Source organism: Phyllobacterium phragmitis (assembly GCF_002980495.1).
In the GTDB taxonomy this organism is placed as follows: Bacteria; Pseudomonadota; Alphaproteobacteria; order Rhizobiales; family Rhizobiaceae; genus Paramesorhizobium; species Paramesorhizobium phragmitis.
This window is the reverse complement of record NZ_PVBR01000017.1, coordinates 1-108,141: the sequence shown is the minus strand read 5'-3', so window position 1 is coordinate 108,141 and position 108,141 is coordinate 1. Positions and strand designations below refer to the sequence as shown.

General features: G+C 59.5%; 86 protein-coding genes and 7 pseudogenes. 42 read left to right on the top strand and 51 right to left on the bottom strand.

All coding sequences use genetic code 11. The annotated features are described in order from the left end of the window. Both C5748_RS20185 and C5748_RS20180 read right to left on the bottom strand, forming a co-directional pair. Positions 1–1,666, bottom strand: a 1,666-nt coding sequence (locus C5748_RS20185) for a DUF11 domain-containing protein (protein ID WP_158259905.1), incomplete at its 3' end; no start/stop codon positions are given. A 647-nt stretch (positions 1,667–2,313) separates the two neighbouring features. Beyond that, entirely contained in the window at positions 2,314–2,724 is a 411-nt protein-coding gene (locus C5748_RS20180; protein ID WP_105743736.1) for a helix-turn-helix domain-containing protein, read from the bottom strand. A 407-nt stretch (positions 2,725–3,131) separates the two neighbouring features. Between C5748_RS20180 and C5748_RS20175 the strand changes: the two genes are divergently transcribed. Then, positions 3,132–3,446, top strand: a complete 315-nt coding sequence (locus tag C5748_RS20175) for a hypothetical protein (RefSeq protein WP_105743735.1) — start codon at positions 3,132–3,134, stop codon at positions 3,444–3,446. Between the two features lie 163 nt (positions 3,447–3,609). On the opposite strand, the gene C5748_RS20170 is transcribed toward C5748_RS20175, so the two are convergent. From C5748_RS20170 to C5748_RS20150, 5 genes are all read right to left on the bottom strand, one after another. Continuing rightward, a complete protein-coding gene (locus tag C5748_RS20170) occupies positions 3,610–4,494 on the bottom strand; it encodes a glycine betaine ABC transporter substrate-binding protein (protein ID WP_105743734.1) in 885 nt (294 codons plus the stop codon). Between the two features lie 52 nt (positions 4,495–4,546). Beyond that, on the bottom strand, positions 4,547–5,287 hold the full coding sequence (locus tag C5748_RS20165) for an ABC transporter permease (protein WP_105743733.1): 741 nt from the start codon (positions 5,285–5,287) through the stop codon (positions 4,547–4,549). Beyond that, complete coding sequence (locus C5748_RS20160) at positions 5,280–6,392, bottom strand: ABC transporter ATP-binding protein (RefSeq protein ID WP_105743732.1); 1,113 nt, start codon at positions 6,390–6,392, stop codon at positions 5,280–5,282. Before C5748_RS20160 ends, C5748_RS20165 begins: the two co-directional genes overlap by 8 nt. 25 nt (positions 6,393–6,417) lie before the next feature. Further along, entirely contained in the window at positions 6,418–7,068 is a 651-nt protein-coding gene (locus C5748_RS20155) for an ABC transporter permease (protein ID WP_105743731.1), read from the bottom strand. 424 nt (positions 7,069–7,492) lie between these two features. Then, positions 7,493–8,185 carry a FadR/GntR family transcriptional regulator gene (locus C5748_RS20150; protein ID WP_105743730.1) on the bottom strand — a complete coding sequence of 231 codons (693 nt, stop codon included), beginning with the start codon at positions 8,183–8,185 and terminating at the stop codon, positions 7,493–7,495. Positions 8,186–8,578: 393 nt separating this feature from the next. On the opposite strand from C5748_RS20150, the gene C5748_RS20145 reads away from it, so the two are divergent. Both C5748_RS20145 and C5748_RS20140 read left to right on the top strand, forming a co-directional pair. Beyond that, positions 8,579–9,412 (top strand): sulfite exporter TauE/SafE family protein, encoded by an 834-nt coding sequence (locus C5748_RS20145; RefSeq protein ID WP_105743729.1) that lies wholly within the window; start codon positions 8,579–8,581, stop codon positions 9,410–9,412. A 175-nt stretch (positions 9,413–9,587) separates the two neighbouring features. Then, positions 9,588–9,818, top strand: a pseudogene (locus C5748_RS20140) (ABC transporter ATP-binding protein); the annotation flags it as partial. A 291-nt stretch (positions 9,819–10,109) separates the two neighbouring features. On the opposite strand, the gene C5748_RS20135 reads toward C5748_RS20140, so the two are convergent. Next, positions 10,110–10,532, bottom strand: a complete 423-nt coding sequence (locus C5748_RS20135; protein ID WP_105743728.1) for a MerR family transcriptional regulator — start codon at positions 10,530–10,532, stop codon at positions 10,110–10,112. 99 nt (positions 10,533–10,631) lie between these two features. Here C5748_RS20135 and C5748_RS20130 point away from each other — a divergent pair. Continuing rightward, a pseudogene (locus C5748_RS20130) lies at positions 10,632–12,827 on the top strand (heavy metal translocating P-type ATPase); the annotation flags it as partial. A gap of 191 nt (positions 12,828–13,018) precedes the next feature. Here the strand turns inward: C5748_RS20130 and C5748_RS20125 are convergent. The 3 genes from C5748_RS20125 to C5748_RS20115 all read right to left on the bottom strand — a co-directional run bounded on the left by C5748_RS20125 (position 13,019) and on the right by C5748_RS20115 (position 14,269). Further along, complete coding sequence (locus C5748_RS20125) at positions 13,019–13,654, bottom strand: hypothetical protein (protein ID WP_105743726.1); 636 nt, start codon at positions 13,652–13,654, stop codon at positions 13,019–13,021. Beyond that, positions 13,638–13,991 carry a PadR family transcriptional regulator gene (locus C5748_RS20120; protein WP_105743743.1) on the bottom strand — a complete coding sequence of 118 codons (354 nt, stop codon included), beginning with the start codon at positions 13,989–13,991 and terminating at the stop codon, positions 13,638–13,640. The genes C5748_RS20125 and C5748_RS20120 overlap by 17 nt, the downstream gene beginning before the upstream one ends. Before the next feature lie 68 nt (positions 13,992–14,059). Next, positions 14,060–14,269 carry a hypothetical protein gene (locus C5748_RS20115; RefSeq protein ID WP_105743725.1) on the bottom strand — a complete coding sequence of 70 codons (210 nt, stop codon included), beginning with the start codon at positions 14,267–14,269 and terminating at the stop codon, positions 14,060–14,062. Between the two features lie 249 nt (positions 14,270–14,518). On the opposite strand from C5748_RS20115, the gene C5748_RS20110 reads away from it, so the two are divergent. Next, a complete protein-coding gene (locus C5748_RS20110) occupies positions 14,519–14,998 on the top strand; it encodes a VirK family protein (RefSeq protein ID WP_105743724.1) in 480 nt (159 codons plus the stop codon). 299 nt (positions 14,999–15,297) lie between these two features. Here the strand turns inward: C5748_RS20110 and C5748_RS20105 are convergent, their stop codons facing one another. From C5748_RS20105 to C5748_RS20090, 4 genes are all read right to left on the bottom strand, one after another. Next, positions 15,298–17,262, bottom strand: coding sequence for a MacB family efflux pump subunit (locus tag C5748_RS20105; protein WP_105743723.1), 1,965 nt, complete (start codon positions 17,260–17,262; stop codon positions 15,298–15,300). After that, positions 17,259–18,470 (bottom strand): efflux RND transporter periplasmic adaptor subunit, encoded by a 1,212-nt coding sequence (locus tag C5748_RS20100; RefSeq protein ID WP_105743722.1) that lies wholly within the window; start codon positions 18,468–18,470, stop codon positions 17,259–17,261. Before C5748_RS20100 ends, C5748_RS20105 begins: the two co-directional genes overlap by 4 nt. Continuing rightward, positions 18,467–19,960 carry an efflux transporter outer membrane subunit gene (locus C5748_RS20095; protein ID WP_146119575.1) on the bottom strand — a complete coding sequence of 498 codons (1,494 nt, stop codon included), beginning with the start codon at positions 19,958–19,960 and terminating at the stop codon, positions 18,467–18,469. Before C5748_RS20095 ends, C5748_RS20100 begins: the two co-directional genes overlap by 4 nt. A gap of 948 nt (positions 19,961–20,908) precedes the next feature. Next, on the bottom strand, positions 20,909–21,748 hold the full coding sequence (locus C5748_RS20090) for a class I SAM-dependent methyltransferase (protein ID WP_146119574.1): 840 nt from the start codon (positions 21,746–21,748) through the stop codon (positions 20,909–20,911). Positions 21,749–22,204: 456 nt separating this feature from the next. On the opposite strand from C5748_RS20090, the pseudogene C5748_RS20085 reads away from it, so the two are divergent. Next, positions 22,205–22,333: pseudogene (locus C5748_RS20085) on the top strand (IS5/IS1182 family transposase); the annotation flags it as partial. A gap of 110 nt (positions 22,334–22,443) precedes the next feature. After that, positions 22,444–22,908, top strand: coding sequence for a hypothetical protein (locus C5748_RS20080; RefSeq protein ID WP_105743720.1), 465 nt, complete (start codon positions 22,444–22,446; stop codon positions 22,906–22,908). A gap of 101 nt (positions 22,909–23,009) precedes the next feature. Here C5748_RS20080 and C5748_RS20075 read toward each other — a convergent pair whose 3' ends face one another. The 13 genes from C5748_RS20075 to C5748_RS20015 are packed head-to-tail and all read right to left on the bottom strand — an operon-like array spanning position 23,010 to position 32,335. Then, complete coding sequence (locus tag C5748_RS20075; protein WP_105743719.1) at positions 23,010–24,395, bottom strand: hypothetical protein; 1,386 nt, start codon at positions 24,393–24,395, stop codon at positions 23,010–23,012. After that, a complete protein-coding gene (gene sctT / locus C5748_RS20070) occupies positions 24,392–25,219 on the bottom strand; it encodes a type III secretion system export apparatus subunit SctT (RefSeq protein WP_105743718.1) in 828 nt (275 codons plus the stop codon). Before sctT ends, C5748_RS20075 begins: the two co-directional genes overlap by 4 nt. Before the next feature lie 10 nt (positions 25,220–25,229). Next, positions 25,230–25,499: an EscS/YscS/HrcS family type III secretion system export apparatus protein gene (locus tag C5748_RS20065; RefSeq protein ID WP_105743717.1), complete on the bottom strand. Its 270-nt coding sequence runs from the start codon at positions 25,497–25,499 to the stop codon at positions 25,230–25,232. 3 nt (positions 25,500–25,502) lie between these two features. Then, a complete protein-coding gene (gene sctR, locus C5748_RS20060) occupies positions 25,503–26,159 on the bottom strand; it encodes a type III secretion system export apparatus subunit SctR (RefSeq protein ID WP_105743716.1) in 657 nt (218 codons plus the stop codon). Further along, positions 26,156–27,193 carry a FliM/FliN family flagellar motor switch protein gene (locus tag C5748_RS20055; protein ID WP_105743715.1) on the bottom strand — a complete coding sequence of 346 codons (1,038 nt, stop codon included), beginning with the start codon at positions 27,191–27,193 and terminating at the stop codon, positions 26,156–26,158. The genes sctR and C5748_RS20055 overlap by 4 nt, the downstream gene beginning before the upstream one ends. Beyond that, complete coding sequence (locus tag C5748_RS20050; RefSeq protein WP_105743714.1) at positions 27,187–27,672, bottom strand: hypothetical protein; 486 nt, start codon at positions 27,670–27,672, stop codon at positions 27,187–27,189. Before C5748_RS20050 ends, C5748_RS20055 begins: the two co-directional genes overlap by 7 nt. After that, positions 27,669–29,006, bottom strand: a complete 1,338-nt coding sequence (gene sctN, locus C5748_RS20045; protein ID WP_105743713.1) for a type III secretion system ATPase SctN — start codon at positions 29,004–29,006, stop codon at positions 27,669–27,671. The genes C5748_RS20050 and sctN overlap by 4 nt, the downstream gene beginning before the upstream one ends. Next, positions 29,003–29,593 carry a FliH/SctL family protein gene (locus tag C5748_RS20040; protein WP_105743712.1) on the bottom strand — a complete coding sequence of 197 codons (591 nt, stop codon included), beginning with the start codon at positions 29,591–29,593 and terminating at the stop codon, positions 29,003–29,005. The genes sctN and C5748_RS20040 overlap by 4 nt, the downstream gene beginning before the upstream one ends. After that, the gene (locus C5748_RS20035) at positions 29,590–30,177 is read right to left on the bottom strand and encodes a hypothetical protein (protein ID WP_105743711.1); all 588 of its coding nucleotides are present in this window, start codon (positions 30,175–30,177) and stop codon (positions 29,590–29,592) included. Before C5748_RS20035 ends, C5748_RS20040 begins: the two co-directional genes overlap by 4 nt. Continuing rightward, the gene (gene sctJ / locus C5748_RS20030; RefSeq protein WP_105743710.1) at positions 30,174–30,974 is read right to left on the bottom strand and encodes a type III secretion system inner membrane ring lipoprotein SctJ; all 801 of its coding nucleotides are present in this window, start codon (positions 30,972–30,974) and stop codon (positions 30,174–30,176) included. The genes C5748_RS20035 and sctJ overlap by 4 nt, the downstream gene beginning before the upstream one ends. An 11-nt stretch (positions 30,975–30,985) precedes the next feature. Then, the gene (locus tag C5748_RS20025) at positions 30,986–31,438 is read right to left on the bottom strand and encodes a hypothetical protein (RefSeq protein WP_105743709.1); all 453 of its coding nucleotides are present in this window, start codon (positions 31,436–31,438) and stop codon (positions 30,986–30,988) included. Positions 31,439–31,476: 38 nt separating this feature from the next. Continuing rightward, the gene (locus C5748_RS20020) at positions 31,477–31,692 is read right to left on the bottom strand and encodes a hypothetical protein (RefSeq protein ID WP_105743708.1); all 216 of its coding nucleotides are present in this window, start codon (positions 31,690–31,692) and stop codon (positions 31,477–31,479) included. 40 nt (positions 31,693–31,732) lie between these two features. Beyond that, on the bottom strand, positions 31,733–32,335 hold the full coding sequence (locus tag C5748_RS20015; RefSeq protein WP_105743707.1) for a secretin N-terminal domain-containing protein: 603 nt from the start codon (positions 32,333–32,335) through the stop codon (positions 31,733–31,735). Positions 32,336–32,900: 565 nt separating this feature from the next. On the opposite strand from C5748_RS20015, the gene C5748_RS28625 reads away from it, so the two are divergent. The 7 genes from C5748_RS28625 (at position 32,901) to C5748_RS19985 (ending at position 38,877) form a co-directional block, all read left to right on the top strand. Further along, the gene (locus C5748_RS28625; protein WP_199194851.1) at positions 32,901–33,062 is read left to right on the top strand and encodes a hypothetical protein; all 162 of its coding nucleotides are present in this window, start codon (positions 32,901–32,903) and stop codon (positions 33,060–33,062) included. 118 nt (positions 33,063–33,180) lie between these two features. Beyond that, complete coding sequence (locus tag C5748_RS20010; RefSeq protein ID WP_105743706.1) at positions 33,181–34,113, top strand: SctD/MshK family protein; 933 nt, start codon at positions 33,181–33,183, stop codon at positions 34,111–34,113. 28 nt (positions 34,114–34,141) lie between these two features. Beyond that, entirely contained in the window at positions 34,142–34,528 is a 387-nt protein-coding gene (locus tag C5748_RS20005) for a hypothetical protein (RefSeq protein WP_105743705.1), read from the top strand. Beyond that, positions 34,525–34,854: a type III secretion apparatus assembly chaperone SctY gene (gene sctY, locus C5748_RS20000; protein WP_105743704.1), complete on the top strand. Its 330-nt coding sequence runs from the start codon at positions 34,525–34,527 to the stop codon at positions 34,852–34,854. The genes C5748_RS20005 and sctY overlap by 4 nt, the downstream gene beginning before the upstream one ends. Next, entirely contained in the window at positions 34,851–37,022 is a 2,172-nt protein-coding gene (gene sctV, locus C5748_RS19995) for a type III secretion system export apparatus subunit SctV (protein ID WP_105743703.1), read from the top strand. The genes sctY and sctV overlap by 4 nt, the downstream gene beginning before the upstream one ends. A gap of 99 nt (positions 37,023–37,121) precedes the next feature. Then, positions 37,122–38,462, top strand: a complete 1,341-nt coding sequence (locus tag C5748_RS19990) for a type II and III secretion system protein family protein (RefSeq protein WP_105743702.1) — start codon at positions 37,122–37,124, stop codon at positions 38,460–38,462. Next, complete coding sequence (locus tag C5748_RS19985; RefSeq protein ID WP_245581882.1) at positions 38,452–38,877, top strand: hypothetical protein; 426 nt, start codon at positions 38,452–38,454, stop codon at positions 38,875–38,877. Before C5748_RS19990 ends, C5748_RS19985 begins: the two co-directional genes overlap by 11 nt. A 20-nt stretch (positions 38,878–38,897) precedes the next feature. Here C5748_RS19985 and C5748_RS19980 read toward each other — a convergent pair whose 3' ends face one another. Then, a complete protein-coding gene (locus C5748_RS19980) occupies positions 38,898–39,692 on the bottom strand; it encodes a tetratricopeptide repeat protein (RefSeq protein WP_105743701.1) in 795 nt (264 codons plus the stop codon). A gap of 128 nt (positions 39,693–39,820) precedes the next feature. Here C5748_RS19980 and C5748_RS19975 point away from each other — a divergent pair, with 128 nt between their 5' ends. The 3 genes from C5748_RS19975 to C5748_RS19965 all read left to right on the top strand — a co-directional run bounded on the left by C5748_RS19975 (position 39,821) and on the right by C5748_RS19965 (position 44,787). Continuing rightward, complete coding sequence (locus C5748_RS19975; protein WP_105743700.1) at positions 39,821–40,870, top strand: EscU/YscU/HrcU family type III secretion system export apparatus switch protein; 1,050 nt, start codon at positions 39,821–39,823, stop codon at positions 40,868–40,870. Positions 40,871–40,899: 29 nt separating this feature from the next. Next, positions 40,900–41,523, top strand: coding sequence for a L,D-transpeptidase (locus C5748_RS19970; RefSeq protein WP_105743741.1), 624 nt, complete (start codon positions 40,900–40,902; stop codon positions 41,521–41,523). Between the two features lie 114 nt (positions 41,524–41,637). Then, positions 41,638–44,787 (top strand): LysM peptidoglycan-binding domain-containing protein, encoded by a 3,150-nt coding sequence (locus tag C5748_RS19965; RefSeq protein WP_105743699.1) that lies wholly within the window; start codon positions 41,638–41,640, stop codon positions 44,785–44,787. A 496-nt stretch (positions 44,788–45,283) separates the two neighbouring features. Here C5748_RS19965 and C5748_RS19960 read toward each other — a convergent pair whose 3' ends face one another. From C5748_RS19960 to C5748_RS19945, 5 genes and pseudogenes are all read right to left on the bottom strand, one after another. After that, positions 45,284–49,045 carry a type III effector HrpK domain-containing protein gene (locus tag C5748_RS19960; RefSeq protein WP_105743698.1) on the bottom strand — a complete coding sequence of 1,254 codons (3,762 nt, stop codon included), beginning with the start codon at positions 49,043–49,045 and terminating at the stop codon, positions 45,284–45,286. 143 nt (positions 49,046–49,188) lie between these two features. Next, entirely contained in the window at positions 49,189–49,350 is a 162-nt protein-coding gene (locus C5748_RS28985) for a hypothetical protein (RefSeq protein ID WP_245581881.1), read from the bottom strand. Between the two features lie 206 nt (positions 49,351–49,556). Further along, positions 49,557–49,892, bottom strand: a pseudogene (locus C5748_RS29335) (class I SAM-dependent methyltransferase); the annotation flags it as partial. A 176-nt stretch (positions 49,893–50,068) separates the two neighbouring features. After that, entirely contained in the window at positions 50,069–51,835 is a 1,767-nt protein-coding gene (locus tag C5748_RS19950) for a TRAP transporter permease (protein ID WP_105743696.1), read from the bottom strand. A gap of 110 nt (positions 51,836–51,945) precedes the next feature. After that, entirely contained in the window at positions 51,946–52,908 is a 963-nt protein-coding gene (locus tag C5748_RS19945) for a TAXI family TRAP transporter solute-binding subunit (protein ID WP_105743695.1), read from the bottom strand. Positions 52,909–53,493: 585 nt separating this feature from the next. On the opposite strand from C5748_RS19945, the gene C5748_RS19935 reads away from it, so the two are divergent. After that, positions 53,494–55,272, top strand: coding sequence for an SLC13 family permease (locus tag C5748_RS19935; RefSeq protein WP_105743693.1), 1,779 nt, complete (start codon positions 53,494–53,496; stop codon positions 55,270–55,272). Positions 55,273–55,470: 198 nt separating this feature from the next. Here C5748_RS19935 and C5748_RS19930 read toward each other — a convergent pair whose 3' ends face one another. Further along, positions 55,471–56,562, bottom strand: a complete 1,092-nt coding sequence (locus C5748_RS19930) for a DMT family transporter (protein ID WP_245581880.1) — start codon at positions 56,560–56,562, stop codon at positions 55,471–55,473. A gap of 153 nt (positions 56,563–56,715) precedes the next feature. Here C5748_RS19930 and C5748_RS19925 point away from each other — a divergent pair, with 153 nt between their 5' ends. From C5748_RS19925 to C5748_RS19915, 3 genes are all read left to right on the top strand, one after another. Then, positions 56,716–57,552, top strand: a complete 837-nt coding sequence (locus tag C5748_RS19925) for an alpha/beta fold hydrolase (protein WP_105743691.1) — start codon at positions 56,716–56,718, stop codon at positions 57,550–57,552. Positions 57,553–57,701: 149 nt separating this feature from the next. Then, positions 57,702–58,016: an ArsR/SmtB family transcription factor gene (locus C5748_RS19920; protein ID WP_105743690.1), complete on the top strand. Its 315-nt coding sequence runs from the start codon at positions 57,702–57,704 to the stop codon at positions 58,014–58,016. Between the two features lies 1 nt (position 58,017). Further along, positions 58,018–58,482 (top strand): SRPBCC family protein, encoded by a 465-nt coding sequence (locus tag C5748_RS19915; RefSeq protein WP_105743689.1) that lies wholly within the window; start codon positions 58,018–58,020, stop codon positions 58,480–58,482. Positions 58,483–58,749: 267 nt separating this feature from the next. On the opposite strand, the gene C5748_RS19910 is transcribed toward C5748_RS19915, so the two are convergent. The 6 genes from C5748_RS19910 to C5748_RS19885 form a co-directional block, all read right to left on the bottom strand. Beyond that, positions 58,750–59,334, bottom strand: a complete 585-nt coding sequence (locus C5748_RS19910; RefSeq protein ID WP_105743688.1) for a J domain-containing protein — start codon at positions 59,332–59,334, stop codon at positions 58,750–58,752. Positions 59,335–59,521: 187 nt separating this feature from the next. Then, on the bottom strand, positions 59,522–60,271 hold the full coding sequence (locus C5748_RS19905; RefSeq protein WP_105743687.1) for an ABC transporter ATP-binding protein: 750 nt from the start codon (positions 60,269–60,271) through the stop codon (positions 59,522–59,524). Beyond that, positions 60,268–61,029, bottom strand: coding sequence for an ABC transporter ATP-binding protein (locus C5748_RS19900; protein WP_105743686.1), 762 nt, complete (start codon positions 61,027–61,029; stop codon positions 60,268–60,270). The genes C5748_RS19905 and C5748_RS19900 overlap by 4 nt, the downstream gene beginning before the upstream one ends. Next, a complete protein-coding gene (locus C5748_RS19895) occupies positions 61,022–62,176 on the bottom strand; it encodes a branched-chain amino acid ABC transporter permease (RefSeq protein WP_199194850.1) in 1,155 nt (384 codons plus the stop codon). Before C5748_RS19895 ends, C5748_RS19900 begins: the two co-directional genes overlap by 8 nt. Position 62,177: 1 nt before the next feature. Continuing rightward, on the bottom strand, positions 62,178–63,203 hold the full coding sequence (locus C5748_RS19890) for a branched-chain amino acid ABC transporter permease (protein WP_105743685.1): 1,026 nt from the start codon (positions 63,201–63,203) through the stop codon (positions 62,178–62,180). Between the two features lie 83 nt (positions 63,204–63,286). Then, on the bottom strand, positions 63,287–64,627 hold the full coding sequence (locus tag C5748_RS19885) for a substrate-binding protein (RefSeq protein ID WP_105743684.1): 1,341 nt from the start codon (positions 64,625–64,627) through the stop codon (positions 63,287–63,289). 181 nt (positions 64,628–64,808) lie between these two features. Here C5748_RS19885 and C5748_RS19880 point away from each other — a divergent pair, with 181 nt between their 5' ends. The 6 genes from C5748_RS19880 to C5748_RS19855 all read left to right on the top strand — a co-directional run bounded on the left by C5748_RS19880 (position 64,809) and on the right by C5748_RS19855 (position 71,214). Next, the gene (locus C5748_RS19880; RefSeq protein WP_105743683.1) at positions 64,809–66,251 is read left to right on the top strand and encodes a helix-turn-helix domain-containing protein; all 1,443 of its coding nucleotides are present in this window, start codon (positions 64,809–64,811) and stop codon (positions 66,249–66,251) included. A 44-nt stretch (positions 66,252–66,295) separates the two neighbouring features. After that, on the top strand, positions 66,296–66,709 hold the full coding sequence (locus tag C5748_RS19875; RefSeq protein WP_245581879.1) for a response regulator transcription factor: 414 nt from the start codon (positions 66,296–66,298) through the stop codon (positions 66,707–66,709). 1 nt (position 66,710) lies between these two features. Further along, positions 66,711–66,971 (top strand): hypothetical protein, encoded by a 261-nt coding sequence (locus tag C5748_RS19870; RefSeq protein ID WP_105743682.1) that lies wholly within the window; start codon positions 66,711–66,713, stop codon positions 66,969–66,971. Beyond that, a complete protein-coding gene (locus C5748_RS19865; protein WP_105743681.1) occupies positions 66,971–69,715 on the top strand; it encodes a sensor histidine kinase in 2,745 nt (914 codons plus the stop codon). Before C5748_RS19870 ends, C5748_RS19865 begins: the two co-directional genes overlap by 1 nt. A gap of 195 nt (positions 69,716–69,910) precedes the next feature. Further along, positions 69,911–70,630, top strand: coding sequence for an antitoxin Xre/MbcA/ParS-like domain-containing protein (locus tag C5748_RS19860; protein WP_105743680.1), 720 nt, complete (start codon positions 69,911–69,913; stop codon positions 70,628–70,630). Then, positions 70,627–71,214, top strand: a complete 588-nt coding sequence (locus C5748_RS19855) for an RES family NAD+ phosphorylase (protein ID WP_105743679.1) — start codon at positions 70,627–70,629, stop codon at positions 71,212–71,214. The genes C5748_RS19860 and C5748_RS19855 overlap by 4 nt, the downstream gene beginning before the upstream one ends. A 41-nt stretch (positions 71,215–71,255) precedes the next feature. Here C5748_RS19855 and C5748_RS28980 read toward each other — a convergent pair. After that, positions 71,256–71,444 (bottom strand): annotated as a pseudogene (locus tag C5748_RS28980) (IS630 family transposase); the annotation flags it as partial. A gap of 325 nt (positions 71,445–71,769) precedes the next feature. Here C5748_RS28980 and C5748_RS19850 point away from each other — a divergent pair. The 4 genes from C5748_RS19850 to C5748_RS19835 all read left to right on the top strand — a co-directional run bounded on the left by C5748_RS19850 (position 71,770) and on the right by C5748_RS19835 (position 77,100). Beyond that, the gene (locus C5748_RS19850) at positions 71,770–72,060 is read left to right on the top strand and encodes a twin-arginine translocation signal domain-containing protein (RefSeq protein ID WP_105743738.1); all 291 of its coding nucleotides are present in this window, start codon (positions 71,770–71,772) and stop codon (positions 72,058–72,060) included. A 131-nt stretch (positions 72,061–72,191) separates the two neighbouring features. Then, positions 72,192–74,192: a LodA/GoxA family CTQ-dependent oxidase gene (locus tag C5748_RS19845; protein ID WP_105743678.1), complete on the top strand. Its 2,001-nt coding sequence runs from the start codon at positions 72,192–72,194 to the stop codon at positions 74,190–74,192. Positions 74,193–74,204: 12 nt separating this feature from the next. After that, a complete protein-coding gene (locus C5748_RS19840; protein WP_105743677.1) occupies positions 74,205–75,407 on the top strand; it encodes an NAD(P)/FAD-dependent oxidoreductase in 1,203 nt (400 codons plus the stop codon). A gap of 397 nt (positions 75,408–75,804) precedes the next feature. Then, positions 75,805–77,100, top strand: coding sequence for a D-alanyl-D-alanine carboxypeptidase family protein (locus C5748_RS19835; protein ID WP_105743676.1), 1,296 nt, complete (start codon positions 75,805–75,807; stop codon positions 77,098–77,100). A gap of 182 nt (positions 77,101–77,282) precedes the next feature. Here the strand turns inward: C5748_RS19835 and C5748_RS19830 are convergent, their stop codons facing one another. From C5748_RS19830 to C5748_RS19800, 7 genes are all read right to left on the bottom strand, one after another. Beyond that, a complete protein-coding gene (locus C5748_RS19830; RefSeq protein ID WP_105743675.1) occupies positions 77,283–77,708 on the bottom strand; it encodes a hypothetical protein in 426 nt (141 codons plus the stop codon). 1,078 nt (positions 77,709–78,786) lie between these two features. Further along, positions 78,787–80,535: a M14 family metallopeptidase gene (locus tag C5748_RS19825; protein ID WP_105743674.1), complete on the bottom strand. Its 1,749-nt coding sequence runs from the start codon at positions 80,533–80,535 to the stop codon at positions 78,787–78,789. A 30-nt stretch (positions 80,536–80,565) separates the two neighbouring features. After that, positions 80,566–81,423, bottom strand: a complete 858-nt coding sequence (locus C5748_RS19820; RefSeq protein ID WP_105743673.1) for an ABC transporter permease — start codon at positions 81,421–81,423, stop codon at positions 80,566–80,568. Positions 81,424–81,427: 4 nt separating this feature from the next. Further along, positions 81,428–82,351, bottom strand: coding sequence for an ABC transporter permease (locus C5748_RS19815; protein WP_105743672.1), 924 nt, complete (start codon positions 82,349–82,351; stop codon positions 81,428–81,430). A gap of 57 nt (positions 82,352–82,408) precedes the next feature. After that, positions 82,409–83,944: an ABC transporter substrate-binding protein gene (locus C5748_RS19810; RefSeq protein ID WP_105743671.1), complete on the bottom strand. Its 1,536-nt coding sequence runs from the start codon at positions 83,942–83,944 to the stop codon at positions 82,409–82,411. A 43-nt stretch (positions 83,945–83,987) separates the two neighbouring features. Beyond that, positions 83,988–85,820 carry an ABC transporter ATP-binding protein gene (locus C5748_RS19805; RefSeq protein ID WP_105743670.1) on the bottom strand — a complete coding sequence of 611 codons (1,833 nt, stop codon included), beginning with the start codon at positions 85,818–85,820 and terminating at the stop codon, positions 83,988–83,990. Between the two features lie 18 nt (positions 85,821–85,838). After that, on the bottom strand, positions 85,839–86,426 hold the full coding sequence (locus C5748_RS19800; RefSeq protein WP_245581878.1) for a winged helix DNA-binding protein: 588 nt from the start codon (positions 86,424–86,426) through the stop codon (positions 85,839–85,841). A 122-nt stretch (positions 86,427–86,548) separates the two neighbouring features. On the opposite strand from C5748_RS19800, the gene C5748_RS19795 reads away from it, so the two are divergent. The 8 genes from C5748_RS19795 (at position 86,549) to C5748_RS19760 (ending at position 99,705) form a co-directional block, all read left to right on the top strand. Continuing rightward, the gene (locus tag C5748_RS19795; RefSeq protein WP_105743669.1) at positions 86,549–90,205 is read left to right on the top strand and encodes a hydantoinase B/oxoprolinase family protein; all 3,657 of its coding nucleotides are present in this window, start codon (positions 86,549–86,551) and stop codon (positions 90,203–90,205) included. A gap of 385 nt (positions 90,206–90,590) precedes the next feature. Continuing rightward, positions 90,591–91,535, top strand: coding sequence for a glycosyltransferase family 2 protein (locus C5748_RS19790; RefSeq protein ID WP_105743668.1), 945 nt, complete (start codon positions 90,591–90,593; stop codon positions 91,533–91,535). A 347-nt stretch (positions 91,536–91,882) separates the two neighbouring features. Next, a complete protein-coding gene (gene rfbA / locus C5748_RS19785) occupies positions 91,883–92,764 on the top strand; it encodes a glucose-1-phosphate thymidylyltransferase RfbA (RefSeq protein ID WP_105743667.1) in 882 nt (293 codons plus the stop codon). After that, entirely contained in the window at positions 92,764–93,315 is a 552-nt protein-coding gene (gene rfbC, locus C5748_RS19780; RefSeq protein WP_425350281.1) for a dTDP-4-dehydrorhamnose 3,5-epimerase, read from the top strand. Before rfbA ends, rfbC begins: the two co-directional genes overlap by 1 nt. Before the next feature lie 17 nt (positions 93,316–93,332). After that, positions 93,333–94,406, top strand: a complete 1,074-nt coding sequence (gene rfbB, locus C5748_RS19775) for a dTDP-glucose 4,6-dehydratase (protein WP_105743665.1) — start codon at positions 93,333–93,335, stop codon at positions 94,404–94,406. Further along, a complete protein-coding gene (rfbD, locus tag C5748_RS19770) occupies positions 94,403–95,287 on the top strand; it encodes a dTDP-4-dehydrorhamnose reductase (RefSeq protein WP_105743664.1) in 885 nt (294 codons plus the stop codon). Before rfbB ends, rfbD begins: the two co-directional genes overlap by 4 nt. A gap of 157 nt (positions 95,288–95,444) precedes the next feature. Then, entirely contained in the window at positions 95,445–97,979 is a 2,535-nt protein-coding gene (locus C5748_RS19765) for a glycosyltransferase (protein WP_105743663.1), read from the top strand. A gap of 199 nt (positions 97,980–98,178) precedes the next feature. Next, a complete protein-coding gene (locus tag C5748_RS19760; protein WP_105743662.1) occupies positions 98,179–99,705 on the top strand; it encodes a sulfotransferase family protein in 1,527 nt (508 codons plus the stop codon). 199 nt (positions 99,706–99,904) lie between these two features. Here the strand turns inward: C5748_RS19760 and C5748_RS19755 are convergent, their stop codons facing one another. After that, positions 99,905–101,017: an acyltransferase family protein gene (locus tag C5748_RS19755; protein ID WP_158259903.1), complete on the bottom strand. Its 1,113-nt coding sequence runs from the start codon at positions 101,015–101,017 to the stop codon at positions 99,905–99,907. Between the two features lie 582 nt (positions 101,018–101,599). On the opposite strand from C5748_RS19755, the gene C5748_RS19750 reads away from it, so the two are divergent. Then, a complete protein-coding gene (locus C5748_RS19750) occupies positions 101,600–105,850 on the top strand; it encodes a glycoside hydrolase family 99-like domain-containing protein (RefSeq protein WP_158259902.1) in 4,251 nt (1,416 codons plus the stop codon). A gap of 518 nt (positions 105,851–106,368) precedes the next feature. Then, positions 106,369–106,703, top strand: a pseudogene (locus tag C5748_RS19740) (transposase); the annotation flags it as partial. A 30-nt stretch (positions 106,704–106,733) separates the two neighbouring features. On the opposite strand, the gene C5748_RS19735 reads toward C5748_RS19740, so the two are convergent. Next, positions 106,734–107,921 carry an IS256 family transposase gene (locus C5748_RS19735; RefSeq protein ID WP_199194852.1) on the bottom strand — a complete coding sequence of 396 codons (1,188 nt, stop codon included), beginning with the start codon at positions 107,919–107,921 and terminating at the stop codon, positions 106,734–106,736. A gap of 84 nt (positions 107,922–108,005) precedes the next feature. Here C5748_RS19735 and C5748_RS19730 point away from each other — a divergent pair. Next, positions 108,006–108,141: pseudogene (locus tag C5748_RS19730) on the top strand (IS3 family transposase); the annotation flags it as partial.

The window sequence follows — 108,141 nt, the reverse complement described above, 5'->3', positions numbered from 1 at the left end:
CCGCGTTGTAGGCGGGCGAGGAGACGGGCGTGCCCTCCGCCGTCGTCGTCAGCGTGGTCGAGGGCACGGCCGTGCCGTCAGCCTGCACCACGTTGGTCATGTCGAACTCGAAGCTGCCGGTGTCGCCCTCGCTGACCTTCTGGACGGTCAGGCAGGCCGGGCGGACGTAAAGATTGTGGGCGATGTAGTCTGCGGCAGGCACACCATTGGTGGTGATCCTGAGGGACGTGATCGTACCGGTCCCATTGAAGCCGAAAATACCGTTCACCTGAGTGCCTGTCGCGGGGACGCGACGTATGACACCTGATCCATTATGGGTGAATTGGCCTGCAACGACCGCCATCTGGCCCACCGTGGCGGTGCTTCCAGCACCCAGGGTGATTGTGAAGGTCGCCCCCACCGACACATCGGCAACGCCGAAAAGGCCGAATTGAATCTGTTCGGCCGGGATCGCCTCGGAGAAACTCCATTGGAGAACGTAATCCCCACCCTGCTTGATCCAGGGATTGGAGGCATCCCACCCCGTGGCGGGCGACCTCCCCACGCTTCCCGTTGCAGGGAGAGGCGCCATCGTGAAGGTCATGGCAGGCGTAACAGCGCGCGGCGAGCAGGCGCCCGAGACGGGCGGCGGCTCCATCGTGTCGGTATCGCTTGCCGTGTTGTTGGTCGTGTTGGAATCGGTCGCGTCGTCAGGCGCGGTGACCGTTGCCGTATTGGTGAGGCTGCCCGAATAGCTGCTCGGAATCCCGATGCCGAGCGTATAGGTGACCGAGGCTCCCGATGGCAGATCGGCGGTGGTATCGATCGCGCCCGTGCCACTCGGTGCACCGCACACAGCGCCGCCCGTGGCGCCACCGCAGGTCCAGTTCGCCTGCGTGATGCCCGTCGGCAGCGGATCGGTGATCTGAGCGCCGGTCACATCGTCCGGCCCGTTGTTGGTGACGACGATGGTGTAGCTGGTATCGAGGCCGGGCGTATAGGTCGTGACGCCATCATCCTTGGTGATGGAGAGGTCGGCCTCGCAGCCCGAGTAGCTGTATGTGGCCTGGAACTGGTCGGCGGTCCAGCCTTTGGACCCCGCATGATACGTCTCCAGCCAGAGGGCGGCGGTAACATTTCCGGCGGCAATGTCAGCTGCGGGGACGGTGGTCGTTGCGGTGAGGCGACGGAAGGTGCCGACTGGATGATCAAAAGTGGTCTGTGTTGCCAGCATGGTGTTGCTGCTGTTGAACAGGGCAAGCCGACCGGAATAGGCGGCACCGGCTGTCGGACCATTGTTTACCACCCGCACGGAAGCAGTGATGGTTGCCGTGCCGTTGGTACAAGCTGCCGGAGGCGCTTGCAGCCGGGCGGCAACGCCCCGGTAGACCTGCACGCCATCGCCACCCGAGCCGTTCGCCTCAGCAGGGAAGTTCCGCGTGCCGCCGGTCCACAAGGCTCCGCCACCACCGGCAAGGGCTGGTTGGGCGGGAAGATCATAAAGCGGAATAGGTGTATCGGTGGCCGTCAACGATCCCGACACCTGCGCTTCAGCGCCGCCGCTCCACAACCCTGCCGCTGCGCTTAGCGCAATCGCAAATGCGGCTGGAAGCCCGGAGCGGATTTTGACCGCTCGGGAAAGATAGCCGACGAATTGGTGCGCTGGCAGCAAGGCTGTATGAAGCATAAACGGTCCCCTCGGATGCGAAACCATCCGATGACCGCACGCCTCCCGCATATACGCCGTCAAAGTAGCGCAACCGCAAATTGCCGTCGCTTCAATGTCGACCGAGGCATATCGAGCACCGGACAATGTCAACAAGAGAGAGAAAAGGACAGACTCGCGCAGGGATGTATTTCAACATCCTATGGTTTTCATAAGCACTTGCTGAAAATCATTTCAGGATCGTGAAATGTCTTAATGAAAGGTTAAAGCAGTTCTTGTTTTAGAGCGGTTCCTGTTTTGATGGAAACGTCTAGCCTTATCTTTCTGCATCGCCGGAACTGTGGAGATGGCGAGGATTCCTGTGACAAGCACAGGCCCGGGCACAGGAATGACGGAGGTGGTGATGGTTTCGCCCGTATAACAACCGTTCCGCAGCGGAAACGTCTGCAATTGATTGCCCACAACCAAACCACCGTCATTCCTGTGCTTGTCACAGGAATCCATGCCTCAACAATGCCGCTGTTGCGACGGTTGGAATAGGGTGGCAACCTCACCGTCAAGATTGAGGAACGCCTGAACGCAGCGTTTCCGTCTGAAAGTGAACTGCTCCAAAATTGGAGATCCGTGATCTTCACGCAACCCGTTTCGCCTGTCGCCTGGCGAGCCCGCTATTTGCGGCTGCGGATCGTGAAGGGCGTCGCGCCTTTGATCTTTTTCATCGCAGAGGTCAGATGGCTCTGGCTGGAAAACCCGCAGAGATAGGCGACCTGGGCGATCGAGACATCGCGCTCCCTGAGCAGCCTTTCGGCGTGCGCCAGGCGCAGATTGAGGAGGTATCCGTATGGCGCCTGTCCGAACGTCTCGGTGAAGGCGCTGATGAAATGGCTCGGAGAAAGGCCGCAGACCTCCGCCAGATCGGCCACCGAAAGCTTTCGCGCAAGATTTTCGTTCATGAACGCCCGCACTCTTCTTGCATTGTAGCGCGAGAGTTCGGTCCTGGCTTTTATCGGCGGCTTGCCGTCTGTGTCCGCCCGATCCTTGCCGCAGCGAGCCGTGGTCGAATTATGAGTGATGAGCATCAATCGCCGCCTTTCGATCAATGCTTTGGAGCGAATAGATCGGGAGATCCCGGTTCGATGCCTTTTCTCGCCGGCCACGGACGGAAACGCATGATGCACGATCTGCCGATGTCACTTTTCAAATTGCCCCAATTTCCACACAAGGGACTGAAAAGCTGTGTTGCAGCTATCTTGAGTCCCACCCTCGTGGCAAACAATGAGGGAGCAATCACTTACTGTAAAGTGGCAAAAAGTTGGGGCGTCCTTGTCCGTTTCATGACGGAAAAACGGCAACTACGAAGAACTCCGCGATCTGCAACATCGCAATAACAACGGAAGTTACGCAATCGCATAGGGATGGGCTATACTATACGAAAATTTCGTGATCTTGTCATTCAACTTGGGGGAAGTGAACGGGAGAGGCATACATGAATTATGATAACCGCTCGGTTAGCGATGTTCAGGTCTTCGGAATACGGCGTCATGAAGGTTTCGACGGCGTGACGGTAAGCGGTTCGATTCGGCTTCAGCTTTCCACGCATGATGGGAATGAGTTCGGACCCTGCGCCACGATCGAGCTTGCCACGGATGTGGCCGACCATTCGACCCTCCCGGAGATCGAACGCCAACTTTTGACGGCCGCAATCGGCGTTTTGACGCGCTTTGCCTCCCTGCGCCCCGATCAGGCTTACAGCGAACTTCAAAAGAGCCAGCTCAGGCAATATCTGCCGAAGGTGCCGTAGATCGAAAATATCTCCCGGCGATGCTCAGGCGTCGTCGGAACCGGATGACGCTCGGCTGCAGCCCATGCGCGAGGCGGCGCTCCAGTGCAAAGGAGCGGACGCCGTGGGATCGGGCATGCGGTTTCCCGTTCGGCATTGCGAACGGGAAACCGTGCGGCCAAATTCAGATAAGGCCGTTATCGGTGAGGAATTGCGTCGCCACCGCCCCAATGGACTTCCTGTCCACATCGACCTCGGCGTTGAGCGTTTGCATCACGCTATTGGAAAGCTTGGCCGAGAGGGCATTGAGCGGCTTCTCGAGGCCGGGATTGGCTTCGAGCACGGAGGTGCGCACCACCGGCACAGTGGCGTAGTTGGGGAAAAATCCCTTGTCGTCGGTCAGGATGCGGAAATCGAACGCCTTGATGCGCCCGTCGGTGGCGAAGACGAGAGCGACATCGACCTGGCCGTCACGCAGCGCCGGGTAGGTCAGCCCGGAATCCATCGGCCTGAGATCGGCGCGCGTCGTCTTGAACCCATATGCCTTCTCAAGGCCGGGCAGTCCGTCCGGACGGCCGGGAAACTCGGCGTTGACGGCCATGACCAGGTTGCCATCGTCGTTATAGGATGCCGCGAGGTCCGACAATGACTTGATCGCATCCGTCTTCTCGTTGCTCGCCTGAACCGCGAGGGCATAGGTATTGTTGGCTGCGGACGGGTTCAGCCAGGTGATCCCCTTTTTTGCATCGAGTTCCTTGACCGTGTTGTAGGTATCCTCGGCGCTCATCGGCTTGTCGATGTGGTTGTAGGTGATCAAGGAGGTGCCGGTATATTCCCAATAGACATCGACCTGCCCGTTGACCTGCGCATCGCGGAGAACCTGGGAACCAAGCCCGTCGCGCTTGTCCACCTCGAAGCCTTCGTGCTTGAGCAACTGCGTGGTGATCTCGGCAAGCAGCAGCTGCTCGGTGAAATCCTTGCCGCCGACGACGATTGGCGCCGCCTGGACGGAACCCGCTGCAAATACGGCGATAGCGGCCAATGCCAGAGTCCGTATTGGATGTTTCATAAGATTTCTCCTGTTGATCGTCGCAAAAAGGTGATGGCATTCGCCTCATGGCTCAGCGCATCGGATTGACACCGCGCGGAATGGTCCAGAACTGGAACTGGGTGACGATGAAGTCGACCACAATAGCCAGCAGCGCGGTCGGAATGGCGCCGGCCAGCATGGTGCCGAATTGGTTGAGGGCGATGCCGCTGAAGATCAGCTCGCCCAGGCCGCCGCCGCCGATAAGAAAGGCAAGCGGGACCGTGCCGACATTGATGGCCAGAGCCGTACGGATGCCAGCATAGATAACGAATAGCGCGTTGGGTAGCTCAACCTGCCAGAGTATTTGCCGCGGGCTCAACCCCATGCCGCGCGCCGATTCCCGCAGATATGGCGGAACGGCGCGGATACCGGCCATGGTGTTGCCGACGATCGGCAACAGCGAGGCGATGAAAAGCGCGAATATCGCGGGCGTGTTGCCGATGCCGAGGAGGCTCATCGACAGGGCGAGGACGGCCAGTGTGGGAATGGTGGCCCCGATATTGAGGACCTGCATCGCCACGTCGCCGTAGCGGCGAAAGCGGGAGCGGGTCAGGGCGACACCTGCCGGTACGCCGATCAGGATCGCCAAACCGCCCGAAATGGCAACGAGCTGGATATGCTGCCGGCCGAGGAAGGTGATGTCGTCCCAGTGGTCGAGCAGGACCGGCAGCAAGCCGCTGCCCCAGGCCCAGGCCCCCAGCGAGAAGATGAGGATGTAGAGCCCGCCACGCCACCATTGGCGTATGTCCGCGACAGCCGCCTGTTCATCCATCGCGATAGGCCTCGCTCAACAGGCGGGTGATGCTGCGTAGCGTCACATAGCCCTTGAATGTGCCCTCATCGTCGATACAGGCGAGCCACGACACGTCATGGCGGAACATCGTCGACACCGCGGTCCGCAAGTCTTCCCCAGGCTTGACCGTGGTGGGCAAGGTCTCGTGATTTTCACCGACCTTGCCTTTCCCTCCGCGCGCCACGCTCAGTTGGACGTATCCACGCGCCCGACCGCGCGGGCCGACGATCACAATGGCCTGGTGGCCATGCTCCGCCATGATTGCGGCGGCGGTTTCCAGCGTGTCTTCCGCCGTGACGCGAGGCGGATCATGCTGCATCGCGTCGTTGACGGTGAGCAGTTGCAGGCGCTTCAATGTACGGTCGCCGCCGACGAAGTCGGAAACGAAACTTTCTGCGGGATGGGCGAGGATATTGTCCGGCGTGTCGTACTGGACGAGCCTGCCGTCGCGGAAAATGGCGATGCGGTCCGCCATCTTGACCGCCTCGTCGATATCGTGGCTGACGAACATGATGGTCTTCTTGATCCGTGCCTGCATCTTGAGGAACTCGTCCTGGATGATCTCACGGTTGATCGGGTCGATCGCTCCGAAAGGTTCGTCCATGAGCAGCACGGGAGGATCGGCGGCAATCGCCCGCAGCACACCGATGCGCTGCTGCTGACCGCCGGAAAGTTCCTTGGGATAACGCTTGAGGAACGTGCCGGGGTCGAGAGCCACCATATCGAGCAATTCCGCCGCGCGCGCCCGCGATTTGCTGCGCTCCCAGCCCAGCACATCAGGCACGAGACAGATATTGTCTTCAATGGTCTTGTTGGGAAACAGGCCGATCTGCTGGATAACGTAACCGATCGTCCGGCGAAGCTGCACCGGGTCGTAGTCGGCGGTGTTCCTGTCACCGATGAAAATCTCGCCCGAGCTCGGCTCGATGAGCCGGTTGACCATCTTCATCGTCGTGGTCTTGCCGCAGCCGGACGGGCCGAGCAGCACGCAGATTTCGCCTTCCGGCACCTCCAGCGTCACATGATCGACGGCGGGCGTGGTGCTGTTGGGAAAGGTCTTCGAAACGTGTTCAAGTCGGATCATTCAAGCCCTCTTCATTTCCTGAGGCTCATTTCCTGAGGCCCGGGGAGGTAAGCAGGCGCTGCAGCCCGAGCAGACCAAAATCGGCAATAATCGCCAACACGCTGACGGCCAGGGCGCCGGTGACGAGCTGACGCGGATCTGTCTGACTGATACCGCGCAAGATGAAGGCGCCAAGGCCGCCGGCGCCAATGTAGGCGGCAATGGCCGTGACCCCGATATTCATCACCACCGCCATGCGAACACCCACCATGATGACCGGTATCGCGATCGGCAGTTCGACCTCGCGCAAGCGCTGCATCCGCGTAAGACCCATGCCACGCGCCGCTTCGCGCAAGGCCGGGTCGAGATTGGAGATCGCCGTATAGGTGTTGCGGATAATGGGAAGCTGCGAATAGAGCAGCACCGCAATCACAGCCGGCACATAGCCTATACCCTGACCGACAAGCGACAAGATCGGGATCATGATCCCGAACAGCGCAATTGAGGGAATCGTGACCAGGATCGAGGCGGCGTAGAGCGTCACCGCCGCAGCGCGCCTATTCTGACTGATGGCCACACCAATGGGCACGCCAGTGATCAGCGCCAGCCCGACGGCGACACCGACGATGGCAAGATGTTCACCGGTACGACTGATGATCAGCGCCCAGTTTGAGATGATATACTGAAGAATTTCCATTATCTTGCGGCAAGTCATAGGCGATTTTGGAAGCAACATGCAACCCTATCGCTGGCCTACCGCTGGATCTGATCCTCGCGCTGGCTGGTTGGTACCCGGACTCACATGGGGAATGTCGGGTCAAGACCGCACTGTCAGGCGGTCTTCATCACAGCACCGTTTAGCCTGACGGGGTTTACTCGCGTTCGCTTATCCGCTCTTCGAGTGGAGGTGTCCGGGGCCGAGAGCAATCTTTGCGACTCCTCGCGGCATGGTGACCCGATGCGAGGCGGCACCCAACTGAGCCTCGAAGGCAAGACCAGCATCAGCGCAAGCGCGATGCCGGTAACGCGCTGGCCGAGACCACGATCGGCGAAGATGGGACAGCATGCCGAGGAGCCTGGACTGTTGCCGAAATTGCCCGTTCACTTGACAGGTCCGGCGATTATGTCTCCACCGACTGGCTTATGCGTGCGCCGGCAGTCAAGATATGCGCGCGCATGGCTTCCTCAGCCTTATCAGGGATGCGTTTTTCTATCGCCCAGACAATCGCGGAGTGCTGGCGCATCATTTCGTCGCTGACGCCTTGGGTGAAGACGCTCGTCCTCGAGGCGATCCAGCCCTGCTCCTTTCGGACCGAATTGATCAAACGGAAGACGCCCCACAGCATGGAATTGCGGACACTTTCGGCAATCTTTGCGTGAAACGCGCTATCCCAGCGTTCATATTCCTTTGCTGAACTTACACTTCCCGCACGCTGTACGAAGAGTTTCATCTGATCGATCTCAAGCGGGGTCGCCCGTATCGCCGAAAGCCGAGCCAATATCGGCTCAATCTCAAGCCTGGCTTCAATTATGTCTTGGGGGCTTGTTCTATTCGCCAGCGCTTTCAAGCCGGTGGACTTCGATCCGACTTCCCGAATGAAAGTTCCCTGGCCCTGCCTGCGGAAAATCAGACCTTCTCCTTCCAAGACGTTGAGGGCTTCCCGCACTGCCCGACGGCTTATGCCGAGCACTTCCCCAAGATCTCTCTCAGGCATCAATCGCTCTCCCGTGATGTATCTTTCATCCGCATTTCCGATTGCTTCCCGCAGAATCTTCATTGCCTGCAGGTGGGCATCCCCGATGGCGTTTGGCATATGACTTAATCCTCACCGCTTCCGTCTTGTTGCCGCATGTTGTGAACCAATGCGAACCATTTCGCAAGGCATACAGCCCGCCTGAAATTTCAGCAGATTGGCCAGAACACCGATAAACAGGGGAAAATTTCTCAGGCTTTCGTTGACTTGATGAAAAAATGCGGATTTCCTTTGCAGGAGCTAAATGTTCAGAAACATATTTTCTGCAAAGAAATACGAACCTTTCATAATTGGTTCGTGCTAAATATCAAAAAGGGGATCTCAGATGAATAGACACATGCAGAGTTATACCGCCGCCAGATAACGGTCATCGGCCATCTACCGCGATGACTGCATCCTTTCTTCGACGCGGCGGCCACGCCGGGCGCCATTCTTTCCGACCCGAGGTTGATCATGCCCGCATCCATCACGCTTCTGACGACATTTGCGCTCGTTCTCGGCCTCGTAGGCTGCGTGTCGGGTTTTCTGGCCGGCCTGCTCGGCGTCGGCGGCGGGATTGTCGTCGTGCCGGTCCTCTATCATGTCCTGGGTGTCTTCGACGTGGATCCTGCCTTGCGGGCGCACATTGCGGTGGGCACGTCGCTTGCCACCATCATCCCGACATCCATCCAGTCCATCCGTGCCCACAAGGCGAAGGGTGCGGTGGATGCCGATCTCCTGAAACTCTGGTCGCCGTTCGTCGCGATCGGCGTCGTGATCGGTGTTGTCATTGCGGCCTACGCATCGGGACCAATTCTGACGGCTGTCTTCGCCGTCGTGGCCGCGGTCGTGGCGCTCTACATGCTGTTCACCCGCGAAGGCTGGCACCCATTCAAGGGATTGCCCCGACGAGCCGGACAGGCCGGAATGGCGACCGCCATCGGCACCATTTCCACACTCATGGGGATCGGAGGCGGGACCCTGACGGTGCCGGCGCTCAGCATTTTCAGCTACCCCGTCCGCCGCGCCGTGGGCACCGCATCCGTGGTGGGTCTCATCATCGCGCTGCCGGGAACGATTGGCTATATCATCAACGGCTGGGGCAAGGCCGGTCTTCCGGTTTTCTCTTTGGGTTACGTCAATCTCGGTGGACTGGTGGCGATCGTTTTCACCAGCATGTGGTTCGCCCCGCTCGGCGCCCGCACGGCCCATTCCGTCGAACCGCGCACGCTTCGCATGCTTTTCGGCATCTTCCTCACCATCACCTCCGCCAAGATGATGTTCGACACCTACCGGTTCATGTTCTGAACTCCCGACCGACACCCACAGCCGGAGCCATTGCCCCCTTAAGACTTCGCAGGCTCCTCAGCTGAGCCGTCTCCGGCCGAGAGCAACGAATATGCCGGAGCTCGTTCCACGTTCTCATGAAACCTCGGCTCTCGATCTGCGGACGTGGCTGTATCCAATCACCCATTTGCATCCCCTCGCCTGTGATCCTGAGCTGTTGATTGCGGATGAGCCTACCACCGCCATCATCCTGATTGCTCACGACCTGAGCGTGATCGCCGAAGCTTGCGATGATGTGATCGTCATGTATGCTGGTCAGGTGGTCGAACAATGTTCGGTCAATGAACTTTTCACCTCTCCAGAACACCCTTACACCGTCGGGTTGCTCGGCTCCTTGCCGCGGCTTAACGAAAAGCGGGAGCGGCTCCCGGCCTCGCCATTGTCCTCATCGTGCTTGGCTTCAATCTGCTGGGTGACGGCTTGAACGACGCGCTCAATCAGGAAGACCATTGAGCACGGCAGCAGTTCTTCAGGTGAATGGCGGCCGATCGCATCGACCAATGAGGGGCGATTTGAGCAAGCAAAGGCGATATGCGATGCTCGCGCGACCGAGGTTTGTATCCGCCGGCAGAAGACGGATAATCGGCGCCGCTGCCTCTGATGGGCGGAACTGATCAGCCAGGCGGCACGACCTCGATGTTCAGCCGGTCGAGCGGGCTTAGTGCGCCGGACTCAGGCATTCCTGGTGGTGACCGAGCACTTCGATCACCCGGCATTGATCGACGCGGCCATGGGCCGTGCAATCCAGCATTCGAATCAACTCCGTCTTGAGAGATAAAAGCTTGGCGATGCGGTTTTCCACATCGGCGAGCCGCGCGCTGGCGATTGCGTCGGCGGCCTCGCAGGATTGGTCGGGATTATCCTGCAGGTCGAGAAGCGTACGGATGGCGTCGATCTCGAAGCCCAAATCCCGGGCGTGGCGGATGAACAGAAGCCGTTCGATGTCGCTTCTCTCATAAAGCCGGCGGTTGCCTTCGGTACGCGGCGGAGCGGGCAGAAGGCCGATCTGCTCATAATAGCGGATGGTGGCAATCTTGACGCCGCTCGCCTTCGAGGCTTCGCCAATCGGGACATCGGACATGATTTTTCCTCTTGCTCCTCTAGTCACTAGAGGATGTAGGGCTTGTTGCAGGCAATGTGAAGAGGACCAGTCATGAACCAGATTCGCATCGAGAAGGCGCATGATCATGATCACCCGCACCATGATTCGTGCTGTGGCGGCCATCATCACAACCATTCGCATGATGAAACCCACTCGAGGGAAATTGCCGCGACGGGTTTGAGCTTCCGTTTCCGCGTCGAGGGCATGGATTGCGCGTCGTGTGCGGCCAAGGTCGACACGGCGGTGCGCCGTCTGCCCGGTGTGCGCGACGTTTCGGTTTCCGTCACCAGCGGCGCAATGACGGTCAACCATGACGGCACGGCGAAAGCCCAAGAGATTGCCGCCAAGGTCTCGGGGCTCGGCTACGAAACGTCTCTCGCGGAAGCCGCCTCCGCGAAAAGAGCGCAAGCGGCAACGCCCGAGTCATGGTGGCGTGTGGGCAAGGCGCGGATGCTGTTTGCCTCCGGCGGCGGTCTCGTTCTCGCTTATGGTATCGGCCATCTCTATCCGGCAATCGAATTGTGGGCCTTCCTGGCGGCGTTGCTGATCGGTCTTATCCCGATTGCGCGGCGCGCCATCATGGCGGCGATCAATGGATCGCCGTTCTCCATCGAGATGCTGATGACGATTGCAGCCATCGGCGCCGTCATCATCGGCGCGACCGAGGAAGCGGCGGCGGTGGTGTTTCTTTTTCTCGCCGGTGAAATGTTGGAGGGGGTGGCGGCTGGACGGGCGCGGGCAAGCATCCGCTCGCTGACCGCACTGGTGCCGAAGACCGCCTTTATCGAGCGCGATGGATCGACCACCGAAATTCCGGCGGACGATTTGCAGCCTGGCGATATCATCGCGGTCCGGCCCGGCGACCGTGTGCCTGCCGATGGTGAAATCCTGTCGGGCCAAAGCGCGATCGATCAGGCGCCCGTCACGGGCGAGAGCACGCCGGTGGCCAAAGAAACCGGCGACAAGGTTTTTGCCGGCACGATCAATGGCGATGGATTGCTGCGGGTAAAGGTAACAGCTGCGGCCAACGACAACACCATTGCGCGTGTGGTGCGGCTGGTGGAGGAGGCGCAGGAAGCCAAGGCGCCGACCGAGCGCTTCATCAACCGCTTCTCCACTTATTACACGCCGGGCGTGGTCGGCGTGGCGGCGCTGGTAGCGCTGGTGCCGCCATTGACCATGGGAGGAAGCTGGGACGAATGGATCTACAAGGGCCTGGCGATCCTGCTGATCGGCTGTCCCTGCGCGCTGGTCATCTCCACTCCGGCGGCCATCGCGGCGGCGCTCTCATCGGGCGCGCGGCGTGGCCTGCTGATGAAGGGCGGCGCGGTGCTGGAAACCATGGGCAAGATCACAGCCGCCTGCTTCGACAAGACGGGCACGCTCAGCGAAGGCAAGCCGCAGGTGACGGATGTGCTGGCGGGCGCACTGCCGGAAGACGAGGTTTTGCGTCTTGCGGCCTCCCTCGACGTCGGCTCCAGTCATCCGCTGGCATCGGCCATTTTGGCTGAGGCGGATGCCCGCGAGCTGGAGCGCCGTCCAATCACCGATGCCAGGGCGCATGGCGGGAAGGGTGTCTCGGGCCGGTCGGGCGAGACCGAGCTTTTTCTGGGTTCTCGCAAGGCGGCGGCTGAAAAGGCAGCCATTCCCGACGATCTCTTGGCACGCATCGCGGCCTGCAATGACGAGGGCAAGACCGTGTCGGTGCTTATTGCCGACGGTAAAATCGCGGGCGCCATCGCCATGCGGGACGAACCGCGCGCCGATGCGATGGCCGGGCTAAAGCGACTGAAAGCGGCTGATATTCGCACGGTGATGCTCACCGGCGACGTCAGGCGCACGGCGGAAGCCATTGGGCGCGAGCTTGATATAGAGGTGCGGGCCGAACTTCTGCCGGAGGACAAGCAGCGCATCGTCAACAAATTGCGCCGCGAAGGCCTGATCGTTGCCAAGATCGGCGACGGCATCAACGACGCGCCCGCACTCGCCGCCGCCGATGTCGGCATCGCCATGGGTGGCGGCGCCGATGTGGCGCTGGAGACAGCGGATGCCGCCAGCCTGCACGGGCGGGTGGGTGATGTGGCCGAGATGGTGGACCTCTCCAAGCGCACCATGCGCAATATTCACCAGAACATCACGATCGCCATCGGCCTGAAAGGCGTCTTCTTCGCCACGACGATCATCGGCATCACCGGCCTCTGGCCGGCGATCCTCGCCGATACCGGCGCGACCGTGCTGGTGACGATGAATGCGTTGCGGCTGTTGCGGAGATAACTCGCTATTCACTTCCCGATCTTCCACAGCGCCCCTGAGTATGTTTCCTCGCAAGAGCATCGCGCCAGCCTCCTTCATTGATAGGCGGACCAGTATACGTGTCATGGCCCTTGCCGGTCGATCCTCGCCGCCTGTGGGGCAGCGTTTCCCTGGGCTGGGGGTTGGCGGCATCCGTAGTGGACGCCGCCGGCCTATCGGGAATCATCCAATGCAGGCATCAGCCACCGTCGCCAAACGAGATAAGGCGACAGGGTCAACAGCAAATTGAGAGCGAAACGCATATCCGGGGGCATGCCGATGCCCACGGTGAGGTTGTGGGCACCCAGATGCACCATGCTCCCCAGCAACGCCACAATGATGAGAGCAACGGTCGGCCAGACCGGTTGCAGACGCTGCCGCACGGCGATGGCGGCAATGCTCCAGCCGCACAAGATCGGCAGGATCAGATTGGACAGCGCCGTGATGGCCTCGGTAAGGCCGCCCGATCCAGCTCCGTAATGCCGGATGGCGACGAGCAACAAGATGCATCCGGCAACGCCGGCGGCAAGGATCAGAGAAGGCGCAAGCACCAGCGTCGCCCAAGGGGCTCGAGCGTGCCAGGATCGCAGGTCGCGGCGGCGGATCATCGCCTGAGCCAAATCTTCCAAATTTCCCAGCCTGGCGTGCGATCGGGCTTCCGCTTCTGACTTGGGAAGCCCGGATTGCACAAATGTGGCTGTGAGATCCTCAAAATGCTCGCTCAGCTCCGTCAGATATCGGTGGACATAGCGTGGTGCGATACCGGCGCGGAGCAGCCGCTCGCGAAGCGGATCAAACGGTCGGGACATACTTTCCTCCTGCAACGACATCCTGAATGGCCATGGTGAGCCTGGTCCAGCTTCCAGTGAGATCGGACAGCCGCCGCATGCCCGCAGCGGTGATCGAATAATAAATCCGGCTGCGGCCGTTCACGGTCTGGCGGCGCGAATTGAGCGCACCCTCACGCTCCAGGCCGTGGAGCACGGGATAGATCACCCCCTCGCCGAGCGTGATCGTCTCACCGGTCCGGCGGCGAACGGCCTGAACAACCTCGTATCCATACATCTCCCGCTCCGCGAGGAGTTTCAGGACCAGGAGTTCCGGCACGCCATTCATGAAGTTCGGGTTCGTTCGAGGATTCGGCATGGACATTCACCTCTCAATACATGTCAGTTCAAGGTATATATACCAATCAGTTCGAGGTATGCAAGCCATCAATCGCCTTCAACGATCATCGATGCTCCGGATATTCCCGATGAAGCCTCATTGCGTGGGGAAACGTCGGATGTTGTAGAGTGGGCCTGCACCACAGTTCGGCGGCACTTGAACTCGCCGCCAACACCTCTCGCCGGCACATAGAAGCGCACGAGAAAATCATCGCCATCAAGCTCGAATATGCGCTCGACAAAGGGGGCTTCGTCCATCCTGTTTTCCTCAATATCCGACACAAGTCGGACACATTCGGGAAGCGTCAACCCTTTATGGATTCAGGGCCTAATCCGGACAGAACAGGCAATTATGCTGATAAATTCAGCGATTCTTGGGCCAAGAGTGGATGCAACGCGCATATCCGGCTCCAAATACCCCCCCACTATGGGAGTTCGATTTAGGGTGGCAATGACCGCCCCGGAGGTAGATACTGTCACCCTCGACAACTTTCGCGAGACAAGGACATGCTGCACATTCTCTCCACGCTTATTTCGGCAACGGCTCTTTTCTCTTTCATCGCAAGCGCCCAGGCGGCAACAGGCACCCAGTTCGACGATTTACGCGATCGCCTTCTGGCAGGAACCCCGACGGTTTCCATTTCCCATCTGGATAAATGCGGTCACCCCGCCGGAGAAAAACTTCCTGCCGCCATGCCCATCGGCGGCCTCACCATCAGGGATTTCATGATATTGCCCGGGCCGAAGCCAGCAATTGCTTACGCCGACCGGCACCTCACCGTAATGCCTGACGGGACGCCTGTTCTTGAATTGGTACAATACCGGATCACGCCCAATGACATGGCGACCGTTACGGCGCGAAGGCTGTCACCGACAACCTACAAGCAACTGTCCGACCCGATGGTTTTCGAGTGCCCTTTGGGCACCGGTCAGCAGTTCATGCCGGAAACAGGCGTTATTCCTGCGACAGGCGGTCCCGGTAAATAGGATACTTGGCATCGATGCAGATTTATTGCGTGAGATGATTTGTCATTTTCCATTTGATCCGATGAGAATCCATCGGTCGATATTCTCATGAAATGCTCAATACGAACCAAACCGGCGCATTCCTATATTTAGAGCAGTTCACTTTCAGACGGAAACGATACGTTCAGGCGTTCAGGCGGTGCAGAATGGTAAGGCTGGACGTTTCCGTCAAAACAGGAACCGCTCTACCGCCAAGCGACATTTCTGCTCATTTCGGTTCATCTTGTCCTCCTTTGGCCGTCCCTACTTGCCCCTTCTCGTCAGTCCCGGGCAAGGGCAACGACAGGGTCGAGTTTTGAAGCATTGCGAGCGGGAAAGAAGCCGAAGCCGATCCCGATCAGGCTTGAACAGGCAATCGCGATGACGATCGACATCGGCGAATAGATCAGGTGGAAGCTCGTATTGAACTCCGAGAAAAGCAGCCCGAAACCGCCCGCGATCAACACGCCTACCAGTCCGCCCAACAAGCAGACGAGCACGGCTTCGATCAGGAATTGCTGCAGGATATCGCTCTGCCGCGCGCCGACCGCCATGCGGACGCCGATCTCGTTTATCCGCTCCGAGACCGCGACGAGCATGATGTTCATGACACCGATGCCGCCGACGAACAGGGATATGCCGGCGATCGACGCAATCAGGATGGCCAGCGCCTGCGTTGTTGCCTCCACGGTCTTGTGGAAGCTGTCCGTGTTGAAGATGAAGAAGTCCGGCTCGCCATGGCGCTGTTTGAGGAATGCGGTCACCATCTTCTCCGCCTGCGCGGGGTCGGTATTGTCGCGAACCCGCAATATGATGCTCTCCAGGGTTTGCGATCCCGTCATCCGGGTCTGGACCGTCGTATAGGGGAGAAAAACCGAGAGGCTTTGATCGGACCCCATGCCACGCTCCTCTGACTTGATGACGCCGATGACCCGGACGGGCATCTTCGGTAGAAGGAAGATCTTGCCGATGACCGAACCGGAAACATTCGGGAAAAGGGTCTTTCTGGCATTCGTGTCGATCACCGCGTCCTGCGCCAGGCTGTCGACGCTGCTCTGGTCGAAGAAACGGCCTTCCGTCAGCTTGCTGTTGCGGGTGAGGAAATATTGTTGGCCGACCCCCCTCACCTGCGCACCGACCTCCTTGTCGCCGACGCGCACCGTCGATGCGGTGGAGGCGGTCGGCGTCGCGGCCATGATATAGGGAAGCTTGCCCAGCTCACGCGCATCATCGACGGTCAGCGTGGTGATCTGCGCGGCCTTCAGATCGCCGAAGCCATGCCCTGGATAGATCTCCAGCGTGTTGGTGCCGAGGTCGCTTATCTGGTCCAGGATGTGCTGTCGGGAGCCCTCGCCGAGCGCCACCACGCAAATGACCGACGCGGTTCCGATGATGATGCCGAGCATGGTCAGGAAAGTCCGCATGCGGTGTGCGTTCATGGAACGCAAGGCCATGGCGAAGGCTTCGCCGAAGCGATCGCGCAGACCGCTGAAAAGTCCCGCCTTCCCCTGCTTCCGCGTCAGCGCGCCGCCGGAAGCATCAGCTTGAGAAGCCACATCGGTTGCGGTATCGGCAATGATTTCGCCGTCCCGGATCTCGATGATGCGCCCGGCCCGCGCTGCCACGTTGCGGTCATGCGTGACGATGATGATCGTCCGACCTTCCCGGTTCAATTCGCCGAGAATATCCAGCACCTCCTCACCACTGCGGCTGTCGAGCGCGCCCGTCGGCTCGTCGGCGAGAATGACATCGGCATCGTTGATCAGCGCGCGGGCGATCGAGACGCGTTGTTGCTGGCCGCCGGAAAGCTGGCTTGGACGGTGATGCGTCCGGTCGCCCATGCCGAGCCGCTGCAGGATGGCTTGCGCCTTGCTGCGCCTCTTCTCGCGGTTCTGCCCGGCATAGATCGCCGGAATTTCCACATTTCCCACCGCATCGAGCTCGGCCAGCAGATGATAGCGCTGGAAGATGAAGCCGAAATGCTCCCGCCGCAATTCGGCCAGTTCGTCCGGTTCGAGCTCGGAGGTCTCGCGGCCCGAAATCAGGTACTGCCCTTCGGACGGCCTGTCGAGGCATCCAAGGATGTTCATCAGCGTGGATTTTCCCGAACCGGAAGCACCGATGATGGCCACCATCTCGCCGCGATGGATGGTGAGGTCGATATGCTTGAGAACAGTCGTATAATCGTCTCCGGACGGATAGTGCCGGAAGACACCCTTGAGCGAGATAAGCGGCTGCTCGGTCATATCGCGACCGCGGCCTCGGTTCCCGGCTTTGCCGGAGGCTGGTTGTCGGTCACCACCTTGTCGCCCTCTTGCAGGCCGGAGCGGATTTCCGTCATGATCTTGTCGCTGATCCCCGTCTCGACCGTTCGCTCGGAGATGGTTCCATCGCTCGCGACGACACGTACGGTCGCCTTATCAGGCGTGCCGGAAGGCTTGAGCGCGGAGACAGGCACGAGAAGCACGTCCTTCGCACTCGCCAGAAGGATATGGACCTCCGCCGTCATATAGGTCCTGAGCAAACGGTCCGGATTGGGAACGCTGAATATGCCCTTATAGTAGACGGCCGAAGCTGTTGTTCCGCTGGACGGCGTACTGTTGGCTACATTGAAGCTTTTGTCGTTGACGATGGTATCAGGTGCAGGATCGATCTTTTCGAGCTTCCCTTCGTAACGCTTTCCGCTCTGGCCGGATATCGTGAAGTAGAGCGGCAGGCCTTCATGCACCTGCGTGACGTCGGCTTCCGAAATATCGGCCTCGACGACCATGGTGTCCAGCTGGCCGAGAATGGCAATCATCGGTGCGGACTGCTGGGCATTGACGGTCTGGCCTTCCTGGACGACCGTGGCGAGGACCGTACCGTCGATGGGCGCCGTTATGCGGGTATAGGCCAGGTTGGCTTCCGCGATCTGCACGTCGATCTGCGCGGCGGCAATGGACGCTTCACTATACGCCACTTGCGCTTCCACCGTTTTCACCTTGTTTGCGGCCTGGTTGTATGCGGCTTTGGAGACGGCATTGCTGGTGATCATGAGCTGGTTGCGTGCAAGCTCCTGTTTGGCAAGTTCCAGCTCGGCCAGGTGCTGGTCGCGTGTGGCTTCTTGCTCACGAAGCTGCGCGCGAAATTTGCGCAGATCGTTTTCCTGCGTGGTCGAATCGATGAGGGCGACCACCTCGCCTTTCCTGACATTCTGTCCGGGCCGGACCTTGAGCGAGAGAATGCGGCCGGTCGCCTGCGCGCCGACAGCGACGAGATGTTGCGGCTTCAAAGTGCCCGTCGCCAGCACGGAGCTTTCGACATTGCCGCGCTGAACGGTGGAAAGCGGCGGAAGCGGCTCCTCCCGGGTCCAATGGCGGAAGCCGAGATAGGCAGCAATGAGCAACACGCCGAGAAGGGCAAGCCAGAGACGCCAGCGGAAACGGCGCTTGCCGCGCATGTGAATTGGTTTCATGACGGCCTATCTGGTATCCCTGTTTTCACAAGATGAGGGCCGGTGTAGCCATCGACGATTTCCGGCTTGCTCGCATCGACACGTCCGTTCCAGCCGCCGCCGAGCGCTTTTTGCAAGGTGACATAGCTCACGACGAGATCCGCCCTGGACTGCGTCAGGCTCGTCTCCGCGGAAAGCAGATCCCTTTGCGCGGTCAACACCTGCAGGAAGCTATTCGAGCCGGCCTTGTAGAGCTCCAATGCGAGTGTATTGGCTTGCCGGCTGCTGCGGGCGGCCTTTTGCAGCTGGATGTAGCGAAGACGGTTCTGGTTCAGCGAGACACTGGCATTTTCGACGTCGCTGAGCGCCTGCAAGATCGCCTTGCGATAGGCGACGAAGGATTCATCACGCTGAGCTTTGGCGAGTGCGACATCGGCATTGAGTCTCCCGCCCTGGAAAATCGGTATGCTGAGGCTCGGCCCGAAGCTCCAGCCGATGGTCGACATTCTGGCGATATCACCGAGACGGGTACCGCCGGTGCCTATGTCTCCGCTGAGAGAAATACCCGGATAGAGCGCGGCCTGCTTCTGGCCGATCTGGGCGGTCGAACTGGCATAGTCGCGTTCGGCCGCGCGAACATCGGGCCGGTTCAGAAGGAGTTCCGCGGGAAGCTCCACCGCGACCTTGGACGGAGCGACGGGAATGGGACGGGGCCTGTCGAGCATGCTCGCAAGAGCAGTCGTGGAGATGCCGGTGAGCACCGATAGCGTATTGAGATAACCCGCATATTGGATGCGCATGGTCGGGATCTGTGCCTCTGTCGATGCCGCCAGCGCTTCCGCATTCAGCAGATCCAGCCGCGATATATCGCCGGCGGCCAACTTGTTGCGCGTCAATGCGACCGTCTGGCGTTGGGAAGCTGCATTTCGCTGGGCAATGGCGATATTGGCCTGCGTGCCGCGCAATTGCACATAATTCGTCGCGATGTCGCCGATGAGCGCAACAAGTGCATCGCGCAGCCGCTCATCCGCAGATTCCAGGCTGTAATAGGCCGCTTCCGCGCCACGTAGGTTGCCGCCGAAGAGATCCAGCTCCCATTTGGTATCGAACCCGAATTTCGATTGCGAGGAGGTGTGTGACTGCGATGATATCTCCGACCGGGACGAAGACCCGGCCGTATGGGAACGGGTATAGCTGCCGCTGCCGTCCAGGGAGGGGTAGAGCGATCCGCCCGCATAGGCATAGCTCGCCCTTGCCTGACGCACCTTGGCCTTGGCGATGGCGACATCGGGACTGCCCGCAATGCCGTCGGTGATCAGCTGATCGAGGACGGGATCATTCAGGTTCTTCCACCAGTCACCCAGGCGCGGCACCGCGGTGCCGGTTTTTGCGTTCCAGCGGGCCGGCATCGAGACAATGGGCTTTTGATAGTCAGGACCAACCGCGACGCACGCCGCAATCAGCGGCAGGAACGCCGAGAGAAACGTGAAGCGAACAAACGGTATCGTCAAAAAATTGGCCTCGCAGCGAGGAAAATGAGAGCAATGAACGACTTCGCGTTACATGGCGATTGCGGCAAGATTTTTTCATATCGCATGGCGACGCTCCCCTGACGATTCGGAACGAATGAATTTGCCTGCTGTGGCTGTAGAATGAACTCGAGGGAGAAAACAGCCCTCACGCGGCAGAAACGCGAAATCGCTGAACGAACAAGGGCGGTCCAGCACGCTGACGCATCTGCATCGTTGCGGCAGAGCTACGCGCCGCGAACTGGCGGCCGTCCGCCAAGACATGAAGCCGGATTTATCAATTATTATTATTGGATAGTATATTTGCAAGTAGATGTAAATATAACTGCATTCCACAGTGTTATGGGTTGAGTACCATGCCAGACGACCAAACTAGAGCGATTCCTGTTTTGATGGAATCGTCCAGCCTTACCATTCTGCATCGCCGGAACTGTGGAGATGACGAGGCATGGATTCCTGTGACGAGCACAGGAATGACGGTAGTTTGGCTGTTGGCGGTCAATTGCAGGCGTTTCCGCCCGCAGAATGGTTGCTTATAGGGGCGAAATCATCACCACCTCCGTCATTCCTGTGCTTGTCACAGGAATCCATGCCTCAGCGATGCCGCTGTTGCTACGGTTGGAATAGGGTGTTTGCCACCGTCAAGATTGAGGAACGCCTGAACGCAGCGTTTCCGTCTGAAAGCTCACATCTAGCGCCGTGATTTCCTCCTCTGTCACAGCCCGGTATCGGTGGAGGCAGTGGCTCAGGAACTGCCGCAAGATGCCTGGCAGACCATTGGCTGGCGGGAAGGAAGAACACTGATCTCGGCTCCCGCTTCGCCGCCGTCCGAAGACACTTGACCGTCGCATTCAGGCGCAGCCTGCAGCGATGTCCATGCTGCGCCAGGACAATGCCCGCTAAAATCCACGAACTTGTGACGCAGTAAGATTAGACCTCGCTGAGCGGCATAGATTTCGCGACCTCTTCCGGTCGTGCGACATGCAGTTCGGCGAGATACCAGCCGGTCTCCTCCGCCCCGGTGGCATCGATCCCCAGCCGATGGAGGTTGTCGAGCACATGCTGGCGTTCCTCGGCCGAAGCAAAGCGCCGCTGCCGAAACAGTCCCTCCAGCTTTTCAGTGACATATCCGTGCCGGCCCAACATTTCTTCCGGGCCCCCGAAATCGAACATGCGCAGCACAAAATGCGCCATCCACGGACGACTGTCGAGGCTCGTTTCCAGGAGCCGTTCCAGCGAAGTCTCGGTAACGTAGCCGACGCAGCCGGTCGAAATGATGAGGTCGGCGTTTTCGAGCGCCGCCGTGTCTTGTGACGTCGGGTCTCCTTTCTCGAGATCGGTCACAACACCTGCGTCGAGCATGCCCACATCGACTGCATAGGATATCGCGCGATCTGCCGGGTCGACACCGACAATTTCGAGCGCGGTATCCGCCGGTTCGGCATAGAAGTCACGGTCCCGCTGAAGAAGCGCATCGAGATCATCGGTCTCCGCCGCTCCATAGAATCGATAGAGTTCATCCATCGAAAGTCCGTGCTTCAAAAGCGCGCCGTTGACCCCATAAGAACAACCAAGATCGATCACTTTGGCCGATTCGGATTCGGTGACGCTTCGCCGTGCGTCGATCAAGCGTTGAAATTGCGGCTTTGCTTCCTGGGGAATCCGATAGCCCAGGCGAGATAAAGTTGAAAAGTAAGCTATCGGATCCGGATTATTATAAATATCGTTCAAGTTTATCTTTCCAGTCACGTCGTAGCTAATATTTTCCAATATATCGACTCCATTTTTCATATCATAAAATTCACACCTCCGCACAACTCGTACGCAAAGACGTTATTTTCCCGATGAGATGTACTATTTAGCGCATACGCTGAGAGAACTGAACCCGTACGGGAGAAAAAATTCAGATCGATTGCGCCCATACGCATCCTCAAAGAAGCAATGCTTCTCAACCACCGCGAGGCTACTGATTGCACAATGCAGTTGGTTTAGGCGTGCACCGGATGGCCAGGATCATCTTTGGCATGCTGATGTCGCTTGATGGCTATATCGCCGGGCCGGACGGAGGTGCGGCTTTGCCGGTCCCCGGAAATGCGTTGCATTGGCATTTCATTCCATGATGAAGCAAACCTCGGTCGCGCTTTATGGTCGTCGGATGTACGAGATCATGCGGTATTGGGAGAAACGGGACAAAGTGGCTGGCGCGCCGGAAGTCGAAGTGGACTTCGCACGGGCATCGAGGGCTTCTTCGCCAAACTCAAGCAGTGGCGCCGCATCGCCACCCGCTACGACAAACGCGCTGCCACATTCCTCGGCTTCGTAAAGCTCGCTAGCATCATGCTCTGGCTCAAATGATTAAATCGTCACGACAACCTGGCAGCCCGAGATACCCCTTCCCCTTTCATACGGATGTCATCCGACTGGTTAATAGATTGCTACGGTTCTCAAACCCAAGGAGGGGTCCGATGTCTATCACATTGCCGTCTGCAGGCGTAACGCCTCCATCCCAAACCGCATACGCGTCGTCGTTCGAACAGAGGCTGAATGCCGCGAAATCCAGCCAGGTCCTGGCGGACTATATGAAGGAAAACGGGAAGTCTGCCATCAACTCGGGCGAACTCTCGGAACTCGCCAATAACGCCAAGGGCGATGTCCCTTCTGACGTTGCAGCAGCAGCGGCCTATATGGTGCGTCACACCGACGTCTACACCGCGATTGAAACCCATGACGTGGCGGGCGCCGACGGACTGTCGGGTTCCTGGAATTTCGATTGGGCAGCAGCCGGCGGCCTCGAGGGTAGCTCCGTCGAAGCCATCGCGGCCATGACGGACGCTTTTGACCGCGCGATCGGCGCATCGGCGAAGATCACCGAGATCACGACCGAAAAGAAGACAGAGATCGACGCCACCAAGCAGCGGCCGCAGAACTAAAGCCAGCTCATGGGCCAGACCACGACCCAAGCGCCGGCAGGATATCGCACATCTTGCCGGCCTTTGGCCATCGATGCTGTCCGATGCCGCGCCCGAAAAGGTTAAACCTGCATGTCCGGGTTGTCGAAATCGACAAGTTCCAGCACGTTGGGCACGACATACTGGCCGTTCAAGAAGGCGAGAAGGCGTTGGAAAGCACGCCCTTGCACTTCCATCCGTGCAAAACCGTCGATTGCCGTCCAGTTGGCGCGCAGTATCAGTGCGTTGGACCCGAACTGGCTGAGATCGGCGAGGAAAGCCGCGCGCGGCGCATCAAAACCGATATGCGTCAGTGTCAGGCGGATCGCTTCCATCTCCGTACCGGCACCTTGGTGATCAGTCATCAGCGAGACATGGCGTATATCCCGCAGCGCGGTCCGGCTGGCTGCGATCGAGGAAAAGACGCTCTGGCTCGCCAGGAACCGCTGATGAATGTCACGCAGCTTGGCATCGAAAGCAAGGGAGGCAAGATCGCGAATGGCGCGAAAGGCTTCGAGACCTGTCTGCTCCAGCCGTTCGAGCCGTGGATCCAGATTTTCGAGCAGGGACGGTTGAGCCTTGATCGAGTCGATCAAGATATCAGTCGCACCCTCTTCACCGGCGTTTTTCCAATGGGGCCATTCCATGCAAAGCGGGCCGGCATGAACAAGCAACTCCGTATAGGCTTCATCGATACGCTCGCCGAGACGCAAGAATCCGGCAAGCACCAATGCGAGAAGCGATTGCGCGCGAGCCGGATCGTCACCGTGGCGGGCCAGCTCGGACGTGAGCGCCAGCGCCAGCTTTGCCCCGGCCCCCACGCCGATGGCCTGGGCGAGGCCGGCAAATATGGTGTTGTCGTTCGGTGACGCCGACGCGAGAACGGCGGCGCTGAGATCCTGCATCAGACGTATGGCGGATGGGGTGCGCGGATCCTTGTCGATCGACGCGGCGATATGCGCAAGCGCCATTGCCGTGTGCACATCCGGTTGCCTCTCGCCGGCCTCGACGCTGCCGGTTTCGCTGCGCAATGCCCTCTCGAAGATGGTGCTGACAAGTGTGCGGGCGGTATCCAGAAACGCTGCGGTCTGATCTGGCGACAACGGCTTCACAGCGGCGTGGAGCCTTTGTGCGGCAACGAACGGGCCGGACGACATCAGGTTTTGTTCAATGCCGGCGACCGCTCCCGAAATCGTTTGCCCAACCGTCGACGCCGAGGACACAGCCGATGACGAAACGGGACCGGACACAGACTGCCACTCCCCTTCCGCGTTTGGCTCTGATGTCACGCGCGCAGCGGAAGTGGTCAATGCCGTTCCGGCAAGCTTCTGCTTGAAACGTGCCTCGAGAGATCCTTGCCCGCGCTCCAAATCCTCGATCTGGGACCAGTTTTTCCTGCTCGCATCGTCCGCAACGATATCAACAGGGCCTGCAAGGCCCTCCAGGGCGGGGGGGATCGGATTGCTCATGGCGCATCCTCTCCATTCGTCACGAAACCACGCAAAATCTCGAACGTGCCCCGCATCTCTCCCAATTGGTCGAGCAGCAATGGCACCAAGAACATAAGATACAATACCATCAGGAATGTGAAGAGCAGGTTCTTCACCGCCAGCGACAGGTCGAAGACGTGCAACTGCGAGGCCATGCGCGACAGGAAGGCCATCATGATATCGACGATCAGGATGGCGATGACCAATGGCGCGATGATGATGACGCCGATCTGCATGACGCGGTCGAGCACGCGAAGGACTGCGACAAAGGCGTAGGGGTTCAATACCGGTGCGAAACTCGCCGCCGGCCATAGCTGGTAGCTACGGTAGAACCCGTCGAGCAGCAGCATGAAGCCGCCCGACATGAAAAACAACGCCAGCAGCGAGATCGTCAGCAGCGTCGCCGTCACCGAGGATTCGCCGGCCGACGATGGGTCGAGCAGTTGCGACATGGTGGAACCACGCTGCAGGTCCACCAGGTCGCCCGCCACTTCGGCGGCCCAGAAGGGAATACCGAGCGCGAGACCGATCAGCGCGCCGACCACCATTTCCTTGATGAGCAGGCCCGCGAGGTCAAAACTCGTCGGCTGTCCACTTAACGCAAGTTGCTGGAAAATCGGCATGATCATCGGAAGGGAGACGACGAACGCCACGGCGGACCGGATCATCCCCGTCAGGCCGAGCCGCGTGAAGGCGGGCGTCAGCATGATCATTCCCAGCGCACGGGCAACGGCGATCGCGGCGGCCACCAGCAGCGGATAGGCCAGCTCGGTAATCGCAGCTGTGATCGCCGTAAGGTTCATCGCTTGGCACCTACCGTGTCAACGAGGCGAAGCTGTCCAGCGATTGGCTCGCGAGCGCTCCGACTTGGGCAGCGAGAAGCGGTCCAACGAAAATCAGGACCAGCATGACCGCGACCAGCTTTACCGCCTGCGGCAATGTCTGGTCCTGGATCTGCGTCAATGCTTGGATCAGGCCGACGCTGATGCCGATGATGATCGCCACTCCGAGCGCCGGCGCCGAAACGATGAGGACCGTCACCAGCGCGCGGTTCATCTCATTGAGAAAGACCTCCTGCCCCATCGGCTATCCTCCATAGCTCAGGATCAATCCATGCATCAGCCGCGACCATCCCTCCACGGCGACGAACAGGAATATCTTCAACGGGATGGAGATCAGCGTCGGCGAGACCATCATCATACCCATGGCCATCAGCACGTTGGCGACGATGAGGTCGACCACCAGGAACGGGATGTAGAGAAGGAAACCGATCTCGAAGGCGCGCGTCAATTCGGAGGCGACGAAGGCCGGGATCAGCACGACGAGGTCATCGCTCTTGAGATCGGCGCGGGCCTCCGGCGACCAGACACTATCAGTCGCCTCGATGAAGAACTGGCGCTCACGCTCGTTGGCAAAGCGCGTCAGGTAGGTGCGCAACGGCTCTGCAAGCGTTTCGCCGACATTGCGGAGCCCCTCGACGCTTTCGATATCGATCGGGCGGTTCTCGACCGCACGGTACATGTTGCCGACAAGCGGCGTCGTCACATAGACCGTGAGGATGAGCGCGATCCCGTAGAGCACGAGGTTGGGTGGCGACTGCTGGATGCCGAGCGCGTTGCGGATGAGGAACAGCACCACGGAGATCTTCAGAAATCCCGTCATGGTGACGACGGCCAGCGGCAACAGCCCGATCGTCGAGACGACGATGATGATGGCGATCAGATTGGGCTGGAACTCATTCATGATGTCTGGCTGTTCCACATCGGCGCCGCGGGAAGCAGATGGACGATACGCACGCCCATTCCCATGCCGATCATTACGAGTTCACCGCGTCCGACACGCCTGTTCTCGACAACGATGTCGACGCCGGTTTCATCGGTGCAGGAGAGAGGCAAGTGCTGGCCGGGCTTCAATTCGTCGAGTTGCGCGAGTGTCATCGTCGTCCGTGCGAATTCGAAGACGACGTGCAGGATATGCTCGGCATCACCGCTGTCAGCGTTTTGGGAACCTTGCAGCGAACCGACCATGGCGCGCCGTGCCCTGGGAGCAAACCCGCCGCCAAGCTCGAACCCATCGGACTGGCGGCGAACGGGCGCGACCAGCTTGCCATCCACCCCGGCGGTTGGCCTTTGGGACGCAAGCATGACGATATCGCCGGGCCGGAGGCTTGCCAGTTCATCGATCGACAGATCCTGCGATCCCGCCTCGATGACGAGTTCGGCGGCAAGACCGGAGAGGTCGGGCGGCTGGATGCGATCAAGAAAATCTGCCCATGCTTCGGCAAGCGGTTGCGTCAGTTCCAGCCGCAAGGCAAGCGACCGCCCGCCGGCTGCGATGGCCAGATCCACGGCGACACGCGTATCCGCTTCGGCGCATTCACCAAAACGAATGTCTTGGCCGAGATGTTTTTCCAGGAGGCGCAGAAGATCGAGGCTTGCCAGTTCCAGAAGCAGCGCGCGCTGCGGCGGCTCCTCGTCAACCAGCGCGCCCTCAAGACCGAGCGGCTCCTGCAACCACGCAACCAGTGCCGGCGACAGGTGAAGTTCGCAGGCCTGCGAACCGATGCGGACCGGAACGGTGATGGCGTCTTCGTTTGAAAACGCCTCTCCCACGCAGAGCAGAATCGACCGTTCCGCAAGCATGCAGGCAATCGGCGTCCGAGGACGCGACAGCCGTTCCGTCAGGTCCGTCTGCGCGTCCGGTTGCTTTGCCAGCGCGGTTACGATGCTTGCGCCGCCGCATCCCGTTCCGAAATGAGCGCCTGTATCCCTCAGCATGCCGGTCGCGCCCGATCCGCACTCATTTCCTCAGACTCCAGTTCAGACATCGCCTCGATCCGCGCCTGTTCGGCAATGCGCAGCCGGCTTTCGGCTTCTGCCAGCTTGTCTCTGGCGGAAAAGCGATGACGCCATTCCTGGCGCAGCAACGTCAGTTGCCGTTCACGTTCCGCCAACACCTCGGCGGCATCGTTGCGCTTGTCGATCAGGCCGTCGCGGCGCTGGTCGGAAACGCGCAACAGGTCGTGCTCCCGACCGAATTCGTTCTCCGGCAGCGGACGCAGACCCATCGCCTCGAAAAACCGTCGCTCCTGCTGATCGACCTCCCGGTCGTGCGCATCGATTGCCGCATCGGCCTCATTCAGAAGACGGGTCGCTTCCTGCAAGCGGGCAGCGCCAATCGCGAAGGCGGCCTTTGCCCGTTCTTCGCGCAGCGTACGCAGGGCCAGAAGCTGCGTCAGATCAGAAGCGCGGCTCATGTGACGATCTCCCTCATGCGCTCCAACGTCGTCTGGAAATCGCAGATCTCGTCGGCGGATTGGCGCAGGAATGCCTCGATCGCATCGTGCCGCGACACCGCGGCATCGGCGCGAACGTCGCTTCCGGCGACATACTCGCCGACGCGCAGCAGAAGCTCGATGTCTTGATAGGCTGCCATGTTCTCGCGGATCGTACCGGCGAGTTCGCGGTGTTCGGCCGGCACGACAGTGTTCATCAGCCGGCTGCGGCTTTTCAACACGTCGATCGCCGGAAAATGATTTCGCTGGGCGAGATCGGCCGAAAGGACGATGTGACCGTCGAGGATCGCCTTGGTTTCCTCCGCCACCGGATCGAGGCCACCCTCGCCTTCGGTCAAAACCGTATAGAGCGCCGTGATCGAACCGCCCTTGCCCGGCCCTGCCCTTTCAAGAAGACGCGGCAGGGCGGCAAAGAACGAGGGTGGAAAACCACGCCGCGTCGGCGGCTCGCCTGCGGCGAGGCCGATCTCGCGCTGCGCCCGCGCGAAACGCGTGACCGAATCCATCAGCAGCAGGACATTGCGCCCGCGATCGCGGAAATATTCGGCAATGGCGGTTGCCACATAGGCAGCCTTGACGCGCTCGATCGCCGGACGGTCGGACGTCGCCACAACGGTGACTGTCTTGCCGCGCGCCTGCGCGCCCAGCTGGACGTCGACGAATTCGCGCACTTCGCGGCCGCGCTCTCCGATCAGGCCAACGACGATCACGTCTGCCTCGGTCCCCGCGACGATGGAGGCGAGAAGAGACGACTTGCCCACACCAGGTTCGCCGAAAATGCCGACGCGCTGGCCGCGGGCTATGGTCATCAGGCCGTCGATCGCCCTTACCCCCAGGCGCAACGGATGTTCGATGATGTCGCGTTGCAGCGCATGCGGCGGATCGGCATGGATTGGATAAGTCTCCGCCGTTGCCAGTGCCGCCGATCCGGCATCGAGCACCCGGCCAAGCGGATCGATGACCCGTCCAAGCAGGGCTTCGCCAACGGGAACCCGCAAGGCACGCCCGGTCGGGATGACTTCGGCGCGGGCGGACATACCTTCGAGGTCACCGATGGGAGAAAGCACCGCGCGCTCGTCCTCGAACCCAATGACTTCGGCCGGAACCTGCCGTCCCGTCACCGGATCGCGCAGATGGCAGAGTTCGCCGATGCGCGCTTGCGGGAGGCTGGCATGAACGATGACGCCGCGGATTTCGCGAACACGGCCGCGGGTCGGGCGCGGGTCGGCGGACGAAACGGCCAGCGACAGGCGTGGAAGAATGGCATCGAGGTCAGGACGGCGCGGCTGCGTCATGCGCCACTCTGGTTCTGTTCGATCATGGCCGTGCGAATGGCATCGAGCTGCGATTCGATGCTCACATCGATGCTGGTCGAGGGTGTCGTCACCGTGCAGTGTCGTGCGGACAGATGCCGGTCGGCGGCAACGCGAACCGTTACACCGGTGGAGCCCGACGCAGCGAGGCGCTGTTGCACCTCGACCACCAGTTCAGGCGCGACATTGACGATGACGGCATTGTCTTCGCGCAAGGCATCGAGCGCCTGCCGGGCGGCACGCGCGACAAGTTCCGCGTCGTCGATCGTCCCGATCACCCGTTCGACGATTTCCATGGCCAGCGCAGCCACCATCGGCTCGACCGAAACGAGGTAGCGGTCGACATCCGCATGGGTGCGCATGAGGAGTGCCGCGGCCTCCGCCTCCCCCATCTTGCGCCCCTCCTCACGACCAAGCTGACGCGCCTTCGCGACCTCGTCCCCGGCGATCGAACGAATGGCGGCCGCGTCGGCCTTCGCACGATCCAGAAAGGCAAAACCGTCGATCCAGCAGGTGGCGTCCTCCGCCCGGATGATGCGGGCGAGCGGCCGGTTCGGCATTTCGGTCATGGTCGCGGGCTCTCGTCGGAGGCAAGGCGCCGCAGGATTGCCGGGCCGCGTTCGATGACGACGGCATCGTCCGTCACCGGCACGGCGGCGTCATTCGGCCATTTCAGCCGCACGCGCCGCGCCAGGGGGGCCGGCAGCGCCGCAATCCAGCCGGCCAGGCATGCCTGGCCGTCGAGCCGGACGGCCACTTCCAATCCGTCGAGATCGACCGCCTTCGGCCGCTCGCAGGCAAGGTCGGCATGGCGACGGGCGTCTTCGAGGGCGTCAGCGCCGAAACGCTCGCCCAAGGACGCAAGCACCGGGCCGCGAATTTCCCGGAGAAAGTCACGGGCGTGAAGCACGATCCCGGCGCGCGCGGCGAGGCCTTCGAGTTCCTGCCGGGAGAGGGCCGCGATCGCCCGGTCCTCCTCCTCGCCCTCGCGCTCGGCTGTCTCATGAAGGTCGTAATGGCAGCGAAAAAGATTGGCGAGACGCGCGGTGAAACGTGGCTCTTTCATGAGTGCTGCCGGCAGACCGGATGAGCCGACTGTGCGGAAGCAGGCAGCCATGCGATCAGGATCCATATCAGCGGGGAAATCGCTCACCGAAGCGTCTCCAGCTGGTAGGTGCGCTGGCCGCGCTGGCGCCAGATCAGCGCAACCAGCAGGGCGCCAAGCGCAATGGCCAGGATTGCCAGACCGCCGAACATCCACATCGCCCGCGACACGCTGCTTTCCAGCATCCACAGGCCCAGAAAGGAAGCCATCGGCTGAATGGCGGAGGCCGATTGGGCCGCGGGAGCGGCGACCGACACGACCGAGACCTTGTCATAGGACAGGCCGGCAATGCCGTTGGCAACCAATGTCTTGATTTGCGGAATGAGGGGATCGATCTTCAATCCCGCTTCATGACGAATGAAGACCGATGCCGAAGATGGTGACGTTTCGCGCCTCAGCGGATCATTGCCCGGCAGGACGATATGGATGCGGGCCGACAGCACACCATCGATTTCCGACACCGTGCGGGACAGTTCTTCCGACAGCGCATAGAGCATCTTGGCGCGCTCCTGCGTCGGTGAAGCGACGAAGCCCTCCTGCTGGAAGACCTCGCCCATGGAGGCGAAAGTCTGCTTGGGTAGCCCCGCATCATCGAGAATGCCGACGGCTTCGGCAAAGCGGTCGCTGTCCACGACCACCTTCATGCGGCCGTCTTCCTGCAGGACACGACTTGCCGGAATGCCGTTGCGCTGCAGGGTGGCCACCATGGAATTGGCCTCACGCTCGGCGAGATTGGTATAAAGGTCGTCCTGACAGCCGGACAAGACGAGGGCGCACAGCAAAACCGCGGCGCCCGCAAGCCTGCGCAACGGAGCGGCTGCCGTCACGGCGGCAGAGCCGGACATGTACACTCTCATCACTGGCCACGCAGCAATGTGTTGGCCGCACCCGATACCTGGGTCGTGCCGCGCACCACGAGCTGTGTTTCGATCGAATGGTCGAACATCATGCCCAAGGACTGGATGACCTGGTCGATCTGGCCCTTTTCGACGGGCACGGCCGAATTCCGCGTCTGCGAAAGATCGGTCATCCCCGCGCCGTTCGGCCCGAGGCTGACCAACTCTCCGCCGGTTGCCTGCGGCGTCCTTTGGGTCAGGCTGCCGGCACGCTCGGCAAAGCTGCCGCTACGCTCGAAGAAACCCTTGAGGTTCTGCAGCATCTCTTCGCCGAGTTGCGCCGGCCCCGCGCCTTCCGGCAGAGCCTTTGCCTGGCTGGCAGCATGTTCGAACAGGTTCTGAGTCGCCTGCGGCAACACATCCTGTACGGCTTGGGGCGGCGCAACAGCCGCGGCCGCGATCGGTGTCGTCATGACCTTACCTCCGAGGAAAATCGCTTCCGTTCAAGCGATTACTCGTCAGACATCGCCTCGTTGAGGATATCGTTGGCGCGCGGCATGATGATCATCTGACCGCCAATGGTGATGGCGCCTTCGATCATCATCTCTTCCAGTTCGGGCGTCATTTCGCCCTGCTGGGCATTGTCCACGGCCGCGTCAAAGGCCGCTTCACCGTTGGGCGTCGAAACTGAAACGGAATCCACACCAGAGATAGGGGTCGTCGCCATGTGTTGCTCCTGTTTTTTCGGCGGAGGTCTTCCGCCTGTTTCAAGGTCTGGCCACCCGATTTGCGCGGGAAGCATTTTCATCGTCCGAGCCAGTGCCCGCGCCGTGCGTGGCAACGACTTCCGTCATCACGCCCCCGCGGAAGACGCGCACACGCGGGTCGTCTCCGGCAACGACCTGTTCCGGCTGCATACGCTCCACCAGCTGGCCAACGACATTGATATAAGCAGGCGGTCCTGACACGGTTATGACATTGCCATTGCGCGCGGCGCGTAGCGAGAAACGTTCGTCTGCCAGACCAAGCTCACGCATTTCGCTCGCTACAGCCTCACCACTCAGCCGGCCGGCATCGAGAACGCGAGTCATAAATTCCTTGTCGGCGCTGATATGCAGCACGGAACCGTCGAAATACCACGTGAGGCCGTTCGCGCCGGCCAGCCGCTCGATGAACTCACCAGCCGTCCTGGCCTCGATCCGTCCGCGGACGCGGCCATTGACGGCGTCCGACAATACCACCGGCAGACCGACATTGCGTCCGAACTCTGTCAAAGCGACCCGAACGTCCTGGTCGAGCACGACATAATTGTAAGGCTCGGCAAACCCTGCAGGCGCCGCCATCGCGGGCGATGCGAAGGCAGCGCCCATAGCAATGAAGGCGCCTGCAGCCAGCAACCCTTTTCGGCTTACAAAGCGACTGATCCGCGCCTTGCAACGGCATGCCGAGGAAGACAGGCATTGCCCGTCTTCGCAACGAACGGCGACTGTCGTCTTCAAGGCAGAAAAAAGGGGAAAGCAAAAACCCATGTACAAAGGCTAGCGGATAGGACCGGCCGAATGAACGGGCTAATATGAAATTTTAATGAAATATTACTGCATGCCAAACGGTGATCCTAAACTTTGGGACCGTTGTAAACAGGGTTTTCAGCCACCATTCGAATGAACAAATTTCTTAAGTTTTACACTGATGAGCGCTTCGTATCGATCGTCCGACCACCACATTGAAATACAACATTAAAAGGCATGCCCTGACCTCAGGGGGCTCACGTGTGCCGGCCGATGAACGTTAACGATCCGGCAATAATTCTCCCTTTGTCGTTAATCTGTTGAAAACAGACTCTAGGTTCCCTCCGGCGCGGCTCTCGAAGAACAAGCTGCGTCGCGGCGCATCAATGCGGCGTATTCGATGAACCTAACAGGAATGGAGACCATCATGGCAACTGTAACTCCTCCCGCCAGCGGCGGTGCTGACGCGGCAATCGCAAAGATGGAAGCTGCCTTCGACGCTGCCATCGAAAAGTCGGCAAAGATTACCGAGATCACGACCGAAAAGAAGACCGAACTCGACGCCACCAAGCAGCGTCCGCAGAACTAATGCAGTCGGCGTGGGCGATTCATCGCCCACGCCACTCCGCCCAAAATGACCGGGTGATTCGTGTCGGTTTGCGCCAGCCGGCGTGTCGCAGAAAGCAATCCATCTGGGGTGTCCAACCATGTCGTCGAACAGTTTGAGTTTTCCCAGCGCCACGGCGCTGTCGCCGGCAATCGTTGCGAAACCGGGAGCCCTGGCGCTGGACGTGCTCTCGGGTCTTCACCAAGGCGTGCGTGCGCCGGTTGAAGGTGAAGCCTGCACGATTGGCGCGTCGCCGACCTGCGACCTTGTGCTCGCCGACAGGGATATCGCCGCAGAACATCTGCAGTTGCGCTTTTACGGCAAACAGGTGGCGGTAAACGCCATTGGCGGGACCGTTTTCATCGAAGGGCGTCCTGCGCTGCAGCGTGGTTATGGTTGCCGCGTCAAACTTCCGATGACATTTATGGTAGGCGGCGCAAAGCTGCGGATCGATCGTGATCGCACCGGCGAGCCTCTGGTCAGACGTTGGGGGCTATACGCTGCCGTTGTCGCGGTTGCCCTCGTCATGGTGCCGATTGTTGCGGTTCAGGCTGGCATTTCAGGACTGCTTCCCCAAAAATTCGCGTCGCCGAGCGACCAACTGACGGTCGGCTCCGTTCTCCCCGCCGCCGCTGTTCAGTCCGACGCGGACGTTGCCGCCGCCTTGCGGGACAAGATCGAACAAGCGAATCTAGGCCAGCTCTCGCTTTCGATCGATGGCCGTCGCATCGGCGTTTCGGGGCAGGTTGCGCCCGATCGCATTGAAGACTGGCGCAATATCCAGCGCTGGTTCGATCGCTCGCATGGCGGTCGTTATGTGCTGACAAGCCTCGTCTCGACTGCTGCGGTTACCGACGCGCCGCGTTTCGTTTTCCAGGCGGTCTTCTTCGGCCGAAACCCGTATGTCGTCGATGCGCGCGGAGAACGTCGTTATCCCGGCGCAGCCCTGCAGGACGGCTGGATGCTCAAAGCGATTGAAAACGGCCAGATCCTCGTCGTTCGGGGCGGGCAGGAGTTCAAGCTGACCTTATGACATGCAGCCAACGTTCAGGAGGTCCGCAATGAACGATACGTTGCGGCCCCTCGCCGTCGAACGACAGCGCCTCGATCGTGCGCTGACCGAGGCGGCAAAGCGAGCCGATCCGGTCAGCCGCGCCCAGATCGAGGCATTCGAGAGTGCGTTGCGTTTGCGCCGGCGCGGAAGCCTTGCCCACGGCGCCTCGCTGCGCGGCGAGATCGACCAGCTCACCATGCCGGAAATCACCGATTCCGGCATCTTTGGCACCGAGCGGACGATGCGTTTGCTCGATCATGTCATCGGGGCCGTTTTGCCCCGCCTCGATGCGAACGAAGATGTCACCTCCATCGCCAAGGCGATGCTTGAGGAAGAGATCGAGCGGCGCCGCGACCTGCAGTCGCGTCTGGACGAAGAAGGCGGCATTGAATGAGCCGCGCAGATGCAGAATCCGCGGAACTCCTGCACTCGCTGGGCTATATTTATATGCGCAGCGGCCAGGCAGGGCGCGGCCTCGTTTTCCTATTGATTGCCAACCGCATCGATCCCGAGGATCCCGGCATCCTGCGCACGCTCGCAACCGCCCTGATCGAAAACGGCGCTGGCGAACGGGCGCTTGGCGCGCTGGAACAACTCATGGAGATCGACAGCGATCCGTCGACCCATCTTCTGCGTGCCCGAGCCTTCTGGATTCTCGACGACAAGCAACAGGCCTATCGCTGCTTTCGCGATTACCTTCAGTTGCGGGGTACGCAATGACCGGCATTCTCGGCACACTGAACAGCTTCGCGCGCGCAGCGGCCCATCGATCGGACATCGTCGTCGCAAGCTTCATGATGCTCGCCGTCGTGATGATGGTCATCCCCTTGCCGACGCTGCTCGTGGATGTCCTCATCGCCGTCAACATGGCTTTCAGCCTGCTGATCCTGGTCGTCGCCTTCTATATCGGCCGGCCGGGAGATTTTTCATCGCTGCCTCCGATCATCCTCATCGCCACACTGTTCCGGCTGGCCTTGTCGATCACCACGACGCGGCTGATCCTTCTGCATGCGGATGCAGGCGACATCGTCGCGACCTTCGGGCGTTTCGTCATCGGTGGCGAGGTGGCCGTCGGCCTGGTGGTCTTCCTCATCATCACCGCGGCGCAGTTCATCGTCATCACCAAGGGTGCGGAACGCGTGGCCGAAGTCGCCGCCCGCTTCACGTTGGACGCGATGCCGGGAAAGCAGATGTCGATCGACAACGATTTGCGCAGCGGCGATATCAACCAGATCGAAGCCCGCGCGCGGCGCGGACGCCTCGAGCGCGAAAGCCAGCTCTACGGCGCCATGGACGGCGCCATGAAATTCGTCAAGGGCGATGCGATCACCGGCCTGATCATCGTCTTCGTCAACCTGATCGGCGGACTGCTCATCGGCATGCTCAATCGCAACATGAGCTTCGCCGGCGCATCTCAGACCTATTCGCTCCTGACCGTGGGCGACGGCCTGATCGCGCAGATACCGGCACTTCTGATTTCGATCGCAGCCGGTATGGTTGTGACACGCGTCGCGTCCGAGACCGAAAGCGATCTGGGAACCGAAATCTTCCGCCAGCTCGGGTCAAGCGACCGCGCCCTGGCTCTGGCGGCGGTCATCCTTCTGGGCGCGGGCTTCGTGCCCGGTTTCCCGACACTGATCTTCGTCGGTCTGGCCGCGCTGTTCGGCGGGCTTGCCTTCATGATCTATCGGCGGCGGCCGAAGCCGGAAACCCTGCCCGCCATCCGGCCTGAACGCGAGACGGTCGAGGTCGAGGAAACGCCGCATTCAGAAAGCGCGATCATCTCCGGTGGATCGACCCGGCACCGCGTCGTCGCCCACGTCGGCAGCAATATTTCCCAGGCGGTGTGGCCGGAACGGTTTCGGACCGAAACCGATCTCGTGCGTGACGCGCTGCGGCTGGATCTCGGCCTGGAGGTTCCGGCCGTCGAGCTGCGGCCTGATCAGACCCTGATGCCGGATCGCTTTCGCGTCGATCTCGAAGGCGTGCCGATCGTGGAGGGCGAGATTCCGCGCGATAGTCTTCTCCTCAACGACGACCCTATGCATCTCGATCTCCTGCAGATGCCACGCCGCGATGGACCGGCCCTCTTCGGCGGCCACCGCACAATCTGGATCGACCAGGAACATGCCAATGCCCTGGCCGATGCAGGGATCGGCTTCCACGATCCTGCTGCGACACTTGCAAAATGCCTGTCGCAAGCATTGCGACGTTACGCGGCGCATTTCATCGGCATCCAGGAAACGCGGGAACTGCTGACCCAGATGGAGGGCGAGTATTCCGAACTCGTCAAGGAAGCCTCGCGCGTCGTGCCGCTCAACAAGCTGTCGGATATTCTGCGCCGCCTCGTGGAAGAAGACATACCAATCGGCAATTTGCGGGTCATTCTGGAAGCGCTCGTCGAATGGGGCGGGCGCGAGGCTGACACGTTGCTTCTGACCGAACGGGTGCGCATCGCGCTTGCCCGCCAGATCTGCCATCGCCATGCGCAGCTCAACCGCGTTCTGGCGGCCTATGTGCTATCGCGCGCAGCAGAAGAAGGTATCCGCAACGCCATCAAGGTCACCGGGGTCGGCAAGATGCTCGCGCTGCCCGAAGACGCGTCAAGAGCAATGCTTTCGCAACTGCGTCAGGAGCTTGCCGACAGTGACGAACGTCAGGGGGCTGTTCTGCTCACTTCGGTGGATCTGCGCCGGGTGATGCGAAACTATCTGCTGCGAAACGATATCGAGCTGCCTGTCCTCTCTTATCAGGAGATTGCGCCCGAGTATTCCGTGCAATCCCTGACGTCCGTCACAATAGATTCACGAAATCGAAATCGCCTAACAAAATCAACGGCAAACGAGGACATGGATCGCCAGGAAAGCATCGCGGTTACAGTTGGTTAACCATAATGCGAGCGTTCTTTGCGAAAAAATGGCGGCAAAGGGCGAATCTTTGCGACCTTCATCCGGCCTTGCGTCGTGCATCGGGAGAATACTGACAGAATGATGAGATCGACTATCGCGGCAAGGGGGCAAACCCTCCTTATGCTCATCCTCGCTTTCTGCCTTGTCGCTCCCGTCGCGCAAGCCGAATCCTTCACCGTCGACGCGCAAGCCGGCCAGGCCATCATGCTTCCATTGGGCCAGGGACGCATCCTGCGTTTCGATCAGCCTGTGGAATCGGTGTTCATGGCGGACGCCAAGATCGCCGATGTCCGTGTCGTTTCGCCGGGTGTGGTCTATGTCTTCGCGCTGAAGACCGGACGGACGAACCTCATTGCGCTGAGCCCCGACGAAACATCGCGCGGCAGCGTCGATTTCTGGGTCATGCCGGATTCGCGGCCGGTGCAGGAAGCACAGCGCGCCGTTCAGCCGAACAGCACGATCAACATCTCGCTTTTCGGCGACCAGCCGATGGCGCGCGGTCATGCCAAGACCATGCATGAGGCCATGGACACGTCGAGTGCCATCGAGGCCTATGCCCCCGAAAGCACCCCCGCCATCAACAACACCACGGTGTCCGGCTCGAACCAGGTCAACATCCGCGTCCGCTTCGCCGAAGTCTCCCGCAACCAGTTGCTGCGTTACGGCGTCACCTGGGATGCGTTCGTCAATTCCGGCTCCTTCTCCTTCGGTTTCGTTTCCGGCGGCAAGCTCGCAGCGGATGCCGCAAGTGGAGGTTCCAATGCATTGAGCGCAGGCGCCGCCTGGAACGGCAACCGTGTCGATATGCTGCTCGAAGCTCTACAGGCAAACGGAATCCTGACCGTTCTTGCCGAGCCGAATATCACTGCTGTCACGGGCGAAACGGCGAGTTTCCTCGCCGGCGGCGAAATCCCCGTACCGGTCCCGGTGACGAACGAACAAGTCGGCATCGAATACAAGCAATACGGCGTGTCGCTTCTGTTCACGCCGACTCTTTTGCCGAATGGCCGCATTTCCATGCGCGTGCGTCCCGAGGTCAGCAGCCTTTCCGCCAGCGGCATGGTCAACATCGCCAATCTGCAGGTGCCAGCCCTACAGGTGCGGCGCGCCGATACCACGGTCGAGGTGGGCAGCGGCCAGACCTTTGCCATCGCCGGCCTGTTCCAGCGCAATGCCTCCCAGGACATCGAAAAAATTCCGATGCTGGGCGACGTGCCGATCCTCGGCGACCTCTTCAAATCGAAGCGATTCCAGCGCAACGAGACGGAACTCGCCATCCTGATCACGCCCTATCTCGTCGAACCGGTCGAGGCACGCAGCCTCAAGACGCCGCTCGACAGCCCAGCCGGTGCCTTGTCCGGCCCGACCGCAGCCAAGCGCACCAAGACCAGCAAGGGGTACGGTTTCTATGTCGACTAAGCCGTTCGTGATCAATGCACCGCGCCTCGTCGTCGGTCTGACTGCGCTGGTTCTCGCCGGATGTCAGAACAGCGCCCAGCGCGATCCCCTGCCCTATTCGCCCAACTATCACAGGGCCGGGGTCGAAGGTCCTGTCCGCAAGGGCTACGATCCCCGGAGCGGGCATCTCCTGCCCGATGCATGCGTCACGCCTGATGTGACCGAGGATCCGCTTTACCTGCCGCCTGGATGCGCCAACAATATGAATCTCCAGTTGATGGTGGAGCGTCAACGCGATCTGGTGCGTGGTCGCAAGACCGGGCCAGCCATGGCTGCTCCCGTCGTCAGAGCCGCGCGTCACGTCATCGACGGGACAAAGCCCGCTCAGACCCCGGCGCGGGAAGGCGACGTCAGCACCACCGGATTACAGGATTGACGATGCGCCGCCGTATGGGCTCAGCTGGACGACAGCAAGCCGATAGCACGAGCCCGGGCGGCAGGCGCCTTGATCGCGCGGACCTTGCGCGCTTCGGCCAGAAACGTCTTCTTTTCCGCATCGGGATAATCGGGAACGGCAACAGCCGCAGCATCCTTGTCCTGCCGGCCAAGCGTCAGCACCAGCATCAGATTGCGGAAATGCCGGGCCTCGGCCAGCGGCGACTGCGTGACGGCGCGCATTGTCGCCACGGCGGCATCGGTGCGGCCCGAGACAGCCTGGGCGAGCCCGAGGTTGGATTGCGTATCGAGATTGCCGGGATCGAGGTTTTTCGCTTGCGTGAAGGCCGTTTCCGCCCCCTGCCCGTCTCCGGTCAGGATGAGCGCGGTACCGAGGCGATTGTAGGCGGTCGACGTTTTCACGATCGGCGCAGCGACGGCAAGCGTACGCGCTGCGCTTTCGACCTGGCTGGACTGGAGCTGCGCCGTGCCAAGGCCCAGAAGCGCACGACCGTCATTGGGCGAGGCGTCGAGCGCAGTGCGGAACGATTGCGCCGCCTGCTCGGGTTCGCCTGCAGCAATCTGGGCTTCTCCCAGACGCGAATAAGCGCCAACCTTGTCGCTGGAGGCTTTCGCGGCGCGCTCGTAGAGCGATGCGGCCGTGGCCCGGTCGCCGCGCCGTTCAATGTCCTGCGCGAGCTTGACGAGACGCCCCTCATCGCCCTTCGGACCTTCTTCGGCTATCGGGGTGGTGGTCGTACATCCAGCCAGGGCAAGCCCCAGCAGAACCAGAGCGTTCAAAGAGTGATGCCGCATTTCATCCCGTCCCAAAGGTTCGACGTGGTTCTAGCCGCTAAGTCACGGACTTACAACACGCGGCGGCTGACTTTCCCGGCGTTTGCGGCACGCCCTGCTCTTCGAACCACACCGCGCGGGAGCGTTGGATGAGCGGGACGAGCGAGGAAAAAAGCCTTCCGGCTTCGGACAAGAAAATCCGTGACGCGCGCGAGAAAGGACAGGTTTCCAAGAGCCAGGATCTCGTTGCCGGCACGGTGATGTTCGCCTCGATCACCTATCTCGCCTTCGCGCTCATGAGTGAGCAGAGGAAGATCGAGGAACTGGTGGATCTCGTTGCCAGGCGGGTTCATGTCGATCCGTTTGCCGAACTGTGGCCGACCGTGCTCACCCTTGCCGGCGGCATCCTGATGGGACTGGCGGTACCGCTGCTGGCGGTCACGATAGCCGCGATCGTTCTCACCAATCTCGTCGTCATGCGCGGCTTCGTTTTTTCGACCACGCCGATTACCCCGAATTTCGAACACATCAACCCGGTCTCGGGCGCCAAGCGCATTTTTTCCATGCGTAGCGTGGTGGAGTTCCTGAAGGCGCTGTTCAAGGTCGCCGTGCTGGCAACCGCCTTCGTGATCGTCTTTCGTATGGGTTTGCAGGCCCTCATGCAATCGTCTGCCTGCGGCGCTCCGTGCGTGATGAACACGTTCAAGGCCCTGCTGCAGCCCCTGATCATCACCGCCGTCATCGCCTTCTTCGTCGTCGGCCTGATCGACGTGTTGGTGCAGAACTGGCTGTTCAAGCGCGACATGAAGATGACGAAGAGCGAGCAGAAGCGCGAACGGCGCGATGCCGATGGCGATCCGGCTATCCTGCAACAGCGCCAGAAGCAGCGGCGTGAAATGCAGGCCTACGCCACCAAAACGGGATTGATGAACGCCTCGCTGCTGGTCGGCTCGCCCGAAGGCTGGACGGTCGGAATTCGTTACGTTCGCGGCGAGACGCCGGTCCCGATGATCGCCTGCCGGGCCAACCCCGGACAATCGCGCACGATGATCACCGAGGCGCTGCTGACGGGTATCCCGGTGATCCGCGATACCCAGCTGGCCGATGCGATCGCGCGTTCGGCCCAGACCGGCGAACCGGTGCCTGAAAAAATGTTCCAGCGCGTCGCCGACCTTCTGGTCGCTGCCAAGCTGATCTGACCGCACGAATGATCGACAGGACGCAAACGATGCCCATACGTATCGCCCGATGGTTTTTCACGCTTGCGACATTTCTCACCGTCGCGAGTGCGCCGCTTCACGCCCAACCCGCGGGAGCGCCGATATTCGATGAAGGCTACATCGACTTCCTGTTTTCACCGACACGGCCCGGCCCAGCCCCTTCCACGCCGCATGCCGGAAACGAAAATGCCGATCGCAGCACTCGGCAACGCATCGCCTATCAGAGCCAAGAACCCGTCGGCACCATCGTGATCGATACCGTCTCGCGCCGCCTCTATCTGATCGAGGCGGGCGGCTTTGCGCAGCGCTATCAGGTCGGTGTCGGTCGCGAGGGTTACGGATGGCACGGGACCGAACGCATCAGCGCCAAGCGGCAATGGCCGGATTGGCGCCCACCTGCAGATATGCTCGCCCGCCGGCCGGACCTGCCCCGGCATATGGCCGGGGGCCCGGACAATCCGCTTGGTGCGCGCGCTCTTTATCTCGGCGAAACCCTTTACCGCATCCATGGCTCGAACGAGCCGGAGACGGTGGGAGCAGCCGCATCATCGGGTTGTTTTCGCATGACGAATACCGACGTGATCGATCTCTACGAACGCGTCGGCGTCGGTGCCAGGGTCCGCGTATTTTAGGATCGCCAAAAAACTTTCATGAAACTGTAACCCCACGCGCCGGCCGGTTGCCTATAGTTGCGCCATCCAGAGCAGTATCGTCGACTTTTCCGTCAATCAGATCAAGAGCACGCCATGGCCTACAGGATCGACGTGAACGCCCGCAATCGCTTTAGCGAGAACGGGGATACCGCAACGCCAATCCCGGCAGCGCAAGGTGAAGCATTCCGACGCGAGATCGCGCTCGTCACCAGAGAACGGGAAGGCGGCAAGGATCAGGCGGAACTCGGCGATCGCGTCTCCGTTGTCGAGGCGGGCGATACGCTCGAGCAAATCGCACGCGAAAACCATGCTGACCTGGCCGAAGCCCTGGCGATCAACGCCGATGAAATCAACCGCAATGGCGATCTCATCCACCCAGGCGATATCATCATCCTGCCAGCGCCGGAGCCGGAGATTATCGCTGATACTTCCGTTGATCCGACCGGAAAGCCCGCCGGTGAGGAGGCTTTCATCGACTCGCTTTACGACCGTGGCAATCAGGTCGAATACAGCGAACCGTCGGACGGGATCGACGCTGCCGCGGAGACGGCGGCGATGGAGCAAGACATCGCCGACTATCTCTCGGCCCTGCCACCGGAAGCACGTCAGGCCGCGGCGCTGCGCCTTTCACAAGCAGACTGGGTTGATGCGGGTCCGGCCGGTATCGCCGTTTCGAAAGCGGTGGAAGCCGCCGGTCTGGAGAGCGATCCGATCGAGGTCTTCGCATCCGAACTCTACGATCACGGCAACGCACTGGAATATGCCGACCCGTCGGCGGCGGTCGATCACAGCCGCGAAACCACCGCCCTCGCCCGCGACATCGAGACCTTCCTCGAAACCCTGCCGGAAGCCGAGCGCCCCGACGCGCTACAGAATCTTTATGACCGCGATTGGAGGGATGCCGGTCCGGCCCAGATTGCAATCGAACGGGCTGCCGCATCCTCGGGAATCCCGCTGACAAGCACCGGCCATAATGGCCCCGAAGCAGAAGCGCAGATCCGCTCCATCGTCGATAACGCCAGAGCGGCTGGCGATGATCCGAAGGCGCAGTTCCAAGCTTTTGCCGAAAGCTACAAGAATGCCAGCCCCGAAATGCAGGAGATGTTGCTGCGCACCGGCTACGGCAACGACTTCATCGATGCGATGGCCGACTATGCGACCGAACCGCTCGGCGATTTCGACCCATCGATTGACAACCAGTCGAAACCCTTGGAGACTTTTGCGCGCCTCGATGCCATGACCGATGGCGCGCCGCCGGAACTGGCGGCCGCGCTCGTGTCTCAAACCACCGTCGAAATCGAACGCGCCAACAGCCTCTACCAGCAGCAGGCCGGCTTCTCCATGCTTGGCACCGGCGGCGTCGAGGCCATGCTGAAAGTCGCTGAACGCATCGAGGGCACGCCACTCGGCGATAGCACCATCGAACGCTGGGCCGATATGAGCTTTTATGCCCAGCACGCGCTGACCCGGAGTATCGGTGAGGGCGGCAGCCTGCAATATGGCCTCGAATTTGCCGAACGGATGGGGTCGGATACGACGCTGCTGGAGCAGGACGTTCTCCCCGGCGTCCGGCAGACCCAGTTCGCGGCCAACAGCGCCGTCGATGCATATTCCGTCCACATGGAGGAGCTTCGCTGGCTCATCGAAAATCACGGCGACACGATGTCGCCGGATGAGCTGCAGAAGGCGATTGACGACTATAAGGCCACGATGGACAAGCCTGAAGACGGTCGCGTCGAAGGTGCCTGGACACAGACCGAAAAGCAGCTTCAGGAAGACGTCGCCAAACACGGAGAAACGCTGCTGAACCAGATGACGCAGCTCGGAGCCTTTCCTGACGAGCCCGCCGAACAGAAAGCGCTGATCGACAACGAAATCAAAAATATCCTCAACGACGACCGCTCCTATCTTGCGATCCAGACGGCGCTGCGCACCAATCCCGAACTTCTCGACAGCCCCGCCGCATTGAACTTCGCCAGCCGGCAGGCGCGACTGACGGACCGTGGTCGCAAGCTGGTCGAGGAAATCTTCACCCAGTTCGTACAGCGCGACATCCTGCCGAAGATCGCCGATTTCAAGCCGGGCGATGCCGCCAGCATGGCAGAGATCCGCGACGGCCTGGAAAAGTTCCGCGACGGCAAATTCGCCACGCTTCTCGGCGTCACCGAAAAGGACATGAACAAAGCGATCGATGCGATCGAGGCATCGCTGCCGGAGGCCGGCGACACCGAAGCGATCACACGACAGAAGATGCAGGATCTGGATACCAAGCTGAAGGGATTGGATAGTCACCAACAAAACGGCATCCGCAGCTTCTCCAGTTCCACCATTCCTGGCCAGTTGCTGCGGACGATCGGCGCCAGCGCATCCGCGGTCGGCCTCATGAACTCGGCCGAGGCCGCGTTCACCACGCCCAATGTCGAAACGATCCTGAAGGCGACCTTCGATGCGGCAGGTCTTGCGCAGCGCTCGATCGAGATCGGCAGGGGGCTCGACATGATCGCACCGGATTCCTTCGCGGTCCGTTATTTCGACGGCAGCCTGAGACCCGGCACCAAATTCCTCGGTGCGGTCGCGTCGGTCTTTGACGGGGTCAATTCCATCCAGGCTTTTGCTGGAGGCGACCCGCTGTTGGGCGGCATCCATGCCGCAACGGCAGCCGGCGGGCTCGCCGCAACGTTCGGTGCCGGTACGATCGCCGGGCCGATCGGTCTCGGCGTCGTCATCCTCGGCGTCGGCGCGTCGATGATCGTGGAAGGGGTTCGCGAGAACAACAAATACGAGACCTCGCGTTCGGCACAGTTCCTCGATACGTCGGAACTCAGCGTGGCGGCTTCGCAGGCGCTGATCGACAACAGTGGCGACGGCCACAGCCCCGTTCCCCTTCTCGTGGAATATGCCAATGAAAAAGGTTTCGACCTGGACGATGCCGCACATCGCACAGCCTTCACGGACTGGTTGAACGGCATGTCGGCGGAACAACTGGCGACGTTGCGCGACAATTTGCATCACACGATCGACGAATTTGGCGGCGATGCGACCAAGTTGGAGCAGACAGCAACCGACGATTACGAATATACGAGCGACATTCTTTACAATCAGGAAGTCGTTACGCCGAGAAAGACCTTTTTCGGCGAGCGATTCTATGTCGAGGATGGGGACGCCTCGCCCAGTTCAGTAACCCAGATCGACATTGCTCTCGACACGCTCGGCATACCGGAACTGGCCCTGCCTGTATCCTGACGGGCCCGACATCGCCCCGGGTTTTGGCTCGATTTCGTGACGTTACTGCCAACATCATGGTGACCGCGGGACTGATCCTGGAGCGGTTCACTTTCAGACGGAAACGATGCGTTCAGGCGTTCCTCAATCTTGACGGTGGTAAACATCCTATTCCAACCGTAGCAACAGCGGCATCGGTGAGGCATGGCAACTGTGACAAGCACAGGCCCGGGCACAGGAATGACGGAAATGGAGATGATTTCGCCCCTATAGCGACCGTTCTACGGACGGAAACGCCAGCAATTGACCGCCAATAGTCAATCTACCGTCATTCCTGTGCTTGTCACAGGAATCCTGTGTGTTTGAGATGTGGTAGAGAGGATGCCGGGAAGGAGACCGTAGGAATCCTGATCGCCTTATCAGGCAGATCGTGGCATGGCACGGCAAGTAAGAAAGGGGCGCATCGCCCCCTTTCCTCGTATGATTCAAGCCGTTTCGCGTCAGAGCCCTATGCTCATCACGACAGACCGTCGCTCGTCTCGGGCCAAGCGTCGTCCGGCACATCCGATAGGTCCCCGTTCGGCACGCCATCGATTTCGTACTTCGTGAGATAGTCGCCGAGAAGCGAGCCGAAATTGTCGGCTTTTACCTGTTGTTTGCCTTCCGCGATCAGACCGGGCAGGAACATGGCGATGGCGCCGACACCAGCGGCCGCCAATCCGAGGACGCCGGCAATGCCCGCAATCGGGGCCATGGCCGCCCTCACGGCAGCGGAACCCAAGGCGCCGACGCCACCCTCAACGGCCGAAGCAAGGCCCGCCAGCGCCCCCAGGGAGCCTGCGGTGATGCTGATGCCACCACTGACCTTGTCGCCCTTGCGGATCGATTGGACGCCATCGAAGATGCCATAAGCGCCCGCCACGATGCCGGCCAAGCCGCCGACGCCCTTGGCGGCATTCTCCCCGCGTGTCCATTTGCTCAAATAGTCGTTGAATTTCGCGTCGGACATCTTGCCGATTGTTTTACCGATGGAACTGTCGGGATGCTTTTCCACGACGGTCTTCAAATAGTCCTTGTAGGCTTTGACACCGCCTTCCGTGAGCAGCGTTGACGTCAAGATCGAACCCGTTGTGATATCGACGAGATTTCTCTCGGTGAGGTTTCCACCGCTTTGCGCGCCTTTCGCAATGGTGACGCCAGCCATGAAGACACCGCTGATGCCATGCAGAACCCCCTTGTCGGAGAGCTTCTTTACATCGGGGTTCAGCCAATCCGATTTAAGTTCGGATAGCGACTTGGTTCCCTGCCGCAGAACGTCCCAACTGCCCCTGATGCCGGCAAGGATCTGGTCGGCCGTTGCGGTGGTTCCATCCGGGTTGGCCAGAAGCTCCGGATCGTTCTTGATGATCTCCTCGATCACCGATTTTACCTTCGCCTCATCCAGTTCATCGCCGCCATCGATGCCGAATGTCTTTTTCAGGTCATCGAAAGTTCCGTCTTTCAAGACGTTTTCCTGCGCGACCCTGTTGAAGTTGTCATTCAGTTGCTTGTCGAACTTGCCGGTGAACTCCGGGTCGAGCGTCGCGTTATAAAGCGCAACTTCCGCGCTGAACGCGCCGACCGCCTCCTCGAAGGTGTTGGTTTCCATCAGTTCTTCCAGCCGTTTGCCGGAGGCGAGAGACTGCTCGTAGAAATCCTTGAAGTCCTGGGCGTGCTCTGAAGAGCCGACCGCCTCCTGGATCGCAGCCGGACCCTTGATGCCGAGCGCCTCCTGGTACAGGCTTGCCGATGTATAGAACTCCGCAAGCGCCGCCTGCTGGTCGGTCTTGCCGTCTTTGGTATGCGTGTCCCAAAGGCTGTCCAGCGACTTTCCGTTTTTGATCTCGTCATCGTAGGTGGTCTGCAGCGCGTCCTTGAGACCCTCGTTCTCGTCAAGAAGCTCCGTCATCTGCTTGGCGCTATTCTCATTGAGGTATTTTATAACCTCGGGATCGCTTTCGAGGATGCTGATATGCCCGTTGATGTCATTGAGTATTTCGTTCGGATCCGGATGGGTGCGCGCACGGTTGGAAATGCTGACCTTGCCGTAGTCGTCGCCCCACATGCCTGCCTCGGCGCCCTTGATAACCAGCTGCTGCGCGGTCAGCAGTTCCTGAAGCGCTGCGGCCTTTTCCTTCGCCGAGTACTTGTCCGGATTCTCGAAGATATCCTTGTTCAGCTTGCTCGTGTCGGTTCCGCCAACCGCATTTCCGTTGACCGCCCCGGTTAGAAAAGTGATGGCTGCCCCGGCATCCTTCGGCGCCTGCGTCTTGATCCAGTTGCTGATGTCGGCCTTGCTGACATTACCATCCGGCTTGAACTTCAAGGGGTCGGCGGCGGTCTCGAGCGAATTGAATGCGCCGGGTTTCGACCAGAAATTCAGCGCTTCTTTGAAGTCGTCGCCGATCTGCGGGTTCTCGTCCATGTACTTCTTGAGATCTTCGGCCGTCACTTCGTCATTGCCGGTTTTGGCCTTGATCGTGTCGTAGTTCTGCTCGAGCAGGGCGCCGTATTTGGCGAGCGTCTTGGAGGTTTCGTCGGCATCCTTGTTGGCGCTGAGGAAGTCCTTGTAGCTGCCGATGTCTTCCGTCTTCTGCGCCGCCGGAAGCGATTCGAAACCGTATTTGCCAAAATCCTGCAGACGTCCGGCTTCGGTGCCGTTGCGGGCTTCGGCGCTGTTGGTGAAACCGTCGATGCTGCTGTTGGATACCGTATCGCCGGACTGCAGCTTGCCTTCCGCATCGTACATCGTGACGCGGTCGAGAACCTGTATCGCCCGGTAGGCAGCGTCGGCATCCTTCTCGAAATCACCGACACGTTCCTTCAGCATGTCTTTCACGCCGCTCTGGTTGCCCAGGTTCTTCAGTAGAGGATTGTCATCGATGATGTCCTGCGCCGAGCGCTTATCGTCCTCCGGCAGTTCCCACTTGATATCGGCCTTTTCGGCGGCTTCTCGGGCTTCCTTGTTGTCGCCGACCATATCCGGGTTTGCCATCTTGCCCTTGAGGGCGGAGAAGCCGTCCTTGCCGAAATCCTGCAGGCGACCGGCTTCCGTGCCGTGTCGCGCTTCATCGCTGCTGGTGAAACCGTCGATGCTGGAATTGCCACGATCGCCGCCGACGATCCTGTTGCCATCGCTATCAAGCTGCTCGACGTGCTGGAGCACCTGGCTAGCGCGATAGGCGGCGTCGGCATCCTTTTCGTAATCGCCGACACGTTCCTTCAGCATGTCCTTGACGCCGCTCTGGTTGCCGAGGTTCTTCAGCAGCGGGTCGCCATCGATGATATCCTGTGCCGAGCGGTCATCGCCCTCGGGGCGCTCCCATTGGATGCCGAGTTCCTCGGCCTGTTTACGGGCTTCCTCGTTGTCGGCCGCAGCCTCCGGGCTTTGCAACTTGCCCTTCAGGCTTTCAAACCCGTCCTTGCCGAAATCCTGAAGGCGACCGGCTTCCGTGCCGTGTCGCGCTTCATCGCTGCTGGTGAAACCGTCGATGCTGGAATTGCCACGATCGCCGCCGACGATCCTGTTGCCATCGCTATCAAGCTGCTCGACGTGCTGGAGCACCTGGCTAGCGCGATAGGCAGCGTCGGCATCCTTTTCGTAATCGCCGACACGTTCCTTCAGCATGTCCTTGACCTGGCTCTGGTTGCCGAGGTTCTTCAGCAGCGGGTCGCCATCGATGATATCCTGTGCCGAGCGGTCATCGCCCTCGGGGCGCTCCCATTGGATGCCGAGTTCCTCGGCCTGTTTACGGGCCTCCGGATCGTCAGCGGCAGACGAGACGTCCTGCAATTCGCCCCTGAGGTTGGAGAAGCCATATTTACCGAAATCCTGAAGACGGCCGGCTTCCGTGCCGTTATAGGCATCGCCGCCCCGGCTGAAGCCGTTCACCTCGCCATTATCGACATCGCCGCCGACGATGCGATTTCCGTCGGCATCAAATCTCTCGATATGCTCGAGCACCTGCACGGCGCGATAGGCGGCGTCGGCGTCCGTCTCGATGTCACCACCGACGCGCGCCTCCAGCGAATCCCTGACGCCGGCCTGGTTGCCAAGATCGCGCAACAAGGGATTGTCGTTGATGATCTCCTCCGCCGAACGATTGTCACCTGCAGGCCGTTCCCAGCGTATGCCAGCGTCCTTTGCCTGCTTTTGAGCATCTTCCCATGCGCCAACATTATTCGGGTCGACTGAATCCGGATCAACGGGGCTCGAAGGTTTGCTCGTGACTTTGGACATCGGGACGCCTCTCCTGTCGCTGTGACTTTGCGGTCTGTTTCGAGTAAGGATTGCGTTAAGATTAAACGCTGGTGTGTGAAGTGCTTGTGACAAGCAGCCATTCATTTCGGACAATCACACCGCCAAACTTCGTCGCACTCAAACTACTTGCCGTGCGCACTTGCCGCCGCGTTGGCGTCCATCAGAACCGCATCGACGACACGTTCCATCGCATGGGAATCATCGAACAGGGCGAGTAGCAATGTAGCGCCCTCCAAGCGCACAAGAGCATCCGCAGCGATCGTTTCGGCGATTTTCCAAGGCATGGCTTGTCCCTGTGCACGGTTTCTCTGAAGGAGAAAACGGCATTTTGCCTTTCGCGGGCCTGCGCGCCCTGTCCGAAATCCAGCCCTGGATATTCGGCCACCAAGCGAAGTCGTGAATGGGGCAGAAACGCTCGCCATGGATCACCGATCAACACCTCGATATGCGCCCCAAGGCATCGATCCAGAAAAGTCGTGACGCGTGCAGCAAGGTCGCGCTCGTAGAACAGGTCACCGACAAGGACAATGTCTACCGTAGGCGGTGGGTTGGCCGTCATATCACCCAGGAACGTTGCAATCCCGACCCCGTTTGTCACTGCGTTCAAACGAGCCACTGCCGTGGCGTATCTGTCGGTGTCGGCACAGATCACGTGCCCTGCGCCTGCCTTGGCCGCCGCGATGCCGACGATGCCGGAACCGGTGCCAAGGTCGAGCACGCCGCGACCTGCGACCGTTTCGGGATGGTCGAGAATGTGCCGTGCCAGCGCGAGGCCTCCGCCCCAGTAATGAGCCCAGTATGGTTCGCCAAAACCATGCGCGTCCATTTCGGCAAGACGCCACAACCCGCTTTTCGGGACAGCTTTGTGCAAACTGATTTCCGGCACGGACGGGACCGGAAGGACAGGAAAGTTTGCCTGGATGAATTGCAGTGTTTGCGGCGACAAGCCTGTGTCTATGATCTGGCCCTCCGAGACTGAACGCGGTCCCTAACCAACCTGCCCTAAAGCGGACTGAACGGCACGAATAAAACGCCGAGCCCGGCCGCCACGAGCGCCGCGCGGACCGGGAGCCGATAAGCGGCGATCAGCCCGTAGGAAACGCAGGTCAGGCCGACGGCCACCTTGACGCCGGCAAACAGGGCCGCGACCGGCGCCTGCGCTGTGGCAAGCAGGTTCGGATTGGCGATCATCGCCAGCGGGATCAGATAGAGCCCGACGCCCAGAGCCATCGCGGTGAAGGCCACCTTCAGCCAGTCTTCGCGCACCATGCCGGCAGCGATGAAGACAGCGCCGCAGACGGGTGGCGTGATGGTCGACAAAAGCGCGAACCAGAACACGAAGAGATGAGCCTGCAGCGGCGCGAGGCCGAGCTGCGTGAGCGCTGGTCCGGCGACCGAAACGCAGATGACGTATGCGGCTGTCGTCGGCACCTCCATGCCCAGGATAAGGCAGGCCGCCGCGGTCAGGAACAGTGACGGCCACAACATGCCGCCGGAGCCCGACAGGATCAGCGAGGTGATCTTTACGCCAAGGCCGGTGATCGACAGCACGCCGATGATGAGCGAGGCGCAAAGGATGATCGCCGCGATCATCGATACCTGCCGCGCCGCGGCGATCAGGGCATTCTCGAACCGGGCCAGCGCCGCGCGCCCGCTGAAATGCAGCCTGCCGTCGACCAACAGCAGGACGGTTCCGGCGAGGATGGCGAAAGCGGCTGCATATTGCGGCGTGTAGCGCGCCCAGAACATGCCCCACAAAAGGACCGAGAACGGCACCAGGAAGAAAGCCGAGGTGACGAGAACGTCGCGCAGAACGGGTTTCTGATCGTCCGGCAGACCTTTTAAGGGATAGCGTGTGGTGAAAGCGTTGATGCCCATCCAGACGGCGAGGAAATAGAGGATGGCAGGCAAGGTCGCCGCCGCCATGATGCCGGTGTAGGGCGTGCCCGTCAGTTCCACCATCACGAAGGCCCCTGCCCCCATCAGTGGCGGCATGATCTGCCCGCCGGAGGATGCCACCGCCTCGATCGCGCCGGCCAGCCGCTTGGGATAGCCGAGCCCGACCATCGCCGGAATCGTGATGGCGCCGGTAGAGGCCACATTCGCCGAGGCCGACCCGGAGATCGAGCCGAACAATGCAGACGAGATGACCGACACCTTGCCTGCGCCACCGTTCAGCCGGCCGGCAGCCGCCGCCGCCACGTTCATGAAGCCCCGCCCCGCCTCGCCGGCGTTCAGCACCGCGCCGAAGATGACGAAGATCGCGACCGTGCCGACCGAGACACCGGTCAGACTGCCCCACAAACCGCCCTCGGCGATCGTCAGCGTGCCGAGGAAGCTTGCCAGCGGCGTGCCCGCATGACCGAACTCGCCCGGAATATATTGGCCGAACAGGCCGTAGAGCAGCGCCAGCGCGGCGACGCCGGGCAGCGCCCAGCCAATGGCCCGACGCGCCGTCTCCAGCACCACGATGAGCAGCGTGACGGCGATCCCGATCTGCATGGGACCTTCCAGGAAGCCATACTGGTCGGCAAGGTCCTGCTCGTTCAACGCCACCCACACGCACGCCGCGATCCCCGCAATCGCCAGCACCCAGCCGGAGAGGCGCATCAGGCCGGTCGAAGGCGCGAAGATCAAGAGCCATGGCAGGATCAGCGCCATGTGCAGCGGCCGGCTGACGAGGTTCGGCACGAGGCCGGAAAAGATCAGCCCCAGGTGAAAGGCGACGAGCAGCCCGGCAAGAGCCGCAAGGAGAATGCGTTTGGTCATGGGACGATCAGATGGGGGACGATCAGATGGGGAACGATCAGGTGAAAATGAAAAGGCTGGAGGCAAAGCGAAGAGCGCGGCATCCGCCGCACGCTTCGCGAGCACGAGGTTTACATCTGGCCTTCAGCCAGTTCAAAACCCGCTTCCTTGTAGTAGCGGATGGCGCCGGGATGCAGCTTGCCGGCTATATTGGCCATCAGGCTCTTGTCGACGCCCTTCCACCAGGGCGCCGAACCGCTCATCGCCTCCTTCTGTTGCCAAAAGGTCCTGGTGAGCTGGTAAGCGGTCTCTTCGTCCATCGCAGTCGTGGTATAGGCGACGACAGGCAGGGACGTCGTCAGTATGTCCTTGTCCTGGCCGGCGTAGGTGCCGGCAGGGATGGTCAATGGCGCGCGCTTCGTCTCGGCCAGTTGCTCAGGCGTCAGCGACAGGATGGTGACATCGACGCTTGCTGCGGCCTCCAAAACGTTCGGCGCGGGCCAGGAGCCGGCGGTGACGAACCCGTCGATCTGGCCGTTCTTCAGCGCGGCGACGGCGTTCGAAAGTTCCGCGTCGGCGATCTTCACCTTGCCATCGAGGCCGAACAGGCCGAGATATTTCTCGCCCTCCGTCGCGCCGAAGGATCCCTTGCCGAGCAAAATGGTCTTGCCCTGCATGCCGGCGAAATCCTTTGCGCCCGAGGCCTTCGACATGACGAAGTGCATGGTGAGCGACGGGATCGGAAACAGGCCGCGGATTTCGGCGAATTTCGGATCGCCCTTGCCCTCGAAGGCTCCGGTCCCCTTTTGCGCCGCACCGACCAGCGCCGGCGGCGTCGTGAAGACATAGTCCCCGCCGCGCGCGCGCACTTCCATCACGTTTTGCACCGAGCCCTGGCTTTCCTCGATGGTCATGATGATCTTGCCGTTGGTGCCCTTCTTTATCGCCTCGGCGATCTCGACGCCCATCTGGTAATAGGACGAGCCGGCCTTGGCGGACTTGTAGGTCACGCGGGTTTCGGCACTTGCGGCGGTGGTGGCGACGCCGAAGGCCAAGGCCGAGGCGAGCATTGCTTTGATGGCTGAACGAAACATTGCTGGAAGTCCTCCCTGTATTGCTGCGTTCCGCATAGCAGGCGCCATCCGGTTTGACCAAGCATCACAACATGAATTATGCCATTTTTGCCGGAAAATGAGTGGACGGACGGAATCCAGCCGATCATGCCGCTTCGTACTCATTGGGAAGAAGAGCCGTAACATGGCGTTCGCGATCAAAACCGAGGTTTGTGATCCGCAGGCGCCGATGGTGATCGGGTCGATCGGCAACCGCGCGCTCCGGGCCCGTGGGTGTTCCGTCGCTAAGCTGTACAACACCATCGGGCCGCACAGCTCGCTTGGCTATAAACCGCCAGCGCCACAAGCCATCTTGCCTCGCTCCGCTGGTCTGCTCTACGCTCCCCTGAGGTCGGCCAACCTCGGCGACCATAATAACCGCCGGGTCTCTCTCCAACGTAGCCGGTGGACCTTCTTAATGGGGCCGGCCAGGTCGCTTCAACAGGTTTGGCGGTACGAGCAGAGTTGAAGCGTGTTCAAGGACAGTTTGAGAAACCCCGCCCATGCAACGCTCAATCTGCTCCGTGAGGCGCGCCCAGTTCCTGTTTATTTCAAGAGGCTTCTTCGATGACCTATGAGCAGATCTTCCTCTTTGCACTCTTGGCTGCCGTCTTCGCTTTTCTCGTTTGGGGGCGGATACGCTACGATCTGGTCGCTTTCGGCGCGTTGATCATCGGCGTTGTCGGCGGCGCGGTTCCCGCAGACCATGCATTCGCCGGGTTCGGCCATGAAGCCGTCGTTATCATCGCGCTGGTGCTGATCGTCTCGCGCGCCATGGTGAATTCGGGCGCGGTCGAACTGATCGCGCAGTTCGTTGTCGATTCCGGACGTTCATTGTCGGCGCATATCGGCATCATGTCGGTGGTGGGCGCAGTTTTGTCGGCCGTCATCAACAATGTCGCAGCGCTGGTCATATTGATGACGCTGGACCTAGAGACAGCGCGCAAGGCCAAGCGGCCGGTCTCGTTGTCGCTGATGCCGCTTTCCTTCGCCACCATCCTCGGCGGCATGATCACGCTGATCGGCACGCCGCCCAATATCGTCATTGCGCAATATCGCGAGCGCGCCTTTGGCGAGGCGTTTTCCATGTTCGACTTCACCCCAGTCGGGCTGATCTGCGCTATCACAGGCATCGCCTTTGTCGCGGGTTTCGGCTGGCGGCTCATTCCGCAACGGGCCAAGGCGTTTCAGAGCGGCGATACGGCGTCGGGCCTTTTCGTCGCCGAAGCGGGCTTCCCCGAGGAGTCGGAATGGGTCGGCAAGACGCCGCGCGAGCTCGTCGACACCGCGGAGGAAAACGATGTGACCATTCTCGGCCTGGTGCGGCGGGGCAAGCGCCTGCCGGGTTTCGCCATGGGCGAGGAGATCAAGAAGAGCGACCGGCTGGTGCTGGAGGGCGATCCGAAATCGATCGAGGCATTCGTCGGGGCCGCCAAGCTGAAAATCTCCTCCGACGCCAAGCATGACGGGCTCGCCGGCGGGTCGATGACGTTGACCGAAGCGATCGTGCCGGTCGGTGCGCCGGCGGTCGGGCGCTCCGCCGACGACATGCGGCTTTTCAACCGGCGCAGCGTGACGCTCCTGGGTGTATCGCGCCAGGGCAGGAGGTTCCGCGAACATGTGCGCAAGCTGACGATCGCACCGGGCGACGTTCTCCTGCTTCTGGGTTCAGAAAGCCGTGTGGCCGATGCCGCCGAATGGATGGGCGCGCTGCCGCTGGCCGAAAGGAAGCACACCGTCATCCAGCGCAGCAAGGCGGCGCTGGCCATCGGCATTTTCGCCGTGGCGATCGCGCTGTCGGTGGTCGGCATCATGCCGCTGGCCGTCGCGCTCGCCGCCGCCGTTTGCTTCTATGCCCTGTTCAGCATCGTCAGCCCGCGCGAGGTCTATGATGCCGTCGAATGGCCGGTGATCATTCTTTTGGGCTCGCTGATTCCGATCGGGCTGGCGCTGGAAGAATCCGGCGGCACGCAACTCATCGCCGAGGCCATCGTCGCTCAAACGTCGTCACTTCCAGCCTGGGCGACCCTGGCCATCGTGATGATCGTGACGATGACACTTTCGGACTTCCTGAACAATGTTGCGACCGCCCTGATCGCCGCGCCGATCGCGGTCGGTGTGGCCAATTCGATCGGCGTTTCGCCCGATCCCTTCCTGATGGGCGTCGCCGTCGCCGCATCCTGCGCTTTCCTGACGCCGATCGGCCACAAGAACAACACCATCATCATGGGACCGGGCGGCTATCGATTTGGCGATTACTGGCGCATCGGCCTGCCGCTCGAAGCGCTGATTATCTGCGTTTCGGTGCCGGCAATCCTTGTTTTCTGGCCGCTCAAGCCGACTTGAGATCGGTCTTGGTCGAGGAAGGCCGGGCCATTTTCGACTGTCGCGGACGAGGCGGTTGCGCATTGAAGAACTGCAGATCATCGGGATGTTGGGGAAGGCGGAAATGCGGCTTTCGCAACCCCAGCAGGAAATGACCGCTCGGGGTGGGAAGTTTATGTTGCCGCATCGATCTGAACCCACAGAAAGCGGACCTGGCGGTCATTGGCGCAAGGAAAGGATACCCGCTCCGACGATCAGGATCATACCAAGCGTCGAGGTCAGATCCGGCATCTCAGCAAAGAAAACCATACCCCAGACAACGGCGAACCCGACATAGGCGAAATCGAAGGCGCCGATTATGGCGGGCGGGCCGCTCTGGTATGCGATGGCAGCTCCGATGCTGCCGATCAGGATCGCCGCAGCCAGCAGCCCCATCGAGATCCACTCGGCCCCTCCCATCGCGGCCCACGGCGCCAGCAGAAAGCCTTGCCGCGCGGAATCGGGCAGCAGCAGGACCAAGCCCGCAGCCAGAGCGCCAACGATGACGAAACCGATATTCAGCGCCAGCGACAGGACAATTGGATGTTGTTTCCGGCATCTGCTGCGCGTCAGGATCATGGCTCCCGCGTAAAGCATGGCCGATACAAGCGGGAGGATCGCATAGATGTTGAAATCCCCAGCTTTGGGGCGAAGGATCAGCAGCACGCCTGAAAATCCTGAAATTACGGCGATCCAGCCCGTTCGCGAAATCCGGTCGCCGATGAACAGGGCCGAGAACAGCGTTATGAAGATGGGAAGCGTGTAGTAGGCAGCGGCAGCGACTGAAAGCGTCAGCTTTGGAAGCGAAAAATAGTAGCAGATCCACATGCCGATCAGCATCAGACTGCGCAGGCCGACCCAGCCGGAGACGTCCGGCACACGCAGCGTTTCGGGCGATGTCACAGCGAGGAACAGCAGCAGGACCGGGATCACAATCAGCGATCGGATCACAAAAATCTGCCAGATGACGAAGCTGCCGCTGGTCATCTTGATCAGCGCATCGCCCAAGGAGAGCGCCAGCACGGTCAGGATGATGACATTAACGGCCAAGGGGATGTTGTCGGGGCGTTCGCCCTGCGGGCTGGTTTGTCGCATCTGCGCCGTCTCCGGTGAGTCTGCGCAGAACATTAGAAGAACATTTTTATGCAAGCAATGGCAGCTAAGGTGCTGTTCATCGTCCGACCTGTGGACGGCGGAGACACGTACAGTAGCCGCACCGCTGGAGTCGCAGAACCGAACTCTGCCGTCCCTATTGTCGATCAGAATACGCAAGGAGCGCCATAAGTCGGTCGTTCCGTTGCCCAGCTGTCTGTCGCACCGGAGCGATCAGCGTCGGAGATTTGAGGCCAACGGTCTCCAGCGATATGGTTATGATTGCGACCAGTTCGTGTGGACGGCGCTGTCCGGCAACTCTGGAGAATATCGATGTCGTGGAAACTCGATGAGACCGTACAAACATCCGCTGCCATGGTGGCGGCGGGTCGGTTTGGTAGCGGGCCCGCACTCGTGCTGGCCCATGGGTGGCCGTGGTCCTCGTTCTCATGGCATCGGATCATTCCGGACCTTGCCAGGCGATATCGCGTCCATTGGTATGATATGCCTGGATACGGGAGATCCGACAAAGGCGCGCAACAGCGTACGTCACTCGATGTGCAGGGACAGGTCTTTGCCGAGATGGTCGAGCATTGGGCACTCGAGCGGCCGATCGTCGTCGCCCATGACATGGGCGGAGCAACAACACTGCGCGCGCATTTGCTGCATGGCTGCGATTTCGAGCGGTATGTTTTGATGAATGTCGTCGCGATGCGCCCTTGGGGATCGGCGTTTTTCGATCATGTCGGCCGCCATGTGGATGCCTTTCTGGAATTGCCGCCGCATATCCACAAAGCGGTCGTGGAGGCCTACATCAAGGGTGCGATCGTCAACGACATCGATTCCGGTGATTTCGAGAGGCTTGTCGAGCCCTGGCTTTCCGAGGAAGGACGGGGAAGCTTCTATCGGCAATTCGCGCAAGCCGACGAAAAATATACCGCCGAAATCGAGCCGGCATTCGGGAATGTTCGATGCCCGGTCAAGATCATCTGGGGCGAGGACGATCCGTGGATCCCACTGGAGCGAGGCAAAGCGCTTCATGCGCTGATCCCGCAGGCATCGTTCGAAACACTGCCTGGCGTCGGCCACTTACCGCAGATCGAAGCGCCGGATCTCGTTGTGAAGCGGCTAAACGCCTTTCTATCGCGCAGATGCCCGAACATCTCTTAAATTTTAGGCTCAGCTCCTCCTCTTGTTCGCGCCTCCATTTGGATTGTTGTGCATGGCGCTGGCCACGAAACGGCCTCTTCGACGGATAAAAGCGATCTTGACATGCAGGCATTTACCTGCATATTGTGTAGTCGCAAATGGATGAGACGATGGATGCTGACAAAGTTTTCAAGGCGTTGGGCGACCCGACCCGCAGAAAGCTGCTGGACCTTCTGTGCGAGCAGAACGGACAGACGCTCGGCCAACTTTGCGAGAACCTGGACATGGCCCGGCAATCCGCCACACAACATCTGGAAATATTGGAGGCGGCCAACCTGGTCACCACGCTCAGGCGCGGCCGAGAAAAGCTTCATTTCATCAACCCCGTTCCGCTCCACGAGGTCTACGAGCGGTGGGTGAGGAAGTTCGAACGCCAGCGCCTGAACCTGCTTCACGACCTCAAGAAACAACTGGAAGGAGAGTAAAATGCCCGCAGAAAAAACAAGCTTTGTCTATGTGACCTATATCGTCTCGACGCCGCAAAAGGTTTTCGAGGCCATCACCAAGCCCGACATTGCGCGGCGCTACTGGGGACATGAGAACGTCTCCGACTGGCAACCCGGATCGCAATGGGAGCATGTCCGCGCCAATGATAAGCGGACCGTCGAACTTATCGGCAAAGTCGTCGAGGTCTCGCCGCCGGCCCGTCTCGTCATTACATGGGCGAACGCTTCGCAGGCCGCCGACCCCGCGAGCCACAGCCGGGTGACGTTCGAGATCGAGGAATACGAGGACATGGTCCGGCTGACGGTCACGCATGACGAGCTCGAAGCGGGCAGCGGAATGGCGAAAGGCATCAGCCAAGGCTGGCCTGTGGTTCTCTCCAGCCTGAAATCCTTCTTGGAAACCGGCAGCGGACTTGACGTCTTCGCCAAGCCGAAGGCAGCCTGATCCCGAGCCGCGTCGATCCGGAAACATCGCAGAGGAAGAATGATCGTGACGAAAGCCTGGCCGACCCGAGCCGGTTCAAGGCGCGGATGGTGACGTACACCATGCGATGGCATGCCTGGGACGCGAGCGATCCGTCGATGCAGATATTCGAATAGATGCCGCCGGGTTGAATTACGGCGAGCGCGCAACGAAAAGAGTACAAACTTTTGGAACCGCGTTCGTCGTATTTGCCGTCGCTTGCACCTCAGCAAGACGATATGGCGCGTCTCATTCCGCGGCGGTCATCATCTCGGAAACGTCGACCTCGTAGGAATAGCCCTCCAGCATGCCATAGGCCTGCTCGATATTGTCGATCTCGGACTCGGCTTTTCTGATCGCATCGTTGATCGCTTCACACCGGGATTTCAGCATGCGCCCCAATACGTCCGCCTCGGGTTTCCTGCCGATGCGGTCGATATGGTTGCGGATACGGGCACGATGGCGCTCCATCTCCAAAATATGGAAGCGCGCATGGACGATTTTGTCGGTAAGCTTGCGGCGCATGGCGGCGACCGGATCGAAACTCCCCGGCTCCCGGTCGTCCAGGATGATTTCGTTGATCAGTGTCTCGATGATCACCAGGCCCTGCAGGTCTTTGGTGTCGGCGAGTTCGGGATCGTAACCGGTATCGTCAAAAACCTTGCGGCGAACCGGATCGGAAAGAAGCTCGTAAGATGTCTTCAGCCTGGCGAACGCGTCGACGTCACCACCCGCATCGGGATGGGCGGTCTTCGCATGTTTGCGGTAGGCCAACTTGATTGCCTCGCCATCCGCCTCGCGGGAAACACCAAGCATCGCATAGGGGTCGATCACAGTGGCACCTGTTTTCGGGTAAGTCAGTTTTCCTGTGATAACGGGTAAGGCCAACCGGCTCAACCCATATCCACCGAAGTCGCGTGCTCCCGATCAATTGGTCCGAGCGTCTTGACTGTCCTCTTCGTTGAAGATCAACCCCTTTTGAAATGGACCATGCCGGTCTGATCCATTTCCAAACAAACTCTCAGATGGCGAGATACTCGTTGCGCAACTCTTCGTTTTCCAAAACCGCCGCCGCCGTCCCGTCGAAGACGATCTGCCCCATGTCGAGGATCAGTGCGCGGTCCGCGAGTTCGAGCGCCGCGATGGCGTTCTGCTCGACGATGATGGTGGTGATGCCGAGTTCCTTGATCTGGCGCACAATGCCTTCGATCTCGCGCACGATGACCGGCGCCAGCCCCTCATAGGGTTCGTCCAGGAGGAGCAGCTTGACCTCGCGGGCGAGCGCGCGGGCAACCGCCAGCATCTGCTGCTCGCCGCCCGACAGTGTGACGCCTTCCTGGTGACGCCGTTCCGCAAGGCGCGGAAAATGATCGTAGATCCTCTCGATGGGCCAGCCCCTGGGCTTGGATATCTGGGCAAGCTGCAGGTTTTCCTCGACGGTGAGGCCGGGAATGATGCGACGGTCTTCCTGCACGATCTGGATGCCCGCAGTGGCGGCCTGGTAGTCGCGGCATTTGTGGATCGGCTGTCCGCCGAGCCAGATCTCGCCGCTTTTGAGCTCTGGATCGACGGCGCGGGCGATGGTACGCAGCGTCGATGTCTTGCCGGCGCCGTTGCGGCCCAGAAGAGCGACGATCTCGCCCTCCTCGATCTCGAAGCTCACCCCCTGCACGATATAGCTTTGGCCATAATAGGCATGGATGTCGCGGACACTGACGAAAGGCGCCGCCTTGGTTGCTGTTCGTGTCTCGGCTATCGCTGCGACGTTCATGGATTCGTGCCTCCCAGATAGGCTTCCTGGACAACGGGATTGCCCCTCACCTCGTCGGGCCTGCCGTCGGCGATGATCATGCCCTGCGCCAGCACGGTGATGCGGTCGGCGAGCGAGAAAACCACATGCATGTCGTGCTCGATGATGACCTTCGTCATCCCGCGCGCCTTGATCTTCTTGAGAAGATCGATCGTCGCGTTCGTGTCATGCCGCGACATGCCGGCCGTGGGCTCGTCGAGCAGAAGCAGGCGCGGATGCTGCACGAGCCCCATGGCAAGCTCCAGCCGGCGCTTGTCGCCGCGCGACAGGCTGGCCGCGAACCGGTTGCGCAGCCCGATCAGACCGACATCCTCCAGCCAGTGCTCGGCTTGACCCATGATTTCGGCCTGATGCGAAGCCATTTGCCAACCATTGAGCCGGAAGGCGCCGTCGCGCCTGGCGAAGGCCGGGATCATGACATTTTGCAGCAATGTAAGATCCGGGAAGATCTCCGGCGTTTGGAAGACGCGCGCGACACCGAGCTGGTTGATCTCGTAGGGCTGTTTTCCGGTGATGACCTCGCCATTGAAGACGACGGCGCCGCTATCGGGCGCAAGACGCCCGATGCAGATATTGAGCAGCGTCGACTTGCCGGCGCCGTTCGGCCCGATGATGGCGTGGGTGGTGCCTTCCATGACCTGCAGATCGATGTCGGAGAGCGCATGCAGGCCGCCGAAGCTCTTGTTGACGTCGGCGATGTGGAGAACCGCGTTATCCATGGTCTTGCGCTCCCACACCGGCGGTCGCGAGCTTGTCCGGTTCCTGTTGCGATTTTCGGCGCACGACCAGCCCGCCCAATCTTCGCGCGCCCTCCATCAGCCCGCCGGGAAGGAAGGTGACGATCAGCATGAAGATCAGCCCGAGCGTCAGGAACCAGCCCTCGCCGACGAACGGCGCGGTGATCGTGACGAAGAAGTTCTGCAGGGGCTCCGGCATGAAGGAGAAGATCTCGTGCAACCGCGCCTCGTGATAGGCCGAGAAGATGTTTTCGAAATATTTGATCACGCCCGCGCCGATGACGGGGCCCACCAGTGTGCCGGCGCCGCCCAGGATCGTCATCAGCACCACCTCGCCCGAGGCCGTCCATTGCATGCGTTCGGCGCCGGCGAGAGGATCGGTGACGGCGAGAAGCGCGCCGGCAAGCCCGGCATACATGCCCGAGATGACGAAGGCGGCAAGCGTGTATGGGCGCGTGTTGAAGCCGGTATAGCCCATGCGGCTCTGGTTCGACTTGATGGCGCGCAGCGTCATGCCGAAGGGCGAGTGGAAGATGCGCATGGAGATGAAAAAGCAGATGATGAGCAAGACCGCGCAGAAATAGAACCCGGCATAACCGTTCATCTCGGTGCCGAAGAATTCCGGAAAAGGAATGCCGGCCGCCTCATCGAGCGTCCTGTCGAGGATGCGCGGATCACGCAGCGAAAGCTGCAGCCCTGTTTCGCCGTTGGTGATCGGCGTGAACACCGAATAAGCCAGATTATAGGACATCTGGGCGAAGGCGAGCGTCAGGATCGAGAAATAGATGCCTGAGCGGCGCAGGCTGACATAGCCGATCGCCGCGGCGAAAATACCCGACAGGACGACGGCGAAGATGACCGCGGGGATCACGTTCATCGTCAGCAGCTTGAACGACCAGACGGCGGCATAAGAGCCCATGCCCAAAAATGCGGCGTGGCCGAAGGAGAGATAGCCGGTGAGCCCGAACAGGATGTTGAAGCCGATGGCGAAGATGCCGTAGATCGCGAACTTCTGCAGGAGGTCGGGATAGCTTGCGCCGAGCGGCTCCAGCCAGAAAGGCATGGTCAGCACGGCGGCCGTGAAAATGGCCATGAAAAGCACTTCCTGGCGCAGCGTCGTCATTTGCATGTCAGTCTTCCATGATTCCGCGTTGCCCCATGAGGCCCCTCGGCCGCACCAGAAGGATCACCACTGCAACCAGATAAATCACCACCTGGTCGATGCCCGGCAGCAGGTCCTTGACTTCGTTCATCGAGGCGAAGCTCTGCAGCACGCCCAGGAGAAAGCCCGCGAGCACCGCGCCCGCCACCGAGCCCATGCCGCCCACCACGACCACGACAAAGGAAAGCACCAGGAAATCCATGCCGAGGTGGTAATCCGGCGGCACGATGGGCGTGTACATGGCGCCCGCCATGCCGGCCACCATGGCGGCGATGCCGAAGACGATCGTGAAGCGGCGCTGAATATTGATGCCGAGGAACCCCACGGTCTGGCGGTCCTGCATACCGGCGCGCACGACCATGCCCCAGGTGGTGAACTGCAGGAACGCGATCACCAGGCCCACCATGACGATCGAAAAGCTCAGATAGACGAGCCGCCACCAGGGATAGTAAACGCCTGGCCCCAGACCCAGCCATTCGCCGACATTGGCGCTGCCGGAGAGTGCGGGCGGCGCGCTCACCGGAATGGGATTTGCGCCGAAATAGTGCTTGATCACCTCCTGCAGCACGATGGCGAGCCCGAAGGTGACCAATATCTGGTCCGCATGGGGACGGCGATAGAAGAAGCGGATCAGGCCGCGCTCCATCGCCACCCCGAACAGCAACATGATGGGGACAGCGACAAGCAGCGAGAGCGGAACCGAATATTGCAGCAAAACAGCGCCGAAATCGCCAAGCCAGGCCTGCACCAGCGGCGTGTGGATCTCCGCCGGCGTGCCCCAGGGCGTGAGTTGGTCGGGATCGATGGTGACCGTCTCCAGCCGGAGCAGGCGATTGACCAGCACGGCGATGAAGGCGCCCAGCATGAACAGCGCGCCATGCGCGAAATTAACGACGCCCAGCGTCCCGAATCCCAGGGTCAGCCCCAGCGCGATCAGCGCGTAGGCACCGCCCTTGTCCAGGCCGTTGAGCAGTTGCAGAAGGAACGCGTCCATTCAAATCACCATTGCCGCAGGGCGGCCAGGCAGTGCACGGCCAGACGGCATGCTGCCGCCCGGCCTTTTTTGCCCGGAGGCCATCAGCACTTGTTGCTCACAGGTCCAAGCTCGCCGCCGAAGATGGACGGGTCATAGGTGACGTCGGCCGTCGGCACTTCCTTGACGACCTGAAGCAGGTCGTACTTGTCCTTCGGGTTCTCCTTGCCCTGCACGACGAGGACCGGCTTGAAGCACTGGTGATCGGCGCCGCGATACAGCGTCGGGCCATTGCCCAGGCCATCGAACTCCAGATCTTCGAGAGCCGCGATCACGCCTTCGGGATTGAAGGTGCCTGCGGTTTCGCAGGCATGGGCATAAAGCAGCGCCTGCACGTAGCAGGTCTGCGCGGCCTGTGAGGGCGGCTGGCCATATTCCTGGCCGAAGGATTTGGTGAAGGCCTTGGTGCCGTCGTTTTCCAGCTTCCAGTCCCAGTTGGCCGTGCCGTAGATGCCCTTGATCGCGTCGCCCGCGCCTTGCGCCATCAATTCGGAGAAGAGCGGCACGACGATCTGGAAATCCTTGCCGTTGACCTGCTTGTCGCGCATTCCGAACTGAACGGCCTGGGTCAGCGAGTTGATCATGTCCTTGCCGTAGTGGTTGAGGATCAGCACATCGGCGCCGGAATTGAGGACGGGCGTGATATATTGCGAGAAGTCGCCCGCGCCGAGCGGCGTGCGCACGGTCTTGACCGTTTCCCAGCCGAGCGCCTCGGTGGCATTCTTGATCGATTCCTCCTGGGTCCATCCCCAGGTATAGTCAGCGGTCAGGTGATAGGCCTTGCGGTCCTTGCCATACGCTTCGGCAAGCACCGGTCCGAGCGCCTGACCGGACATGTAGGCGTTGAAGAAATGGCGGAAGCCGTTCTTCTTCTTGTCCTTGCCCGTGGTGTCGTTGGAATGCGTCAGGCCCGCCATGAAGATGACGCCGGATTCCTGGCACAGGGACTGCACGGCGACGGCGACACCGGAGGACGAACCGCCGGTGATCATGAGAACGCCGTCCTTCTCGATCATGCGTTTGGCCGAGGCGCGCGCGGCGTCGGACTTGGTCTGCGTGTCGCCGGTGACGAAGGAGACCTTCTTTCCCAGGATGCCGCTGCCCTTGAGCGGCGTGCCCTTGAAGGTGTTGAGCATGCCGCCGTCACCCTCGCCATTGAGGTGCTGGACGGCGAGCTTGAGCGCGCGAAGCTCGTCCGCGCCCTCGTCCGCATAGGAACCAGTCTGCGGAACGTTGAACCCGAACGCGACATTGGCGCCGGTCGGGGCATTGCAGAAATCTTGCGCGCGCGAGGCGCTGGTGAAGATGGTTGGCGTCGCCAGGCTTACGCCGGCCACCGCACTGGCGCGCAAAAAGACACGCCGATTGATGTTGTCGAATTTCATTGTTTCCTCCCATTGATGGCTGCGCCTACCCGACAAGGATGGGTCGCCACCTGTGCAAGGATAGCGCCGGATCAGTCAAACTTTCAATAAGCCTTTGGTATACATAGGTAATTTTGTAAAATCTTTATCCTTGAATTCATCAGATTTGTCATTTATTTACTTGCCGCGAGGAGGAACATGCGTGACAGGCACACTGACCGGGCTCAAGATCCGCTCGCTTCGCAAGAATGCGGGCTTCACCCAGAGCGCGCTGGCGGGCCGGGTCGGAATCTCGGCTTCCTATCTCAATCTCATCGAAGGCAACAAGCGGCCGGCGGCCGGCGCACTCATCGTCCGGCTGGCGGCGGAGCTCGGTGTTGCGCCCTCGGAACTCGATGGTCACGCCGAGCGCCGGCTGATTGAAATGCTGGAGGAGCTCGCCACCGATCCACGCATCGGCGGCAAGACGCCGAAAACCCGCGCCACCGAGGACCTCGTCGGCCGTCACCCGGAATGGACAGATATCATCCTCAAACTCTACCGGGCATTCCGCGACCAGAGCCATGCCGTGCTGGCGCTCGCCGATCGGCTGAACCGCGACCCGTTCCTGGGCGAGAGCGTTCACCGGATGCTGACCAGCGTCACCGCCATCAGCTCGGCGGCGGAGATCCTCGGCAATGTGGATGACCTCGGGCAGGCGGATCGCGAGCGGTTCCTGACCATCGTCGCGGCCGACAGTGCACGCCTGTCGCAGACAGCACGCGCGCTGCTCGATTTCTTCGACAACTCCACCATGCGCGTACGCTCGGCCACATCGATGGAGTATGTCGACGCCTTTATCTTCCAGTCCGACAATTACTTCCCGGCGCTGGAAGCGATCGCCGACAAGCATCGCGGTGACATGCCGCCGGACGGCCATCACGACACCGGGACGGACCTGGCGAACGCGTCGCCCGAAAGCATCCGGTTTGCAGCCGCGCGGGGTCTTGCGTGGGAAATTGCCGAGAACCACGTCAATGCCATCACCGACGCCCATCGCGCACTGCCGACCGAGGAAGCCCGTGATCTGGCCAGGGCGGCATTGATCGGCTATGTCGCGGGCGCCGTGCTCATGCCCTATGACCGTTTCCTCAAGGCGGCCGAGGATTGCCGCTATGATCTGGATTGGCTTTCACGGCGCTTCCGGGTGTCCCACGAGCAGGCCGCGCATCGCGTGGCGACCCTGCGGCGCCCGGGCGCCACCGGGGTGCGCTTCGCCTATATGCGATCGGATGCTTCGGGATATGTGACCAAGCGCCTGCCCCTTCCCGGCCTGCCGCTGCCGCGCTACGGCACCGCCTGCCCCATGTGGCCCATCTATGGCGCATTCCAGACCCCCGGCATCACGGCGCGATGCTTCGGCGAACTTCCCTCCGGCGAGAGGTTCCTGTTCTTCGCGCGTGCGGTGGAGAAGCAGCCGACGCAGGTCGGACATCCGCGCAAGCTGCTCTCGATCATGCTGGCCTGTCCTGCCGCGGAAGCCCCGCGCGTCGCCTATGGCGACGGCCTGGACGCCACCGGCGCCATGCTTCCCGTCGGCACGGTCTGCCGGTTGTGTACACGCATGGCCTGCACTCACCGGCAGGAGGCGCCGCTGATCGCCTGAAGCGTTTACATGATACGAAAGGTCTATATTCATTTATTGTGCGTTTGAGCCATATACTGTCAGAGAAGCCAGAGGGAGGAACGGGTCTGTCTTCGCAACGCATTCTCATCGCCGAAGACGAGCCGAACATCGTCGAATCGCTACGCTTCATCCTCGAACGGGCGCGGTTCGAGGTCGATGTCGTCGCCAATGGGGCCGCCGCCCTGGAACGGTTGCGGCGCGAGCGCTTCTCTGCGCTCATTCTTGACATCATGCTGCCGGGTATGGATGGATTCGACGTATTGCGGGCGGCGCGGGAGGACCGGGCGCTGGCCTCGCTTCCCATCATCGTCCTGACGGCGAAGGGGCAGGCGAGCGACCGTGACGCCGCCATGGCGGGCGGCGCCAGCGCCTATATCACGAAGCCGTTTTCCAACGCGGAGGTGGTCGCCCAGGTAAGGAAGCTGACCGGGATGTGAGATGAGGAAGATGGAGACAGGCAGGCGCGGCGGACGGGACGCGGCAACGGTATTGCCCTTCCTCCTGGCTATTCTGCTTGCGCCTCCCATCATCCTCGTCTTCGCGGCGCCCGTGACGATCGTCGGCATCCCGCTGATGGCCGTCTATCTCTTCGGCGTGTGGGCTGTAGCCGTATTGGCGGCTTTTTTCCTGTCGCAGCGCCTGGCCGAGACTGAGACGCCGCCCGGCCAGGCTTCTCCCGGCGAAGGGAAGCGACACTGATGCTTCCCATCGATGTCGTCGTCCTCGTCTGTCTCGGCTATGTCGCCATCCTGTTCGGCGTGGCCTTCGCCGGCGACCGCCGCGCGCGACGCCACCCTGGCGGCTGGCTCTCCTCACCGATCGTCTATACGCTGTCGATCTCGATCTACTGCACCTCGTGGACCTTCTTCGGCGCGGTCGGCTCGGCTGCCCGCAACGGCTTCGAATTCGCCACGATCTATCTCGGCCCGACGATCGTCTTCGTCGGCTGGTGGGTCTTCCTGCGCAAGCTGGTCACCGTCGGCCGCGTCTATCACACCACCTCGATCGCCGATTTGATCTCGGCGCGCTTCGGCAAGAATCCGGCGATCGGCGCGCTCGTCACCGTGATCGCGCTGGTGGCGACGGCGCCCTATATCGCGCTTCAGCTCAAGGCGCTGACGGCCAGCTTCCAGGTCATCACCTTCCACGCCGGCGCCGTGACGGCGGCCAATATCGACCTTGCGCCGGACTTCATGACCACCTTCTGGCTGGCGGCGGGCCTGTGCGTGTTCTCCATCATGTTCGGCGTGCGCAATATCGACGTGAATGAACGCCACCACGGCGTCATCGCCGCGATCGCGCTGGAGGCGGTGGTCAAGCTGGTCGCCCTGCTGGCGGTTGGGCTGTGGGTCGTCTTCCGCCTGCAAGACACCCCGACCGCGATCTTCGACAACGCACCCGTAAGTCTCACCAATCCCGAGGCCACCTTCGGGACACGCTGGGTGACGTTGTGTTTCCTCGCCGGGGCAGCCGTGATCTGCCTGCCGCGGCAGTTCCAGGTGACGGTGGTGGAGAACTCCAGCGAAAGCCAGCTTCGCACGGCCTCGTGGCTGTTCCCGCTCTATCTCCTCCTCATCAGCCTGTTCATCGCGCCCATCGCAGTCGCGGGGCTGAATTTCCTTCCGCAAGGATCCGATCCCGATCTCTACGTGCTGACCCTTCCGCTCGCAGCGGACCAGGACACGATCGCGCTGCTCGCCTTCCTCGGCGGCTTCTCCTCCGCTACCTCGATGGTCATCGTCTCCTCGATCGCGCTGTCGACCATGATCTCCAACCACATCGTCATGCCGCTGGCGCTGCGTTTCGCCATCGTCCCGTCCGAAAGCGGACAGGCGCTGCGCGGCTTCATTCTGGGCGCGCGCCGGATCAGCATCGTCTGCATCATTTTCCTGGGATTTCTCTATTTCAAGCTCAGCGGCGCCGACGGTGCGCTCGCCTCCATCGGGCTCATCGCCTTTTGCGGCGTAGCGCAGTTTCTGCCCAGCCTGGTGGGCGGCCTCTACTGGCACAAGGCAACCCATGCGGGGGCGCTTGCCGGGCTGGCGGCAGGGTTCTTCGTGTGGGGCTACGCGCTTTTCCTTCCAAGCCTCGGCGGAACCTTCGTGATGCCGGAATCGGTGATCGAGCACGGGCCATGGGGAATGAGCCTTCTCAAGCCGCACGCCCTGTTCGGCCTGGCTGAGATGGACCCGCTGGTGCATGCCGTCTTCTGGAGCATGTTCGCCAATATCGGGCTGTTCATCGGCGTTTCCATGCTGTCGGAACCGTCACCGCTGGCGCGATATCAGGCGCGTCTCTTCATCGACGTCTTCCGCCGGCGCACGGAAAGCGAGATGAGCGTCATCCGGCGCACCGCCCGCGTCTCCGACCTGCGCCGCATCGCCGACCGCATTCTCGGTCCGGCCGATGCGTTGAAGCTTGTCGCGCTTGTGGATCCGGCAGACCGCGCGAAAACGGCAAGCGATGAGCTCATCTCGCTGGTCGAGCAACGGCTGGCGGCCAATGTCGGCGCGGCGACGGCGCGTTCCCTCGTCTCCAGCGTCGTGACCAGCGAAACGATCAGCGTGGAGGAATTGAAGCGGCTGGCCGACGAGACGGAGCAGATCCGCGCCTATTCGGCGGAGATCGAACGCAAATCCCGCCAGGTGGAGGAAGCCGCAGCCGAACTGGCCCGCGCCAATTCGCAGCTTCGCGAGATCGATATTCAGAAGGACGAGTTCCTGAGCCAGGTGAGCCACGAGCTCAGGACACCGATGACGGCGATCCGCTCGTTCAGCGACATCCTGCTTTCGGCGCCGGAGCTCGATGAGGCGGGAAAGCGGCGTTTCCTGCAGATCATCCAGGACGAGAGCATCAGGCTCACCAAGCTGCTCGACGTCATCCTGCATCTCAGCCGGATGGAGAATGGCGGCATCGGATGGGAAAGCGAGCCGTTCGATCCCGAATCCGCCCTCGATCTGGCGATGGCAAGCTGCGAGGTGCTCGCGCGCTCGCAGGGCATCGCGCTGAAGCGCACGAAGCGCGCCCGCCAGGTGCTGGTCGAAGGCAATCGCGACCAACTCGCCCAGGTGTTCATCAACCTCATCTCCAACGCCATCAAATACAACACCAGCAAGGCGCCGCTCGTCACCGTTTCCAGTGCCACGCACAATGGCGTCTACAGGGCCTGCGTGGACGACAACGGGTCAGGCATCCTCAAGTCCGATCGCGAACGCGTCTTTCTGAAATTCTCGCGCGGGCCAATGCCGCAGCAGGCGGGCACAGGGCTGGGGCTCGCCATCAGCCGCCAGATCGTGGAGACCATGGGCGGTGCGCTGTCGCTTTGCGAAAGCAGGCTGGGCGGCGCGAAGTTCACGGTCGCGCTCAAGACGGTTCGAGCCGCGCCGAAGCTCCCGCCAGCCGAGGCGACGCAACGCGACGCGGCGCTTCACGGATCGGGCTGATCTTCAGCGTCCGGGCGCCCAAACCATCTACGGGTCAGAGCAAGAACCGCTCGAAATCGTACGCTGATGGGGACGTGGACCAGAGTCGGATCCAATCTTCCTTCTCGCGCTATTGGTGCGGTGCAAATGGGACATCCTGGACAAATGGTACATCATGACCTATATTTATCTTGAAACTTTCAGGGAGTGCCTGCGATGGTCAACTCAAACGCTCATTCCGAACGTCGCGACAGGAAAGACATCGCCGATCGTGTAGCCGCCAAGGTCTCAAATGCCCTCAAATCCGAGAAGGGGTTCGGCCCCGGTTCGCTAGCTTTATCGGCTCTCATCGCTGGCGAAGTTGCAGACGTTATTGTCGGCCTTCCGGCGGAAAGGTGCCAGGAACTCAACAGCCACAGCGCTGAACTCACGCAGCGCATCCGCCGCGTGGTGGAGAGCTTCGGACGCGAACGTCGCGCCAAGATGGCCTTCGATGGTCCCGACGAAATAGAGTCCTCGAAAGGTGAAGGCCTGGGTGCCATTGTAACGTCAGAACAGGGCGAGAATGCCCTGGCTGCGATTGCCGTATACCGGAAGCTTGAGGACTGGGCGGGGACAGTGGCTGGCGCTACCGAGCTCAGCCGAGAGTATGGCGTGGCCCGTTCGTCCCTCAACCGTTGGCAACACGAGGGCGACGTAATTGGCTTGCTCAAAGGGGTCCGGAAACATGTCTATCCTGTCGAGCAGTTTATTGATGGTCGGCCTGTGCGCGGTATTCGGGAGATCATTCGGCTTGCAAAGGCTCAACGCACCGCGTGGCTCTGGCTGAGTCAAAAGAATCCCGTTCTAGGTGGACGCAAGCCGATCGAACTCTTGAAGCAAGATCGCGTCGATGAAGTTGTCGATGCCGCCACGGCGTATTTCGCCGCCCAATGACGTTCGATCAGCGGATACTGCGGAAACTCGTCGTTCGGGTTCGCGTCGATGACTATGTGCGCATCCTCGCCCGAGAGCATGCGAACAATCCGCTTGGTATGGGATTGGGCAGGACACGCTTTTCGAGCCCCCGGGACAAATTCAAGCTGCTGTATCTGGCTCAGGATGTCAAAACGGCGATCGCAGAGACCATCATCCGTGATCGTTTTGAAGGGAACTCCGAGCGCCTGCTCCTGCACGAGGAGTTCGATCGCTATTCCGTCACAAGTGTTCGTAACTCCCGCCCGCTCCTCCTGCTCGACCTGCGGTATGAGGGCGCGAGCCTGTTAGGTGTCTCAACCGATGCAGTCCGTGCGAAGGCACAGACCGCGGGCAGGCGTTTCAGTCAGAGAGTCTATGACCAAACCAACCTCGACGGGATTGTCTACATGTCACGCATCACGAACAAGCAATGCGTCGCTGTCTACGATCGGGCTGTCGAGACAAGTCTCGATGCCGATAGTCCGGCAACGAACCTTCCCGAACTCGGCTGCCTTTCGTCGGTCATCGAGGGACTTCACATCACGATCATAAAGAGACAATAGCAACGGCACAGCCAGAGGTTTGCCCCAGCAGGGGTCACAGCAACAGCTCTCGATATTTTGTGCTCATCCTTAACTGCTGCGATCATCTCATCGAGGTCGGCTTTCCAGATGAACGGCTTTGGTTGACTGGTTCTACCCATGACGAAGCGGTTGATATGGCGGCCTGCAGCAACAACGGAATGAAAGACGCCGGGCTTCAAACGTCGGCGTGTCAGTTTTGTGAAGAAGCCGGAGCGATCTTCATGAAGCGCTGATGACTTTGGCTGGCTTTGCTGAGAACCCGTATTTGGTTGTCAATCGCTATGGAATATTGACCCCCATTGGGGGAAATATTCGTTGATGAAACACAAAATAAGCATAATCGGCACCATCTCAGGGTAATTGATAAGTACAATTTGGCCCATCAAAAGCATTTATCAATCGATACCAATTTTATGAATAATTTGTATCTCAAATTTTACTACATCTTAAATTCCATATCGTAGTATACCTCCAATGGAAACCTGTTTCACGATGATTTTTGAGGCAGGGGCGCTAGTACCAAGGGCACCGAACATGAACATCGAGCGTAGAGACTTCGTCAAGGGATGCGCAGCGTCCTCTGTCCTATTGCTGCTGGGCAGCGGCAGCGCCGCGAAAGGGGAGGAAAAGGCGTACAGCGCACCGGCCTCCGGCACCGCGTCCATCGAGAAATCGATCAAGGCGAGCTTCGGTGGTGGATTCTCGATACAGTCCCACGCCCAATCGGATGGCCTGACTTACGCCGACATCGAACATCTTGGAAACCGGTACGCGGTCGCCTCCAAAGACTTGCTGGACTGGAAGATCGTTCGGTCCTCTCTCTGAGCAATCTGGGCTTCGCGTCTTCTTCCGTTCGCAGATTGTCGTTCTCTATGGCGTCAGGAATAGCTGGGCATCAATGACCGAGGTGCTCTTTCGAAGCCGAATTATTAAAACCAATTTGTGGAGATCAAGCGGTGGCCGGGAAGATCAACAGCATTCGCATCCACCCTGGTATAGGCATTGCTCGCCTCGGGGATAGTGACGAGTTTTACATTGGCCCCGAAGCGCCGGGCATCGTGGTCGATCCAGGTGGCAGCAATGGCCCCGGGCCAGACGGCGGGACCTACAGGGATAGCGCAGCGCGGCTGAAACGCCAGGCGCAGCGATATCGGATCTATGCCTACGATGCCGATGGCAAGGTCGTAGCCGAGCTCAATTCCGGGTCGGACCTCGTCCAATCCATTCGCTGGCGGGTTCATGTCCGCAACATGAAACCGGCGAATTATGCATTTCAGGGGGCGTATCTGTTTGACCCGAGCAAGTTACGAAACCCGTCCATCCAGCCGGGCATGAAGCCAAATGAGCGTGACAAGCTGATCATCGATCCCGGTGTGCATACGATCGCCTCCGGGCAGGCCGGCCCGGTCGTCATGAAAGGCGATGTTTTCACCGGTGTTGCAAAAGGGATGTTGCCTGGCCAATTGCGCTTCGAGGGGTTCACGCCGAAGGACCCGTCGAAAGAGGTTGAGGTCACTTACAAACCTGCCACCGGTATTGAGCTGGGGCAACTTCGCCTCGATTCCAAGGACCGCCTGCTGTTTGTTGCGGCGCCGGGAAAAAGCGAATGCGTCACGACGCCCAAGGTGGAATTGTCGAACCCGAGCGCGACGGTCAACCCGCCCAACGGTCCCGATGACGGTAAAAACCCGCTGACGAACCAGTTTGCATATTTCAACATTCCGGGATGGTGGGACGACACGTGCGGTGGTGAAATCGATGTCACGGTCACGCTTAGCGATGGCACCATCTTGAGCACGCGCGACAACGTGAAATCGGCGACCGACGAAGGCACGAGGAATCCGCGTGCAGGGGCGTGGATCGTCACTTCGGCACCGAAATTTGCACCTCACATGTACCACGTCGTGTCGATTCTGGATCGCGTTTACGAGGCTTTCCCTGAAAGCTACCCTTACGCCAAGCAGAAGACGAACTTCTACCGCGATGTCTATCCGATCTTCGCCAATGCGGTTAACTATGGCTGGGTGAGTGCCGAGGCTGCGGGCGTCACAAAGGAAACCAAGGATGCCGCTCATGGTCCGAAGCAGCCGGGTAACTTGCTCAACAGCCAATACATGACCGCTTTCATCGATCCGAGCGAGAACAGCAAGTCGTCAAGGCAGATGGTCTATGATTTGATGCGGCATGCGGCCGGAAAGAGCGGGCGACTGGTCGATTCGCTGATGCCGCCACCACCGGAGCGCCCGACCAGCTGGAAGAACGATGAATTCAAGCGCGACGAGGAAGACTACAAGATGCCCAAGCTGTGGGGTACCGCGGGCAAGCCGGAGCAGAATAAACAATTGGGCAATAGCTTTCCCAACCAGTTCCTGAGCCTTACCGATTTGCAACTCAATCACTTGAAGGAGTGGGCCGACGGGAACTTCGACGTCGGCGTTCCACCAAAGCCCCTGACCCTTGGATTGTTACCGTTGGCTGAGCAGCCGCACGCGCTGGACGCCTCGGCGCTCGAGCCCACCATCGGCGGCGGTTTCCATCCCGGCATCGAAATCCCCTATCTGATCATCTATCGGGAAAATTTCGCTGAGGCGTTCCGCGTCAATCAGGGCATCGAGCCCGGTTCGCTTGCTGCCTATATGTCGTGCCCGTGGCAGGGCGATTTCTGGTCCTGCAATCAGGCGTGGTGGCCAGTTCAGCGGCCGGATATCGTTTTCGCATACGACAAGACGAACCAGACCCGAACCTACAAGGAATGGTTCCGCGGATATGATGAACAGGGCGAGCCGCTATCATCCACCGATGGTTACAACCAGATGGCCTATGCCTGGTCAAAACTGGGGATGGTGCTGCCGATCAAGAATGCCGACGGCAGCTATCTGAAGGACAACGGTGAGATCGTATTCGTCGAACAAGAGCGTGATCCGGCGCTGAACCAGCCGCCGGCCAAGAAAACATAATTCGTGCCGCCGATGTCGCAACCCGGCCGGACCGATACGACATGGGACGTCGTCATTGTCGGCTCCGGACCTGCGGGATCCGCAACCGCCATCACGCTGGCCAAGTACGGCCAGCGTGTGCTGTTGGTGGAAAAAAGGGAATCCCCCAGCTTCAAGCTCGGCGAGTCCTTGCCGCCGGCATCGATCGGTCTGGTCAAACACTTCCTTGGAGACGTGCAAGGTCCGGAACAGCAACTCACCGGCCTGTTCAGCACGACCGGCAACGTCTCGCTATGGGCGAGCGAGCAGGCCGATATCGCCGACTTTTTCTTCACGCCGTCGGGCCACGGCCTGTGCATCGACCGATTGGCTTTCGATGAAGCCCTGCGCGCCAATGCGGTTCGCGCCGGTGCAACCCTCCTCAAGGGTGTCAGTTTGCGCGCTTGCGCGCGTATCGCTGACGGTCCTTTCAATTGGAAGCTGACATTCACCTCAGATGCAGGAATGCGGCAGGATCGCGCCCGTTATCTTGTCGACTGTTCTGGTCGGCAGGCACTTGTAGCCCGGATGCTCGGTGTCCCGACCGTCCATGACGACGACCGGCTGTTCGCCTATGCGCAATGGTTTTCCTGCGCCGGCGAGGATGATGACCGCTATACAAGGATCGAGGCCACGCCAGACGGCTGGTGGTATAGCAATCGCTTGCCAAGCCCTGAGGGCTGCGAAACCGGGCGATTGGTGGTTTTTCACTCCGACAAGGATTTGCCCGCAGCGAGACTGGCTGTGTCACGGCAAGGTTTCGATCAGCTGCTGGACGGTTCGACGCATATCGCACCACTGCTCAAAGCCAGGGGCTATCGCCCTTCCGGGAAAATCCGGGGCGCACCGGCCAACAGCCAGCGACTGCGAGACTTCTGCGGTGACGCCTGGATCGCGGTGGGCGATGCGGCGCAAGCCTATGATCCGCTGTCGTCGCAAGGCATCGACAAAGCGCTCAGGACGGCCAGCCACGCCGGACACATGATCCATTACGCGTTGACGGACCGCCCGCAGGACGCGGCGGGATTGGGCCGCGGCAATACGTACATCCATCAATACGATGAGCAACAGCGCCAACTCTGGCAAACATATTTGTCGCAACGAGACTTCTACTATCGCCTCCAGCCCCGCTGGTCTGATCAGCCGTTCTGGCAACGTCGGCGGCAGCCGGCGAATGAAGCCAATCGGCAGCGGTGACCTACCCCGTTGGGTGGGCCAGGTTCAATCCGACGCATTGGTCACGATCTGGAGCTGACCTGGTTTTGTGGACGCTGCCGAACATTTCTGTCGCTTGCCAGTAACCCGGAAAACCCGCGGTGGGTAGGCGGATGTCCGACGAGTCGATCGGGCCCTGATCATATGTCCTGACGTCCGGCTGCGCCTCCCAGATCAGGTCCGGCGGCTTGTTGCTCGGATTTTCTCGTTTCCAGGAAGCCCGCATGCGCGCCAGAAATTGGAGGATCGGCGCAAATTGACTCCGCTCGTTAGCAATGTGATTACCAATTGGTAACGGTGCCCGACTAGCTTCGCGACCGCGTGGCCGAATCGTCCGGCCGGATTTCACGAGTAGCATTGCGGACAGGTGCAGCAGTCAATGAAGAAGCTTGTCGGTTTATCGACCTCATGGTTGAAATTCGCCCTGGGGGTTTCGATTGTTTTCGTATTGTGCTCCGCCTCTGCTTCCCCCGTGCAGGCCAATGCCAAATATGCCGGCATCGTCATCGACGCGAAAACCGGCAAGACGCTCTACCGCAATCACGCGGACTCTGCGCGCTATCCGGCATCCCTCACCAAGATGATGACGCTTTATCTCGTCTTCGACGCTCTGGAGAGCGGCAAGATCTCAAAGCGCACGAAAATACCGGTGTCGCGCCATGCGGCCCGCCAGGTTCCGTCCAAATTGGGATTGCGGCCGGGCCAGACCATCACGGTCGAACAGGTCATACTGGCGCTCGTGACGAAATCGGCCAACGATGCCGCGACCGCCATCGGTGAGTTCCTCGGCGGTTCGGAAGCCGGCTTCGCACGGATGATGACGCAAAAAGCACGGCAGTTGGGAATGAACTCCACCACGTTCAGGAACGCCAACGGATTGCCCGACAGACGCCAAAAGACGACGGCGCGCGACATGGCGCGCCTTGGCCTGGCGCTGCGGGATCACCATCCGCGCTATTACAGCTACTTCACAACCCGATCCTTCAAGTACAGAGGTCGGCGCTTCGGCAACCACAACAATCTGCTCGGCCGGGTCAAGGGTGTGGATGGGATCAAGACGGGATACACCCGTGCGTCGGGTTTCAACCTGGTTTCTTCCGTCGAGGCCCGGGGCCGCAGCATCGTCTCCGTGGTCATGGGCGGACGTACATCCAGGAGCCGGGATGCCCAGATGAGGAAACTCATCAGCCGCTATCTGCCCAAGGCTTCCAGAGGTCCTGATCGGTTCAGGATCGACCGCGGCGGAGAAAGCGCGCTGGTCGCGTTCGCGCTTCCCAAGACAATGATACCTGTTCCGGCGCAGAATCCTGCTCGCGCCGACGATTCGCGCGCCGTCCTCGTCGCCGCCGCCACGGACGACATGGCTGTCGGCCAACAGGTCGGGTCGTCCGATGCCGTCGATCCCATCAATACCGCTTCCACACACAAGGGTGAATGGGTCATCCAGGTTGGATCGCTGCCAAGCGAGGCCGCGGCCCGTGAGGTTCTTTCCCGTGCAGCCCGCAAGGCGCCGAAGATGCTTGCGGACGCGTCTGCCCTTGTCGAGCCCTTCCGAAAGGATGGCAATGTGTATTACCGCGCCCGATATGCGAGCTTCGACAGCAAGTCGGAGGCTTGGCGCACATGCAAGCGACTGGCGCGCAAAGACATAGATTGCTACGCGGTGATCCAGTAGATTCGATGGCCCGGGCGTCCTTGGTTCGGACGTCAAGGCCACGGACCGTTGAGCGGCCTTCCCGCCAGCGATCAATTGGGGAAACGGTGCGCGCCCAACTGCGGGGCACCGATATGGGCGCGTTCCGTGTGACCGTCCACCCGGCGGACGAGGCTGCCGGGTGAAATATCCGAGCCTTGCAATCAGCCGCTCGTCTGGTCCGAAGAAACATTGCGCGCAGGGATCGTGTCCATTGCCGTCAATTTGCCCGCGCACAGATCGGCTGCGCCGGGAGCATCCTTTTGCATGCCGGCAAGCTTGTTCCAGCCACCGTCCTCGATGAAGTTGTCACGCTTGTAGGAAGACATTTCCTTCAGCGTCGCCAGGTTCTGGCTTGCGCCAGATGCGTTGACGAAGTTTTCGACACACAGGTTGGCGACCAGTTCGGTCCGCGCCGTGCGTGCGGATTTTGCCGCCATTTCCGCCGCTGTCCCACCGGTTGTCCAGCCGCCGGCCGTGAAGCCGACGATCATCGTCAACACCACGGCGCCGGCAACGGACCAGAACCAGAGTGTCTTGGACGGCAGATAGGCCTCCCATCGTTGTGACACGGTTTGATTGTTCGCCATCGTTTCTCCTCCAGGCTACACGCCTTGTTTCAAACTGCAATATTTCGAGAGTATCACGATGCGGCCGCAGGCATAACCCATAAACTCGCCCGCCGGTCTTCGTGTGGCCCGCACCTGACGCAGTCGCGCCCGCTAGATCCATCGGATCAAGCCAAGGCATGTCGCCCGAAGGTGGGAACCCCTTCAGATGGGCGAGATGCGCCAGAAGGACGATATGGCTGGTCACGGGATCCATCTCTCGACGCGGCCAACGTCCAGGCCGCCACGGTTCGCGGCCTTGAGCGCACGGACAAGATCAGCCTGTCTAAAGGTGGACGTGCGTGCTTGCGCTTTTTCGGTTCAGATACTCCGGTGGATTGATCCGTCATCCAATGCTCTTTGATCCCGGCTCTTCCACTGTTTCGATTTTCATTGTTCGGCAGTGGGAGGCCCTTTTTCAAGCGTCATTCCCATCGCGTAACGCCCCCATCTTCCTCGACATGATTGTGCTATGCGGATGCCGCCGAAAGCTCCTCTTCCGGTCCCTCGCGGCTGAGAACAATTTTTGCCGGAATGTGCGGGAAACCAAACCAGCCCCTTCTACGCGCTACGCACGTTCTCGCTGCGCCTGGGGCGCTGCGACTGCAGGTTATCGAAGAACCGTTTGCCCCTCCCCACGTTTTGACGTCGATAGCGCCGGCGATTAAGCGTTATGATCCGAGAGGCGTTCGGCAGCTGATCGCTTTGCAATTGAGAGGCTTGCTGGCAGCTGGTTGACCAAAGAACGTGATCGACCGAGACAAGGCGCGGCAATGTGCGATCAGGATACCGTGAACGTGGCAGCCTTGCTTAAGGCGTTGTCCGGTGAAACCGCGCGGCATGTGTTGAACACTATCTGGAGGCCATGATGTTATCGTGCGCGTGACCAGAACTGAACGCTCCGCCATCCTCAATTGCACCCCTCCCCGTCATGTCCAACGGCCGTTTGGTCCAGAGCAATACACGCGACGTCAGGCGAACCACGATCTTCGCCAATTCAGCGACTCTCGGCCTGCCACAATCACAGGCCGGATATAACGGAATTTTTCCGTCGGCGTTTTCACGCCGAGGGAACGGACTCCTGTGCCCCCAAAACCGCCTGCAGCGCATCATATGCCGCGAGCACCGTTTCCATCTGCGCCGTGTGGCCGGCAACGAAAGCCTCGTCATATATCGTCTCGTCGGGATATTCGGTGATCAGTGTCAGCGGAACGTCGTGCCGATCATCGACGGAGATCATGCAGGGAAAACCGTTGATGATGCGAAAGCCCGTCTCGCCCGCGTGGATTTCGTAAAGGCCTGTCTGCTTTTCATTCATGGCGATGAGCCCCGGGACCGCCGCCAGCCGGCTTGTGACGGCATCGATGAACCGCTCGGCGGCCTGCGCCCATCCGCTTTGATGACGCATGATCAGAAAAAAGCCCTTGGGCAAGGTCCACATGGCAAAGCCGCGCGGCACATAGCCGGATAAAGGCCGTGTCCATTCATGCGAGGGATAGCCATGCAGGTTAACGTGCAGCCTGGCGCCGCTCAGGCGCTGCGCCTCAAACCGGACCGCCTTTTCATAAAGATCTGCGCCGGTGCGATATTCGAGATCGTCGCCGAGAGCGGTGTAGCGTGCGGCATGATGCATATGCAGCGGGTTGTCGCCGCGCAGGCGCTGGTGCACCGCATAGCCGTCCGGATTTTCCAGTGGCGAAATGGTGAAATGCGCTTCCGGACGAAGGCTGAGCGCCTGTGCCGCCCGCAATGCGCCGACGATGCCGGTGGTTTCGTTGGGATGCTGTCCGCCGCTGATCATCATGGCGGCGTCGGCGCCGGGATGATAGCGGGCCGCGACCACCCGGCCGGCGCGGGACCGCGCCTCGAACGTTTCGCCGGAGATCTTCGCCAGTTCGTCGTGAACTTGAGAAAAGGTGACCGGCGCGGAAGCGGTGGCCAGATGCTGCGACGCACCAGCGGCCTGCGTCTTGTCGAGCGCGCGGGTTTCGATCCTCAGTGTTGCGGAACCGCTGCTTTCAACGATTTCCGGGATGATCTGGCCCGGCTGCAGGCCGCGGTCGCCAAGCGGCCGGCCCGACTTTTTCTGAAACACTTCGAGAAGCGAGAAATAGACATCCTCGTGCAATGCTTCGCGCAGGCTGATGACCTCTTCACCAACAGGCAGTTTGCGGTCGGATAGCGGCAGGGCCGCGCGGATATTGAGCTCGTCGAAATAGGGCTCGCTATCCCCCCAGTCATGATCCGTGATGGCGCGCATGGCCGTCACGAACAGCTTTTCGTAATCCGTCTCGATGCGCGCGCCTTCAAGCTCACCATCCAGTTTGATCCACCCGGTGGGCGAGATCAGCGTTTCGCCGATGAAATCGGTGTGGCTGCGATTGGGGGCGAAGACGGCATGGTCCGCGGTGCGGCCATCGTGGTAAACGAGCGCCACATCGTACATGAACGCGTCGGTTCTGCCGGGTTCGAAAGACAGCCGCGCCGTTCCGGTCAAGGCGGCGAGCGGATAGGTTTCCAGCAGGAAGCGGTTTTGCGGACAGGCTTCGTGCACCGGATAGGCAATGGCGATGCTTTTGAGCGCCGCCAGATCGACCTCTTCGAGGAAAAAGTGGAGAAGCGGCTTATAGGCGCTGTGCAGGCGCGCATGAACGCCGAACGCCAGGAGCCGCGCTTCGGCGGCGCGGCGGTTCGGCGCATCATCGAACAGCCACGCTTCCAGCCGTGTGCCGCGCGCCTGCTCCTTACCATAGCGCGCCAGAAGCTGGTCGAGCGTGCGGTCGAACCCGCCATCGTAAATCAATGTCATTTCGTGTTCGCGTCCATCATTGTGGCATCATCATCCAGATGTTCGTCCCGTGGGGTCGAGGCTGTCGCGCAGCCAATCGCCCAGGAGATTGAGACCGAGCACGGTCAGGAGAATGGCAAGGCCGGGAAAGACGCTGACCCACCAGGCATTTTGCAGATAGGTCCGGCCATCGGCCAGCATGCCGCCCCAGCTCGGGATCAGCGGATCGACGCCGAGCCCGAGGAAGGTCAGGCTGCTTTCAAGCAGAATATTGGTGGCCACGTTGAGGGTCATCAGCACGATGACCGGGCCGATCAGGTTTGGCAGCAGATGCTGAAACAAAATACGATGGTCCCGCACCCCGATGGCGCGGGCCGACAGGATGAATTCGCGATCGCGCAGCGAGAGCACGGAGCCCCGCACGACACGGGCATATTGCACCCATTGCGATACGATCAACAAGATGATCATGTTGGTCAGGCCGCCTCCGGCAATCGCGATAAAGGTGATGGCGAGGAGGATGAACGGCATGGCCAGTTGCACATCGGCAAAGCGCATGACGACCATGTCCCAGAAGCCGCGATAATAGCCCGAGATCAGCCCCATCACCACACCGATGACCACTGCGCCGGCAACCGAGATGAAGCCGACCTGCAAGGAAATCTTGCCGCCGCTGATCACCCGCGCCAGCACGTCGCGTCCCAGCGGGTCCGTTCCGAATGGATGCGCCCATGTGGTAAAGGCCGGCAGCAGCCGCGCCGTCAGATCGATCTTCTCGCCGCCGCCTGGAAAGATGTAGCCGGAGAAGATAACCGCAAGGCACATGCCGCCGGCCAGCACGGCGCCAAGGATGAATTCGAGGCTGCGGAAACGGGCAAAACGGGAGGGGGTAGCGGTGGTGGCGGACATGGGCCTACTCCGTCCTGATGCGCGGATCGACAAGGCCATAGGCAATGTCGACGAGCAGGTTGACGCCGATGATCAGCAGCGACAGAACCGTGATGACCGCCTGCAGGACCGGATAGTCGCGCCCGCCCACCGCGTCGAAGGCCAGCGTGCCGAGGCCGGGCCAGTTGAACACGCGCTCAACGACGACAATGCCGCCCAGGAGCGCGCCGAACTGCAACCCGAAATAGGTGATCAACGGAATGGCGCAATTGCGCAGGGCATGTTTGTAGAGGACGACATTCTCGCTCAGCCCCTTGGCGCGGGCGACCATGATATATTGCGCGTTCAGCGTTTCCAGCATGGTGGTGCGCACCAGCCTGATATTCGTGGCGGTCAGGATGATGCCCATCGTCACCGCCGGCATGATGAAGCTTTCAAAACCGCTCATCCCGCTCGGAGGCAGCCATCTCAGATTGATGGCGAAAAGCAGCACGAGCATCAGCGCCAGCCAGAAATTGGGGAAAGACAGGCCGACAAGCGAGAGAATGCGGATGAGCTGATCGGGCCATTTGCCGCGCGATGTCGCCGCCTTGATGCCGAGCGGAATGGAAATGACGATGGAGACGATCAGGGAGGAGAAGGCAAGCAGCAAGGTCGCGGGCAAGGCCTTGGCGATCAACGTGGAAACCTGTGTCCCGCCAAGGAAGCTGCGCCCGAAATCCAGCGTGAACAGCCCCTTGAGGAAGTTGAGATATTGCACCAAAAATGGCTGGTTCAGTCCCAGCGCTTCGCGAATGCGCACGAGATCGTCTTCGGTGACGCTCCCGGAGCCCTGCGTCAGCATCAGCGCCGGATCGCCGGTGAGCCGGATTGCAAAGGCGACGGTCAGCGTCACGACGATGACGACGAACACCGCCTGCAACAAGCGTTTGATGAGAAAGCCAGCCAATCCCTTATCCTTCGGTAAAGCGCCTGCCGTCCGCAACCGGACGGCAGGCAGATGCTGTTATTCGACAGTGACATCCGTCAGCCGCAGGCGGCTGTCTGGAACGGGCGTGAAATTCTTCACGCGCTTGCTCACGCCGAAGATCGCATTGTAGCTGTAAAGCGGAATTTCCAGGGCTCGATCCGCCGTATAGTGGGCGATGGATTGGAGGATTTCCTCACGCTTGGCCCGGTCGGTGATGGAGCGCTGCGATTCCAAAAGCGCATCGAGCTTGGGATCGCTGTCATAGGGATTCCACTTTTCGCCTGAGTGATACAGGGCATAGGCGGTGTTGTCGTAGTCGAGCGTCCAGCCGCCCCACGCCTGCTCGAACATCGCGCCGGTCTTGCCGGCGGGAATGATGTCGTTCAAAAGCACATTGGTGTCATAGGGTTTGATCGTGGCGTTGATGCCGATGACCTGCAGGTAGCTGGCAATGGCTTGAGACACTTCGTTGAAGGTCGCGTCATTGCCGCGCACATCGATCTGCAGCGTCGTGCCGGCGGCGATTCCTGCTTCCTTCAACAGGGCCTTGGCCTGTTCGGGATCATAGGGCAGCGGCTTCATCTCGGGGTCGTTGCCAAACGACAAGGCGCTTTGGAAACTGGCGATCGGTTCCGCCTGGCCGCCAAGGATGGACTTGATGATGGCGTCGCGGTCGATGCCGAGGATCAGCGCCTTGCGCACGCGTTCATCCGCGGTCGGACCGCTCTTGGTGTTGAACCGCAGCGCATAGACCGTCGGCCCGGTGGTGCTGATGATTTCGAGCTTCGGATCGCCCTCGATGGTCGGGATCATCCCGACGGGAATGGTCGGCGGGATCACCAGATCGACCCGTCCGGCCTGCAGTTCGGCAACGGCGGTCGCCGGTTCGGCAATGAAGCGGTAGTCGAGATTGGAGAGCTTCGGCGCGCCGCCCCAATGGTCGGCAAAAGCCTCCAGCTTGATGGCGATCTTCGGTTCATAGGAAACGAATTTGAACGGTCCGGTGCCGACCGGATGGGCGTTGAAATAGTCATCGCCCTTTTCCTGGATATATTTCGGCGGCACGATCATCGCGCCATAGCCGGCAAGCTTGGTCAACAGCACGGGATCCGGCGCACTGAGATGAAAATCGACCGTCTTGGGATCGATGATTTCAACCCGCTCGATCGCGGTGTAATTGGAACGCTGCGGACCCTTCTTGCCTTCTTCGCCAAGCAGGCGGTCGAAGGTGAACTTGACCGCCTCAGCATCGAACGGCTCGCCATCGTGGAACTTGACGCCCTCGCGCAGGGTAAAGCGGATGCGCTTGCCTTCGTCCAGCTCTTCCCAACTGGTGGCGAGGCCGGGAACCAGCTTCAGATCCGGTCCGCGGTAGGTCAGACCATCAAAGATATTGGTGGCGACCGAGGCCCAATTGACCAGAAACGTGTCGATCGGATCCCAGCTGCCCGGATCCTGCGGCGACGAGACGGTCAATGTTCCAGCCGCCCAGGCGGGCGCCGGAATGAGGCCGGATCCGGCCAGGCCGAGCGCCAGAAGTGCGGCGTGAATTCCCCTTTTTGTCTTTGTCATTGTCTATGCTCCTGTTGCAATCATCTCTGGTTGAGATTGGTTTTCATGTCGCGTCGGCCACGAAATGGCCCGGCGCGATTTCCGTCCGGCTGAAAATCACCGGCTCATCGCCGACCCGGCGAACAGGGCTGGGTATCTCGCCCTCCAGCATGGAGCGGTCGCGGGCCCGTGAGGGATCGGCGACCGGCACCGCGGAAAGAAGGCGCTGCGTATAGGAATGCATCGGTGTTTCGAATATCTGCCGGCGGGTGCCGATCTCCACCACCTGCCCGAGATAAAGCACCGCGACCCGGTGGCTCATCTTTTCCACCACCGCCATATCATGGCTGATGAACAGATAGGCCAGGCCCTGCTGCTCCTGCAGCTCCATGAACAGATTGAGGATTGACGCCTGTATGGAAACGTCCAGCGCCGACAGCGCCTCATCGGCGATGATCAGCTTCGGATTGGAGGCGAGCGCGCGGGCGATGCAGACGCGCTGGCGCTGACCGCCGGAAAATTCGTGCGGATAGCGTCGGGCATGGGCGCTGGTCAGCCCGACCCGCTCCAGCAATGCGTCGACCCGTTTTTGAATGGCCTTGCCATCGTGGATCAGTCCATGGGTCCGGATCGGCTCGGCGATGGAAAAGCCCACCGTCTTGCGCGGATCGAGCGACGCGAACGGATCTTGAAAAATATACTGGATTTCCTGCTTCAGCCTTTGGCGCTCGATGCCGTTCATCGAGGAGACCGGACGCCCGTCGAACAGGATGGCGCCGGATGTTTCGTGCTGCAATTGCTGGATGGTGCGCCCGATCGTGGATTTCCCGGAACCGGATTCGCCGACCAGCGCCAGCGTCTCGCCGGGATAAATGTCGAAGCTGACCTTCTCGACCGCGTGCACACGGTGGGTTACCCCGCCAAAAATGCCTTTCTTGATGTCGAAACGGGTGACAAGATCGCGCACCGACAAAACCGGCGAAGCGCCATAGCGGGCGGTATCCTGCAGATGTTCGCCGCCCACCAGCCGCGGCGTTTCGTCGTCCATGATCGTCAAAGGCAGACGCTTTGGGAAATCCTGCCCCTTCATGCTGCCGAGTTTCGGCACGGCGGCCAGGAGCGTTTGCGTGTAAGGGTGCCGTGGATTGGCGAATATCTCGGCAACCGGGCCTTCTTCGATCTTCCTGCCTTTCCACATCACCACCACATCGTCGGCCATTTCGGCAACGACGCCCATGTCGTGCGTGATGAAGATCACGGCCATGCCGAGTTCGCTTTGCAACTCCCGGATGATGGTGAGAATCTGCGCCTGTATCGTGACATCGAGCGCGGTGGTCGGCTCATCGGCAATCAGCAGTTTCGGCCGGCAGGCGAGCGCCATGGCGATCATCACCCGCTGGCGCATTCCGCCGGAAAGCTGATGCGGATAGCGGCCAAGCAATTCGGCGGCATCCGGCAAGCGCACCATGGCGAGCAACCGTTCCGCCTCGCCAAGCGCGGCCGCTTTCGTCATGCCCTCATGCAGCATCAAAACCTCGGCGATCTGGTTGCCGATGGTGAAGACGGGATTGAGCGACGTCATCGGCTCCTGGAAGATCATGGCGATCTCCTTGCCGCGAATGCCGCGCATGGTCTTTTGCGTCGCCGTCGTCAGATCGATCCGTCCCTTGCGGCTTTCGAACAGCGCCTGCCCCGTCGCAAACCGCCCGCCCATCATGTCGGCAAGCCGCATGATGGAAAGCGATGTCACCGATTTCCCCGAACCCGATTCGCCGACGATGGCGAGCGTGCGCCCCGCGCGCACCGAAAAACTCAAATTCTCCACGACCCGCGACGAGCCGAATTCAACGGAAAGATCGTCCACGGCCAAAAGCGGGGCAGATACGGTATCGGTCACGCAGCCATCCTTCGGTGCTTACAATGTGGTGGCAGCGCGGGCTGCCTGGTCATAGGCGCCCGAGAGAAAGCGCAGCACGGCGGCAATCTCCGAGAGCGTGTCTTCGGCGGGCCGCGCATTGGTGGTCGACGCCACGAACAGCCGCTCGCGGATCTGGGCATAGCGCGTACACGCCTGCGCACCCTTGTCGGTAATCTTGATGGTCTTTTCCTTGGCCGCCCTGCCGGTGGTGACAAGCCTCGCGGCTTCCAGTTTGCGAATCGCATAGGTCGCCACGTGCGTGTCCTCGATATCGAGAACGAGGCAGATGTCGGCCAGCTTCTTTTCCCGGCCGCGATGGCGCACCGAGTGCAGGATGAGAATTTCGGTCGCGGAAAGTCCGGGCAATCCCGCGGCCGCCATGCAGCGCACCATCCAGCGGGAAAAGGCGTGCGAGGCGAGGATCAAGCCGTATTCCACCTCGGAAAGACCGGGGGAACCGCCATCGGCCAGATGCGCCGACGACACGATGGGCCCAATGGGCGAAACCGGCTCGAGATGCTGCGGCAGCGCCGTGGCGCGTTGCTCCATATCGCCTGTTTCCTGATCTTTCGAATCCGTCGTCATTCCGCTTGCCTCCTCCTTGGCGATTTTATATCATCATTTTATCGATATATTGTCAATGATATCGCGGTCTACATATTGAGCATGCCCACAAATGTGGCAGCCGGGCAAAAAGGGAGCACGGGATGAGCGTCGGAAGCTGGGATTTCTGGGTAGACCGTGGCGGCACGTTCACCGATGTGATCGGCCGCGATCCGCAAGGTGCGCTGCATGCCCGCAAGGTGCTGTCGGAAAATCCCGAGGCCTATCAAGACGCCGCCGTACACGGGATCCGCCTGCATCTGGGATTGAAGCCCGGCCAACCCATCGCCTCCGGCCTCATCAACGAGGTGCGCATGGGCACGACGGTCGCGACCAATGCGCTTCTGGAGCGCAAGGGAGATCGTCTCGCGCTCATCACGACCAAGGGATTTCGTGACGCGCTGCGGATCGGCTATCAGGAGCGCAAGAATATCTTTGCGACCGAGATCATCAAGCCCGACGCGCTGTATGACGCGGTGGTCGAGATCAATGAGCGCGTGCTTGCCGACGGCACGATCGAGACTGCCCTTGACGCCGACGAGGCGCGGGCAGCGCTCAACGCATTGAAGGCGCAGGGCTATAATGCCCTGGCCATCGTTTTCATGCATGCCTATAAGTTTCCCGCGCACGAAGCAGCCCTTGCGCAAATCGCCCGCGAGATGGGTTTTGGGCAAATCTCGGTGAGCCACGAAGTCTCGCCGCTGATCAAGCTGGTCGGTCGCGGCGATACGACCGTTGTCGATGCCTATCTGTCTCCCGTTCTTCGCCGCTATGTGGCGCAGGTTTCAAGCGAACTCGATGTTGCCCGCACCGGCGCCCGCGTCATGTTCATGATGTCGTCGGGCGGATTGACCGCCGCCGACATGTTCCAGGGCAAGGATGCGATCCTGTCGGGTCCCGCCGGCGGCGTCGTCGGTCTGGCCCGCACCGGCGAAGAGGCAGGCTTTCCCAATGTGATCGGCTTCGACATGGGCGGCACCTCGACGGATGTGGCGCATTTCGACGGCGAATATGAACGCGCCTTTGAAACCGAGGTGGCCGGCGTGCGCGTGCGCGCGCCGATGATGCTGATTCACACGGTTGCCGCCGGCGGCGGCTCGATCCTGCATTTCGAGGATGGACGTTTCCGAGTCGGCCCGGATTCGGCCGGCGCCAATCCGGGCCCAGCCTGCTACCGCAATGGCGGTCCGCTTGCCGTGACCGATGCCAATGTCATGGTCGGCAAGCTCATTGCCGATTTCTTCCCGCCGATCTTCGGCCCCAATCAGGATGAACCGCTCGATGCCGATGTGGTGAAGGCCCGCTTCGCCGAGTTAGCGCGGCGCATCGGCGACGGCCGCAGCCCGGAAGACGTCGCCGATGGCTTCATCCGCATCGCCGTCGCCAATATGGTCGAGGCCATCAAGAAGATTTCCGTACAGCGCGGTTATGACGTGACGCGCTATGCGCTGAGCTGCTTTGGCGGCGCGGGCGGCCAGCACGCCTGCCTGGTCGCCGATGCCCTGGGCATCAAGAGCATCCTCGTCCACCCCATGTCGGGGCTGCTGTCGGCCTATGGCATGGGCCTGGCGAATATCAGGGCGGTCCGGCAAAAAGCGCTGGGTGCGCCGCTTGATGCCGACGCCCCTCGCCCGCTCGGCCTTATGGCCGCGGAACTCGAACGCGAATGCATCGCCGAGCTGCACGCCCAGGGCATTGGCGACAGCGCGATCACGACATTTGCGCGCGCCCATATCCGCTATGCCGGGACCGATACGGTTCTTGCGGTCGAGACGACGTTTCCCGCTCATGACGATGTGGATCGCCTGCGCCGCGAGTTCGAAATCGCGCACAAGCGGCGCTTCGGCTTCGTCGCGGCCAACAAGGCGCTGGTCATCGACGCCGTCGAGGTGGAAACCGTCGGCGGCGGCGGCATGCAGGCTGAAACGGCGGTCGACGCGGATGCGACAGGCGAGCCGGACGCAATCGGGCGCAATCGCTTTTATTCGCTGGGCGCCACCCATGATGCGGCGGTGGTCATGCGCGCCGCCATGAAACCCGGCCAGCGCCTGACCGGCCCGGCCATCATCATCGAGCCGAACCAGACCATCGTCATCGAGGATGGCTGGCAGGCGCAACTGACGGCGAAGGATCATATCGTTCTCAAGCGCATCAAGGCGCTGCCGGACCGCCTGGCGATCGGCACCCAGGCCGATCCGGTGATGCTGGAGATCTTCAACAACCTCTTCATGTCGATTGCCGAGCAGATGGGCGTGACGCTGCAAAACACCGCCTATTCGGTCAATATCAAGGAACGGCTCGACTTTTCCTGCGCGGTCTTCGATGCGCATGGCAATCTGGTTGCCAACGCACCACATATGCCGGTGCATCTGGGCTCGATGGATGCCTCGGTCGCGGCCGCGATCCGCGAGAACCCGGTGATCCATCCAGGCGACGTCTTCCTCATCAACGCGCCTTATAATGGCGGCACGCATCTGCCGGACCTCACCGTGTGCACGCCGGTCTTCGACGATGCCGGGCAGACCATCCGGTTCTGGGTGGCAAGCCGGGGCCACCACGCCGATATTGGCGGCATCGCGCCGGGTTCCATGTCGCCGCTCGCCACCACCATCGAGGAGGAAGGCGTCTATATCGACAATTTCAAGCTTATGGACCGTGGCCGGTTCTGCGAAGATGAGCTCGCAGCCCTTTTGACCGGAGCCCGCTATCCGGTGCGCACGCTGCTGCAAAACGTCAATGATCTGAAGGCGCAGGTCGCCGCCAATGAAAAGGGCGTGGCCGAACTGCGCAAGATGATCGCGCATTTCGGCGAGGATGTGGTCGAGGCCTATATGGGGCATGTGCAGGACAATGCGGCGGAGAGTGTGCGCCGCGTGCTCGACCAGCTTCACGACGGCAGCTTTACTTACGAGATGGACCAGGGCTGCAGCATCGTCGTCAACATATCGGTCGACAGGGCAGCGCGCGAGGTGACGGTCGATTTCACCGGCACGTCGCAACAGCGCGCCGACAATTTCAATGCGCCGCGCCCGGTGACGCGGGCAGCCGTGCTTTATGTTTTCCGCACGCTGGTGCAAAGCAACATCCCGATGAACGCCGGCTGCTTGCGGCCGATCCACATCATCGTGCCCGATGGGACGATGCTTTCGCCGGAATATCCCGCCGCGGTGGTGGCGGGCAATGTCGAGGTCAGCCAGGCCGTCACGAATTGCCTGTTTGGCGCAGTGGGCGCACAGGCGGCGGCACAAGGGACGATGAACAATCTGACCTTCGGCAATGATCAGTATCAATATTACGAGACGATCTGCTCAGGCGCGCCGGCCGGTCCCGGCTATGATGGCGCCGATGCGATCCACACCCACATGACCAATTCGCGCCTGACCGATCCCGAAATTCTCGAAACGCGCTTCCCGGTGGTTCTGGAAGACTTCCACATCCGCCCCGATTCCGGCGGCAAGGGCAAATGGTCGGCGGGCAATGGAACGAAGCGGACAATCCGGGCGCAGGAGACGCTCGACTTCGCCATTCTGTCCGGCCACCGCCGCATCGCGCCGTTTGGCCTGAAGGGCGGCGAACCGGGACAATGCGGCGCCAATGCGGTCAGGCGCAACGACGGAACGATCGAGCCGCTGCCGGGATGCGCTCACACCGTTCTTGAAGCCGGCGAGGCCTTCATCGTGACCACGCCGACCGGAGGCGGATACGGCAAACCTGAAGCGTCAGCAGCAGACCGCTCGGCTAGACGGCCAGATCGATCGTAAGGCATCACATCGCGCATTTCCGCTGTCTCAACCCTGTTACGGCCTCGCTTCTGGGTTTCGGGGCAAATCATGTCTCAACCCGCGGAGCGCTTTCTATCTTGTGTCGCCTTTATCGGCGTCACAATGTTCGGATGTCATTGCTTGTATTGGGGAATTCGCCTAATCGCTCAAGAAGAAGCAACGCAATAGCAAAATATTGATAAAAACGATCCGATATAATAATTACCAATGCTTGACGCGCCACTCTGGTATCGGGCAATTAGCTATCGAAGGCGCAGTGCTGGATCTGAGAGGTTCGGCACCTATCGGTTTTGGCCATTGGCCTCGACTTCTATTTTCATATGTTTGGCAATCCCAACAATCTCGCCCCAGCTGAAATGATCGCATGCTAGACCCTGAAAATGTAAGCCAAGCGCGCATAGCCGTTTTGATGGCCGCGCTCGACGGCGAGAAATTCCTGGATGATCAACTCAGGTCGCTGGAAGCACAAACTGTCCCCGCAATCGACATATGGGCGGGTGACGATGGTTCGTCCGATGGCTCGCTCCTTCTCCTGAAGCGATGGCAGACACGCTGGAAAAAGGGAGCCTTCCACATTCTGGCCGGTCCGCGAAAAGGCTTTTCGGAAAACTTCCGCAGCCTGATGATGCGGAGTGACATTGATGCCGACTTTTTTGCCTTCTGTGACCAGGACGACGTCTGGGACAAGGACAAGCTGGAGATAGCCGTGAAGCAACTTTCACGGAATTGTGCCGATCAGCCGGGTCTTTATGCATCGAGGACCCGAATTATCGATGCAAGCGGCAATCAAATTGGTCTTTCACCCCTGTTCAAAAGGCAGCCGAGCTTTCGTAACGCCATTGTCCAGAATATCGGAGGCGGAAACACCATGCTCGTCAATCGCCCTGCATGGAATATCATCCGAGAGGGCGCACGTCGAACCGGGTTCGTCAGCCATGATTGGTGGTCGTATTTGCTTGTGAGCGGTGCCGGAGGACACGTTATCTATGATCCGACACCCAAGACCGGCTATCGCCGTCATGAGGAGAACCTGGTTGGTGATAATGCGAGCATAGGCGCTCGTATGGACAGGCTCCGCCGTTTGCTCGCAGGGGATTTCGCGGTTTGGAACCAGCGCAACATCGATAGTCTCGAAAAATGCATGGATCTACTCGACCGCGATTCCAGGAAGCTGTTTGAGGAATTTAAATCTATTCGCCAGTCCGTTGCATTCACGGCATTGTGGGGGCTCGCGAGGTCCGGCATCCGCAGGCAATCGTTGACCGACAATGCCGCCCTGTTTTTAGCCGGCATGATCGGAAAGCTGTAGAGCGACCATCAAGCTATTGCGGAAACCGCAAGCAGGGAGAGCAGCAGGCTCTCCTCCGTTGATGGCTGCCGAGTTGCCGCGAATCCGGCAAATCAGCCCGGCAAATCAGCAATGAAAAACAACGCTCTCGCGTATTGCCTCGCCAGCAACAGCTATCTTCGGCATCTCCCAATTGAAGTTTTGGAGCCCGGAGATTCGGCACTTGCGCCATATGTCACGCTTTAGCGCACCCGGTTACCTACTCTTCGACGGTTTCATTTCATTTCAAGCAGTTGCATTTCATATTGAATCGTGGTCCCAAAAATGGTTTACCAACATCGTGGATCAGCTTCAAAAAAGGGGGCACGTTGAAGGGAATAATTTTAGCGGGGGGGAGCGGTACTCGTTTGTACCCGCTGACCTTGACGATCTCGAAACAGATACTCCCGGTTTACGACAAGCCGATGATTTTCTATCCCCTGAGCGTCCTGATGCTTGCGGGTATTCGAGAAATACTGGTGATTTCGACGCCTCGCGATCTCGTGGCGTTCAAGTCACTGTTTGGCGATGGGAGCGAGTTCGGCATCGCCATTTCCTACGCGGAGCAGCCTCAGCCGAAGGGACTTGCTGAAGCGTTCATAATCGGCCGCGAGTTTATCGGAAACGACAACGTCGCCATGATCCTTGGTGACAACATATATTACGGCGATGGGCTGTCTGATTTGTGCCAATGGGCTGCGAAGAGAACAGCCGGCGCTTCCGTTTTTGCTTACCACGTCCAGGATCCGGAATCCTACGGCGTCGTCACCTTCGACAAGGTGACCGGCCAAGCTCTTTCAATTGAGGAGAAACCCGCGAATCCCAAGTCCAATTGGGCTGTTACGGGTCTCTATTTCTATGACAATGATGTCGTCGACATCGCAGCATCAATCGAACCATCGGCGCGCGGGGAGTTGGAGATCACAGCGGTCAACAACATCTATCTCGAACGGGGCGCTCTCCACGTGCATCAGTTGGGCAGAGGATATGCCTGGCTGGATACCGGAACCCACGATAGACTGCACGAGGCAGCCTCCTTCGTCCGCACGATAGAACACCGGCAAGGCATCAAGATCGCCTGTCCTGAAGAGATCGCGATGCAAATGGGCTGGCTCACCGCCGAACAGGTGTTAAGCCGTGCCGACAAGCTCGGGAAAACAGAATATGGCGCCTATCTGCGCCGTCGTGTCACGGAATTTTTCGAATTATGATGACGCTTACTTCGCTCGGCCTCGATGGTGTTTTCGAGATCACGCCACAGAAATTCGGCGACGCTCGTGGTTTTTTTTCCGAAACCTACAACAAATCGAGCTTCGCGGATGCTGGCATCCATCTTGAATTTGTCCAGGACAATCATTCCTATTCGGCCGCAAAGGGGGTTCTGCGGGGGCTGCACTACCAGCTCGGCCCGCGCGCGCAGGATAAACTCATACGGGTTGTCCGCGGTTCGATATTCGATGTGGCGGTTGATATAAGGCGGGGTTCGCCTGACTTCGGCAAGTGGGTTTCCCTTGTCGTTTCGGCGGACAAGTGGAACCAGATCCTCGTTCCGAAAGGCTTCGCCCATGGTTTCGTCACACTCGAAAACCATACCGAGGTGGTCTACAAGGTAACCGATACCTATTCGCGGGAACACGATCGGTCTATCTGCTACGATGATCCGACGATCGGGATCAAATGGCCGTTTTCGGCAGCCGAGATACAACTTTCAGACAAGGACCGGAATGCGCCGCGGCTCTCTGCGGCTGAAACATTTGAATGAGGCGGAGCAGGATACCGATGAAGAACATACTGGTAACAGGGGGAGCAGGCTTTATCGGATCGGCGGTCTGCCGCCATCTGGCAAGCAATCCGGACATCAATGTCGTCAATGTCGACAAACTCACCTATGCGGGCAATCTCGCTTCTCTGCGCCAGATCGAAAATCACCTGAACTACCGGTTCTACCAACTCGATATATGCGATGACGTCAAACTGTTGGATATCCTTCGCGCCGAGGAAATCGACGCCATTATGCATCTTGCCGCGGAGAGCCACGTCGACCGCTCGATCGATGGTCCGGGCGCCTTCATCGAGACAAACATCGTCGGTACCTACCGTTTGCTGAACGCAGCACTGACCTATTGGCGTGACCTGCCGACGGACAAAAAGGAAGCATTCCGCTTTCACCACGTTTCCACGGACGAGGTATTCGGCGATCTCCCATTCGACAGCGGCATCTTCACTGAAGAAACGCCGTACGCGCCGTCGTCGCCATATTCGGCATCCAAGGCGGCATCGGACCATCTTGTGCGCGCCTGGCACGAGACCTATGGCTTACCAGTCGTCCTCTCCAACTGCTCCAATAATTACGGTCCTTTTCACTTCCCGGAAAAACTCATTCCGCTCGTCATTTTGAATGCACTCGATGAAAAGCCCCTCCCCGTGTATGGCGCCGGCGCCAATGTCCGTGATTGGCTCTATGTCGAAGATCACGCCCGGGCGCTCGCCTGCGTTATCACCAAGGGTGCGGCCGGCGAGAATTATAATATCGGCGGCAACGCCGAGCGCACAAACCTGAGCGTCGTGGAGACGATTTGCGATACGCTGGACGAGAAGAAACCGCGGAGATCCGGCGGGTCCTATCGTGACCTGATCACTTTCGTGGCTGACAGGCCGGGGCATGACCGCCGTTATGCAATCGACGCCTCCAAGATCGAACGGGAACTGAACTGGAAACCGCAAGAGACATTCGAGACCGGCTTGGCGCGCACCGTGGCCTGGTATCTGGATAACGCCTGGTGGTGGGGACCTATCCGGCAAAAGACCTATTCAGGCGAGCGCCTGGGTTCGATGGTGAAAGGCGCGGCATGAAGCTGCTGGTGACCGGCAAGGAAGGGCAAGTCGCGCGAAGCCTTGTCGAAAGGGCGTCGCGATTCCCGGGTGTGACGGTGATCACGGCTGGCCGCCCTGAAATGGACCTCGCGGATTCCGCTGGCATAAACCGTATCATTAGCACTGCCGATATCGACATCGTGATTTCGGCCGCTGCCTACACGGCCGTTGACCAGGCCGAAGACGAGCCGGAACTGGCGCATACACTGAACGCGACGGGAGCGCATGCCATTGCCAGCGCCGCCGCTGCCCGCGACATTCCGATTATTCACCTATCGACCGACTATGTCTTTTCAGGCGCGTCCGAGGGACGCTATACGGAAGACGATGCTACGGATCCGCAATGTGTCTACGGACGAACCAAACTTGCGGGAGAATTGGCGGTAGCATCCGCAAATCCGCGGCACATCATCTTGCGTACGGCCTGGGTATACAGCCCGTTCGGCAAGAATTTCGTCAAGACAATGATGAGGCTCGCTGCTGAACGGGATGAAATATCCGTCGTCTCGGATCAATGGGGCAATCCCACATCTGCGCTGGATATCGCGGACGGGATCATTCATATAGCTGAGCGGATTGTTTCAGGCGGCAAGAATGCACCTTATGGCCTCTTTCACCTGGCAGGCACCGGTGAAACCAACTGGAGCGGCTTCGCCGAGGAAATCATGCATACGAGCCACGTCCAAGGGGGACGGAAGGCTATAATCCGACCCATTACGACAGACGATTACCCGACCAAGGCCAAGCGGCCCGCCAACTCACGGCTGGCAACCGAAAAGCTTGAAGCTGCTTACGGCTGGAAAGCGCCGCAATGGCAAACATCCCTCGGCGAGGTCTCGAGGAGAATACTTGCCGGTTGAGACGGGCAGCATCAATCTGCCTGTCGATTGCTCCAGGGAACGGGGCGCCTATCGGACCGACAGCCAACCATTCTTGTGCTTAAATCGACCCAAGTCTGCGGTTATGCTGACTGGAAACAGGGGTCTACTCGTCGCGTGCTCGCTGGTATAAAATGATATGCTAAACAATAATCGACCGGTCGAGCTTTGGCGCCAACTCGCTGCAGAACTGCGAAAGCTGAAGCTTGTCTATCGCCGTATTCTGATCGAGACCCGCCGCAATTCACGGCCTGGATTCGATCTCCATGACAGAAACGGTGAAATTGTCGGCCGTCTTGAGGAGATCAAGGTCGAGCGCGGCATGATCCACCTGAAGGGGTGGACGACAAGACCAGTTCTCCGGCTGGTTTCTGGTCCGGTCCGCCGCTCGATCACCCCGGATCAGGCCCGTCATGACATCAATGACGCACGAGGCCTGCGTCTCGACACCCAGACGGGCTTCAACGTCAATTTCCCTTTTCGCAATGATGACCTGCGTATCGAGGTCGACGGGGTGGATGGCCCCAGGGAATATACGTTCGCCGCGATGACGCAAATGGAGCGAGCATATTCCAATGCTTCCATTTTCTTTCATCTCGCATGGCTGGGCGTTGGAAACATCCCTCTCCTGTTTCGCTATTTCATCCTGCGCGATCCCCTTGCTGCAAGCCGGCTGAAAGATCAGTATTTCACTTTTGAACGGAAGCCAGAGGTGGATTTGGCCGCTGGGATTCTCACTGAAAATCCGGCGCGGCTGGTGCTTGACGAACCAATCTTCATTGTTCTTCCCGTTTACAACGGGTTTGAACTTTTGCCTGACGTGCTGGGCCGCGTCGACCGTTTCACCGACGGGCCGTTCCGTCTCATCATCGTGGAAGACTGTTCGACGGACAGTCGCGTGAAGCCGTGGCTGCAGGATTGGGCTGCTAGCCGCCGATCGCGCGTTATCTTGATCCAGAACGAGCAAAATCTCGGCTTCATCCAGGCGGTCAACAAGGGCCTGGAAGCGGCGGACGGACACCATGTCGTCCTCCTGAATTCCGATGCCTTCGTGCCGGAGGGTTGGCTGTCCCGGCTCATGACTCCTATCATAGCCGATGAGAGAATAGCCTCCGCCACACCGATGTCGAACGATGCCGAGATCTTCTCCGTGCCGGTGATATGTCGGAAAACCGATCTGCAAGTCGGTCAAGCAGACGCCATCGATGCCGTCGCCCGAAACATCAATCCAGCGGCGCTATCGGTCGAAGCACCGACAGGCGTTGGCTTCTGCATGGCAATGAACAAGAAATTCCTTGGCCTGGTTCCGAAATTCGACCTGGAATTCGGCAAGGGTTACGGTGAAGAGGTCGACTGGTGCCAGAAGACGCAAGCGCTTGGCGGGCGTCACGTCGCGGTGCCGAATCTGTTCGTGGAGCACCGGGGAGGCAATTCGTTCGGACTGGAGGCGAAGGCACGCTTGATGCGCTCGAATGGCGCGATCATCTCAAGGCGGTATCCCGGATATGACGGGGATGTTCAGGGCTTTATCGCAACGGATCCCCTTTTGTCGGCCCGAATTCTGCTGGCCATTGCGGCAATCAAGAGACCGGATCGGCCCTTGCCGGTCTACTTCGCTCACGATATGGGCGGCGGCGCCGAAGCCTATCTGCAAAATCGCATCAAATCGGAAATCGAGACGATGGACCAAGGCGCCGTCACCGTGCGCGAGCGCACGGGCGCTGGTCTCTACGAGTTGGAGGTTCATTCGGCCGCAGGCAAAACCAAGGTCCACACGGACGATCTCGGCAATCTGCGCGATGTCCTTCATACCGCCGATCAGCTCCATCTGGTCTATTCGTGCATTGTCGGATCACGCGAGCCGCTCAAACTCGCGGAATTCATGATCGAGCTTTGCCGAATACAGGATCGGTTCTCGGTTCTCATCCACGATTATTTTCCGCTTTGCCCATCCTATACGCTGCTTGACAACAGTGGAAAATATTGTGGAATCCCGGCAATGAGTGTTTGCAAAACCTGCCTGGAGGCCGGCAATCCGAACAGCGCCGTGTCCAATCCTGATATACTGGAATGGCGCAAGGTGTGGGGTGGCGTCATGACAAGGGCTGACCGGATCGAGGTCTTTTCCGATACCAGCCGCCAGATCGTTGCCAAAGCCTATCCGAAGGCTGCTCCCAAGATCGTCGTCAACCCGCACGTCCTTCAGGCCCTGCCGCAGCCGGTAACTCCGCCTGACACCCACACCCTGACGATCGGAATCCTCGGCAATATCGGCTATCAAAAAGGCGCACGTGCGGTCATGGATCTGGCGGCGGTCCTGCCGAACGATCGCAGCGTTCGCATCTCCATCATCGGAAATTTCGATTATCGCTTCCATCGTTCGGTTGTCACCGTCTATGGCCAATATCAGATCGAGGACCTGACCAGCATCGCCGCGCAACAGCAGATCGGATGCTGGCTGATGCCCTCTATCTGGCCGGAGACCTTCTCCTACGCCATCCACGAAATGCTGGCGACCGGTCTCCCCGTCTTCTGCTTCTCTCTCGGCGCTCAGGCCGATGCGGCCGCCAGATCAGAAAACGGCCACGTCCTGAAGGCTCCTCCGGACAAGCCGCGCGAGGTTCTGGATGAAATTCTCGGAGCTATGCGCGAGACCTCAAAATCAGCTGCTTAGTGCCTTTGCCCATCATGAAGATGCCCTCGGAGATAAATTCGCAGTACCTTGGTATAAAGACCTTCAACCCTTGCCTTCGACCGCCTGCTATGGAAAGAAATAGACAGCGGATGCACAACATTCAGGCAACCCAACGTCAGTATCATCCGTCCCGGACAGATAGTGGGGATCAAGTGGAAATGAGTGGAGTATATCGTCTGTGACGAAAGCAGCTGGCACCAAATCGCAGCAGCGCGTCTGTGTTCTCGTTCTAGGCATGCACCGCTCCGGCACCAGCGCATTGACGCGGGTGCTTAATCTGGTTGGCTGCGATCTACCCAAGACTATCATGGGAAGCAACAAAACCAATGAGGCCGGACATTGGGAGTCGACCCCGATCGCTCGCTTGAATGATCGCATTCTGCAGTCTGCCGGATCAGAATGGGATGATTGGCTGGAGTTCAATCCAGGCTGGTTCAATTCTCCTAAAGTGAACGGATTTCGCGAAGAAGCAATCGCGACGCTTGACGAGGAATTTAACGCCTCGCGCCTGTTCGTCTTGAAGGATCCGCGAATCTGCCGTCTTGCACCGTTTTGGATCGAGACCCTTGAACATGCTGGTATTCGCCCGCTGGCGGTGATACCCATTCGCAATCCAATCGAAGTCGCGGCATCACTCGAACAACGCAACGGCTTCGTACGCTCTTATGGTTATCTCCTATGGTTGCGACATGTGCTGGATGCTGAACTCGCAACGCGTGGGATGCCACGTTATTTTACTAGTTACGATCGACTGCTGACCGGATGGCCTGATGTCTTGAAGGAGGCAGATAGCGCCCTCGGAATTTCCTGGCCGCGCATGTCCGGCAAAGTGACCACCGAAGTCGATATCTTCCTTTCAGAAAAGTACAGACATCACAGAGAGCCCCCCGAGCGCGTCCTCGAAAACCCGGCGCTTTCAACGTGGCTTCGTCACGGCTTCACAATCTTTAACACATGGGCACGCACCGGCGAGCGGCCAGAGGACTTCACCACACTCGACCGGCTGCGCGGCGAGTTCAATGGCGCAGCTCCCGCTTTTGCGCATCTTATCGCAACTGGGCAGAAGGCCAGATTTGATACGAAAAAGCTGAAACAGGATTTGGCAAACGCCGAAGAGAAACTCACGGATTCTTACAAACTGGAGCAACGCTGCCACGAAGCGGAACGGACGGCGACTGAACTCGCAGCAGCTCTTAAAGGAAAGGAAGCCGCCGTCGTCGAGGAAAAGGAAGCTGCCATCGAGGCATTGCGAAAAGAACTGACAGCGCACATTGAAAAACAAACGCAAGAAATCAAAATCCACAAATGGAAAACCGAAGCCGAGCGCGCAAAAACCGAACGTGAAAAAACTGAAGCGCAGCTGAAGGCGCACTTTGAGGTGATTGCGACGTTAACCCGCCTACTAAGTCAATATGAGAAGAGGCCAAACAGGCTTGCTCAGATTCGACGGCTGCCTCGCACAACGTTTCAAATTTTAAAAGCGGCCGGAAAGCACCGCCACTGGGCCAACCTTTGGCACCGCATCCGCTATGCAGGAGCACTCAGACGATTGAGGCGCTCAGGTATCTTCGACGACAGCTGGTATCTGCAGAAGAACCCGGACGTCTCCACCGGAGGCATCAACCCGGCGATACATTATATTCGCTTTGGTGCCATGGAAGGACGCAAGCCAAGTGAAAAAGTAGCACCTGGTCAACGTCCCTGATGGATACAAGGATTGGGATATTCACCTGTGAAGCGTCGATCGGGAACAAATAACAAGCTCTAAGAAAGACGGACATCAAATTGATCCGCGCATCCGTCTCTTCGGTGCCAATTGGTATGTTGTCGGCCGTGAAAAATTCGAAAGCCGCTTCTTCACGCAGCATCGACGTCGGAAGCGTATCCATAAGGGGACACAGTAATCATTCTACAGGCGCGGGAACGGCGCGCCTGCGGTCCGATGCCCACTTGAGGAATATCTTTCCCATGCGATCACCACGCTTTTCAATCAAGTGGAAGCTACACCAAGCAACTGCTGTCACGACGGGGAGGGTTAAGGCGATGCAGGCACCCAGCTTCAGCCACAGTGATATAGGCATGGCATAGATAACGCGATATGTCGGCGAAAGCGCGAAGATCACGAATGGATGCCAGAGATACGTCGAATAGCAGATCTTGGCGTAAAACCGCGTGATCGAGTTGGAGAATATCGAGATTGGGCTGATCGACAGTCCGATCAGTAAAGTTGCGTAGCCGATCGCCGTCAGATGGTCCATTTCGAATGAGGTTTTGGTATACTTGTTCAGAGCCATCATCCAAACTAGGCTAAGGCCAACGCAGGAGATCAGCCAACCGGTAGAGCGGTCAAAGTTCTTGGTCTTGACGTATTGGTAGACGTCGAAAGCAATCATTCCGATCACAAAGACTGGAAAATGATGCAGCAAATTGTAGTGGCTGTAGCGTCGGGCCAGAATCGGATCGCTGATCAGTTGGATTACATATTGGTCGAAGGCGTACACCGCCCATGCGGCTAGGATCGCAACGATGATCTTTTGCCAGATCGTTCGCAAGCGGAAATAGAGAAGCGGGAACAACAGGTAGAATGGCATTTCGACGCCAATCGTCCAGCTTGCCCACACAATACCGGTTACCCATTGTGGGTTGAAGTTGAATGCAAAGACAGTCGTGGCGAGGATTTTGCTCCAATCGAAAGTCATGTCACGCCAGACCCAATCGCGCCAGATAGTCAGCAGCAACATGAAATAATAGAGCGGTAGAATGCGGAAGAGCCGCGCCACGGCATAGCTGAGCATGGGGTATTCATGCGAGAGATGCTTCGGCATCGTGTAGCAGAGCGAAAAGGCACTGATCAGGAAGAAGAGGATCACGCCTGATCCGCCGAACTCCAGAAATACTTTGGCCGGCCGCGGGTATTGAATAGCTGGCACGAAGACGATGTGAAAGATCACTACGTACAGAACGGCTATGCCGCGCCCGTCGTCTAGAAAATAGAGCCGCTCTCGGCGTTCGGTCATTCTGAAGCGTTCTCCATAATGGGGTCGGCTACGCATATGTCAAAAGCCCAACTCTGTCTATTCGCGGAATGGCGGTGGCGGGGCTCCCAAGAGCGGCCCCGTGCCCGCTGGCAGCGCCACGGGCTTCTCACCAAGCATTTGTGGCTGCTCAGGCTGGAGAAGGACATATCGGAGCGGCAGATCACGCTACGCAATTGTTCGCGGTCGAGGAGCTAATCTCCCTCGCTCGGTAAATTCGCCAGTTATCAAAGTTGCAGCCCACACTATGAGTATGGTACGCACAGCCGACCTAAACTCTGACAGTTAATGGCGTTGAACACTCTCAGCTCTGTGCGGTTCAATGCCTGTTCAGGAAGCTTGACCAAACGAAATACCGGACCACAGTTGGAGGCCACTAGGCTACGGATGAAAACACCTGCATTCTTATACCGTTATCAAAATTTCCTTAACTCTCAGCTGAAAAGCATAGTTAGAGATTCTCGCATAGTCGGATATTTCATAAGAAATGCAGAACGCATATTTCGAACATACATCTATAGTCCTATCGGAAAGGATTACACTTCATTTGAGAACAGCGGTGTGATGCTGTTTGATAAAGATTTTTACTACAGTTGCTACGCCGACGTTAGAGAAGCGGGCGTCGATGCTTTTTTCCATTTCAAGTATTTCGGATGGAGAGAAGGACGAAATCCTTCCAAATATTTTGCAACGACAGAGTATCTTGAAAGGTATGATGATGTTCGTTCCGCAAACATCAATCCATTATTCCACTACGTCAAGTGGGGTTACCGCGAGGGTCGAGTGGCTATTCCAGTCGGCGCAAACTCGGTCGTTCCAAGCCCACAACAGCATTTCGACTCCCATTCCCCTTTTGACAAATCAAAAGTGTTCATGGGAGGCCAGCCGGCCCATTTTGAGTATTTGCCATCTGCGCCGAATGGTATGCCCGATTATTTCACGGCACGGGCGTTGGGCCCATCCGCAAAAAATCTGATCCTCGCCGTTATCAATGATAATGCCGGTTGGCAGGACCTTGATAAGAAATTGTCTATTGGCATATTCGCAGAATCTGATGTTTTTATTATCATTCGCGACCAAACACTCATAGGTCGATTAGCCGCAAACTGCTCAAGAGTACGGAACTTCTTTATCGTCCAATATTCAACCACTCATAGTGAAATTCATGCTTTTCTACATTTTTTGAATGCTAGTGTGGTTGATGATTACGAGGCGGCATGCCTGCTTGTACCCGGCGCCGACATACCGACAAGCACCGGCTTTATGAAGTTTTGCAATACGGCAACAACTGACGAGGACATCGGCATACTCGCCGATAAGTTCGAGGCCGCGGCGACGTTTGTTACTGATGATATCAGGCAATTTTTAAACAGAGTGCTGCCGCGGTTGAGCTCTGTGGTTTCGGCGCTAGATTTTTCCGTTCCCAGAGGCTGTTACCTTTATCTCAACGTAATGATTTTACGTCATGTGGCCGCTCTAAAATTGCACGAAAGAGACCTAATTGGAGCCTCCAACGTAAGTCAGTCGAGCTGGTTGGCCAAATTTCAGACGTTGGCCGGATATTTCGCAAACGATGGTGCTTACACGGTGAAATCTTCCGTGGCATCAAAGCCGTCCAACCGGAAATCCGAACTCAAGAAAATTAAGTCAATCGCCTTTCTTCTACCCCAGTTCCATCCGGTTGAAGAAAACGACAAATGGTGGGGTAAGGGATTCACAGAGTGGAATAATGTGATACGGGGTCGCCCCCAGTTCCTTCATCACTACCAACCCCGTTTGCCCAAAGATCTAGGGTTCTATGATTTGCGGCATCCGGACACGCAGCAACGACAAGCCGATTTGGCACAAGATCATGGCGTGTATGGTTTCTGCTACTACTATTACTGGTTTAATGGCAAGAAAGTGCTGAATGAACCAATTGAACAGATGCTTCAGTTGGGAAAACCTGATCATCCATTCTGCGTCTGCTGGGCTAATGAAAATTGGTCACGAAACTGGGACGGTCAGGAGCGCTTTGTATTGCTCCGGCAAAATTATTCTCTTGAGAGCAGTCGGGCACTCATTCGTGAATTCATCACGATGATGCGAGATCCGAGATATATCAGGCATAATGGCAAGCCAGTTTTGCTTGTCTATCGCATTCGCATCATACCGAACTGGAAAGAAACTGCTGAAATGTGGCGCCAGGAGTGCAGGAAAGCAGGTATTGGAGAAATCCATCTATGTGCTGCTCGATTCGCTCTTGAGCCGCTCGAAGGCGCTCCCGAAGAGTTTTCCGTGGATTCCTACGTCTTGTTTCCTCCCCACGAGACGCAGCGCAATAATCAGCGTCACGAGGTAAAAAACTTGAACTCTCATTTTAATGGTGAGATTTTCAGCTACGATGGTGTTGTTACAGGAGATCTAGAGCGATTTAAACAAGGGTACCCGTGGAAAGTCCATCGTGGGGCAATGATGGGCTGGGATAATACGGCCCGCCGCCAGCACGATTCACGCATTTTCCATGGCGCAACGCCATTAAAGCTTAGGCGATGGCTGAAAGGCATAATAAGCCAGGAACTTCAATACAGAAAAGGATCTGAGTCACTATTGTTCATCAATGCCTGGAACGAATGGGCGGAAGGAACCACTCTTGAACCAGACCAAAGGTTCGGTGATGGCTATCTTCGCGCAGTACGATCCACGATAGGCAAATACGCACCAAAACATGAACGAACCCCATCTAATGCGTCGGTCAGCATAGATAAACCGTCGGCGCACGCCCCCGCCAAGCGCATCTCGGCACAGATTGATACAAAATTCGAGTTTCCTGTGAGGTATAAAGGCGATATCAACCTAACGCCAAATCGACCCACAATTCTAATCTGCGCGCATATTTCCGGCCACCAGTTATTTGGCGGAGAAAGAAGCTTTTTAGACCTTGTCGAAGCTCTCAACTTTTTGAACTATAATGTTATTGCCTGTCTCCCCAGCAGCAACAATCGCCAATATGTTGAGGCAATTCGGAAAAGGGTTCATTGCCTCTATGTTTTCCGGTACCCTCAATGGCATAGCCGGCGGGACATCGATCAGCAGCTAGTGTTGCATTTTTCAGACATAATTGCCGAACATAACGTCTCTCTTGTCTATGCAAATACTATCGTGCTGTTAGAACCGCTGTATGCAGCGAAACGAATGCGGCGACTGCGACTAATCCATGCACGCGAGATCATCTCACTCGATGCTCCGTTGCAAGAGCGGCTGGCAATGACGGCCGAAGAGGCCATTAGTGAGGTATTCGAACGTTCAGACTTCTTGATCGCGAATTCTAATGCAACCTATAATCTCTTTGCCCGTCACCATCGCACCTTTTATGTTCCGAATGCGGTGAACCTGGTAGACTACCCGACCGAAAACGTAGTGGACGGTAAGTTCCGTTTCGGACTTGTCAGCAGCAACATCCCTAAAAAAGGTATATTAGATTTCCTTAAAATTGCTGCTATCTGCGAGACCATGACGAACAATGCGGAATTCTTAATAATCGGTCCTGAAAATGAATATACCCAACGATTGCGGAATTCTGGCCAAGTGCCAAAGAACGTCAAGTTCGTTGGCTATAAAGAAAGCCCAATGGAGGCAATGAACGAGATCAATGTTCTGTTGAATTTGTCAAACTTTGCCGAATCGTTCGGGCGTACAGTTGCGGAGGCAATGGCATCTCATCGGCCTGTAATTGGTTATGAATGGGGTGCAATACCCGAACAAATCCAAGATGGCGTCAATGGATTCCTCGTTCCCTATCGTGACATAGACGCGGCAGCGGACGCTGTTCTTAAGTTTTGCCGCAATCCGTCATTGATCTCCGCAATGGGAAATAAGGGGAGAGATATTGTATCCCGTAAATTCTCTTACGAGATGCTGCGGGAACGCTTGGCGAGTGCACTGGATAATGTTTTTGATGCAGAGCGGGCTGCACAGATTGGAATTGGACCGAAATATATACCAGCCGCTGGTTCGTCCCAACTCACAATCATCATTCCTGTCTACAATGCATATGACCAAGTGCGCGGGTGCATTGAATCTGTCTTAAAGAATTCGGATATGAGCCGTGTAAAACTTCTTGTCATTAATGATGGAAGCACCGACGAACGCATCAGAGACATGGTTGACAGCTATAACGTAGTCCCAAATGTCGAAGTTATGCACAACGAAATTAACATTGGCTACACGCGAACAATAAATCGTGGAATACGGTGGGCTGTTAACGACGACGTTATTCTGCTCAATAGTGACGCCATAGTCACTCCGAACTGGATAGCGGGCTTGCGTGCGGTAGCGTTTCAACAAGATAACATTGCGACGGTAACCGCGATGAGTGACAATGCTGGAGCTTTTTCTTTCCCCAATATAAATGAAAAAAACCTCGTCCCTTCCGGTATCACACGTGACGAATTCGCTGCAAAGATCGTCCAAGGTGCTAGTCACTGCGCACCTGTAAGTGTCCCCACCGGATCGGGCTTCTGCATGTACATTCGACGCGAGGCAATAACGCAGATCGGGTTTTTCGACGAAGAGGCGTTTGCGCGGGGATACGGTGAAGAGAATGACTTCTGCATGCGCGCAAATGCAATGGGTTGGAAAAATCTTATTTCACCGTGGGCATACGTTTATCACGTGCGAACAGCGAGTTTTGGATCTGAGAAAGAAACTCTCGTAAAGGCAGGCGTTAATGTGGTGACGAAGCGCTATCCCCATTATGCAGCCTCGGTAAAGGAGGCCTTTAATTCCGATGCTATCTTGACACTTCGGGAAGCGACGTTGAAGGCGTATAATTAAGCATGGATGACGTGCCTTTTCATCATCTTGAGCTCACACGTAGCGAACTTATGGGTGGATGCCCCTTCGGCCGGCATCGGTACGATTGTCCGCTTCGCGCCATGATGGCGCAATCAAATCCACTACCCGGAAACACCGTGGTATGGCGGGGCCTTAAACGACTGACCGATATCCGCCTTGGGACCGAAATCGCCCGGATGCTTAAATGTGGGTAATTGCAAAATTGTTGCATCGCTTACAGCCTCACCGTGGGAATACTCACTTCCCACAGGCGATCAGATGGACCTGATATCGTCGGTCGTGAAGAATTCGAAAGCCGCTGATTTCACATAGAAATCGACGGTTTTTCGGATCCCGGAATTGCAGGAAACGACGTGTTTGTGGGTTGTTTTCTTGCAATTCGCGTTTGTGGTTTTCCTGCCTGGCAAAGCATGATTCACTGTGTTGACCTGCCATGACCTGCCACTGCGAATTTCCTCCACGATGGATTAGAGTCCGGCCCATTAAAGGACGGACGAATGAAGAAGCAGAGATTCACCGAAGAGCAGATTATTGCGGTGCTGAAGGAGCAGGAGGCTGGCGCGAAGGTGTCCGACCTCAGCCGTAAGCACGGAATTTCAGAAGCAACGTTTTATAATTGGAAAGCCAAATACGGTGGCATGGAAGTCTCCGAGGCGAAGCGGCTGAAGGCGCTTGAGGACGAGAACGCTAGGCTGAAGAAGCTGCTGGCCGAACAGATGCTGGATGCAGCCGCACTTCGCGAGCTTCTTGCAAAAAAATGGTAGGGCCCGCCGCCAAACGCGACGCCGTCGCGCATCTGAAGGCCGTCATGGGGCTTTCGGAACGGCGGGCCGGTAGTGTCCAGAATCTTTCGCACTTTTTATCAGGCGACGGCTCCGTGGGTTGAGGTCTGCTCCGCGTAGAGCGGGTCCATATTCATGTATTTGCGCGTCGACCACTGACTGCCCGCGATGTGCCTCAGCCGGGCCGCCGCCAGATTCAGGCAGCTTTGGCCGTCCGGGAAGGCTCCCACGACGCGGGTGCGCCGGCGGATTTCCTTCATGATCCGCTCCAGCGGATTGTTGGTTCTGATCTTGAGCCAATGGCTGTCGGGGAAGGCGTAGAAGGTCAGGGTCTCATCGATATGCGCCTCGATCAAATCGGCCGCTTTCCCGAGCTTCTGGCGGCGTAGGTCCTCGATGATCATGGCGGCCTTCTCCTGCGCCGCTTCCCGGCTTTCCTGGGCGTGGATCGCCTTCAGCATATGGCTGATCTCGCGCACCTTCGTCGTCGGCACATGGCTGAACACGTTGCGGTAAAAATGCACCATGCAGCGCTGCCAGCGCGCCTCGGGCAGATAATCGGCGATGCTTTCCACCAGGCCGCGGCAAGCATCCGAGATGATCAGCTGCACGCCGCTCAGGCCGCGGTCGACCAGGTGGCGCAGAAACGCCGACCAGCCGGACTTGTCCTCCTTGGCGCCTTCGCAGATGCCGAGGATCTCGCGATAGCCCTCGGCATTGACCGCGCTGGCCACCAGCAGCGAGACGTTGCGCACCTCGCCCGCCCAGGTTCGCTTCATCACGATGCCGTCAAGATAGAGATAGGGGTGATCGCCCTCGATCGGCCGGTTCCGCCATTCCTCGATCTTCGTGTAGATCTTCTTGTTCAGGTTCGAAACCGTGCCAGGGCTGACCCGCGTGCCCCACAGCGCCTCGGTGATGTCCTCCACGCGCCGCACCGAGACACCGGCCAGATACATCTCGATCAAGGCCTCTTCGACCGAGCTCTCCCGCCGTCGGTAACGCTCGATGATGGCCGTCTCGAAGGTCTGGCGGCGCAACTTCGGCACCTTCAGCTTCACCTCGCCCGCCTTGGTGTGCAGGGCCCGCTCGTAGCTGCCGGCTCGCCTGTCCTGGCGGCCTTCATTGCGTTCATAGCGCCCCGCGCCGCACAATCGGTCCGCCTCCGCGTCGAGCATCGTATTCAGCGCCTCTTCAACCGTCCCGCGCACCATCTCACCAAGGTGATCCTTGATCCGCGCTTCGTCGATCCGGATCACCTGACCCATCGCCGCATCCTTCTCGTCGTCCATCTCTTCGCTCCTTCCGTCATGGTAGAAGGAGCCGTCAAATCTGAAAGTGCGAAAGATTCTTTACGTTATCGGCGGGCCTGCCAGATTATATCTGCGGATCGGAAGATGGTACGATATCGGTCCTGCCGACCGCCGGAGGTAGAATTGCGATTGAGGCTGCGCGATCTCGCCAATGAGCGACGGCGTTTCGGCTATC

Bases quoted from the DNA above. Each gene is read 5' to 3' on its own strand.
- C5748_RS20180 (WP_105743736.1), bottom strand. From the start codon at position 2,724: ATGCTCATCACTCATAATTCGACCACGGCTCGCTGCGGCAAGGATCGG.
- C5748_RS20175 (WP_105743735.1), top strand. From the start codon at position 3,132: ATGAATTATGATAACCGCTCGGTTAGCGATGTTCAGGTCTTCGGAATA.
- C5748_RS20170 (WP_105743734.1), bottom strand. From the start codon at position 4,494: ATGAAACATCCAATACGGACTCTGGCATTGGCCGCTATCGCCGTATTT.
- C5748_RS20165 (WP_105743733.1), bottom strand. From the start codon at position 5,287: ATGGATGAACAGGCGGCTGTCGCGGACATACGCCAATGGTGGCGTGGC.
- C5748_RS20160 (WP_105743732.1), bottom strand. From the start codon at position 6,392: ATGATCCGACTTGAACACGTTTCGAAGACCTTTCCCAACAGCACCACG.
- C5748_RS20155 (WP_105743731.1), bottom strand. From the start codon at position 7,068: ATGGAAATTCTTCAGTATATCATCTCAAACTGGGCGCTGATCATCAGT.
- C5748_RS20150 (WP_105743730.1), bottom strand. From the start codon at position 8,185: ATGCCAAACGCCATCGGGGATGCCCACCTGCAGGCAATGAAGATTCTG.
- C5748_RS20145 (WP_105743729.1), top strand. From the start codon at position 8,579: ATGCCCGCATCCATCACGCTTCTGACGACATTTGCGCTCGTTCTCGGC.
- C5748_RS20135 (WP_105743728.1), bottom strand. From the start codon at position 10,532: ATGTCCGATGTCCCGATTGGCGAAGCCTCGAAGGCGAGCGGCGTCAAG.
- C5748_RS20125 (WP_105743726.1), bottom strand. From the start codon at position 13,654: ATGTCCCGACCGTTTGATCCGCTTCGCGAGCGGCTGCTCCGCGCCGGT.
- C5748_RS20120 (WP_105743743.1), bottom strand. From the start codon at position 13,991: ATGCCGAATCCTCGAACGAACCCGAACTTCATGAATGGCGTGCCGGAA.
- C5748_RS20115 (WP_105743725.1), bottom strand. From the start codon at position 14,269: ATGGACGAAGCCCCCTTTGTCGAGCGCATATTCGAGCTTGATGGCGAT.
- C5748_RS20110 (WP_105743724.1), top strand. From the start codon at position 14,519: ATGCTGCACATTCTCTCCACGCTTATTTCGGCAACGGCTCTTTTCTCT.
- C5748_RS20105 (WP_105743723.1), bottom strand. From the start codon at position 17,262: ATGACCGAGCAGCCGCTTATCTCGCTCAAGGGTGTCTTCCGGCACTAT.
- C5748_RS20100 (WP_105743722.1), bottom strand. From the start codon at position 18,470: ATGAAACCAATTCACATGCGCGGCAAGCGCCGTTTCCGCTGGCGTCTC.
- C5748_RS20080 (WP_105743720.1), top strand. From the start codon at position 22,444: ATGTCTATCACATTGCCGTCTGCAGGCGTAACGCCTCCATCCCAAACC.
- C5748_RS20075 (WP_105743719.1), bottom strand. From the start codon at position 24,395: ATGAGCAATCCGATCCCCCCCGCCCTGGAGGGCCTTGCAGGCCCTGTT.
- sctT (WP_105743718.1), bottom strand. From the start codon at position 25,219: ATGAACCTTACGGCGATCACAGCTGCGATTACCGAGCTGGCCTATCCG.
- C5748_RS20065 (WP_105743717.1), bottom strand. From the start codon at position 25,499: ATGGGGCAGGAGGTCTTTCTCAATGAGATGAACCGCGCGCTGGTGACG.
- sctR (WP_105743716.1), bottom strand. From the start codon at position 26,159: ATGAATGAGTTCCAGCCCAATCTGATCGCCATCATCATCGTCGTCTCG.
- C5748_RS20055 (WP_105743715.1), bottom strand. From the start codon at position 27,193: ATGCTGAGGGATACAGGCGCTCATTTCGGAACGGGATGCGGCGGCGCA.
- C5748_RS20050 (WP_105743714.1), bottom strand. From the start codon at position 27,672: ATGAGCCGCGCTTCTGATCTGACGCAGCTTCTGGCCCTGCGTACGCTG.
- sctN (WP_105743713.1), bottom strand. From the start codon at position 29,006: ATGACGCAGCCGCGCCGTCCTGACCTCGATGCCATTCTTCCACGCCTG.
- C5748_RS20040 (WP_105743712.1), bottom strand. From the start codon at position 29,593: ATGACCGAAATGCCGAACCGGCCGCTCGCCCGCATCATCCGGGCGGAG.
- sctJ (WP_105743710.1), bottom strand. From the start codon at position 30,974: ATGTCCGGCTCTGCCGCCGTGACGGCAGCCGCTCCGTTGCGCAGGCTT.
- C5748_RS20025 (WP_105743709.1), bottom strand. From the start codon at position 31,438: ATGACGACACCGATCGCGGCCGCGGCTGTTGCGCCGCCCCAAGCCGTA.
- C5748_RS20020 (WP_105743708.1), bottom strand. From the start codon at position 31,692: ATGGCGACGACCCCTATCTCTGGTGTGGATTCCGTTTCAGTTTCGACG.
- C5748_RS20015 (WP_105743707.1), bottom strand. From the start codon at position 32,335: ATGGGCGCTGCCTTCGCATCGCCCGCGATGGCGGCGCCTGCAGGGTTT.
- C5748_RS28625 (WP_199194851.1), top strand. From the start codon at position 32,901: ATGGCAACTGTAACTCCTCCCGCCAGCGGCGGTGCTGACGCGGCAATC.
- C5748_RS20010 (WP_105743706.1), top strand. From the start codon at position 33,181: ATGTCGTCGAACAGTTTGAGTTTTCCCAGCGCCACGGCGCTGTCGCCG.
- C5748_RS20005 (WP_105743705.1), top strand. From the start codon at position 34,142: ATGAACGATACGTTGCGGCCCCTCGCCGTCGAACGACAGCGCCTCGAT.
- sctY (WP_105743704.1), top strand. From the start codon at position 34,525: ATGAGCCGCGCAGATGCAGAATCCGCGGAACTCCTGCACTCGCTGGGC.
- sctV (WP_105743703.1), top strand. From the start codon at position 34,851: ATGACCGGCATTCTCGGCACACTGAACAGCTTCGCGCGCGCAGCGGCC.
- C5748_RS19990 (WP_105743702.1), top strand. From the start codon at position 37,122: ATGATGAGATCGACTATCGCGGCAAGGGGGCAAACCCTCCTTATGCTC.
- C5748_RS19985 (WP_245581882.1), top strand. From the start codon at position 38,452: ATGTCGACTAAGCCGTTCGTGATCAATGCACCGCGCCTCGTCGTCGGT.
- C5748_RS19980 (WP_105743701.1), bottom strand. From the start codon at position 39,692: ATGCGGCATCACTCTTTGAACGCTCTGGTTCTGCTGGGGCTTGCCCTG.
- C5748_RS19975 (WP_105743700.1), top strand. From the start codon at position 39,821: ATGAGCGGGACGAGCGAGGAAAAAAGCCTTCCGGCTTCGGACAAGAAA.
- C5748_RS19970 (WP_105743741.1), top strand. From the start codon at position 40,900: ATGCCCATACGTATCGCCCGATGGTTTTTCACGCTTGCGACATTTCTC.
- C5748_RS19965 (WP_105743699.1), top strand. From the start codon at position 41,638: ATGGCCTACAGGATCGACGTGAACGCCCGCAATCGCTTTAGCGAGAAC.
- C5748_RS19960 (WP_105743698.1), bottom strand. From the start codon at position 49,045: ATGTCCAAAGTCACGAGCAAACCTTCGAGCCCCGTTGATCCGGATTCA.
- C5748_RS28985 (WP_245581881.1), bottom strand. From the start codon at position 49,350: ATGCCTTGGAAAATCGCCGAAACGATCGCTGCGGATGCTCTTGTGCGC.
- C5748_RS19950 (WP_105743696.1), bottom strand. From the start codon at position 51,835: ATGACCAAACGCATTCTCCTTGCGGCTCTTGCCGGGCTGCTCGTCGCC.
- C5748_RS19945 (WP_105743695.1), bottom strand. From the start codon at position 52,908: ATGTTTCGTTCAGCCATCAAAGCAATGCTCGCCTCGGCCTTGGCCTTC.
- C5748_RS19935 (WP_105743693.1), top strand. From the start codon at position 53,494: ATGACCTATGAGCAGATCTTCCTCTTTGCACTCTTGGCTGCCGTCTTC.
- C5748_RS19925 (WP_105743691.1), top strand. From the start codon at position 56,716: ATGTCGTGGAAACTCGATGAGACCGTACAAACATCCGCTGCCATGGTG.
- C5748_RS19920 (WP_105743690.1), top strand. From the start codon at position 57,702: ATGGATGCTGACAAAGTTTTCAAGGCGTTGGGCGACCCGACCCGCAGA.
- C5748_RS19915 (WP_105743689.1), top strand. From the start codon at position 58,018: ATGCCCGCAGAAAAAACAAGCTTTGTCTATGTGACCTATATCGTCTCG.
- C5748_RS19905 (WP_105743687.1), bottom strand. From the start codon at position 60,271: ATGAACGTCGCAGCGATAGCCGAGACACGAACAGCAACCAAGGCGGCG.
- C5748_RS19900 (WP_105743686.1), bottom strand. From the start codon at position 61,029: ATGGATAACGCGGTTCTCCACATCGCCGACGTCAACAAGAGCTTCGGC.
- C5748_RS19895 (WP_199194850.1), bottom strand. From the start codon at position 62,176: ATGCAAATGACGACGCTGCGCCAGGAAGTGCTTTTCATGGCCATTTTC.
- C5748_RS19890 (WP_105743685.1), bottom strand. From the start codon at position 63,203: ATGGACGCGTTCCTTCTGCAACTGCTCAACGGCCTGGACAAGGGCGGT.
- C5748_RS19885 (WP_105743684.1), bottom strand. From the start codon at position 64,627: ATGAAATTCGACAACATCAATCGGCGTGTCTTTTTGCGCGCCAGTGCG.
- C5748_RS19870 (WP_105743682.1), top strand. From the start codon at position 66,711: ATGAGGAAGATGGAGACAGGCAGGCGCGGCGGACGGGACGCGGCAACG.
- C5748_RS19865 (WP_105743681.1), top strand. From the start codon at position 66,971: ATGCTTCCCATCGATGTCGTCGTCCTCGTCTGTCTCGGCTATGTCGCC.
- C5748_RS19860 (WP_105743680.1), top strand. From the start codon at position 69,911: ATGGTCAACTCAAACGCTCATTCCGAACGTCGCGACAGGAAAGACATC.
- C5748_RS19855 (WP_105743679.1), top strand. From the start codon at position 70,627: ATGACGTTCGATCAGCGGATACTGCGGAAACTCGTCGTTCGGGTTCGC.
- C5748_RS19850 (WP_105743738.1), top strand. From the start codon at position 71,770: ATGAACATCGAGCGTAGAGACTTCGTCAAGGGATGCGCAGCGTCCTCT.
- C5748_RS19840 (WP_105743677.1), top strand. From the start codon at position 74,205: ATGTCGCAACCCGGCCGGACCGATACGACATGGGACGTCGTCATTGTC.
- C5748_RS19835 (WP_105743676.1), top strand. From the start codon at position 75,805: ATGAAGAAGCTTGTCGGTTTATCGACCTCATGGTTGAAATTCGCCCTG.
- C5748_RS19830 (WP_105743675.1), bottom strand. From the start codon at position 77,708: ATGGCGAACAATCAAACCGTGTCACAACGATGGGAGGCCTATCTGCCG.
- C5748_RS19825 (WP_105743674.1), bottom strand. From the start codon at position 80,535: ATGACATTGATTTACGATGGCGGGTTCGACCGCACGCTCGACCAGCTT.
- C5748_RS19820 (WP_105743673.1), bottom strand. From the start codon at position 81,423: ATGTCCGCCACCACCGCTACCCCCTCCCGTTTTGCCCGTTTCCGCAGC.
- C5748_RS19810 (WP_105743671.1), bottom strand. From the start codon at position 83,944: ATGACAAAGACAAAAAGGGGAATTCACGCCGCACTTCTGGCGCTCGGC.
- C5748_RS19800 (WP_245581878.1), bottom strand. From the start codon at position 86,426: ATGACGACGGATTCGAAAGATCAGGAAACAGGCGATATGGAGCAACGC.
- C5748_RS19795 (WP_105743669.1), top strand. From the start codon at position 86,549: ATGAGCGTCGGAAGCTGGGATTTCTGGGTAGACCGTGGCGGCACGTTC.
- C5748_RS19790 (WP_105743668.1), top strand. From the start codon at position 90,591: ATGCTAGACCCTGAAAATGTAAGCCAAGCGCGCATAGCCGTTTTGATG.
- rfbC (WP_425350281.1), top strand. From the start codon at position 92,764: ATGACGCTTACTTCGCTCGGCCTCGATGGTGTTTTCGAGATCACGCCA.
- rfbB (WP_105743665.1), top strand. From the start codon at position 93,333: ATGAAGAACATACTGGTAACAGGGGGAGCAGGCTTTATCGGATCGGCG.
- rfbD (WP_105743664.1), top strand. From the start codon at position 94,403: ATGAAGCTGCTGGTGACCGGCAAGGAAGGGCAAGTCGCGCGAAGCCTT.
- C5748_RS19765 (WP_105743663.1), top strand. From the start codon at position 95,445: ATGCTAAACAATAATCGACCGGTCGAGCTTTGGCGCCAACTCGCTGCA.
- C5748_RS19755 (WP_158259903.1), bottom strand. From the start codon at position 101,017: ATGACCGAACGCCGAGAGCGGCTCTATTTTCTAGACGACGGGCGCGGC.
- C5748_RS19750 (WP_158259902.1), top strand. From the start codon at position 101,600: ATGCTGTTTGATAAAGATTTTTACTACAGTTGCTACGCCGACGTTAGA.
- C5748_RS19735 (WP_199194852.1), bottom strand. From the start codon at position 107,921: ATGGGTCAGGTGATCCGGATCGACGAAGCGCGGATCAAGGATCACCTT.